The organism is Brevundimonas sp. FV1ye4L (assembly GCF_058681255.1).
Window position 1 is genome coordinate 962626 of sequence record NZ_CM178734.1, and the last position, 114143, is coordinate 1076768.

The 114143-nt window shown below is 66.3% G+C and carries 99 protein-coding genes and 5 tRNA genes (2 of these 104 only partly in view); 38 read left to right on the top strand and 66 right to left on the bottom strand.

Annotated elements, in window-relative coordinates:
* The 3 genes in view from lldD to ACW17X_RS04605 are tightly spaced (at most 23 nt apart) and all read right to left on the bottom strand, a layout consistent with a single transcriptional unit that may run on beyond the window.
* Positions 1-1077, bottom strand: the 5' portion of a protein-coding gene (gene lldD, locus ACW17X_RS04595; protein ID WP_492099868.1) for an FMN-dependent L-lactate dehydrogenase LldD. 57 nt of this gene lie to the left of the window's left edge; the window shows 1077 of its 1134 coding nt (coding positions 1-1077); it begins with the start codon at positions 1075-1077; its stop codon lies off the left edge, out of view.
* A 9-nt stretch (positions 1078-1086) separates the two neighbouring features.
* Positions 1087-1848, bottom strand: a complete 762-nt coding sequence (gene lra1 / locus ACW17X_RS04600; protein WP_492099869.1) for an L-rhamnose 1-dehydrogenase Lra1 — start codon at positions 1846-1848, stop codon at positions 1087-1089.
* A 23-nt stretch (positions 1849-1871) separates the two neighbouring features.
* Positions 1872-2678: an IclR family transcriptional regulator gene (locus tag ACW17X_RS04605; protein ID WP_492099870.1), complete on the bottom strand. Its 807-nt coding sequence runs from the start codon at positions 2676-2678 to the stop codon at positions 1872-1874.
* Positions 2679-2818: 140 nt separating this feature from the next.
* On the opposite strand from ACW17X_RS04605, the gene rhmD reads away from it, so the two are divergent.
* Genes rhmD through ACW17X_RS04625 form a run of 4 tightly spaced genes read left to right on the top strand, consistent with a single transcriptional unit; the run spans position 2819 to position 6537 of the window.
* On the top strand, positions 2819-4012 hold the full coding sequence (gene rhmD, locus ACW17X_RS04610) for an L-rhamnonate dehydratase (protein ID WP_492099871.1): 1194 nt from the start codon (positions 2819-2821) through the stop codon (positions 4010-4012).
* Positions 4013-4029: 17 nt separating this feature from the next.
* Entirely contained in the window at positions 4030-4878 is an 849-nt protein-coding gene (locus tag ACW17X_RS04615; RefSeq protein WP_492099872.1) for a 2,4-didehydro-3-deoxy-L-rhamnonate hydrolase, read from the top strand.
* Positions 4875-5624 carry an SDR family NAD(P)-dependent oxidoreductase gene (locus ACW17X_RS04620; protein WP_492099873.1) on the top strand — a complete coding sequence of 250 codons (750 nt, stop codon included), beginning with the start codon at positions 4875-4877 and terminating at the stop codon, positions 5622-5624. The genes ACW17X_RS04615 and ACW17X_RS04620 overlap by 4 nt, the downstream gene beginning before the upstream one ends.
* Before the next feature lie 10 nt (positions 5625-5634).
* Positions 5635-6537 carry an amidohydrolase family protein gene (locus ACW17X_RS04625; RefSeq protein ID WP_492099874.1) on the top strand — a complete coding sequence of 301 codons (903 nt, stop codon included), beginning with the start codon at positions 5635-5637 and terminating at the stop codon, positions 6535-6537.
* Positions 6538-6577: 40 nt separating this feature from the next.
* On the opposite strand, the gene ACW17X_RS04630 is transcribed toward ACW17X_RS04625, so the two are convergent.
* The 4 genes from ACW17X_RS04630 to bglB all read right to left on the bottom strand — a co-directional run bounded on the left by ACW17X_RS04630 (position 6578) and on the right by bglB (position 15708).
* Positions 6578-9316: an exo-rhamnogalacturonan lyase family protein gene (locus ACW17X_RS04630; RefSeq protein WP_492099875.1), complete on the bottom strand. Its 2739-nt coding sequence runs from the start codon at positions 9314-9316 to the stop codon at positions 6578-6580.
* Positions 9317-9418: 102 nt separating this feature from the next.
* Entirely contained in the window at positions 9419-12565 is a 3147-nt protein-coding gene (locus ACW17X_RS04635; RefSeq protein WP_492099876.1) for a TonB-dependent receptor, read from the bottom strand.
* A 389-nt stretch (positions 12566-12954) separates the two neighbouring features.
* Entirely contained in the window at positions 12955-14574 is a 1620-nt protein-coding gene (locus ACW17X_RS04640; RefSeq protein WP_492099877.1) for an MFS transporter, read from the bottom strand.
* Positions 14575-14601: 27 nt separating this feature from the next.
* Positions 14602-15708 (bottom strand): beta-galactosidase BglB, encoded by a 1107-nt coding sequence (gene bglB / locus ACW17X_RS04645; protein ID WP_492099878.1) that lies wholly within the window; start codon positions 15706-15708, stop codon positions 14602-14604.
* Between the two features lie 284 nt (positions 15709-15992).
* Between bglB and kduI the strand changes: the two genes are divergently transcribed.
* The 7 genes from kduI (at position 15993) to ACW17X_RS04680 (ending at position 24371) form a co-directional block, all read left to right on the top strand.
* Positions 15993-16838 carry a 5-dehydro-4-deoxy-D-glucuronate isomerase gene (kduI, locus tag ACW17X_RS04650; protein WP_492099879.1) on the top strand — a complete coding sequence of 282 codons (846 nt, stop codon included), beginning with the start codon at positions 15993-15995 and terminating at the stop codon, positions 16836-16838.
* A 32-nt stretch (positions 16839-16870) separates the two neighbouring features.
* A complete protein-coding gene (gene kduD / locus ACW17X_RS04655) occupies positions 16871-17629 on the top strand; it encodes a 2-dehydro-3-deoxy-D-gluconate 5-dehydrogenase KduD (protein WP_492088986.1) in 759 nt (252 codons plus the stop codon).
* 21 nt (positions 17630-17650) lie between these two features.
* Positions 17651-18694, top strand: coding sequence for a PfkB family carbohydrate kinase (locus tag ACW17X_RS04660; protein WP_492099880.1), 1044 nt, complete (start codon positions 17651-17653; stop codon positions 18692-18694).
* 56 nt (positions 18695-18750) lie between these two features.
* Positions 18751-19962, top strand: coding sequence for a rhamnogalacturonan acetylesterase (locus tag ACW17X_RS04665; RefSeq protein WP_492099881.1), 1212 nt, complete (start codon positions 18751-18753; stop codon positions 19960-19962).
* Between the two features lie 101 nt (positions 19963-20063).
* Complete coding sequence (locus tag ACW17X_RS04670) at positions 20064-20381, top strand: L-rhamnose mutarotase (protein WP_492099882.1); 318 nt, start codon at positions 20064-20066, stop codon at positions 20379-20381.
* Entirely contained in the window at positions 20348-23371 is a 3024-nt protein-coding gene (locus tag ACW17X_RS04675; protein WP_492099883.1) for a beta-galactosidase, read from the top strand. Before ACW17X_RS04670 ends, ACW17X_RS04675 begins: the two co-directional genes overlap by 34 nt.
* 16 nt (positions 23372-23387) lie before the next feature.
* Positions 23388-24371 carry an alpha/beta hydrolase gene (locus tag ACW17X_RS04680; RefSeq protein WP_492099884.1) on the top strand — a complete coding sequence of 328 codons (984 nt, stop codon included), beginning with the start codon at positions 23388-23390 and terminating at the stop codon, positions 24369-24371.
* A gap of 400 nt (positions 24372-24771) precedes the next feature.
* Here the strand turns inward: ACW17X_RS04680 and ACW17X_RS04685 are convergent, their stop codons facing one another.
* Positions 24772-25974: an acetyltransferase domain-containing protein gene (locus ACW17X_RS04685; protein WP_492099885.1), complete on the bottom strand. Its 1203-nt coding sequence runs from the start codon at positions 25972-25974 to the stop codon at positions 24772-24774.
* A 50-nt stretch (positions 25975-26024) separates the two neighbouring features.
* Between ACW17X_RS04685 and ACW17X_RS04690 the strand changes: the two genes are divergently transcribed.
* The 3 genes from ACW17X_RS04690 to ACW17X_RS04700 all read left to right on the top strand — a co-directional run bounded on the left by ACW17X_RS04690 (position 26025) and on the right by ACW17X_RS04700 (position 30383).
* Positions 26025-28112, top strand: a complete 2088-nt coding sequence (locus ACW17X_RS04690; protein WP_492099886.1) for a TonB-dependent receptor — start codon at positions 26025-26027, stop codon at positions 28110-28112.
* A gap of 151 nt (positions 28113-28263) precedes the next feature.
* Positions 28264-29334 (top strand): Gfo/Idh/MocA family protein, encoded by a 1071-nt coding sequence (locus ACW17X_RS04695; RefSeq protein ID WP_492099887.1) that lies wholly within the window; start codon positions 28264-28266, stop codon positions 29332-29334.
* Positions 29335-29366: 32 nt separating this feature from the next.
* Positions 29367-30383: an SMP-30/gluconolactonase/LRE family protein gene (locus ACW17X_RS04700; RefSeq protein ID WP_492099888.1), complete on the top strand. Its 1017-nt coding sequence runs from the start codon at positions 29367-29369 to the stop codon at positions 30381-30383.
* Positions 30384-30387: 4 nt separating this feature from the next.
* On the opposite strand, the gene ACW17X_RS04705 is transcribed toward ACW17X_RS04700, so the two are convergent.
* The 16 genes from ACW17X_RS04705 to ACW17X_RS04780 all read right to left on the bottom strand — a co-directional run bounded on the left by ACW17X_RS04705 (position 30388) and on the right by ACW17X_RS04780 (position 47657).
* Entirely contained in the window at positions 30388-30858 is a 471-nt protein-coding gene (locus ACW17X_RS04705) for a type II secretion system protein M (protein WP_492099889.1), read from the bottom strand.
* Positions 30855-31955: a type II secretion system protein GspL gene (gene gspL, locus ACW17X_RS04710; protein WP_492099890.1), complete on the bottom strand. Its 1101-nt coding sequence runs from the start codon at positions 31953-31955 to the stop codon at positions 30855-30857. Before gspL ends, ACW17X_RS04705 begins: the two co-directional genes overlap by 4 nt.
* Complete coding sequence (gspK, locus tag ACW17X_RS04715) at positions 31952-32938, bottom strand: type II secretion system minor pseudopilin GspK (protein ID WP_492099891.1); 987 nt, start codon at positions 32936-32938, stop codon at positions 31952-31954. Before gspK ends, gspL begins: the two co-directional genes overlap by 4 nt.
* Positions 32935-33519: a type II secretion system minor pseudopilin GspJ gene (gene gspJ / locus ACW17X_RS04720; protein WP_492099892.1), complete on the bottom strand. Its 585-nt coding sequence runs from the start codon at positions 33517-33519 to the stop codon at positions 32935-32937. Before gspJ ends, gspK begins: the two co-directional genes overlap by 4 nt.
* An 11-nt stretch (positions 33520-33530) precedes the next feature.
* Positions 33531-33899: a type II secretion system minor pseudopilin GspI gene (gene gspI / locus ACW17X_RS04725; RefSeq protein WP_492100433.1), complete on the bottom strand. Its 369-nt coding sequence runs from the start codon at positions 33897-33899 to the stop codon at positions 33531-33533.
* Positions 33900-33933: 34 nt separating this feature from the next.
* Positions 33934-34398, bottom strand: coding sequence for a GspH/FimT family pseudopilin (locus tag ACW17X_RS04730; RefSeq protein WP_492099893.1), 465 nt, complete (start codon positions 34396-34398; stop codon positions 33934-33936).
* Positions 34367-34816, bottom strand: coding sequence for a type II secretion system major pseudopilin GspG (gene gspG, locus ACW17X_RS04735; protein WP_492099894.1), 450 nt, complete (start codon positions 34814-34816; stop codon positions 34367-34369). The genes ACW17X_RS04730 and gspG overlap by 32 nt, the downstream gene beginning before the upstream one ends.
* An 11-nt stretch (positions 34817-34827) precedes the next feature.
* A complete protein-coding gene (gene gspF / locus ACW17X_RS04740) occupies positions 34828-36045 on the bottom strand; it encodes a type II secretion system inner membrane protein GspF (protein WP_492099895.1) in 1218 nt (405 codons plus the stop codon).
* Entirely contained in the window at positions 36045-37541 is a 1497-nt protein-coding gene (gene gspE / locus ACW17X_RS04745; protein WP_492099896.1) for a type II secretion system ATPase GspE, read from the bottom strand. Before gspE ends, gspF begins: the two co-directional genes overlap by 1 nt.
* Before the next feature lie 4 nt (positions 37542-37545).
* Positions 37546-39702 carry a type II secretion system secretin GspD gene (gene gspD, locus ACW17X_RS04750; protein ID WP_492099897.1) on the bottom strand — a complete coding sequence of 719 codons (2157 nt, stop codon included), beginning with the start codon at positions 39700-39702 and terminating at the stop codon, positions 37546-37548.
* On the bottom strand, positions 39699-40544 hold the full coding sequence (locus tag ACW17X_RS04755) for a type II secretion system protein N (RefSeq protein WP_492099898.1): 846 nt from the start codon (positions 40542-40544) through the stop codon (positions 39699-39701). Before ACW17X_RS04755 ends, gspD begins: the two co-directional genes overlap by 4 nt.
* 194 nt (positions 40545-40738) lie before the next feature.
* Positions 40739-43381, bottom strand: coding sequence for a TonB-dependent receptor domain-containing protein (locus ACW17X_RS04760; protein ID WP_492099899.1), 2643 nt, complete (start codon positions 43379-43381; stop codon positions 40739-40741).
* Between the two features lie 75 nt (positions 43382-43456).
* Positions 43457-44983: a beta-helix domain-containing protein gene (locus tag ACW17X_RS04765; protein WP_492099900.1), complete on the bottom strand. Its 1527-nt coding sequence runs from the start codon at positions 44981-44983 to the stop codon at positions 43457-43459.
* A gap of 217 nt (positions 44984-45200) precedes the next feature.
* Complete coding sequence (locus ACW17X_RS04770) at positions 45201-45863, bottom strand: sugar transferase (RefSeq protein ID WP_492099901.1); 663 nt, start codon at positions 45861-45863, stop codon at positions 45201-45203.
* Between the two features lie 310 nt (positions 45864-46173).
* Positions 46174-46698 (bottom strand): hypothetical protein, encoded by a 525-nt coding sequence (locus ACW17X_RS04775; RefSeq protein WP_492099902.1) that lies wholly within the window; start codon positions 46696-46698, stop codon positions 46174-46176.
* Complete coding sequence (locus ACW17X_RS04780; protein WP_492099903.1) at positions 46698-47657, bottom strand: M28 family peptidase; 960 nt, start codon at positions 47655-47657, stop codon at positions 46698-46700. The genes ACW17X_RS04775 and ACW17X_RS04780 overlap by 1 nt, the downstream gene beginning before the upstream one ends.
* A 75-nt stretch (positions 47658-47732) precedes the next feature.
* Here ACW17X_RS04780 and ligA point away from each other — a divergent pair, with 75 nt between their 5' ends.
* Positions 47733-50063, top strand: a complete 2331-nt coding sequence (gene ligA, locus ACW17X_RS04785; protein ID WP_492099904.1) for an NAD-dependent DNA ligase LigA — start codon at positions 47733-47735, stop codon at positions 50061-50063.
* On the opposite strand, the gene ACW17X_RS04790 is transcribed toward ligA, so the two are convergent.
* Positions 50060-50860, bottom strand: coding sequence for a LytTR family DNA-binding domain-containing protein (locus ACW17X_RS04790; RefSeq protein ID WP_492099905.1), 801 nt, complete (start codon positions 50858-50860; stop codon positions 50060-50062). The two genes, ligA and ACW17X_RS04790, sit on opposite strands and share 4 nt — an antisense overlap.
* A gap of 152 nt (positions 50861-51012) precedes the next feature.
* Here ACW17X_RS04790 and ACW17X_RS04795 point away from each other — a divergent pair, with 152 nt between their 5' ends.
* Complete coding sequence (locus ACW17X_RS04795) at positions 51013-52248, top strand: acyltransferase family protein (RefSeq protein ID WP_492099906.1); 1236 nt, start codon at positions 51013-51015, stop codon at positions 52246-52248.
* 192 nt (positions 52249-52440) lie between these two features.
* On the opposite strand, the gene adhP is transcribed toward ACW17X_RS04795, so the two are convergent.
* From adhP to ACW17X_RS04810, 3 genes are all read right to left on the bottom strand, one after another.
* Positions 52441-53469 (bottom strand): alcohol dehydrogenase AdhP, encoded by a 1029-nt coding sequence (gene adhP / locus ACW17X_RS04800; RefSeq protein ID WP_492099907.1) that lies wholly within the window; start codon positions 53467-53469, stop codon positions 52441-52443.
* 141 nt (positions 53470-53610) lie between these two features.
* On the bottom strand, positions 53611-55128 hold the full coding sequence (gene exaC, locus ACW17X_RS04805; RefSeq protein WP_492099908.1) for an acetaldehyde dehydrogenase ExaC: 1518 nt from the start codon (positions 55126-55128) through the stop codon (positions 53611-53613).
* Between the two features lie 134 nt (positions 55129-55262).
* Entirely contained in the window at positions 55263-56237 is a 975-nt protein-coding gene (locus ACW17X_RS04810; protein ID WP_492099909.1) for a GAF domain-containing protein, read from the bottom strand.
* Between the two features lie 203 nt (positions 56238-56440).
* Here ACW17X_RS04810 and ACW17X_RS04815 point away from each other — a divergent pair, with 203 nt between their 5' ends.
* Positions 56441-56863: a DUF2147 domain-containing protein gene (locus ACW17X_RS04815; protein ID WP_492099910.1), complete on the top strand. Its 423-nt coding sequence runs from the start codon at positions 56441-56443 to the stop codon at positions 56861-56863.
* Between the two features lie 75 nt (positions 56864-56938).
* Here the strand turns inward: ACW17X_RS04815 and ACW17X_RS04820 are convergent, their stop codons facing one another.
* The 14 genes from ACW17X_RS04820 to ACW17X_RS04885 form a co-directional block, all read right to left on the bottom strand.
* Entirely contained in the window at positions 56939-57925 is a 987-nt protein-coding gene (locus ACW17X_RS04820) for an aldo/keto reductase (protein ID WP_492099911.1), read from the bottom strand.
* Positions 57926-58023: 98 nt separating this feature from the next.
* Positions 58024-58100: transfer RNA gene (locus ACW17X_RS04825), tRNA-His, on the bottom strand.
* 124 nt (positions 58101-58224) lie between these two features.
* Entirely contained in the window at positions 58225-58938 is a 714-nt protein-coding gene (locus tag ACW17X_RS04830; protein ID WP_492099912.1) for an energy transducer TonB, read from the bottom strand.
* Between the two features lie 14 nt (positions 58939-58952).
* Positions 58953-59387, bottom strand: coding sequence for a biopolymer transporter ExbD (locus ACW17X_RS04835; RefSeq protein WP_492099914.1), 435 nt, complete (start codon positions 59385-59387; stop codon positions 58953-58955).
* Between the two features lie 5 nt (positions 59388-59392).
* On the bottom strand, positions 59393-60280 hold the full coding sequence (locus tag ACW17X_RS04840) for a MotA/TolQ/ExbB proton channel family protein (protein ID WP_492099915.1): 888 nt from the start codon (positions 60278-60280) through the stop codon (positions 59393-59395).
* A 546-nt stretch (positions 60281-60826) separates the two neighbouring features.
* A tRNA-Phe gene (locus ACW17X_RS04845) sits at positions 60827-60902 on the bottom strand.
* A 63-nt stretch (positions 60903-60965) separates the two neighbouring features.
* A complete protein-coding gene (locus tag ACW17X_RS04850; RefSeq protein ID WP_492099917.1) occupies positions 60966-61130 on the bottom strand; it encodes a DNA gyrase inhibitor YacG in 165 nt (54 codons plus the stop codon).
* On the bottom strand, positions 61127-62167 hold the full coding sequence (locus tag ACW17X_RS04855) for a ribonuclease E/G (protein ID WP_492099918.1): 1041 nt from the start codon (positions 62165-62167) through the stop codon (positions 61127-61129). Before ACW17X_RS04855 ends, ACW17X_RS04850 begins: the two co-directional genes overlap by 4 nt.
* Positions 62164-62739, bottom strand: a complete 576-nt coding sequence (locus ACW17X_RS04860; RefSeq protein ID WP_492099919.1) for a Maf family protein — start codon at positions 62737-62739, stop codon at positions 62164-62166. Before ACW17X_RS04860 ends, ACW17X_RS04855 begins: the two co-directional genes overlap by 4 nt.
* Positions 62740-62751: 12 nt before the next feature.
* On the bottom strand, positions 62752-62970 hold the full coding sequence (gene infA / locus ACW17X_RS04865; RefSeq protein ID WP_008261544.1) for a translation initiation factor IF-1: 219 nt from the start codon (positions 62968-62970) through the stop codon (positions 62752-62754).
* A 103-nt stretch (positions 62971-63073) separates the two neighbouring features.
* Positions 63074-63541 (bottom strand): UPF0262 family protein, encoded by a 468-nt coding sequence (locus ACW17X_RS04870; RefSeq protein WP_492099920.1) that lies wholly within the window; start codon positions 63539-63541, stop codon positions 63074-63076.
* A complete protein-coding gene (locus tag ACW17X_RS04875; RefSeq protein ID WP_492099921.1) occupies positions 63538-64023 on the bottom strand; it encodes a DUF2948 family protein in 486 nt (161 codons plus the stop codon). The genes ACW17X_RS04870 and ACW17X_RS04875 overlap by 4 nt, the downstream gene beginning before the upstream one ends.
* Positions 64013-65302, bottom strand: coding sequence for a UDP-N-acetylglucosamine 1-carboxyvinyltransferase (gene murA / locus ACW17X_RS04880; protein ID WP_492099923.1), 1290 nt, complete (start codon positions 65300-65302; stop codon positions 64013-64015). Before murA ends, ACW17X_RS04875 begins: the two co-directional genes overlap by 11 nt.
* A 106-nt stretch (positions 65303-65408) precedes the next feature.
* A complete protein-coding gene (locus tag ACW17X_RS04885; protein ID WP_492099924.1) occupies positions 65409-65606 on the bottom strand; it encodes a hypothetical protein in 198 nt (65 codons plus the stop codon).
* Between the two features lie 110 nt (positions 65607-65716).
* On the opposite strand from ACW17X_RS04885, the gene ACW17X_RS04890 reads away from it, so the two are divergent.
* Positions 65717-65791: transfer RNA gene (locus tag ACW17X_RS04890), tRNA-Thr, on the top strand.
* A gap of 75 nt (positions 65792-65866) precedes the next feature.
* Here the strand turns inward: ACW17X_RS04890 and ACW17X_RS04895 are convergent.
* The 4 genes from ACW17X_RS04895 to lipB form a co-directional block, all read right to left on the bottom strand.
* On the bottom strand, positions 65867-66448 hold the full coding sequence (locus tag ACW17X_RS04895) for a hypothetical protein (protein WP_492086672.1): 582 nt from the start codon (positions 66446-66448) through the stop codon (positions 65867-65869).
* 48 nt (positions 66449-66496) lie between these two features.
* On the bottom strand, positions 66497-66991 hold the full coding sequence (gene msrB / locus ACW17X_RS04900; RefSeq protein ID WP_492099926.1) for a peptide-methionine (R)-S-oxide reductase MsrB: 495 nt from the start codon (positions 66989-66991) through the stop codon (positions 66497-66499).
* Positions 66992-67065: 74 nt separating this feature from the next.
* Positions 67066-68550: a hypothetical protein gene (locus ACW17X_RS04905; RefSeq protein WP_492086670.1), complete on the bottom strand. Its 1485-nt coding sequence runs from the start codon at positions 68548-68550 to the stop codon at positions 67066-67068.
* 126 nt (positions 68551-68676) lie between these two features.
* Positions 68677-69393, bottom strand: a complete 717-nt coding sequence (gene lipB / locus ACW17X_RS04910) for a lipoyl(octanoyl) transferase LipB (RefSeq protein ID WP_492099927.1) — start codon at positions 69391-69393, stop codon at positions 68677-68679.
* A 65-nt stretch (positions 69394-69458) separates the two neighbouring features.
* Here lipB and ACW17X_RS04915 point away from each other — a divergent pair, with 65 nt between their 5' ends.
* The 7 genes from ACW17X_RS04915 (at position 69459) to ACW17X_RS04945 (ending at position 75433) form a co-directional block, all read left to right on the top strand.
* Positions 69459-69710, top strand: a complete 252-nt coding sequence (locus tag ACW17X_RS04915; protein WP_271166476.1) for a FliM/FliN family flagellar motor switch protein — start codon at positions 69459-69461, stop codon at positions 69708-69710.
* Between the two features lie 115 nt (positions 69711-69825).
* A tRNA-Leu gene (locus ACW17X_RS04920) sits at positions 69826-69910 on the top strand.
* Between the two features lie 65 nt (positions 69911-69975).
* Positions 69976-71394: a magnesium transporter gene (gene mgtE / locus ACW17X_RS04925; RefSeq protein WP_492099928.1), complete on the top strand. Its 1419-nt coding sequence runs from the start codon at positions 69976-69978 to the stop codon at positions 71392-71394.
* 83 nt (positions 71395-71477) lie between these two features.
* A complete protein-coding gene (locus ACW17X_RS04930) occupies positions 71478-73259 on the top strand; it encodes a lysozyme (RefSeq protein WP_492099929.1) in 1782 nt (593 codons plus the stop codon).
* A gap of 44 nt (positions 73260-73303) precedes the next feature.
* Positions 73304-74473: an isovaleryl-CoA dehydrogenase gene (locus ACW17X_RS04935; RefSeq protein WP_492099930.1), complete on the top strand. Its 1170-nt coding sequence runs from the start codon at positions 73304-73306 to the stop codon at positions 74471-74473.
* Between the two features lie 30 nt (positions 74474-74503).
* Entirely contained in the window at positions 74504-74692 is a 189-nt protein-coding gene (locus tag ACW17X_RS04940; RefSeq protein WP_492099931.1) for a DUF3008 family protein, read from the top strand.
* Between the two features lie 102 nt (positions 74693-74794).
* On the top strand, positions 74795-75433 hold the full coding sequence (locus ACW17X_RS04945) for an exopolysaccharide biosynthesis protein (RefSeq protein ID WP_492099932.1): 639 nt from the start codon (positions 74795-74797) through the stop codon (positions 75431-75433).
* A 247-nt stretch (positions 75434-75680) separates the two neighbouring features.
* Here ACW17X_RS04945 and flaF read toward each other — a convergent pair whose 3' ends face one another.
* Both flaF and flbT read right to left on the bottom strand, forming a co-directional pair.
* Positions 75681-76046, bottom strand: coding sequence for a flagellar biosynthesis regulator FlaF (gene flaF, locus ACW17X_RS04950; protein WP_492086663.1), 366 nt, complete (start codon positions 76044-76046; stop codon positions 75681-75683).
* Positions 76006-76428 carry a flagellar biosynthesis repressor FlbT gene (gene flbT, locus ACW17X_RS04955; RefSeq protein WP_267516745.1) on the bottom strand — a complete coding sequence of 141 codons (423 nt, stop codon included), beginning with the start codon at positions 76426-76428 and terminating at the stop codon, positions 76006-76008. The genes flaF and flbT overlap by 41 nt, the downstream gene beginning before the upstream one ends.
* Before the next feature lie 153 nt (positions 76429-76581).
* Here flbT and ACW17X_RS04960 point away from each other — a divergent pair, with 153 nt between their 5' ends.
* From ACW17X_RS04960 to ACW17X_RS04990, 7 genes are all read left to right on the top strand, one after another.
* A complete protein-coding gene (locus ACW17X_RS04960; RefSeq protein ID WP_492099933.1) occupies positions 76582-77022 on the top strand; it encodes a hypothetical protein in 441 nt (146 codons plus the stop codon).
* An 11-nt stretch (positions 77023-77033) separates the two neighbouring features.
* Complete coding sequence (locus ACW17X_RS04965; protein ID WP_492099934.1) at positions 77034-77231, top strand: hypothetical protein; 198 nt, start codon at positions 77034-77036, stop codon at positions 77229-77231.
* A gap of 63 nt (positions 77232-77294) precedes the next feature.
* A complete protein-coding gene (locus tag ACW17X_RS04970; protein WP_492099935.1) occupies positions 77295-78155 on the top strand; it encodes an AAA family ATPase in 861 nt (286 codons plus the stop codon).
* A 56-nt stretch (positions 78156-78211) separates the two neighbouring features.
* The gene (locus ACW17X_RS04975) at positions 78212-79021 is read left to right on the top strand and encodes a methyltransferase type 11 (protein WP_492099937.1); all 810 of its coding nucleotides are present in this window, start codon (positions 78212-78214) and stop codon (positions 79019-79021) included.
* Between the two features lie 160 nt (positions 79022-79181).
* Entirely contained in the window at positions 79182-79775 is a 594-nt protein-coding gene (locus ACW17X_RS04980) for an HD family hydrolase (protein WP_267516743.1), read from the top strand.
* 4 nt (positions 79776-79779) lie between these two features.
* Positions 79780-80769: an NUDIX hydrolase gene (locus ACW17X_RS04985; protein WP_492099938.1), complete on the top strand. Its 990-nt coding sequence runs from the start codon at positions 79780-79782 to the stop codon at positions 80767-80769.
* Positions 80770-80854: 85 nt separating this feature from the next.
* Positions 80855-80944 (top strand) — tRNA-Ser (locus tag ACW17X_RS04990).
* Between the two features lie 326 nt (positions 80945-81270).
* Here ACW17X_RS04990 and ACW17X_RS04995 read toward each other — a convergent pair.
* The 10 genes from ACW17X_RS04995 to ACW17X_RS05040 form a co-directional block, all read right to left on the bottom strand.
* Positions 81271-84300: a TonB-dependent receptor domain-containing protein gene (locus ACW17X_RS04995; protein WP_492099939.1), complete on the bottom strand. Its 3030-nt coding sequence runs from the start codon at positions 84298-84300 to the stop codon at positions 81271-81273.
* Positions 84301-84897: 597 nt separating this feature from the next.
* Positions 84898-86724 (bottom strand): Ca2+-dependent phosphoinositide-specific phospholipase C, encoded by a 1827-nt coding sequence (locus ACW17X_RS05000; protein ID WP_492099940.1) that lies wholly within the window; start codon positions 86722-86724, stop codon positions 84898-84900.
* Positions 86725-86761: 37 nt separating this feature from the next.
* A complete protein-coding gene (locus ACW17X_RS05005; RefSeq protein WP_492099941.1) occupies positions 86762-89740 on the bottom strand; it encodes a TonB-dependent receptor in 2979 nt (992 codons plus the stop codon).
* A gap of 80 nt (positions 89741-89820) precedes the next feature.
* Positions 89821-90828 carry a FecR family protein gene (locus tag ACW17X_RS05010; RefSeq protein ID WP_492099942.1) on the bottom strand — a complete coding sequence of 336 codons (1008 nt, stop codon included), beginning with the start codon at positions 90826-90828 and terminating at the stop codon, positions 89821-89823.
* A gap of 84 nt (positions 90829-90912) precedes the next feature.
* A complete protein-coding gene (locus ACW17X_RS05015; protein ID WP_492099943.1) occupies positions 90913-91416 on the bottom strand; it encodes an RNA polymerase sigma factor in 504 nt (167 codons plus the stop codon).
* Between the two features lie 196 nt (positions 91417-91612).
* Positions 91613-94378 (bottom strand): TonB-dependent receptor, encoded by a 2766-nt coding sequence (locus ACW17X_RS05020; RefSeq protein WP_492099944.1) that lies wholly within the window; start codon positions 94376-94378, stop codon positions 91613-91615.
* Between the two features lie 180 nt (positions 94379-94558).
* Entirely contained in the window at positions 94559-95191 is a 633-nt protein-coding gene (locus ACW17X_RS05025) for a DUF1190 domain-containing protein (protein ID WP_492099945.1), read from the bottom strand.
* A 5-nt stretch (positions 95192-95196) separates the two neighbouring features.
* Positions 95197-95610, bottom strand: a complete 414-nt coding sequence (locus ACW17X_RS05030; protein ID WP_492086650.1) for a DUF350 domain-containing protein — start codon at positions 95608-95610, stop codon at positions 95197-95199.
* A 26-nt stretch (positions 95611-95636) separates the two neighbouring features.
* Positions 95637-96284 (bottom strand): DUF2491 family protein, encoded by a 648-nt coding sequence (locus tag ACW17X_RS05035; RefSeq protein ID WP_492099946.1) that lies wholly within the window; start codon positions 96282-96284, stop codon positions 95637-95639.
* A 2-nt stretch (positions 96285-96286) separates the two neighbouring features.
* The gene (locus ACW17X_RS05040) at positions 96287-97333 is read right to left on the bottom strand and encodes an ion channel (protein ID WP_492099947.1); all 1047 of its coding nucleotides are present in this window, start codon (positions 97331-97333) and stop codon (positions 96287-96289) included.
* Positions 97334-97510: 177 nt separating this feature from the next.
* Here ACW17X_RS05040 and ACW17X_RS05045 point away from each other — a divergent pair, with 177 nt between their 5' ends.
* The 3 genes from ACW17X_RS05045 to ACW17X_RS05055 are packed head-to-tail and all read left to right on the top strand — an operon-like array spanning position 97511 to position 100034.
* Positions 97511-98107, top strand: coding sequence for a YjfI family protein (locus ACW17X_RS05045; RefSeq protein ID WP_492099948.1), 597 nt, complete (start codon positions 97511-97513; stop codon positions 98105-98107).
* A 16-nt stretch (positions 98108-98123) separates the two neighbouring features.
* On the top strand, positions 98124-98864 hold the full coding sequence (locus tag ACW17X_RS05050) for a PspA/IM30 family protein (RefSeq protein ID WP_035305458.1): 741 nt from the start codon (positions 98124-98126) through the stop codon (positions 98862-98864).
* 3 nt (positions 98865-98867) lie between these two features.
* Entirely contained in the window at positions 98868-100034 is a 1167-nt protein-coding gene (locus ACW17X_RS05055) for a glutathionylspermidine synthase family protein (protein WP_492099949.1), read from the top strand.
* On the opposite strand, the gene ACW17X_RS05060 is transcribed toward ACW17X_RS05055, so the two are convergent.
* From ACW17X_RS05060 to ACW17X_RS05085, 6 genes are all read right to left on the bottom strand, one after another.
* The gene (locus ACW17X_RS05060; RefSeq protein ID WP_492099950.1) at positions 100035-101834 is read right to left on the bottom strand and encodes an acyl-CoA dehydrogenase; all 1800 of its coding nucleotides are present in this window, start codon (positions 101832-101834) and stop codon (positions 100035-100037) included.
* A gap of 78 nt (positions 101835-101912) precedes the next feature.
* The gene (locus tag ACW17X_RS05065; RefSeq protein ID WP_492099951.1) at positions 101913-102863 is read right to left on the bottom strand and encodes an aspartyl/asparaginyl beta-hydroxylase domain-containing protein; all 951 of its coding nucleotides are present in this window, start codon (positions 102861-102863) and stop codon (positions 101913-101915) included.
* Between the two features lie 4 nt (positions 102864-102867).
* Positions 102868-104799 carry a tetratricopeptide repeat-containing sulfotransferase family protein gene (locus ACW17X_RS05070; protein ID WP_492099952.1) on the bottom strand — a complete coding sequence of 644 codons (1932 nt, stop codon included), beginning with the start codon at positions 104797-104799 and terminating at the stop codon, positions 102868-102870.
* Positions 104796-105416, bottom strand: coding sequence for an aspartyl/asparaginyl beta-hydroxylase domain-containing protein (locus ACW17X_RS05075; protein WP_492099953.1), 621 nt, complete (start codon positions 105414-105416; stop codon positions 104796-104798). Before ACW17X_RS05075 ends, ACW17X_RS05070 begins: the two co-directional genes overlap by 4 nt.
* A gap of 5 nt (positions 105417-105421) precedes the next feature.
* Complete coding sequence (locus ACW17X_RS05080; protein ID WP_492099954.1) at positions 105422-106060, bottom strand: sulfotransferase family 2 domain-containing protein; 639 nt, start codon at positions 106058-106060, stop codon at positions 105422-105424.
* Positions 106061-106132: 72 nt separating this feature from the next.
* Positions 106133-108919 carry a TonB-dependent receptor gene (locus ACW17X_RS05085; protein ID WP_492099955.1) on the bottom strand — a complete coding sequence of 929 codons (2787 nt, stop codon included), beginning with the start codon at positions 108917-108919 and terminating at the stop codon, positions 106133-106135.
* A gap of 359 nt (positions 108920-109278) precedes the next feature.
* On the opposite strand from ACW17X_RS05085, the gene ACW17X_RS05090 reads away from it, so the two are divergent.
* Entirely contained in the window at positions 109279-110079 is an 801-nt protein-coding gene (locus ACW17X_RS05090; protein WP_492099956.1) for a DeoR/GlpR family DNA-binding transcription regulator, read from the top strand.
* Here the strand turns inward: ACW17X_RS05090 and ACW17X_RS05095 are convergent, their stop codons facing one another.
* Positions 110080-110817 carry a UTRA domain-containing protein gene (locus tag ACW17X_RS05095; protein WP_492099957.1) on the bottom strand — a complete coding sequence of 246 codons (738 nt, stop codon included), beginning with the start codon at positions 110815-110817 and terminating at the stop codon, positions 110080-110082.
* A gap of 215 nt (positions 110818-111032) precedes the next feature.
* On the opposite strand from ACW17X_RS05095, the gene ACW17X_RS05100 reads away from it, so the two are divergent.
* Together ACW17X_RS05100 and ACW17X_RS05105 are read left to right on the top strand one after the other, a co-directional pair.
* Entirely contained in the window at positions 111033-112685 is a 1653-nt protein-coding gene (locus ACW17X_RS05100) for an alkaline phosphatase family protein (protein WP_492099958.1), read from the top strand.
* Positions 112686-112787: 102 nt separating this feature from the next.
* Positions 112788-113357, top strand: coding sequence for a phosphonate degradation HD-domain oxygenase (locus ACW17X_RS05105; RefSeq protein ID WP_492099959.1), 570 nt, complete (start codon positions 112788-112790; stop codon positions 113355-113357).
* Here ACW17X_RS05105 and phnX read toward each other — a convergent pair.
* A protein-coding gene (gene phnX / locus ACW17X_RS05110) for a phosphonoacetaldehyde hydrolase (RefSeq protein WP_492099960.1) crosses the window boundary here: on the bottom strand, positions 113354-114143 show its 3' portion. The gene runs 14 nt beyond the window's last position; only the last 790 of its 804 coding nucleotides appear in the window; its start codon lies off the right edge, out of view; its stop codon occupies positions 113354-113356. The two genes, ACW17X_RS05105 and phnX, sit on opposite strands and share 4 nt — an antisense overlap.

Here is a 114143-nt window from a genome sequence, read left to right on the forward strand (position 1 = left end):
CATGGCCACCCGCATCTCCTTCTCGAACAGGTCGAGCAGGTTTTCGACACCGCCCTGTCCGCCCGCCGCCAGGGCGTAGACGAAGGCGCGGCCCAGCATGACCGCGTCGGCGCCCAGGGCGATGGCGCGGATCACGTCCAGACCGTTGCGGACGCCGGAATCCACCAGGATGCGGATATCGCCTTTCACCGCTTCAGCGATGGCCGGCAGGGCCCGCGCGGAGGACAGTACGCCATCCAGTTGGCGGCCGCCGTGGTTCGACACCACGATGCCGTCGGCGCCGAAGCTGACGGCGTCGCGGGCGTCTTGGGCGTCCAGCACGCCCTTGATGATCATGGGACCGTCCCAGAAGTCGCGGATCCATTGCAGGTCCTTCCACGAGATCGACGGATCGAAATTCTGGCCCAGCCAACCGATGTAGTCGGCCAAGCCCGTCGGCTTGCCCAGATAGGCCGAGACATTGCCCAGGTCATGCGGCGTGCCGCGCACCCCGACGTCCCAGGCCCAGGCGGGATGGGTCATGGCCTGGATCATGCGGCGCATCTCGGCGTTGGGCCCGCTCATGCCGGAATGGGCGTCGCGATAGCGGGCGCCGGGGGTGGGCATGTCGACGGTGAAGACCAGGGTCTTGACCCCCGCCGCCTTGGCGCGTTCCAGCGCATTCTTCATGAAGCCCCGGTCCCGCAGCACATAGAGCTGGAACCACATGGGCCGGTCGATGGCCGGCGCCACCTCCTCGATCGGGCAGACCGAGACGGTGGACAGGGTGAAGGGCAGGCCGCGAGAGGCCGCGGCCTTGGCCGCCTGAACCTCGCCGCGTCGAGCGTACATGCCGGTCAGGCCGACGGGCGCCAGGATGATCGGCAGGCGCTGGGTCTCGTCGAACAGCCGGGTCTCGAGGTTCAGACTCGACATGTCCTGCAGCACGCGCTGGCGCAGAGCGATGGCCTGCCAGTCCTCGACATTGCGCCGCAGGGTCTGCTCCGCATAGGCGCCGCCGTCGATGTAGTGGAACAGGAAAGGCGGCAGCTTGCGGCGCGCGGCTTCGCGATAGTCGCCCGGCGAGGAGATGATCACCGCACCGTCCTACTGGAAGTTGGCGAAGGCGCCGCCGTCGACCAGCAGGGCCGCGCCGGACATATAGGACGCCATGTCAGAGGCCAGGAAGGCGACCACCGAAGCGATATCCTCGGGACGTCCCAGACGCCCCAGCGGGATGCGCCCTTCCATATATTCGCGCTTGGCCGGGTCGGCGAGATCGTCCTTGTTGATGTCGGTGGCGATGGTGCCCGGCAGGACGGAGTTGCAGCGGATGCCGTGACGGCCCAGGGCGACGGCGCAGGATTGCATCAGACTGTGAACCCCGGCCTTGGTCGGCGTGTAGTGGGTCTGCATCTCGCCGCCCACCAAGGCGGAGATGGAGCTGATGGCGACGATGGCGCCGCCCTCCCCCTGTTTCACCATCTGGTTGGCCGCCGCCTGGACCATGAAATAGGCCCCGTGCAGATTGACCTCCATCGTGCGGCGCAGGGTCTCGACCGGCATGTCGAGGAAGGCGTGGAACGGACAGATGCCGGCGTTGGAGACGAAGACGTCGACCCGGCCGAACGCCTCAACCGCCGCGCTGACAAAGCCCGTTGCGCTGTCCGGCAGGGCCACATCCCCATCGATGGCGACGGCGTGTCGACCCAACGCCTCGATCTGTGCCACGACCTCGGCGGCGGCCTCAGCGTCGCGATAGGTGTTGATGGCGACGTTCGCGCCCTGACGCGCGGCCTCAAGCGCTGTCGCCCTGCCTATGCCCCGCGATGCGCCCGTGATCAGGACGACCTTGTCTTCAAGCAGCATGAGGGCTCCGGCAGTTCAGCAGTTCAGGGTTTGGGCAGCCAGCCGAGATCGGCGCTGATGGCGTCGGCGGCTTCGGTTACGGTTCGGGTCAGCTCCGCCATTCGGGCGTCCGACATGTACTGGGCCGCGGATGAGACGCTGAGCGCGGCGACGATCCGCCCGTCGACCGACCGAACCGGCGCGGCGACGCAGCGGATCTGATCCTCGTTCTCTTCCAGGTCAAAGGCGTAGCCCTTTTGGGCGTAACTGCGCATCCGCTCCAGCCAGACCGCTCGGGCGGCCGAATCGAAGGCCACGCCCTCAGGTGCATAGAAGTCGATCCACTCCGGCTCCGACATGTCGAGGATCAGCGCCTTGCCCAGGCCCGTCGAAGCGATGGGATGCCGCTCGCCCAGGCGAGAGCCGATATTGATGCGGCGGCGGCCGGCGACCTTGTCGAGATAGAGGGCGTGACGGCCGTCGAGGACGCCCAGATGGACCGTATCCTGCGTCTGTTCCGACAACTGTTCCAGCCAGGGGCGGGCGATACGGGGCAGGTGCATCTGCTGGCTGGCGGCGTGGCCCAGTTCCAGCAGCTTCGGCCCCAGGCTGTAGCCCTCGCGCGGGCGGAACGACAGCAGGCGACGATCGACCAGGGCCGAGGCCAGACGGTGGGTGGTGCTGCGGGTGAGTTCCAGCTTTTCGGACAGTTCAGCCAAGGGCATGGGACCGTCGATCAGGGCTTCGATCACGTCCAGCCCGCGCAGCAGGGTCTGGCTGCCGGACGCCTTGGCGCCGACTTCTTCTTCCCCATCGACCTGCGCGGTCTTGATTGACGTCACTCGTCCCATTTCGTAATCCTCATTCTCAGAATGTAGCAAAGCGCGCAAGTTGATCCTGGAATCGGGACCAATATTGGCGCGGTTCGAGAAAGAAATCCAGTAATGTCCCGATATATGGGAATCTATCGCCCAATTTCTACGGTGCGTCGATGAGCAGGCTTCCCAAGATAAAACACGTGCGCGCCTTTGTCGTGAAGAACGACGGCACGGGAGGCGGCGCGGACTATCACGACCAGGGCGACGGCCACTGGATCGACGACCACATCGCCACGCCGATGGCGAAATATCCCGAATATCGCCAGAGCCGCCGCAGCTTCGGCATCAATGTTCTGGGCACTCTGGTCGTCGAGATCGAGGCCGAGAACGGCGTCGTTGGTTTCGCGGTGACGACCGGGGGCGAACCCGCCGCTTATATCGTCGAGAAGCACCTGGCCCGCTTCCTGGAAGGCCGCGATCCGTCCGAGGTCGAGAAGATCTGGGACCAGATGTATTTCTCGACCCAGTATTATGGCCGCAAGGGCCTGGTTGTGAACGCCATCTCGGGCGTCGATCTTGCGCTGTGGGATCTGCTGGGTCGCCTGCGACAGGAACCCGTCTTCGCCATGCTGGGCGGCGCGGTTCGCGACGAACTGACCTTCTACGCCACCGGCGCCCGCCCCGACAAAGCCAAGGAACTGGGCTTCATCGGCGGCAAGATGCCCCTGCACCACGGCCCCGCCGAGGGCGAGGACGGCCTGCACAAGAACCTGGCCGAGCTGGAGGCCATGCGGAACGCCTGCGGCGACGACTTCTGGCTGATGTTCGACTGCTGGATGGCGTTGGACCTCAACTACGCCACCCGCCTGGCGCACGAGGCGCACAAGCTCGGCCTCAAGTGGATCGAGGAGGCGCTCAGCCCCGACGACTACTGGGGCTATCAGGCGCTGAAGAAGAATGCGCCAAAGGGGATGCTGGTCACCACCGGCGAGCATGAAGCCACCCGCTGGGGCTTCCGCATGCTGCTGGAAATGGAATGCTGCGACATCATCCAGCCGGACGTGGGCTGGTGCGGCGGCGTGACCGAACTGATCAAGATTTCCGCCATGGCCGACGCCAAGGGCGTGCTGATGATCCCGCACGGATCGTCGGTCTATTCCTACCACTTCGTGGTGACGCGCCATAACAGCCCGTTCGCGGAGTTCCTGATGATGGCCCCCGGCGCCGACGAGGTCGTGCCCATGTTCCATCCCCAGCTGATCGGCGAACCCGTTCCCGTGAACGGCAAGCTGAAGGTTCCCGACGCCCCCGGTTTCGGCGTCGAACTGAACCGCGACATCGCCCTGCACCGCCCCTACGCGCGCTAAGACGAAAGACCTCACCCATGAAACTGCTGCGCTACGGCCCCAAGGGCCACGAAAAACCCGGCACGCTGGACGCCGAGGGCCGCATTCGCGACCTGTCCGGCGTCATCGCCGACATTACGCCGGAACAGCTGTACGGCCCGGCGCTCGAGGCCCTGAAGGCCATCGATCCGGCCACCCTCCCCCTGGTCGAAGGCCAGCCCCGCTATGGCGTGCCGGTGAACGGCAGCCGCAAGTTCATCGCCATCGGCCTGAACTTCGCCGACCATGCGGAGGAGTCCAATCTGCCCATCCCGGCCGAGCCGGTGGTCTTCACCAAGGCCATCACCTGCCTGAACGGCCCCAAAGACGACGTCATCATCCCGCGCGGGTCCGAAAAGACCGATTGGGAAGTCGAGTTGGGCGTCGTCATCGGCAAGACCGCCACCTACGTCACCCAGGCCGAGGCGCTGGACCATGTCGCGGGCTATGTCCTGATCAATGACGTGTCCGAGCGCGCCTTCCAGACCGAGCGCGGCGGGACCTGGGACAAGGGCAAGGGCTGCGACACCTTCGGCCCCGTCGGCCCCTGGCTGGTCACCACCGACGAGGTCGGCGACGTTCAGAACCTGGACATGTGGCTGGACCTGAACGGCAAGCGGATGCAGACCGGCAACACCCGGACCATGATCTTCGGCGTCGCCGAGATCGTCTCCTATCTGTCGGAGTTCATGACGCTGGAGCCCGGCGACCTGATCACCACCGGCACCCCGCCCGGGGTGGGCCTGGGCCAAAAGCCGCCCCTGTATCTGAAGCCCGGCGACACGGTTCGCCTGGGCATCCAGAAGCTGGGCGAACAGGGCCAGACTTTCGTGGAATGGACCCGATGAGCGCTTACGCAGGACGATTTGAAGGTCGCACCGCCGTCGTCACCGGCGGCGGCTCGGGTCTGGGCAAGGCCTCGGCCGCCCGTATCGTGGCCGAGGGCGGCAAGGTGGTGCTGTGGGACCTGAACCCGGAAGCGCTGAAGACCGCCGCGCAGGAAACCGGCGCGACCCATGTCATTGCGCTGGACGTCGCCGATCCCGACGCGGTCGCGGCGGCCGCGGCTGAGTCCGCCGAGGTGCTGGGCCGGATTGACATCCTGGTCGCCTCGGCCGGGATCACCGGCGCCACGGTTCCGGTGCATGAGTTCCCGATCGACAGCTGGAAACGCGTCGTGGACATCAATCTGAACGGCGTCTTCTACTGCTCGCGCGCCATCGTGCCCTTCATGCTCCAGAACGGCTATGGCCGTATCGTCAATGTGGCCTCGGTCGCAGGCAAGGAAGGCAACCCGAACGCCAGCGCCTATTCAGCCTCCAAGGCCGGCGTGATCGGCTTGACCAAGTCGCTGGGCAAGGAACTGGCGGGCAAGGGCGTCATCGCCAACAGCCTGACCCCCGCCACCTTCGAAAGCCCGATCCTGGAGCAACTGCCCCAGAGCCAGGTCGACTATATGCGTTCCAAGATCCCGATGGGCCGCCTGGGCGAGGTCGAGGAGAGTGCGGCCATGGTCTGTTTCATGGCCTCCGAGGAGTGCAGCTTCACCACCGCCTCGACGTTCGACACGTCCGGCGGCCGAACGACCTACTAGGGTCCGACGGGTGCCGTCGGACCTTCGCATCGTCGATCCCCACGTCCACCTGTGGGACCTGTCACGCGCGCGCTATGGCTGGCTTCAGGACGATCCCCTGCCGAACAATCCGGCGGGGGACATGTCCGACATCGCGCACAGGAACTATCTGCTGGACGACTATCTGTCGGACACGGCCGGGTGGCGCGTGGACAAGATCGTCCATGTCGAGGCCGGCCAGCCGATGGGCTGGCAACTGTCCGAGACGGACTGGCTTCAGGCCATGGCCGATCAGCGGGCCTATCCCCAAGGCGTCGTCGCCGGCGCCGATCTGCTGGACCCCGACCTTGACGCCCTGCTGGAGGCCCACGCCGCACGGCCGAACGTGCGCGGCGTGCGTCAGATCGTCTGCTGGCACGAGGATCCGCTGAAGACCTACACCGACCGCGACCTGCTGCGCGATCCGCAGTGGGTCGAGGGATTCGCCAAACTGGCGCGCCATGGCCTGTCGTTCGACCTGCAGCTCTATCCGTCGCAGATGGCGACGGCGGCCATCATCGCGGCCCGCCACCCCGACATACCGATCATCGTCAACCACGCCGGTCTGCCGACCGACCGCGACGCAGCAGGCATGGAGCGGTGGCGCAGGGGCCTGCGCCTTCTGGCCGCCCAGCCCCAGGCATCGATCAAGATTTCGGGCCTGGGCATCACCGACCGCGCCTGGACCTTGGACTCCATCCGACCGACGGTCCTTGAGTGTATCGAGGTCTTTGGGACCGAGCGCGCCATGTTCGCCTCGGACTTCCCTGTCGAGCGCGTCCACGGGACGTTCGACGCCTTCTATTCCGCCTTCGACGCGATCACGGCCGACTTCTCAGCCGATGAGCGTGACCGCCTATTCGCCGCCAACGCAGAGGCGATCTACCGCCTATGATACGGGGCGGGCGACCGCCGAACGGCCGCCCGCCCCATCTTCACGACGTGAAGCCGAGCCGCGCGGCGGCTTCCTCCAGACTGTCTCCGATCAGCGCGAGGTTCTGAATGGCCGCCAGGCTCCACTGAGCCGCGTCATTGGTCGAAACCTGCGGGTCTTCCTCGATGGGACGCAACACATCCACCCCGCCGACGGTGGTCGTCCGGGCGTTCAGCAAGGCGCGCAGGCTCTGCGCGTCCCGCCCCAGGAACTCGGACCAGGCGCGTAGAGCCAGGGCGTGGTCATTCTCCTGATGGGCGGCGTAGGCGGACAGGCGCGAATGCCCCTCCACCAGCGAGCGCCCCGGCGGGACAGTACCGAGCAGGGCGGAAATCTCGCCCGGCGGCGCATTATAGTAGCGGCAGTATTCCAGCCAGGCGGCGCGATAAGCGGGCACGTCCAGCAGGTCCAGCAACTCGGACGTCATCTCGACGACGCCGAACACCGCGCTGAGATGCGACACCCCGACATAGTCGCCCTGCCCCTGATACCGGCCGGTGGCCAAGTCAAAGGGCGCTTCACCCGCGAACCAGCGACGTTTCATGCCGGCGATAGTATTCATTCCGTTCAGGATACGATCGCGCCAGCGCGGATCGCCCGTTCGCTCCCATTCGGTCAGCCAGGCGGCGATGAAGGCGCCCCACGAGGTTCCGAACCCGGACACCACCTGCCCCTCTGGAACGGCCCGTCCGGGCGCCGGGGGCAGTTTGCGCGAGATGTCCACGTTGAGCAGAGCCTGCTCTGAGGTCGTCAGTTCCCGCATCAGATCGCCGACACGCTCGTCGGCCGTCAGGAAATAATAGATGCGGCGATAGGCGACGTTTGAGACGCGCGGCTGTTTCGACGAGTCGGACCAGTGCTGCACGCCATGACGGGTGCCGAACCCCTTGAAACGGCCCAGGTGATAGACGTCGACCTCGCCCGTATGGCGGGTCATCGCCTCCGCGAACTTGAACAGATCGGCGCGTCCCGTTCGAAGATAGCTGGTCCAGAGCCACAGATCCGTCGAAAGCTCGGAGTTGTCCCAGGCGTATCCGCCCACGTCGTACCGCCACATATGCCGGTCCGGGTCATAGGTGTGCATGACGTCGCCATACGACCAGAAGCCGTACCAGCGCCTCTGCTCGGCCTCCTTCATATAATGATCGAGCAGATAGGTCAGCCGACCCTCCAGCCCTTGTCGAATGGGCGTGGACGCGTCTGGCAAGCCCCAGTCTCCGAACACCCCGGCGGCGTGCAGGCGCGCCGGTTCGACCGTCAGACGGGCTGGATCGGCCACCTGTTCGGCCATGGCCGAAAACGCGGCGTGCGACGGCGTCGCCCCCAGGGCCCATAGCGTCAGTTCAGAGGTGCGGGCGACGCCATGCGCGTCGTCCCAGCCGTCCTCATAGTCCTCATAGGTGATGTTCAGGCCGACCATTTCCTCGGCCGTCGTATCCATGCCGTTGGCGCTGCGGTACGGGCGCATATCCATCGGCGGGGCCTCTGGCGACCACAGCCAGGCGGTGATCTGCGCCTTGTCCGTATGGGCGTTGCGCACCTCAAGCCCCGTCGGCGCCCTTTGCCAGAAATCCTTCAGCCCCAGCGCCACGCCGCCTGTCGCGCCGCCGGCGTAGACCAGGCCTCGGCTGCGGGCGCCGGCGTTGGAATCGATCCAGGCATGGCCCTCGGACGTCCGCTTACGCAGGGTGAAGCCGTCCGGCGAGAGCTGGGAAAGCGTGAAATCTCCCCATTCCGGAATCCACTGAAGCCCGTCGTTGCGCAGTATCTCGGGCAGGTCGGCCAAAGCGACCGCCTGCCCCTCGATCTGGGCGCGTCGCACGGCCGGCGTGGGATTGGCGCGGGTGCGCAGCCCCGTCAGGGTCCGCACCGCCTCACCCCAGACTCCGGGCCCTTCGCCTGAGAAGCGGACATGGCGATTATAGCTTTCGTCCGTCATCGGGGCCTGGACCACGACGCCCAGGCCCCGGATGAAGTCCTTGGCCGGATCGCCGTCGAAGATGAAGCTGTGGACGATGCGGACGCTTTCCGAGCCGGCATAGAAATACAGACGCACCGAGACCGGCAGCCATTCGCGGCTTCCATCGCTGTGCACGCCGTCCAGCTTCAGCACCGCCCGCACCGGGCCGGTCTGTTCGACCGTCACCTTGCGAATCTGGACCTGATAGCGCGACGACTGAACAGCGCCTGTCGGCGCAAGCTCGGCCTGGTCCTGGGACAGGGCGACCAAAGAAAGATCTTGGACGGTGACGCGGCCTGCGCGGGACGCCTGCGACACCAGCACGGGGCCGGACTTGGGGATCCGCCATTCCAGATCGCCGGATGTGACGACGATCTCCCCTCCCCCCTCGACGACACGCACGGGCCGGGCCGGCGCCCTGGGCGCGCCCGGGATTATGGACAGGTCTTCCTTCGCCGCATCGGGCGTCACGGCGTGGGCTGACCATTTCAGGGAGCCGTCGGGCCAGTAGGCGATCGGCCAGGACTGTGTCGGGGTCTCACGACCATCGGCGCTGCGGATCTTGAAGGCTTGGCTCGGCCTTATCGACCCTCGCGGCCAGGGCACGCCGAAGGTCGCACCTTCCAGCCGCACCGGCTTTCCGCCGTCCAGCCATCGCAACGGGGTATCGACAGGCGCATTGCGCGCTGCGGCCAGGACCGGCCCACTGACGGCCTGGGCCGCCGCCAATGCGCCCGCCCCCAGCAGAAGGGCTCGGCGAGAAGGTGTGACAGAGGCCATGGAATGCTCCGTTCGCCCGAACTGACGCAGGTGTCAGAACTCAAAAACCAAAAAAATTGGGCCGCCGTCCTCTCGAACGACGGCCCTAGGATATCGGGGGAGTCAGTATTTGTAGGTCAGGCCCGCGAAGAAGCGGCGACCCGAATAGCCGGTGCTGATCAGGCGGATATCGCCGGCCCAGGTGGTTTCATCTTCACCGGTGAGGTTCTTGCCCTCGGCGAACAGGGTCAGCCCCTTGACGGGCGCCTTCCAGGAGATCTTGCCGTCCAGATAGCCGGTCGGATCCTTGAGGACCGGATTGCCCGACTGGTCGGCCGCCGTAACCAGATATTCCGAGCGGTAGTTGTAGGCTAGGCGCGCATTGATGGGACCGCGCTCGTACCACAGGGTCGCATTATAGCTGTCGGTGGACAGACCGGGATAAGGCAGTTCCGAACCATCCAGCTGGCTGTAGATCCCGACTCCGGTCGCTTCCTGATAGGTATAGTTGACGTCCGCGCCGAAGCCCGAGAAGACGCCGGGCAGGAAGGTGAAGGCCGTCTTGGCCGTCAGTTCAATGCCGGAGATCGTCGCGCCTTCGCCGTTGATGAAGCTGTTGTAGAAGTACATAACGCCGTCGCCGAACACATCCCGCTGGCCCAGGTTCGTGCGCGAGGACAGATAGAAGGTCTCGATGTCCTTGTAGAAGAAGCCAGCCGATAACTGACTGTCCCGGTTGGGATACCACTCGAACGACAGATCGTACTGGGAGGCCTCATAAGGCTTCAGGTCAGGATTGCCGGCGCTACAGCTGTCAGGACCGTCCTCAGACGTGCCGTCGTTGACGAAGTTAATGGTGCACGTCAGATTCGGTATCAAGAAATTGTACAGCGGACGCGCCATCAGCTTTGCATAACCGACGCGCATGCTCAGTTGATTATCAATCAACCATGCGTTCATGTTGAAGCTGGGCAACCATTTCGTGTATTCGCTTGTCTGGTTAACCACCGTGGTAGAAACGGTCCCCGTTGTTGAGACGCCTCCAACAGACCGAACTTCGTTTCTTACATACTTGCCCGACGTCTTGATTTCCGTGTGAACGCGCCGCAGGCCGAGATTTCCGACGATATCCAGGCCAAGCAGCGGCAACTGCCAATCCAGACGGACATATTGAGCGTCCGTCTTCTCGTTCGCACTATCCGGGATCTGATCATAGGTATTGCCGTCAGTCCCGACGCCGGAATACAGATTGTTCAGATTGAAATTGGTCGTATCGAGATACTGGGCGACAGTGTTGTAGTCTGGGTACATCCAGGTCGAGGGCAGAGGTCCAGCATAATGGAAATCGGCCGGCAACGGCGTCATAGCCGCATCAAACACTGAGTTCGAGAACGCCCGCGACCAGGTTTCGGTCGTTGTGAAATAGTTGGTTGCATACGGGTTGCCGTATTGGGCAGCCGTCTGATCGACTGTCGCCATATCATCAACCCGTGCCGTCGAGTTGATCGAGTTCGCATAGATCACGATGTCATCGACCGCAGACCCCAGATTGGCTCCGGGGCTGACTATGAAACCACCGTAGCCATACCCCTTTTGAGTAGCATCCGAGTAACGACCCCCAAATTTGATATTGGTCAAGAAGGTCGTGCGTGGGTCAAACTCGGCATCCAGCTTGTACTGGTCTTCGGTATTCGCCGACTGAGACGGACGATACTGAATCTGGTACTGGCTGACGGCGGAGGCGTCGCTCGGCGAATAACCCGGAGCGAAGGTGAAAATCGGCGCGGACGTGCCCGGCTCCAGAGTCACGACCAGGCCCGGGGTGTTGTAGCCGATCGACACATTATTGGTCTGGCTCAGCGTCTCCGTATCCGCATTGGCGCCCATGAAATCGACCTTCAGGCGGTCACCGACCCAGCGGAAACCATAGGTCAGATAGTTGGACTCCGACTCGTAACGGAAGTCCCGCGACGAGACGCTGAAGGAGGTGTTTCCACCCCGACCCGAAGTCCCCAAGCAGTCGCCGACAACATAGGAGGTGACATTGTGGTTCTCATCCACGACCACGCCCGGAACGTTCTGGGCTGTCGCCACCGACACGCGCGGGCATGTGCCATCGCTTATAGTGTAGTTCAGTCGATCCAGGGACGTGAAGTCGGTCCCGTAATTGATGTCGTTCAACTGCTGTGTGCGCGAGTTGGTCTGATAGGTCGCGAAGGCGCGCAGGGATTCACTGAACTTGTACTCAAGCGTGAACTCCCCGGACTTCCGTTCGTCGTCCCGCGTCCAGACCCGGTAACGGCTCACACGCGGGTTATAGTCGTACCACTGCGTCAAGCACGCCGTGCGCGCCTGGTTTGTCGTGAGAGAGTTGGAGTCTGGCGTAGAAATCGTCGCGCACTCCGCTTCGGTCCCCACGCTCGCCAGCGCGTCATTCACAGCCTGACTGTATGACTGATTGTAATAGTTGACTGTTTTCTCTGCCGAATTATCGAAGTCGGCCAGTCTCGCCCAAGAGTTCCCGTCGTAGAAGTCACCGCGGGTCAGGACGCGGTCATAGGTGACATTGGCCATCACCCCCAGTCGCCCGTCCAAAAGCTGGGTGGCCCCGAAAAGGCTGGCGCGCGGCTTCCAGTCCGGAAGCGTATCAAGTTTTTGGCCCGAAAGGGTCAAGGAGAAGGTCGGGTTGCGGAAGTCCAGAGGTTTACGGGTCGTCACAGCCACCGTGCCGCCGATGCTGCCCTCGGTCATGTCCGAAGTGAAGCCCTTGAAGACATCGATGGACTTGACCATCTCGGCCGGCAATTCGCGAAAATCGTTGGAACGCCCGCCGCCGCCGTAAACACCGATATTGCCTGCCGTGGAGAGAATGCTGACGCCGTTCACCTCGACCCGGTTCAGATCGGGCTCGACCCCGCGGATCGACACAGCATTGCCTTCGCCGAAGTCTCGCGACAGCTGAACGCCCGTCACCCGCCCCAGGGCTTCACCGACGTTCTTGTCCGGGAATTGGCCGATATCGTCTGCGACGATGGAATCCGACACCGTGCCGGCGTTCCGCTTGCGCCCCATCGCCGACTGCAGGCTGGCGCGGATGCCCGTTACGACCACCTCTTCAACCACGGTAGGCTCGCTCGCCGTCGGCATCGACGTCTGAGGCGCTGCCGCCTGTTGAGCTAGAGCTGGCCAAGCCGAGCCGATCACCAAAGCCGCCGTGCTGGCCGTGAACATGAAACGGCGCGCAGAACGCCCCTCGGTCTTCGTATTCATCTAGATTTCCTCCCTTGGCTTATAGCCTTATTGTTGAGCGACACTTTCGCAGCCCGACCGGTCCCGATCAGTTTTCTGGAAAAGCGAAGATCCCTGGCCAGATCTGCCAAGCGGATCGATTGCGTCATTCGCGCATCGCGTACTGATTGCGCCGGGCGTCATTGAAGACGCGCTGACGACTACTTCCTCCCCATTTGCTGCGGCTGACCCTTATCGGGCTCTATCTCTTGGCGACCATCTATAGCATCGCGTTTCATCAGTGCCAAATATGATTTTGCCGTTCCACACTGTGGGAAATTGCCATGACCGCCGACGACGTCTTGCGGGTGCGTCAAAGTCGCCGGCAGCCAAGGCCAGTTGGACCAACTCGAAGACCGACGGAGGCGAGGTTAGGCAGGCCCGCGCGGCTCAGACACGGAGGGCGTCTTGGCGACAAGGGGATTGCGTCCCCACAGTTTGGCGTATGGCCAGCCGGTCAGATCCTCCACCACCGCCTGGGCCTGTGGACTGGATGGCGAGACCTCGCCTGCACGAAGCCGCTCGATCTCATTCATCAGCACCTGATGGCTGGCGGCGTCGAGGCGGAAGGACCAGGACAGGATCGCGCCCAGCGCCATCACGGCGATCGGACCGGCGACGAGCAACGCCGCCACTGTCGCTACCGCGCCCGGCGTCTGGACAATCCCCGCGCCCGCGACCGGCGACACATAGCCGCCTGTTTCGATCACCCAGCCGGTCAGGATGATGGCGCCCGATTGCGCCAGCTTGCGCACCAGGGTCATCACCCCGGCGAATATTCCCTCGCGGCGTTGGCCCGTCACCGCCTCGTCGATATCCGGCAGATAGTTGTAGACCGACCAGGGCACGAAGTTCAGCGTCCCTCGGCCCAATCCGGCCAGGATCACCGGCGTCAGCAGCCAGAAGACGGCGCCCAGGTCGAACGCGCTGTTCGCTGGGTTCATGACCGCGAAAAGGTCCTGGCTCATCATCTCGGGCCGCACCCAATAGAAGACCAGCAGCAACAGCAGAGCCACGGTGAAGAAGGCGGCGGCCGAGCGATAGGCGACCACAGGCCCGATGCGGATCACCAGATGGATGGCGATCATGACCGAGACCAACTGGGCGACATACATGGCCGTCATCATCTGCGAGATCATGACCGTCGCCCCCGCCATCACCGTGGCGACGAAGATCGGGAAGGCCGTGTTGAAGATGTCCTGCGAGATGTAGCCGCCCAGATAGATCGACAGATGCTGGCGGAAGGCCCGAATACGAAGGGTCGAGGACAGATCCCGGAACATCCGTACCGGAATCATCAGCGCCGCTCCCCAATCGAGCGGCTTGGAGACCACGGTTTTTTCCGCCTCGGTATAGGGCCGCTCCCAGGTGAAGATCACGACGATCAACACCACCAGGCTGAACAGCAGGCCGAATATGGTCGCCATGATCAGGAAGGTCTGAGCCGAATCTTGTCCGCCGAACCTGTCGATGATCAGCGTCGGCAGATAGGAGGCCAGGATGGCCGACGACTGGGCGACCAGCATCCTCGCGCCTGCGAACTTGGCCTTCTCCTTGTAATCCTTGGTCATCTCCGCCGCGAGCGTCTCCCACGGAATAAGGAACATCGTGTAGAGCAGCTCGAAGAAGATGAAGATCGTCAGGTAGTAGGCGAAGGTCTGACCGCTGACGAAGATCAGCGCAAAACTGGGCAGCAGCGGAATGGTGATCAGCAGGAAGATCTTGCGACGCCCAATCTTTCGACCGATCCATGTGTGCCTGAGATTGTCGGACACATAGCCGATCAACGGACAGGTGATCGCCTCAAGCAGGCGCGGCAATCCCAGGATCAGCCCCGCCTCGACCGGCGTCAGGTCGCAGAAGGTCGTGAAGAAGTAGAACAGCCAGCCGGTGATGACGGCCTGAGCCCCCGCCCCCAGCATGTCTCCGGAGCCCCAGCCCCAATAATTATACCAACGCGGCGAACGCATCTGCGACGGCGTGACACTCATGACGGACCCCTCCCGAACCGCGGCGCGTCAGATGTACTGACGCAGGAATTCCGCCAGGCACAGGATGGCCAGCGACTGTCCGTAGGGCATGGAGGTCAGCGGGATGTCGCGATAACCCTGAAGATCATCGAAGACGGGCGTGCCGAACGAGACCTGACGCAGTTCGCCGTCTTGCGAGACATTGGCCAGGACGCCTTTGACGGCCTTCAGCGCCATGGGCGCATATTCGGCGCTGATGTAGCGTTTGCGGACCGCCTTCAGGATTCCGTAGGCGAAACCGGCCGTGGCCGAGGCTTCCAGGTAGCTGTCCGGGTCATTGATCAGGGTGCGCCACAGGCCGCTCTCGTCCTGATGCTCCGCCAGAGCCTTAACCTGGGCCTCCAGCGTTTCGATCAGGAACCGTCGCAGACTGTCCTCCGGCGGCAGATCCAGCAGTTCTATGAACTCCGGAATGGCGATCGTCACCCAGCAGTTGCCGCGCGCCCAGAGCGCATCGGCGAAATTATGCCGCCCCAGGAAGGTCCAGCCGTGGAACCACAGCCCCGACTTCCGATCGAACAAGTATTTGATATGTATTAGGAACTGTTTCTTGGCTTCCTCGATATACTCCGGACGTCCCAGGACCAGGCCGATCTTGGCCAGGGGCAGGACGCTCATCATCAGGGTGTCGTCCCACAGTTCCTGCGGGTTCTCGTCATTGAAGACGATGTGCTGGAACCCGCCCTCCTCCGTGCGCGGAAGCCCGTCCATCAGCCATTCGGCCCAGGTGTCTAGATAGGGAATGAAGGTCTGATCGCCGGTCTGTTCATACAGATAGGCCAGCGTCAGGAAGGGCGAGACGGTGTTGATGTTCTTGGTCGGCGTACCGGCTGCAAACCGGTCCCGGAACCAGTTCAGCATGATGTCCAGCGCCGCTGGATCATCGGTCTGCTCATACAGTTTGTAGATGCCGTACAGGCCGATGCCGTGGGTCCATTCCCAGTCGTTCCAGCCCTTGGTGTCGATGACCCGACCATCCTCGAGCCGCAGCAGGAACTCGCCCGACTCGTCCTTGATGTTCACCAGATTGTCCATCAGCCGCGCGATGGTGTCGCGCACGTCGGCGTAAGGCAGATCGTGGATCAGATTCGGCATGACTGCACTCCCAGGCGCCCGCGGCGCCAATCAAACAAGGCGAGACGAAGGATGGGGATCGCGCATGAGATTTGACGGCGCCGGGCACGCCCGCGCATCATCTCCTTGCCCCCAAGCATTCCATCCCATTCTCAAAACGGCGCTAGCATCGCCGTCCCATTTTTTATATATCATTCTCATTATGTGAGCATCTGGACCTGGTCAAGGATCGGGTTCGCGAACAGCTCAAACCTCAGACAGGCTCGGTCCCTTCGAACCGTCCAGCCCTCATTTTCGGAGATTCCATGTACGACAAGGTCTATCAGGCGACCCATCCCGACATGATGGACGGCGCTACGAACCAACAGCTGCGCGACCGCTATCTGGTCGAGGCCCTGTTCGTCCCCGGCAAGATCAGCCTGAACTATTCGCACAATGAGCGGATGATCATCGGCGGCGCTACACCCGGCGACGTCGCCCTGCCCCTGCCCAGCCATTCCGAACCACCGTCGCTGGCCGGCAAGCCCTTCCTGCACGCCCGCGAGCTGGGCGTCGTCAACATCGGCGGAGCCGGCTCGGTGAGCGTCGACGGGAAGACCCTGGCGCTAGGCTTCCGTGACGGGCTTTATATCCCCATGGGATCGGCCGACGTGACCTTCGCCTCAACAGACCCCGCAGAACCGGCCAAATTCTATCTGATCGCGACGCCGGCCCATGCCCGTTACGACCTGACCAAAATCTCGATCGACGAAGCCGTGCCGCTGGAAATGGGTGCGCTGGAAACCTCGAACGAACGAACCATCTACCAGTATATCGTGCCGGCCAAGGTCAAGTCCTGCCAGCTGCTGCTCGGCGTTACGGTGCTGAAGCCGGGCTCGGTGTGGAACACCATGCCGCCGCACCTGCACGACCGCCGTTCCGAGGCCTACCTCTACTTCGGCCTGGGCGAGAACGACCGCGTCTTCCACTTCATGGGCGAGCCGGACAAGGCGCGCCACATCGTCGTCGCCGACGGCGAAGCCGTGATCAGCCCCCCTTGGTCGATCCACATGGGTTCGGGCACCTCCAACTATACCTTCATCTGGGGCATGGGCGGCGAGAACCTCGACTACACCGACATGAACAAGCTCGACATCTGTCAGCTGAAATAGTTCGCGCAGCGACAGAAAAACGGGAGAAACTCATGAGCAACCCATTCGACCTGACCGGCAAGGTCGCCCTGGTGACCGGCGGCAATGTGGGCCTGGGGCAGGGCATCGCCCTGGCTCTGGCCGAGGCCGGGGCCGACATCGTCTCCGTCGCCTTGTCCGATTCCGACGAGACCGTCGCCCTGGTTCAGGCCATGGGCCGTCGCGCCCATGCCGTCAGCGCCGACCTGACCTCGATCGAGCCGGTCGGACGGGTGGTTGAGGAAGCCCTGGCCGCCATGGGCCGGATCGACATCCTGGTGAACAACGCCGGCCTGATCCGTCGCGCCGATGCGGTGGACTTCACCGAGGCCGACTGGGACCTGGTGATGAACATCAATCTGAAGACGGTCTTCTTCATGAGCCAGGCGGTCGCCCGTCTGTTCATCAAGCAGGGCGACGGCGGCAAGATCATCAACATCGCCTCCATGCTGTCCTTCCAAGGCGGCATCCGCGTGCCCTCCTACACCGCCTCCAAGTCGGGCGTCGCCGGCCTGACCAAGCTGATGGCCAATGAATGGGCCCCGCACGGCATCACCGCCAACGCCATCGCGCCGGGCTATTTCGCCACGGCCAACACCCAGGCCCTGCGCGAGGATCCGGTCCGTTCGGCCGAGATCCTGGGCCGGATTCCGGCCGGTCGCTGGGGCGAGCCGTCGGACCTGGGCGGCGCCGCCGTCTTCCTGGCCAGCCGGGCCTCGGACTATGTCCAGGGCGCCATCCTGCCGGTCGACGGCGGCTGGCAGGCGCGCTGAGACACGGCTAAGCCTGTACGCATGACCCAAAACGCATCTCCCCGCCGCATCCTCTGCTTTGGCGAGATGCTGCTGCGGTTCTCGCCGAACCAGAACGAGCTCCTGCTCCAGTCCCCCGCCCTGACGGTCCGTCCGGCGGGGGCCGAGGCGAACGTCGCCGTGTCCCTGGCCCAGTTCGGCGCCCCGACCGCCCTGGCGACCGTGCTGGCCGACAACGCCCTGGGCCGCGCGGCGCGGGACGAGGTGCGCAAGCACGGCGTCGACACCTCGCCCGTGGTGTTCCGGCCGGGACGAATGGGCCTGTACTTCCTGACGCCCGGCGCCGTCCGCCGCCCGTCCGAGGTGCTGTACGACCGCGCCGGCTCGGCCTTCGTCGAACACGTCCATGACGCCTTCGACTGGGATCAGCTGCTGGACGGGGTCGAATGGCTGCACGCCTCGGGCGTGACCCCAGCGACGGGGCCGAACGGCTCGGCCGCCGCCGTCGCCCTGATCGAGGCCGCCGTGCGCAAGGGCGTGAAGGTCAGCTATGACGGCAATTTCCGCGGCAAGCTGTGGGAACAGTGGGACGGCGATCCGCCGACCACCCTCGGCCGGATGCTGGCCGGCGCCACGATCGCCTTCGCCGACGACCGCGACTTCGCCCTGGTGCTGAAGACCAAGTTCGACGATCCCGATCCGGCCGTGCGCCGCCGTCAAGCCGCCGCCGCCGCCTTCGCCGCCTTCCCCCGCCTGCAACGCATCGCCTGCACCCTGCGCGTCCAAGACAGCGTCGCCGACCAGGCCCTGTCCGCCGTCATGCTGACCCGCGACGGAGACGGCGTGATCGAGACCCGGGCCGAGGCCATTCAGTTGGCCGGCGTCATCGACCGCGTCGGCGGCGGCGACGCCTTCGCCTCCGGCGTCCTGTTCGGCCTTTGGAGCGGGTGGACCGACCCGCAGGCGCTCGACTTCGGTCTGGCCGCCGCCGGCCTGAAACATTCGGTCCCGGGCGACTTCAACCTGTTCTCGGCAGACGACGTCAAAGCCGCCATGCAGGATAATGGGTTCGATATCCGACGGTAGACCGCGCGGCCTTAGCGCGGATCGAAACACCCCCAAGCTGACCTGGAGCCTACCCCATGATGTTGACGGCGATGGCGATGGCGACGGCCTTGTCGACCTGGCGGTTCGACCTCTCTGCCCCCACCAGCGAACCCGGCCGTGTCGCGGTCGCGCCCCACCAGGTCTATACCCAAGGGCAGTACGGCTATGAGCCGGGGGGATCGGACGACGGCTTTCTGTTTTCGGTCGCCGTGCCCGAAGGGGTTTATCGGGTGACGATCCGGTTCGGCGGCCGCGAAGCCGGACAGACCACCGTCAAGGCGGAAGCACGCAGACTGATGGCGCGCGACGTGGTCACCCAGGCGAATGCGGCCGTCACCCGCAGCTTCCTGGTGCACGTGCGCGGCCCCGCCCTGCCCCAGCCCCCCGCCAATGCGCCGGGCGGATCCGCCGTCAGATTGTCCGACCAGGAGGCGAACAGTCTGACCTGGGACGACAAGCTGACGCTGGAATTCCTGGGCGCCCCCCGCGTCGCCTCCATCGACATCGAGCCGGCCGAAGCCCCGGTCATATACCTGGCCGGCGACTCCACGGTGACGGACCAGCCGGCGGAACCGGCCGCCAGTTGGGGCCAGATGCTGCCCGCCCTGCTGACGCCGGACATCGCCGTCGCCAACTACGCCCACTCCGGCGAGACGCTGAAGTCCTTCATCAGCGAACTGCGACTGGCCAAGATCCTGTCCACGCTGAAGGCCGACGACTGGCTGTTCATTCAGTTCGGTCACAATGACCAGAAGACGCAATGGCCCCAGACCTATGCCGACCCGCAGACCACCTATCCCGCCTATCTCCGGGTCTTCATCGCCGAGGCCCGCCAAAGGGGCGCACACCCGGTTCTGCTGACCTCGCCTGAGCGTCGAACCTTCGACGACGGTCTCATCGCAGACAGCCTGGGCGACTATCCAGACGCCGTGCGTCGCGTCGCGCAGGAAGAAGGCGTGCCCCTGATCGACCTGAACCACAGTTCGCGCGAGATCTACCAAGTCCTGGGCCCCGACGGTTCGGCCGCCCTGTTCAACGACGGCGGCGCCGACCGGACCCACCACAACAACGCCGGGGCGTGGCTGCTGGCGCGGGCCGTCGCGGCCCAAATCGCGCAAGACATTCCGACCCTGCGTGATCACGTGGCGTCCGAGGCGAGGCAGTTCGTTCCGGACGTCGCGATGATGGACGAGACCGGGATCGTGGCCAGCGACGCCTATAGCCGACAGCGCCCGCGCGGCGACTGAAGGCCCGCGACGCATCGCCGCCGCCTTGAGGTTTGACCGTTGGATGGAAGCGAGTTACCACATAGTGAAATAACGTACCGAATAATCGGTCTGGAGGATTTATGAGCTCGCTTCACGCCTTTCGGATGCAGCTGAAACCCGGGACTGTCGACGCCTACAAGGCGCGCCACGACGACATCTGGCCCGAGTTGGCCGATCTGCTGAAGGCCAGCGGCGTGAGCGAATATTCGATCTTTCTGGACGAAGAGACCCTGTCGCTGTTCGCGGTCATGCGCCGGGCGGACGACCACACGCTGGACCAACTGCCCAACCATCCGTTGATGCGTAAATGGTGGACGTCGATGGCGCCCCTGATGGAGGTGGAGGCCGACGACAAGCCCAGCGAATGGCCGCTGCGCCAGATGTTCCATCTGTCCTGATGCGCCGCGCCCTCTTGTTCGCGGCCGCCGTGGCCGCCGCCCCCCTCCTGTCCTCGGCGCCCGTCACGGCGCAGCAGGCCCGCTCCACGGCCGACTTCACCGCGCCGGCTCAGACCTTTGGCCGAGTCTCGTTCGACGCCCGATCCCTGATGATCGACGGCGAGCGGCTGGTGATCTGGTCCAGCGAAATGCACCCGTTCCGCCTGCCCAGCCCGGAGCTGTGGCGGGACATTCTTCAGAAGATGAAGGCCAGCGGTTTCAACACCGTCGCCTTCTATTTCGACTGGGGCTACCACAGCCCCAAACAGGGGGTTTACGACTTCACCGGCATCCGCGACCTGGATCGGTTGCTGCAGATGTCCGAAGAAGAGGGCCTCTATGTCATCGTCCGGCCCGGTCCCTACGCCAACGCCGAACTGACGCGCGGCGGCTTTCCCGGATGGCTGGTCAACCAGCGCGCGCCGTCGCGAACGGATTCGCCCGAATACCTCGCCGCTGCCGACGAATGGCTGACCCAGGTCAACGCCATCATCGGCCGCCACCAGATCAATGGCGACGGCAGGGGCAACCAGGGCTCGGTCATCCTCTATCAGATCGAGAACGAGCTGGCGGCCACCACCCCGGCCCATCGCCGCTACATGGATCATCTGTACGCCAAGGCGAGGGCGGACGGGATCAATGTGCCCATCTTCCACAACGATCAGGGCCGCAACGGCTACTGGACGCCAGCGAACTCGCCGGTGGACAAGGTCGTTCCCGGCCCGGTCGACCTGTACGCCTTCGACGGCTATCCCGGCGGCACCTGCACCGTCCAGGGCCGCACGACGCGCGGCGCCGCCGCGCCTGACTGGGGCTTCTATGGTCCGGGCGGCGCCAAGGGGGGCGCCTCGGCCTCTCCGGCGACGCCAGGCTTCATGGCCGAGATCGGCGGCGGCTGGTTCGACTATTGGGGATCCAACGGCGGCTATGAGTGCAACGCCGTCCAACGCGGCGAGCGTTTCCAGCGTGTCTTCTACGGCGTCAACCTGGCCAACGGCATCTCGTTGCAGAGCATCTATGTCGGCTTCGGCGGGACCAGCTGGGGCTGGCTGGCGGCGCCGGTGGTGTTCACCAGCTATGACTATGGCGCAGCGATCTCGGAGGTGCGTGAGATCAGGCCCAAGGCCGAGGAGATGAAACAGCTCGCCGGCCTGATCGCCTCGGTCCCCGACCTGGCCGGCATGGTCCCGGCGGGCGTCCCGGAAATCTCCTCGCCCAATATCCAAGTCTATCACAACCGCAGCCCGGAGACGGACGCCCGGTTCCTGCTGGTGACGCACAAGCCGTCGAACGGCCAGACCAACGACCGGTTCACCGTCACCGCCGACCTGCCCGACGGGCGCTATGTCATGCCCATGACCCTGAACGGTTTCGACGCCAAATGGCTGGTGGCCGGGGTCGATCTGGCGGGCCAGAGACTGGTCTATTCGACGTCGGAGTTGCAGGCCGTTATGCCCGCGACCCGACAAGACGTCCTGCTGATGTACGGCCGAACGGGGGAGCCCGGCGAAACCGTTCTGCGCTTCACCTCGCAACCCGATGTGACGGTGCTGGACGGCGATGTGCGTTCGACGTTCGATGCGGCGCGCGGCGATCTCAAGCTCGACTATGAGCATGTCGGGCTAAGCCGTGTGCGAATCAGCGGCGGCGGTCGGCCTGATCTGCTGCTGCTGATCGGCGAAGAAAAGGAAGCCGCGCGGTTCTGGCGCCAGGGCGATGTTCTGGTGCGCGGCCCTGCCCTGGTGCGACATGCCCGGACCGAGCGCGGGCGGCTGCTGCTGACCGGGGACACGCGCGAGCCCACGCCGTTGGAACTGTGGTCCGCCACGCCGGCATCTTCGGTGCTGTGGAACGGCGCCGTCGTCGCCACCCGCCCCACCGCGTCGGGCAGTCTGGCGGCCCGGACGCCCCTGGCCGGACCGGCGGCCTTCGCCCTGCCCGCCTTGACCGACTGGCGCGTCGCCCCGGGATCGCCCGAGGCTCGGCCAGACTTCGATGACAACGACTGGCAGGCGATCGATAATCGCCCTTACGCCAGCAACACCCTGCGGCCGGACGGTCAGCCCAATATGTTGATGGACGCCTATGGCTTCCACGAGGGCGACGTCTGGTATCGCGGCCGGTTCGAGGGCGGGCCGGAGGCCGAGACGATCAACCTCTTCTACGGCGCGGGCGGTGCCGGCATGGTTCAGGTCTTCGTGGACGGAGCCTTTGTCGGCCAGCACGAACTGCCCAGCGGCATCCCCCGCCCGATCACCACCGGCGTCGCGACCTTCGATCTGCCCGAGGCGGCCCGCACGCCCGGACCTCATGTCGTGTCGGTGATGGTCCGCAACAACGGCCACAACTGGAATCTGGACGCCAACGACTTCCACAAGGAGGCGCGCGGTCTGGTGTCGGTTTCGGTCGCGCCGCGTGTCGGTCCCGGCTTCGCCGTGCCGATATCGTGGAAGATCCAGGGCCGCGCCGGTGGAGAGGATTTCGCCGACACCCTACGCGGCGTGCCTAACAACGGCGGCCTGTTCGGGGAACGCCACGGATGGCACCTGCCGGAGTTCAAGGATGCCGACTGGCGCCCCGGCCTGGTGGGCCAAGCGCTTCAGCCGGGCGTGACCTGGTATCGGACGCGGTTCGATCTGGACGTTCCGGCGGGCCAGGACGCCTCCATCGGCCTTGCCTTCGGCGATACGGACACGCCCCGATCCGACCGGGCGTACCGGGTGCTGATCTTCGTCAATGGCTGGCACATGGGCCAGTTCATCGCCAATGTCGGTCCGCAGCGGGTCTTCTCCCTGCCCGAAAACATCTTGAACCATCGCGGCCGGAACAGCATCGCCCTGGTGGTCTCCACGGACGGCGCGCCGGGCAATGTGCTCGAAGATGTGCGGCTGGTGACCTTGCGCAACGTGCGGGGCGGGGTGGACGTCACCACTCGCGCCCAGGCCCAGTGAGCGGGGACCGATTTAGATGAAGACGCCGTCCTCTCTGATCGAACGTCGCGCCCTGCTCGGCCTTGCCGCCGGCGCGGCTCTGGCGCCCGCGCTTCCTGTCCGCGCTCAGGATAGGGCGCGGCATTCAGCCCAGACCGGCCTGGAGGTTCACCCCCTCTGGCCCAACGGCGCGCCCGGCGGCGAACAGGTCACAGCCCAGGAACAGGTCATCCTGCGCACCCCCGGCGGCGATCCCAACGACACCGCCTATCTGCACATCCGCGATCCCTGGCTGGCGGTGCGTCGCCCGGCGCGTCCCAACGGCGCGGCCATACTGATGATCCCCGGCGGCGGATATCAGCGGGTGGCCGTCAGCAAGGCCGGCGGATCCATAGACGCCGGCCTGGCCGATCTGGGCTTCACCGTCTTCGTCATGAACTATCGTCTGCCGGCCGATGGATGGGCGGCCGGCCCTGATGTTTCTCTTCAGGACGCCCAGCGCGCCATCCGCATGGTTCGGGCGCGGGCGGACGAACTCGGCTTCGATCCGGCCCGCGTCACCGTGGCGGGATTTTCGGCCGGAGGCCATGTCGCCGGCCGCTTGGCGACCACCTTTGATCGGGACGCTTATGACCCCGCCGACGCGATTGATCGACTTCCGACGCGCCCCGACGCGGCCGGATTGATGTTCCCGGTTGTGACGATGATGGAGCCTCACGCCCATAAGGTCTCGGCGCGGGCCCTGTTGGGAACGACGCCGCCCGCCACCCTGCGCGACGCCTATTCGATCGAGCGCCATGTTCCGTCGAATGCGCCTCCACTCTTTCTCGCCGCCGCAGCGGACGACCGCGTGGTGTCCGCCGAGAACAGCCTTCTCCTCTGGCAGGCATGCCGCGCCCAGAATCTCCCCTGCGAACTCCATCTGTTCGAAAAGGGCGGCCACGGCCTGGCGGACTCGACTTCAGGCGCGCACCCGGCATGGATGGCCTTGCTGAACGACTTTCTGAGGACCGACCGCTGAGCAGTCCTCGGCCTATGATCCGGCACGAACCGTCCTTCGTTCCAAGCCCGGCGACGGCCCCTTGTAGTCCCGGTCGAACGCCGCCGGGTTGATCGCCGTATCGGCGTCATGAAAGACCCGCGTCGCCGTCTCATGTTGACCATCGCTGCGGGGCTGGAACCGCACGCAAGTCGACGGTGTTCAAGCGGCATGACTGACCGAGGTTCGACTCGCCAGGGCCCTCTAAAGCCAAGGGCCTCAAAGGACGCCGTCGTTGTCGAGGACCCTTCGCAGGATTCGATCCGCATGACGGCCCAGGAAGCCGACCTGTCAGCCATCCGAATGCTGGATGCGGCGTCGGAGGCGCGAAGGAATCACGACAAGGGGGAGCGCGACGCGTGAGGCGGCGATCCATCCGCCTTCAGAGGTAGCGCATCCACGGCTGGGAACTGCGCCGCTTGACCCGTGCAAACCAGCGACAGGCGAACCAGCAGGGCACGGCGACGACAGCTGCGATGGCCCACAGCCAGCCGACGCCGGGCACGCCGAAGCTGTCGCCCTGGTTGGCGCCGAACAGGGCTAGGGCCGATAGGTACAGCAGGTGCAGCCCGTAGATGTGGATCAGATAGAAAAATAGCGGCGCCCCGCCGAAGACGGCCAAGACGCCCGTCAACCGCGCCGGCCCCTGCTCCAAGGCGGCGAGACCCAGGGCGCCGACGCCTAGAGTCAGCAGGACGAAGTCGGCCGAGGGCGGATATTTGGTCAGGTTCAGCACGCTCATGACCGTGTGAAGCGCCGTGGCCTGGACCGCCCAGGGCGTCGGATCGCCGTAGACATTGAGGGCCCGGAGCACCACCAGCAGCGTCAGGGCGGCCAAGCCGGTCAGGATTAGACGCCGCAGACGCTGCGACGGATCACTGACGAACCAAGGCCCGATCCCGTACCCCAGGGCCGCGACGCCGATCCACGGCAGCAGCGGATAGGAGGTTCGCACCTGACCGCCCCAGGGCAGGTCGATCAGGGTGCGGTCGTGCAGCACCGCCCACAGGACATGGCCCGGCTGGCCCGCCGCGATGGTGATGGGATCCAGCAGATTGTGACCCAGGATGATGATCAGGCCGACGGCGATCAGGATCGGGCGCGGCAGATGCACCAGGGCGGCCAGGGCGATCATCGACAGGCCGATGGCCCAGATGACCTGAAGATAGATGATCTGGGGCGTGAAGGAAAAGCTCCAGCCGAAACCGACAAGCGTCAGCTCCAGCGCCACCAGAAACAGGCCGCGTTTCAGCAGGAAGTCGGACGCCGCCCGTGCGCCGACCGCCCCGCCCCCCCCTCTGCCATTGCCGTACAACCAGGCGCCCAGTCCGGTCAGGGCCACGAACACCGGCGCGCAAAGGTGTGCCGACAACCGGGTGAAGAACAGGGCCGGCGAGGTCGTCTCCAGGTTCATCGGGTCCGAGACCTGGGCGTGGATGAAGAAGAACTCCCGCGCATGGTCCACCAGCATCAGCAGGATGACCAGGCCGCGCAGGGCGTCGATCGAGCGGATGCGACCGGCCGAACGGACCTGTTCGGGCGGGGCGACGGAGGCGGGCGCAAGCGTTGCAGCGGTTGACATCATCAGGCGGAAGCGGATAGCCGATACTTTATAACGTTTCAACGGAGTATCACGTGTCCCTGCTTTCGAGCTGCGCCAGCCTGTGTCTGCTGGCCGCCGCCAACGCCGAATCCCCTGCCGTGTTGGAGCCGACCCTGGAGCCGGGCGAGGCCACGACCGTCGGCGAGATCGTGGTTCTGGGTCGTCGCACAGCCCCGCACGATCGCACCCTGGGCGTCGGCGCGGTGACCGAGCGGATGTCCCCGTCTAGCCGGTCGATCGAAAGCGACCTGCTGAAGGCCGTCGGGGCCACCCGCCTGTCCGACGCTCTGGAACTGGTCAGCGGCGTCAGCCAGCAGAACAACCGCGGCGGGGTGATGGACAATTTCGCTATCCGCGGTTTCCTGGGCACGCCCGACGGCGGGGCGGAATATTATGTCGACGGCTTCCTGGCCAACCGGGGCATGGCGCCGCCGCGCGACCCCGCCACGGCCGAGCGGATCGAGGTGCTGAAGGGGCCGGCCGGCGCCCTGTTCGGCGACATCGACCCGGCGGGCCGGATCAATATCGTCTCCAAGACCCCGCGCTTCACCCCCGACGCGGTCTTCACCGGCACGGTCGGCTCCTTTGGCCTGAGGCGCGGCGAACTGGACGTGACCGGCCCGATCTCGGAAACCCTGGCCGGGCGGCTGGTGCTGGCGGGGGAGACCAGCGAGGGCTGGCGCGACCATGTGGGGATGGACCGCACCTCGGCCGCCCCGTCCCTGACCTGGCGGCCCAACGACGCCCTCCGCCTGACCTATGTCGGCGAGTTCACCGTCTTTTCGACCCTGTTCGACCGAGGCATGCCGGCGGTCAACGGCGACGCCCTGGCCCTGCCGGAGTCGAACTACTACGGCGAGCCCAGCGACGGCCCGACGCGGTTCCGCAACGAACGGCACCAGATCACCGGCGAGTACCAGATCAGCGACAACTGGAGCCTGAACGGCGGCGTGGCCTGGCGGGGCGGCTCGCTGAAGGGCCTGTCCAGCGCCCATTCGCGCCTGGTCGGCGACACCTTGTGGCGCCAACGTCGGGGCCGCGACTTCACGGTCGAGGACCTGTCGGCCCGTCTGGAGCTGAACGGCGTGGTCGCCACCGGCCTGGGCGTCCACAATCTGGCCTTTGGAGTGAAGGCCTATCAGCTGACCTATGGCGAGAAGTGGCTGCGGATCAATCCGACGGCGGCCAATCCCTATCCGATCGACCTGTTCAACCCCGTCTATGGCGCCGTCGCCAGCCCGACGCCCCTGCCCTTCACCGACAATCTGGAAACGCGCGAGGTCGTCACCCTTTACGCCCAGGACATGTGGGAGGTGAACGACCGTCTCAGCCTGGTCGCGGGCCTGCGCTGGGACGACTACAGCCAGACCATCCACAACAACCGCACCGGCGCCGTGGGCGAGAACAAGGACAGCCCGGTCGATTATCGCTTCGCCGCCCGCTATCGCCTGACCGACGCCCTGACCGCCCACGCAAGCTATGGCCAGTCCTTTGTGCTGAACTCGGGCACGGGCCGGACCGGCGCCGGCTTCGCGCCCGAAGAAGGCAAGGGCTATGAGATCGGCCTGTCGGGCGCCTGGGAGGGAATCGACCTCGCCGCCACCGTCTTCGACATCGAGAAGACCAATATCCTGACCAGCGACCCGGTGGACGCCAACTATCTGGCGCCGGTCGGCAAGCTGACTTCGCGCGGGATCGAGCTGGACGGATCGGTGCGGGTCGGCGAGGCGTGGCAGGTGGTCGCCAACTACGCCTTTACCGACGCCAAGGCCGACGACAGCGCCTTCGCCACCGACGCTGTGCTGAATGTGCCGGAACACTCTGGATCGCTGTTCGTGATCGGCCGGTTCGCAACGCCGCACGGCACGGACTGGTCCCTGATGGCGGGCGCAGCCTACGTCGGAGACCGGGCCGGCGCCCTGACCGTCAACCCGGTGCGCCTGCCGGACTATTGGAAGGCCAAGGCGGCGGTCGAATACGGGGTGACGCCCCAGGTCACGGCGCGGGTCGAGGTCGATAACCTGTTCGATGAGCGCTACGCCGCCAGCTCGTACAGCGCCCTGTGGATCTTCCCCGGCGCACCGCGCAGCATCCGCGCCTCGCTGCGGCTGGCCCTATAGGCCTCCCCGGCGGCCCGCCCCTCGCGTCGGGCCGCCGAGATCGTGACTTGCTCCCCGCGGGAAAGGCCGTCCAGTATGTCGCCGCGTCCCTGATGCGGCGACAGCCGGTGGAATGAGCCCGAAGATCATGAATGCAACGCGCCGATCCCTCATGAAACTAGGCGCCGCCGCAGCCGGCCTGGCGCCCGCCTCAGCCCTGGCGGCGCAGGCGCCGGATCGGCGGCTGGGCTACGCCATCGTCGGTCTGGGCGGTTATGCGGACGTCATCCTGCCGCGCTTCGCCGAATGCCGCCATTCGCGCGTCACGGCCCTGGTCAGCGGCTCACCCGAGAAGGCGCGTCGTTACGCTGAGAAATACGGCGTCCCCGAGCGCGGCCTCTACACCTACGCGACCTTCGACACGATCCGCGACAACCCCGACGTCGACATCGTCTATGTGATCCTGCCCAACGGGATGCACCACGAATACACCCTGCGCGCCGCCGCCGCCGGCAAGCATGTCATGTGCGAAAAGCCGATGGCCAATACGGCGGCCGAAGCCGAGGCGATGATCGCGGCCTGCCGGGCCGCCGACCGCAAGCTGATGATCGGCTATCGCTGCCATTTCGAGGCCGCCAACCGCGAGGCCATGCGGATCGCCCTCTCCGGGGAAATCGGCCGGCCCCGCGTGGTCACGGCCGAGCATGGCTTCACCATCGGCGACCCCGCCCAATGGCGGCTGAACCGCGCCCTGGCCGGCGGCGGCTCCATGATGGACATCGGCATCTACAGCCTCCAGGCCGCCCGCTATCTGACGGGCGAGGAGCCGGTGGAGGTGACGGCGGTGGAAACGACCGACCGGTCGGACCCCAAGTTCCGCGAGGTCGAGGACATGATCAATTTCCAGCTTCGTTTTCCCTCGGGCGCCCAGGCCAACTGCGTCTCTTCCTACGGGTCGAACCACAACCGCTTCCGCGTGGTCGGCGACAAGGGCTGGGTGGATGCCGAGCCGGCGACGGCCTATTCCGGCAACCGCCTGCGTCGCCTCAAGGACTGGCGCACCGAGGACCACCCCGTTCCGGAAGCGCCCCAGAACCAGTTCTCGGCTCAGCTGGACCATCTGTCGCAGTGTGTGATGACCGGCGCCGAGCCCATTGTTCCCGGCGAAGAAGGCCTGCGGGACATGCGGATCATCGAGGCCATCTATCGCTCCGCCCGCGAACGCCGCGCCGTCTCGCTTTGACCCAACCCGACCGCCCCTTCCGGAGATCCGCCTTGCCCCTTTCGCGTCGCCTCGTTCTCGCCGGCGGTGTCGCCGGCGCCGCCGGCCTATCGACCCTGGCGCAGGCGAAGGAGTCGCCTCTCGCCGTCGGCGTCGTGCGCCTGGACCCCGCGCTGGACGGCCTGATCGCTCCGGACGCGCAGATCGAGACCCTGGCCTCCGGCTTCACCTGGTCGGAAGGGCCGGTCTGGATCGCCGACGGCGCCTATCTGCTGTTCAGCGACGTGCCGAATAACCGCATCCACCGCTGGTCTGAACAGGACGGCGCGTCGGTCTTCATGGACCCGTCCGGCTATGACGGCTCCGACGCCTCGGGCTTCCGCGAGCCGGGGTCGAACGGCCTGATTGTCGGTCCGGCGGGTTCGATCCTTATGGCCGATCACGGCAACCGCGCCGTCGCTCGGGTCGATATGGCCACGCGGGCCAAGACCCTGCTGGCGACGCAATACGAGGGCAAGCCGTTCAACTCGCCGAACGATCTGGTCCAGGCTGCGGACGGCGCGATCTTCTTCACCGATCCGCCCTATGGGCTGAAGGACATGGACCAGTCGCCGCTGAAGGCGCAGGCGCACAACGGCGTCTATAGACTGGCCCCCGAGGGCGGGGTGACCCTGGTGGTCGCCGACCTGACCTTCCCCAACGGCGTCGCCCTGTCGCCCGATCAGCGCACCCTCTATGTCGCGGTCTCGGACCCGGCGCGCGCCGTGCTGATGGCCTATGACCTGACCGCATCAGACATCGCCGCCAGCGGACGGGTGCTGAAGGACTTCACCGATCTTGTCGGCCCGGCCAATCCCGGCCTGCCCGACGGCATGGCCGTGGACCGTGACGGCCATCTGTTCGTCACCGGCCCGAGCGGAGTCTATGTCCTGACGGCCGACGGGCGGTCGCTGGGCTTGATCCGCACCGGGGGCGCGGCGGCCAACTGCGCCTTCGGCGAGGACGGCCGCACCCTGTTCATCACGGCGGGCGACCGGTTGCTGAAACTGCGCACCCTGACGCGCGGCTGAGCGGTCAGGGTGCGGGCGCCAGGGTCCCCTCCAGGCTCAGGGTCGCATCGGCGTTCTCGACGACATTGAGGGCGGTCGCCTGAACCTTGCGGTCGTGCAGGGCCGCCAGCCAGCCGAAGGCGGCGGTCGAGGACACATTGGTCAGGCTGAAGCCCAGGCCGCCGTCCGCCGACATGCCCATGACCGGCGTCAGACCCGTCATCGACCCGACCTCGGCGACCACGGCCGCCACATCGACGTCGCCCGGCGCAGCGGCGGGAGACAGGCGACCGCTGGCCGCCTGGACCAGGGTCAAGTCCGCCTCGGCGACGGCGCGCGCATCGGCGGCGTCGGCCCGCCAGGCCCAGACCGGCCGCACGACCAGCAGCCAGACCAAGACGGCGGCGATCGCCAGCCCCATGACCGTCAACATCCTCTGCTCGCGCAGGGTGCGGCCGTCCCACCAGGCGGCGGCTTGAGACATCAGGCCGTTCATGCGGCGCCTCCGATCACGACTTCACTGACCACCCGGCCGCCGTCCTCGACGGTCGAGGCGTCGGCCATCGACAGACCCGCCGCCGCCATGGCCGTGCGCAATGTCTCAAGATCCGAGAAGGCCGGATAGCTGACGGTGGCGCGCCCCCCCTTGGCGGGATCGGCGCTGAGACTGTCCAGTTCCGCCCCCTCGACCTGTTCCACAGCGGCGAACAGGGCGGCGGCGGCCGTTGTCAGCCCACCGGGCGGCGGGGCGACGGCCAGGCGACGACGCGCCTCCTCCATCGGATCGGCGGCCTCGGCCGCGTCGGGCATGATTTCGGCGATCAGGGCCAGGATGCGGCGCTCGGCCCGGTCGGCGGCGATCTGATCCCGCGCCCCCGCCGCCACGGTCAGGATCAGGGGCGAGACGACCAGGGCCGCCGCCAGGGCCGCCGCCAGCCGCCAACCCCCGCGCGCGGCCTCGCGCCGACGCTCGACGCCGGACAACAGGTCGAGGGCCGGCGCCGCAGCGGCGGCGGCCAGCAGCCGCTCCAGCGTCTCGCGATCCTCGATACCGACCACAGCGCGCCCCGCCGCCACCGCCTCGACCAGGTCCGGCTGGACCGTGGCCGCGAAACGGGCGCCGCGCAGGGCGATGTCGGCGCCGAAGGCGGCGGCGTTCAGCCCCTCCCCCTCCGGTTCCGGCAGCGCCAGACAGTCGGGCACGATGGCGACCGGCGTAATCCCCAGCCCGGCCAGATAATCGATCCAGGCCTCCAGCAGGCCGGCCCCGACGGCGGCGACCAGACGCGGCCCCTCGCCCGTGACGGGTCCGATCGCCACCACGGTCCGTTCCGGATCCCCGGCCAGATCGTCCTTCAGGGCCCAGCGCGCGGCGGCCCGCACCTGGGCCGCGCCGCCGACCGGCAGGTCCAGCCATCGCACCAGGACGTCGGCGCCGGGCGCCACGGCCACGGTGCGAACATCCGGCGTCGCCGCCGCGTCCTCCAGCAGCAGCGAGCCGCGCTGGAGCACCCGCCCGTTCACGTCGAACGTCAGGAAGTTGGCCGGCATCGAGGCCGCCGGCGGGATGATGAGAATACGGGTCTGGCTCATTCTTCAGGGGTCCAGCGGCGAATGACGGTGCGCACGGCACCGTCCGGCGCGGCGTACAGGAGGGCGGTGCGGACGGCGTGGGCGCCGCCGTAGTCGATATCGACCCGAAGATCGAAATAGCGTGTCAGCAGAGAGACTTGTCCCTGAGTTTCCTCATCCGGGGTGAAGTCTTTCAGCGCCGGTTGCGCCCAGAAGGCGTCGAGGCTGGACCAGCCGGAGACGGGCCGGGCGGCGATGGCGGCGCGGGCGGTCTGAAGCCCCACCGCCCCCTGCGTCAGCATGACCAGCAGGGGCGCCTGGGCCTCGGCGAGGGTGTTGGGGTTCAGCCGGGCCTGGGCCGTCGTCGGCAGGGCGCAGACATGGGGTCGAAGCCGCCGGTACAGGTCGGCATCGATGTGGGCGACCGCCCGCATCTCGCTGACATCGGCCAGCATGACCCCGCCGGTGCGATAGGGGGTCGCCAGACCGGCGTAGCGCGCATCCTCCGCTCCGCCGGCCGAGGCCTCGGCGTCATTGTCCATCCAGTCCGTCAGGGCGGCGGCGACGGCGGCCATGCGGGCGCGCGACAGGCCCAGCGCCGTCCCCAGGGCGATGAACTGGGCCGCGCCCTCGGGCCGGGCGAACAGGTCCTCGCCCTGGCCATAGACCAGGGAATTCAGGTTGAAACAGTTCTGGCCGTCGGTGACGACCGCGCGGATCGCCCCCTCCTCGACCGGGAATTCCATGACCCGGCCGTTCCAGCGCGGCTCCATCGGCGTGCGCGTCCCGTTCGCCTGGATCAGATCGGCGATCTGGCGTCGGGCCAGGCTCTCGGCGCCGGCGGCGTACCACTGGGCCTGAGCCTGGGTCTCGGCGTTGGTCGTGCGGCGCACCGAGAAGCGGACGTCGTCCAGAATGACCACCGCCACCACCGCCATCACCGCCACCAGCAGCAGGACGGTCAACAGGGCCATGCCCTCGCGCGACGCCCGGCCCCTGGTCATGCCGAGGCCACCAGGAACAGCTGTTCAAGCCGCCCGACGCCGTCCAGGGTCATGACGACGCGCACGGCGTCCGGCAGCGGCCGGTCGCTGGACGAGATGAAGGCCTGGGCCTCGGACCCGTTCTGGATGAAGGTGACGACGGCGTCCTTGACCCCCCGGCACAGCACCTGGGGCGGGCCGGCGCGGGCGCCGTCCAGATAGGGCGAGACCCGTCGCTCCAGCCGCCCATCGACCACCCGGTATTCGACCCGCTGCAAGGACGGCCGCGCCGCCTCGCTGGGGTTGGACCAACCGTTACGGACCAGGGTCAGGATCGGATCGCCCGGCGTCTCCTGCCCCATCAGGGCGCGCGGCAGGGGGCGGCCGGTCGGGGCGCGAGTGCGACGGGGCGCGGCCTGGGCCAGGTCGGCCTTCAGCAGGGCTCGCATCCGTTGGATATCGCCGACCCGGTCGGTCTCGGCCCGCACAGCGAACCGGGTGTCGATGGTCTGGCTCAGCATCAGGGCCCCGGCGCCGGCCAGCACGGCGAAAATGGCCAGCGAGACCAGCACCTCGACCAGGGTGAAGCCCCCCCGCCTCATGCGCCCCCGCCTCATGATCCGGCCGCCCGGAACAGGACGCGGTCCGCCACCTGGCCCTCGTCGGTCGAGACGCGTACGTCGATCCGCCCCATGCCTGGAACCTCGGTTCCGGTGACAACCCTACGCCAGCGCCAGACCCGACCCGCCATCTCAACCTCTCCGGCGGTTTCCCCGACCGGCAGGCTGGGCGCGATCATGGCTTCCGCCGCGACGTTCTCGGCCACCACCCCGCCCAGGGTGCGGGCCTCGACGCGAACCGCCGAGCGGGTGCTCTCGCCCGACAGGTTCAGCAGGGCCATGGCCGCCAAGGCGAAGACCGCAAGGGCGACCAGCATTTCGATCAAGGTAAAACCATCGCGCTTTTCTGCGCTAACGCTCACCGCGCGGCGGCTCGCCGCCTGAGCGCCGATCCGATCAATCATTGATCGATACCTCGCCCGCGCCGTCGACCGCCACTGTGCGAGACTGGTTGTCACGGGTCAGGCGCACCTGCGCCGGGTCGGCGATCCCGGTGGGATCAAAGACGATGCGCACCGGATCGGCGGGCGCAGCGACGCCCTCGCCCCAGGTCCGGGAGACGAAGACGCCGGTCAAAGGCGTCCAGGCCACGCCGTCGAAGCTGGCGAATCCGTAGCCGGAGGCGTCCGCCTCCGCCGCCACGGGGCGATTGGTCAGGATCGCCTCTTCACGCGCGCGCGACAGCCGGGCGGCGAACTGTTCCGCCTCCAGCCCCACGGCCGGTCGGGGGTCCGGCATCGACAGCACCACCGCCCCGGCCGCCAATCCGATCACCGTGATGGTGACCATCAGCTCGACAAGCGTAAAACCCGAATGGCGACGCCGAAGCCTAGCCCTGCCAGTTGCCGAGGTCCGCGTCATTGCCCTCGCCCCCTTCCTTGCCGTCCGCCCCGAGGGAGAAGACGTCGAACTGCTGGCCGTGCGCACTCTGGCGACGATAGCGGTAGGGGTTGCCCCACGGGTCTTCGGGCAGGCGACGCACATAGCCGCCCTCGCGATAGCGTTCCGGCTGGGCCAGGCCGGCAGGGGCGGCGACCAGGGCCTCCAGCCCCTGTTGGTCGGTGGGGAAGTTCAGATTGTCGAGGCGATAGGTCTCGATCGCCTGTTCCAACACCGAAATGTCCGCCTTGGCCTTGCCGACCATGGCCCGGTCCTGGCTGGGCAGGACATTCAGCGCCACCACGGTCGCCAACAGGCCGATGATGACGATCACCACCATCAGCTCGACCAGGGTGAAACCCTGACGTTTGCGCCGCTTGTTCTGGTTTTCTGACGTCATGACTAAACTCCTCACCCCATGGCCAGGGTGTTGATCTGAAGAATGGGCAGCAGGATCGACAGGACGATCATCGCGACCACCCCGCCCATGACCACGATGATGGCCGGCTCGAGCAGGCTCAGCATCACGGCGGTGAAGGTGGCGAACTCGCGTTCCAGATAGTCGGCGGCGCGCTCCAGCATCGGCTCCAGCCGACCGCTGCTCTCGCCCGAGGCGGTCATATAGACCAGCAGCGGCGGGAAGACGTCGGCGCGGCGCATGGCGGCTGACAGCCCCCCGCCCTCGCGCACGGCCTCGCTCATGGATTCCGTGGCCCGGCGCAGGGCCATGTTGGACACGGTGCGGGCGGTGATGGTCAGGCCTTCCAGCACCGGCAGGCCGGCGGCGATCATGGTCGATAAGGTCCGCGCCATTTTGGCGCCGTGCAGGTCCCGGGTCAGGCGGCCGACGATCGGCAGCCTCAGCATCGCCTGGTCGATCCGCAGGCGGATCTCGGGTCGGCGCCGCGCGACCACGCCCCCGGCGATCAGCCCGGCCAACAAGAGCAGGAACAGCCAGCCCCAGTTTCGCATCAGATCCGACACCCCGATCACCAGCCGCGTCAGCAGCGGCAGGGTCTGGTTCATGCTCTCGAACTGATCGACGACCTTGGGCACGACGAAGGTCATCAGAATGGCGATCACGCCCAGGGCCACGACGGCCAGGACGCTGGGATAGACCACGGCCGTGATCACCTTGCCGCGCACCTGCTGGTCCCGCTCCAACCCGTCGGCCAGACGTTCCAGGATCGGCTGCAAGGCGCCGGACTGTTCCCCGGCCGAGACCATGGCCCGGTACAGCGGCGGGAAGGCCTGGCCCTGCAAGGCCATGGCATCCGACAGACGCCGCCCCTCCATCACCCCGGCATGAACCCCTTCCAGCACCCGCCGCACCACCGGCCGGTCGGCCTGGAGCGCCAGGGTGCGAAGGGCCTCCTCCATCGGCGACACCGAAATCAGGGTCGCCAGTTGGCGGGTGGTCAGGGCCAGGGTCTTGGCGTTCAGCCGGTCGCCGCGCCCAGAGCCGCCTGCGCGCTCTGCTCGCGGGGCGATCCGGGCGGGCGTCAGCTCCAGCGGCATCAGCCGTCGCTTAGTCAGCCAGCCGCGCGCCGCCGCCTCGTCCGAGGCGGCGACAGCGCCGGACACCGTGCGGCCCGCCGCATCGACAGCCACATAGTCGAAGGCCGCCATCAGGCCGCCTCCGCCGGATCGGTCGCGGTCTCCTGGCGGGCGACACGCACCGCCTCCTCGACCGAGGTCACGCCGTCCAGCACCAGGGCGCGCGCGCGTTCCGTCAGAGTTCCGCCCCCGGCGAAGGCCGCGGCGACCACCGCGTCCTCGTCCGCCTCGGCCGCGATCAGACGCCGCACGCGGTCGTCGATCTTCAGCACCTCATAAAGCCCGACCCGACCGACATAGCCAGTATTGCCGCAATGGGCGCAGCCGTGCGGGCGCCAGACCTGCACCCCCGCCTTGGCGCCGACCAGTTTGGCCGTCTTCTTGTCGGCGATCTCGGGCGTGCGACAGTGGTCGCACAGCCGGCGCACCAGCCGCTGGGCCACGATCAGCCTCAGGGTCGAGGCCAGCAGGAAGGGCTCCACCCCCATGTCGCGCAACCGCGTCACCGCTCCCGCCGCATCGTTCGTGTGGACGGTGGACAGGACCAGGTGGCCGGTCAGGGCGGCCTGAACCGCGACCCCGGCGGTCTCCACGTCACGAATTTCGCCCACCATGACCACGTCCGGATCCTGGCGCAGGATGGCCCGCAGACCCGCCGCGAAGGTCATGCCGACCTTGGTGTTGACCTGGGTCTGGCCGACTCCGTCGATGGCGTATTCGACCGGGTCCTCGACCGTCAGGATGTTGCGCGTCTGGTCATTCAGCAGGGCCAGGCCCGCGTACAGGCTGGTGGTCTTGCCGGATCCGGTCGGCCCGGTGACCAGGATGATGCCGTTCGGTTCGGCCAGGGCCGCGCGGAAGGCGGCCAGCGCGTCGGGCGCCATGCCCAACCGATCCAGGGTCAGGCCCGCCTGATCCTTGTCCAGGATCCGCATTACCACCCGTTCGCCGCCGCGCGACGGCAGGGTCGAGACCCGCACGTCCAGCGTCTTGCCGCCCAGGGCCAGGGGGATGCGCCCGTCCTGCGGCACCCGCTTCTCGGCGATGTCGAGCCGCGCCATGACCTTGATCCGCGACACCAGCAGGGGCGCGATGCGCGGGTTCAGACTCAGCGCCTCGCGCAAAACCCCGTCGATGCGCATCCGCACCAGCAGCGCGCTCTCATAGGTCTCCAGGTGGATGTCGGACGCGCCGGTCCGCACCGCCTCGGCGATGATCCCGTTGATCAGCCGGATCACCGGCGCGTCGTCGGCCGTGTCCAGCAAATCGGCCGCCGCCGGAATATCGTCGATCAGACTGTCCAGCCCCGCCGGCATGTCCAGATCCTCGCCGTCCGCCGCCCCCAGATGGTCGCCGGCATAAATCTCGGACAACTGGCGGTCGAAGGCCGCCTGGCTCAGGGTCTCGACCGCCAGGGGCCGGCCCAGTACCCGCCGCGCCTCGATCAGCCCCTTCGGGTCCGCCCCCTCGCGCAGCCCCACCCGCGCCACATCGCCGGCGTCCAGCAGCAGGACGCCGTGTCGTTTGGCGAACCCATAGGGCAGGCTGGGACTGACCAGGGTGATCATGGGATCAGTTCCCGGTCGGCGGCAGGGGCGCGGCCTCGACCGGGGCCACGGGCGCCGTCACGCCGGTGGGGGCGATCACCATTGCCTCGCCCGTCGCCGGGGCGGCCGGCGCTTGGGTTCGCATATAGTCCCGCACCAAGGCGTCCAGGCTGGGTTCGCGATCCGGCTGCACCGCCTGCTGCTGATCGCGCATATAGCCCCAGCGGTCGGCGGCCAGGCCTTGGGCCTCTTCGCGGGTGCGGACGATGGTGGGGCGCAGGAAGACCATCAAATTGGTCCGCCCCCGTTGGCGGCTGTTCGAACGGAACAGGGCGCCGACGCCAGGAAGATCTCCGAGGCCGGGGATCTTGTCCGTCTGGATGATGTCGTTCTGGTCCAGCAACCCGCCGGCCACGGCGATATCGCCGTCATCGACCACCAGGGTGGTCTGCAGCTCGCGCTTGTCCAGCACCAGGTCCGTCGCGCCGTTGCTCAGCCCGCCGTTGATGGCCGAAACCTCCTGGCGCAGGGTCAGGGTGATCGAGCCGCCGGCGTTGATCTGCGGCTTGACCGTCAGCCGCACCCCGATGTCCTTGCGGTCGGTCGTGGTGAAGGGGTTGGAATTGCCGTCCAGCAGGGTCTGGCCCGTGGTGATCGGCACCTCCTGCCCGACCAGGAAGGTGGCCTCTTCGTTGTCCAGCGTCATGATCGACGGGGTCTGGAGCAGGTTGGAGCCCTTGTCGGTCTTGGCCGCATTGATAATGAAGCCGAACAGGCCGTCGCCGACCTCGAACCCGCCGCCGCCGACGAAACCGTTGGCGCCCACCAGACTGTTCAGGGCCAGGGTCTGGAGTTGCTCGCGCAGCGGATCGTCCTCGTCCAGCTGGCCCGCATAGGCGCCGCCGGCGATCTTCACCAGGGGCGTGGCGTTGTCGGTATAGTTGGTCAGGCCGACGCCGTTCTCGCCGCCGTACAGCCACTGGACGCCCAGTTCGCGCACGGCGTTGTCGCTCAGCTCGACCACGATGGCCTCGATCAGCACCTGCTGGCGGCGCACGTCCAGACGCCGGATTACGTCGGCCAGGGTCCGCTGCATATCGGCCGGACCGGCGATGACCAGGGCGTTGGCGCCGGGGAAGCGGGCGATGGTGGCGCGCTGGCCGGTGGCGGTGACGGTGGACGAGCCGATGGCGCCGCCGCCCGCATCAGCGCCGCCCAGGCTGGCGGCGGTGCGGGACAGGCCGCTGGACGCGCCGGTCGTCGAACCGGTCGGGGCGGTGCGCAAGCCCTGGCTCGTGCTGGTCGAGGCCGTGACCGGCTGGCCGACCACCTGTTGCAGCACCGGCAGCAGTTGCTCGGCGTTGGCGTGTTCCAGGAAGACGACATTGACGTCCTGGCTGGCGCGCGACCGGCCGTCCAGGTCGTGGATCAGGCCGCGCACCCGCGCCAGGGCCTGACCGTCGCCGCGCAGGACGATGGAGTTCGAGCTCTCGACCGCCGTGACCGTGACCATACCCTGCCCGCCGCCGCCCGGCGCGGCCATGACCTGTTGCAGCACCCCGGCGATCTCGCGCGCCGAGGCGTTCTCCAGCGCCACCACCTCATAGCTGGACCGGTCCACGTCGATCCGGCCGATCAACGAGCGGATACGCGCCAGATTGTCGGAAAAGTCGGCCACCACCACGCTGTTGGCGCCGGGATTGGCCAGAACCTGGCCCTGAGCCCCGACCAGGGGCCGGATGGTCTCGGCGGCGGACGCCGCATCGATGTTGCGCAGCTGGAAGACCTCGGTCGAGAACCGTTCGGCGCCGACGGTGGACGGCCCCTGGGCCGCGCCCTGGGCCGGGCTGATACGATAGGCGCCCGACTGGGTCGGAGTCACCACCAGGCCGTTGGCGCGCAGCGTCGACAGGAAGACTTCGAACAGCTGGGCGCGGCCCAGCGGCCGGTCGCTGGTCACCGTCACCGTCCCGGTCACGGCCGGATCGACGATGAAGGTGCGGCCGGTGGTGCGGGCCACGTCCTGGATGAAGGCGCGGATGTCGGCGCCCTGGACGTTCAGGGTCTGGCGCGCCTCCTGGGCCATGACCGGTGCGGCGGCCAGGGGCGCCTGCAGGGCCAGAACGGCGGCGAGGGCGCCGACGCCGGAACGCTTCAGGCGATTGCGCAGAGAGGCGGTCATGGACGCGTCCTTATGGTGGTGGTGCGCGTCTCGCCCGCGCGCTCATATTGGATTTCGGCGGACGGGGCGCTGGCCAGCTGGCCGCGCAGAGCGCCGATGGCCTGAGGGCTGTTCAGCGCCACCCCGTTGACGGACAGGATTACGTCGCCCGACTGGAGCCCGGCGCTGCGCAGCTCGGACGCGTTGCCGGCCGAGGAAACGGTGAAACCGTTGACGCCCAAGCCCTGGATGCGCGGCCGCAGCGACGCCTGCGCCATCAGCCTTTGCGGGTCGACCACCGCCCCCTGAGCCGCGACCGGCCCGGCGGCGGGCGGAGCCACCACTTGAGACGTCGAAGGCGGCGGAGGCGGCGGGGCGGCGCCCACGGGCGCGTCGGCGAATTCCAGCCGACTAACGGACTGGCCCCGCGCCAGGGTCACGAAGTCCGGCCCGACGCCCTGCAGCACCAGCCCGGGCTCGACCTCCTCGCCCACGCCGACCGAGATCTGACGTCCGTCGGCCAGGCCGATAATCGCCGACCCGCCGCCGACGCCGCCCGAGCGAACGCCGAACAGCCGCATCTGGCTGGCGTCCGTGCCCGAGGCGCCGGCCAAGGCCCCCTGCCCGCCTGTGCGGAAGAAGGCGTCAAAACGCGACAGGATGCTCAGATCGACGGCGGGGGTCGAACGCGCGGTGGCTGCAGCGGCGGTCTTCGGCGTTGGTGCGGCGAACAGCCAGACCAGCCGCCCGGCCTGAACCAGTAGCAACAGAATAAGCACGCCCTCAACGAGGCGGCGCAGCGGCAGACGACGCAGACTGTCGGTCGCCGAGGAGACGTTAAAACTACGGAAAGCCGCGATCACGACGCCATGCCTGTTCCGGCCCCCACACGGCCATGGCGCGATCTAGACTAATCGTCCGTATGCGGGCCGCACCGATGTGTGAAGACACGAAGAACATATCGTGACAGTCACGACCCGTACGGATCGTTTCAGAAACGAAAACGACCGGGAGGCCGAAAGCCTCCCGGTCGCAAACGCGTCGCCTGTTCTTGAAATCAGAAGCGGGCGGTCAGGCTGACCGAGGCGCTCTGGCCAAGGTCGTAGTTGTTGACCCGGATCTTGTTGCCCAGCTCCTGGTACTCGTCGAACTCGGTCCCCAGCAGGTTCCGCAGTTCCAGGGCGAAGCCCATGTCGCGGGCCATGACGGTGAAGTCCTTGCGATAGACGAAGTCGAGGAAGACGCCCGGCTCCTGGATAAAGTCAGGCTCGCGGCTCGCGCCGGTGCCGGCGCCGCGGGCGGTGATCCGGTCGCTGACATAGTTGACGATGATCGTCGCCTGCGAGCGGGCCGTATCGTCTTCCCAACCCAGTTGCAGGTTGGCGACATGGTCCGACTGGCCTTGCAGACGGCTGCCGTCCTGGATGAAGAAGGACGCCTGTTCCGGCGTACCCGCGCCACCCAGGGTCAGGACGGTGTCACCGTCGCCAACCTTAACCTCGGAGTCCGAGTAGGTGTAGTTGGCCTGCACCAGCCAGCGCTTGTTGGCGATGAAGCTCATGGTCTGGTCGGGGAACTCGAAATATTTCTTCACCTCGACCTCGGCGCCCATGATGGTCGCCTTGGGCGCGTTCAGATACGACTGCTGGCGCTGGTTGCCCACGTCGACGATGACGGATTCAACCGGCTTGTCCATGTCCTTGTAAAAGACGCCGGCGGTGATGAACTGCTGGCGAGCGAAGTACCATTCGTACCGCGCATCCAGGTTCAGCAGCTCGGTGTCCACCAGATAGGGGTTGCCGATGAAGATGCGGTCGCTTTCCGGGTCGGTATAGGCCTGGGGCGCCAGTTCGCGGAACTGCGGACGGCCGATCGTCTGCGACACGCCGAAGCGCAGCTGCTGATCCTCGGCGAAGTTCCAGGTCGCCGTCAGCGAGGGCAGCCAATATTGCTCCTCGATCTCGGTGGCCTCGTAGGTCGAGGTTCCGCCGAAGACGTCGCGCGGCGTGACGCTCTGCTGACCATCCTCGAAGCGGACGCCCACCGTGGTGCGGACCAGCGGGATGATTTCCGCATCGACCATGGCGTAGGCGGCATTGACTTGCAGCTCGGCGTCATAGGCGCTGGCGCCGTTGCTGCCGGCGATTTCGCGCAGCTGCAGCGTGGTCGGATTGATGTTGTAGTCCGAGAACAGATAGTCGATGCGCGACATGCGCTGGCTATCCGTCAGGCCGTTGACGGCCTCGAACTGCAGATCGTGGCGGCTGGCTTCGCGGTTGTTGTCCAGCGTGGCGACGCCGGCGCTGATGATGGCTTCGCGCACCAAGGACAGCGGCAGGGTGTAGGCCACATCCACGCCGCCGGACACGATGTCGTCGTCCAGCTCGCTGAACGAGATCAGATTGCCCTGGACGTTGTGGATATAGTCGCCGTCCGCGTTGACGCCGTACTGGAAGCGCGATTCATAGGGCGCGTCCCGCGAGGTCTTGGCGTAGGCCGCGCGCCAGTCGATCTCCAGAGCGCCATCCATGAACTGATGTTCGCCGGCCAGTTGGCTGCTCCAAAGCTGGCGCACGAACCATTCGGTATAGTCGTTGCGGATCACGCTGCCGCCGGCGTCGAAGTCGGGGCCGGCGACCGAACGGGCCTCCTTGGTCGTGTTGCGGACATAGAGGTTGGTCCACTTGACCTCATGGTCGGCGTTCGACAGCGACAGGCCGCCGAGGAAGTTCAGGCGGATGTCGTTCTGGTTCGAGTCCACGGCATAGGTCGAAACCGGCACCAGGACTTCGCCCTGGAACTGGCCCTCTTCCTGGACGCCGCTACGCGCGCGCCAGCTGTTGTCGTATCCAGCGACGGCGATCAGGCCCAGGGTGCCGAAGCCCGTGTCCTGCGAGAAGCCGCCGGCCAGTTCCACACCGCCGTCGATCGGCGTCTTTTCACGCTGCAGCAGGCGCAGGGGCGCATTCACCAGCGACTGCCCCATGGCCTGGAGCTGGTCTGCGGTGAAGTTGGCGCTGTTGATCTGCTTGCCCTGATTGAAGGCGATGGCGATCGCGCCGGGGACTTCGCGGGTGTCGTCGTCAAACCCGGTAAAGTCGGTGCGCGATCCGTAATAGATCAGGTTTTCCTGGCCGGTGGATTCGGTGTTTCCGCCCAGCGACAGCTTCATGTTGAAGAAGGGCTGGTTGGGCGCGTCGATGGTGTGCAGATCGATGACGCCGCCGCCGAACTCTCCGGGGAAGTTGGGCGAATAGGTCTTCTGAACCGTCACGCCGTCCAGAATGCTGGAGGGGAACAGGTCTAGGGGCACGACCCGCTGCAGCGGCTCGGGGCTGGGCAGGGGCGAACCGTTCAGCAGGGCCGACGAATAGCGCTCGCCCAGGCCGCGGACGTAGATGAAGCGGCCCTCGACGATCGACAGGCCGGTGACGCGGGTCAGGGCGGCGGCGGCGTTGCTGTCGCCGGTACGCTCCAGATCCTCGGACGTCAGGAAGGCCGCGACTTCGGAGCTTTCGCGGTTCGGTTCGGGAATATAGCGGCCCAGGACGACGATCTCGCCGACGTCGGCGGCCTGCTCCTCGACCTGTTCGGCCGGCGTCTGCGCGGTCGGGGTGGTCTGGGCGAACGCCAGGCCGGGCGCGATCAGCGCACTGGTGGCGAGAAGGACCCCGCTCAGGGTCAGAGTAAGTCTATTCATGGTCTGCGCCTTGAAGGGGTCAGGAAACGCGAAGAACCGGCGGCGACCTCAGGGTCGCCGCCGGCGCTGTCATCGTCAGCAGGTCGAGCCGGCGGTCAGGCCGCAGGTCCAGCCCTGCCACCAGGTGTCTTGGGCGTTCCGCACGGCGCCGATGTAGGTCACGCTGTCGAAGAAGCTGTAGACCGTCTTCGGATCGACCGCCGTCACAGCGTTTTCGTTGGCGCCGTTGATGAAGGCCAGGTTCTGGTTGGTGATCGTCGTACCCGAGGCCGGAGCGGTCAGGGTCGAGGTTCCCGCCGCCGTGACATTGGTGTTGCGGGCGTTGGTGAACACCGCCGTCGAGCGGGCGACGTTGGCCGGACGATACGAGACCGAGCAGGACATGAAGATCGAGCGCAGCGACGGCGTGGAGCCGCTGTCGAAGCTGGTCTGGGTGTCGTTGTCGGCAATGTCGAAGCAGCCGGCGACCGATCCCGCCGTCGAGCTGGCGACGATGTTGATCAGGTTCGGGTTGGTGCCGGTGTCGAAGTGCATGACCGTGTGGGCGTCGGTCGGGGCGTTACGGCCGACCAGGGTCCAGTTGGCGATCTTCGGCTGCGACAGATAACGCGAGGCGTAGGCGGTCGAGGTCGGAGCGGACGAGAACTCGAAACCGGCCGAACGGCTGGTCGAGTTCGGCGCACGCTGGGTCACGATGCCGAACTGAGCGCCGCCGCGCCAGCCGGTGTCGGTGTCCAGACCATCGTCGTCGGCGCCGTTGATGACGATGTGCTTCAGGTTGGCGTTGCCGCCGAAGATTTCGATGCCGTCGTCCGAGCTGTTGTACGACTGGATGTATTCCAGGGTGGTGCCCGAGCCGACGCCGGCCAGCGTCAGAGCCTGGAGCTCGTTGCCGGTCGAGATTTCAAAGCCCGAATATTTGATCTGGACATAACGCAGACGGCCCGAGTTGTCGGTCGCCGTATTGCCGCCGTAGAAGGCGTTGGTGCCTTCGACCTGGCCGGTGCAGGTGACCGGCGCAGTCAGCTGGCAGTTGGCCTGAGGCGCGCGGCCGGCGAGGACGATGCCGCCCCACTGACCTTGCGAGGTCGCGGTGGCCGTGCCTTCGACGTCCTGGCGGCTGGTGAAGACGATCGGGTTGGTCGAAGTGCCTTCAGCGTAGATTTGCGAGCCGCGGTTGACCAGCAGATAGTCGCCGCCGCTCGAGGCGAAGACCTTCACGCCCGGCTCGATCGTCAGAATGCCCTGGGTGCCCGTGGTCGAGGCCGGGTCGATGCCGCGGTCGGTGCCGACTTCGGTGCGACCGCTGATGGAGTAGATGGTGCCGGCGCGGACGGCCAGGGTCAGGTTGCCCAGCACCTGCTGCGGCAACTGGCAGACGCGCAGCGTGTTGTTTGCGATGGTGCCGACGTTCGACAGACCGGTCGGGCAGTCCGAAGCAGGCGTGCCGGGCGTCGGCGTGGTCGGGGTGGTCGGCGTGGAGCCGCCGCCGTTGCCGAAATCGCCTTCACCAGGCGAAGCCACCTCGGCGGAGCCGCAGGCGGCGAGCGCGAGGGCGCTGGCCGCCGTCACGAGAAGGGTCTTGAGCTGAAGGCCGGTCATCGTCAGTCCACCGTGTCTGGTCAAAGAGCTATGACAGGGGACGGTCGAGCTCATGCCCGGCCGCGATGACGTGTACGTCCCTCCTGCCCAACTTCAGTCATAGTCAGGCCATGTGACGGCGCATGCGCCCTGAGATGAAGGTTCGGCGGAGGTTTTGCGGCCAATTCGCATCTATTTTGCAATAATTGGTCCGTCGCCAAATCACTTTCGCGACCAATCAGTAGACGCCTTCTCGCCCCAGCACGGCCGGCACGGTGCGTAGGATCAGCGCCAGATAGGTCCCTATCGTCAGGTTGCGAACCAGCCACATATCCATGGCCACCCGCCGCGCATACGACACGTCGTTGCGCCCCGACACCTGCCACAGGCCCGTCAGCCCAGGCCGCACTGTGCAATAGGCGGCGAAACGACGGCCATAAAGCGGCGCCTCATCCGCTACAATGGGCCTCGGCCCGACTAGGGACATGTCCCCGACCAGCACATTGATCAGTTGCGGCAGCTCATCCAGGCTGGACAGGCGCAGGAGCCGCCCCAGCGGCGTTACGCGCGGGTCGCGCCTAAACTTGCGGCGCTCCGCCCATTCTCCATCCGCCAACTGGGGCAGCCGCGCCTCCGCATCCGGGGTCATGGACCGGAATTTCAGGCAGGCGAACGGGCGGCCATCGCGACCGATCCTCTGCTGGCGGAACAGGGCCGGCCCACCGTCCTGCGTCCGCACCGCCAAAGCGATCAAAAGCAAGCTCGGCAGGAAGAACAGCAGGGCCGCCGACGCCGCCAATACATCCACCAGACGGATAAGGGTCCTGGCCCCGCGACCGGACCTTCCCGAGACCTGTCCCTCCGCGCCTATGCTGCGCAGCGCAGCCTCAACGGTCGTCATGCCCGCCCCTCCCCGGAGACAGGAATATTTCTTAGGGTTGCAAAAATAGCAACCCAAGGGAGATCGAATTTATCTTTGGTTGCAGGATCATCAGTCGGTTGACCTCCGCGCACAACCTATCATAGGTTGCATCGTGCCCCCTATTGACCCCAAATCTCCGCGTCGCCCCTCGCTCCGGCTCGTCGAGCCCCCGCCGGCGGAGCCCCGCTGGTCAGGCCGTCGCTCGGTTGTCGTCATGATCGGGCTGGGCGCCCTGCTATGGATTTTGGTGGCGGCGCTGGGATGGCTGCTGGCCAGAGCCTTCGTCTGATCAGTCGCCGTTCCACCAACCCAGGCTGACCGGCAGGCTCCGCCCCTCCACCGTCACCGTTCCGCTGATAACCGCTGTCCGGTCGCCCAGATTGCGACGCGCGGTGGCCAGGGCGCCGGGGTCGATCCGAGCCTCCAGCCTCGCCTCCCGTCCGCCCGGCGCGACGGCGACCAGGGTCAGACGCCCGTCGGTCAGCGAATAGGCGCGCGGCGTGAACCTCATGGCGCCGTCCGGCCCGGCCAGGGTCAGGATCAACGGCGACGCCTCGCGCCGTCCGCCCTCCCACGCCTCGAACGCCGACGCCTGACCGATGAACAGGCTTTCGACCCGCCAGGCCTCTCCCGTCTCAGCCACAGGCCGATAGTCGCCGGAGACGTCCCCCTCCAGCCGATGGCGGAAATCGGCCTCTCGCTCGGGCGCTGACGCCGGCGCCTGGGGCCGCGCCTCACGCCGCTCGCAGCCGGCCAGGGCCGCCACGCCGATCAGAAGGGGGCCGATCAGAAGAGGAGGGACAAGACGCCGCATCATCGATCCAACGACCGATCCAGCGCCCGGAAGCCGGCGATGGCCAGTTCCGTCGCCGAGGTGAAGACCTCTGGCTTGATCCGCTCGAAGTCATCGGTCGGGCGGTGATAATCGGGGTGATAGTCCACGCCCATATAGAGGAAGGGCACCCCCTTGTCGTGGAAGGCGCCGTGGTCCGACGCCGAGACCCAGTTGTTCTCCCCCTCGTCCTGCGGCGTATCCTTGCCGAAGGCGAAGCTGACCGGGCCGACCGGCGCCAGGGGCTCGAGGATCGGGCGCAGGTTCGGGTGCTGATAAGTGCCCGTGACCCACAGATGGCCGTCGGTCTCGGCCCGCGCCGTCATGTCGAAGTTCAGATTCAGGGCGATGGACGACAGGGGCACCGGCGGCGCCTTGACGAACTCGCGCGCGCCCAGCAGTCCCCGCTCCTCCCCGTCGAAGGCGACCAGCAGCACGCTGTGCTCCGGCGCCTGGGCCTTCAGACGTTTCGCCAGCTCTAGCATCGTGGCGACACCCGAGGCGTTGTCGTCGGCGCCATTGTAGATCTGGCCGTCGTGCATGCCGACATGATCATAATGGGCGCTGACCACGATATAGCGGTCGCCGACACGGGTTCCGGGGATCAGGCCCAGCACATTGGCCCCGCGATAGGTGACGGGCCCCTGCGGCGAACGGCCGGTCGCCTCGAACGGCTGCAGACGACCAAAGGGTGCCGGCGCCACGCCCAGCGCCTCCAGCCGCGACACCACATAGGCCCGTGCCCGCTCTCCGCCCGGCGTGCCGGTCCCCCGCCCCTCCATGTCGTCCGCCGACAGGATCCGCACGTCGTCCAGCAGTTGGGCGTATTGGACGGCGGGAACCGGGGCGGGCGGCGGCGGACTGATCGGCTCAACACACCCGCTCAGGGCCAGGGCGGCGCATCCGCCGAGCAGAAGGGATCGGACGGCGGCAGGCGACATGGACGACTCCGTAAATGACGATTCAGCCTAGCGCGCGGATCGTCCGGCGTCAGCCCGTGGTAATGAGACGACGACATGTCCAGCGCGATTCCCCCATTCCCGCCCGTCGAAAACCTGACCGCCGACACCGCGGCCGAGGAACTGGCCTGGCTGGCCGCCGAAATGGCCCGCCACGACGCCCTCTATAACGAGGCGACGCCCGAGATTTCCGACGCCGACTACGACGCCCTGCGCGCCCGCAATCTGGCGATCGAGACCACCTTCCCCGACCTGGTCCGCCCCGACTCCCCGTCGAACAAGGTCGGGGCCGTCGCCTCCAGCCAGTTCGCCGAGGTGCGCCACGGCGTGCCCATGCTGTCGCTGGACAACGCCTTCGACGAGGGCGAGGTGCGCGACTTCGTCTCACGCATCGCCCGCTTCCTGAAACTGCCCGGCGACGAACCCATCGCCTTCGTCGCCGAGCCCAAGATCGACGGCCTGTCCGCCAACCTCCTCTATGTCGACGGCAAGCTGACCATCGGCGCCACGCGCGGCGACGGTCGTGCGGGCGAGGACGTCACCGCCAATCTGAACACCATCGCCGATGTGAAACAGACTTTAGCCGGCGACGACTGGCCCGACCGGATCGAGATCCGGGGCGAGGTCTACGCCCCCAATGACGCCTTCGCCGCCTTCAACGCCGCCGCCGAAGCCGAGGGCCGCCGCACCTACGCCAACCCCCGCAACTTCGCCGCCGGCTCCCTGCGCCAGAAGGACGCCCGGATCACGGGCAAACGCCCGCTGAACTTCTTCGCCTACGCCTGGGGCGAACACTCCAGCGACTTCGCCGAAACCCAGTGGGACGCCCTGCAAAAGCTCAAGACCTGGGGCTTCCCCGTCAACGCCCGCTCGCGCCGGGTCGAGGGCGCCGAGGGCCTGATCGAAGCCTATCGCGAGCTGGAACGCGACCGCGCGACCCTGGGCTATGACATCGACGGCGTGGTCTACAAGGTCGACCGCATCGACTGGCAACGCCGCCTGGGCTTCGTCGCCCGCAGCCCCCGCTGGGCCATCGCCCACAAATTCCCGGCGCAGCAGGCGACCACGGTGCTGGAAGGCATCGACATCCAGGTCGGCCGCACCGGCTCCCTGACCCCCGTCGCCCGTCTGCATCCGGTCACGGTCGGCGGCGTCGTGGTCCGGAACGCCACCCTGCACAATGAAGACGAAATCGAACGTCTGGACGTCCGCATCGGCGACACCGTCCGCCTGCAACGCGCCGGCGACGTCATCCCCCAGATCCTGGGCGTGGTCTCGGACCTGCGCCCCGCCGACGCCGTCCCCTATGCCTTCCCCGACAAATGCCCGGTCTGCGGCTCGGAGGCGGTGCGCGAGGGCGACGAGGTCAAGCGTCGCTGCACCGGCGGCTTGATCTGCGACGCCCAGATTGTCGAACGGCTCAAACATTTCGTCGGCCGCCGCGCCTTCGACATCGAGGGCCTGGGCGAGAAACAGCTGGTCGCCTTCCACGCGCGCGGCTGGATCAAGGAGCCGGCCGACATCTTCCGCCTGGCGCGCGACGAGGCGCGGCTGAAGGAGCTTGAACGCGACGACGGCTATGGCGAGACCAGCATCCGCAACCTGGTCGCCGGCATCGACGCCCGCCGCGTCATCTCGCTGGACCGCTTCCTGTTCGGCCTGGGCATCCGCGACATCGGCGAACAGACCTCGATCGTCCTGGCCCGCGCCTTCGAGAGCTGGTCCGCGCTGAAGGCCGCCTGCCTCCAGGCCGCCTCGGGCGTGCCGTCCGACGCCTGGACCACGCTCGCCTCCGCCCACGCCATATCGCCCCGCGTCCTGACCCTGATGGCCGAGGCCGCGCCCCCCGCCGCCGATCCCTGGCCCGAGGCGACGATGGACATGAAGATCAGCCAGGCCTTCCCCGGCATGGCCGCCCCCGCCCGCCGCTCGCTGGCGACAATGGTTCAGGACTGGTTCGGACTGGTCGAACTGGCCCGCGTCGCGCGCGAGGAAGGCCCGTCCGAAATCCTGAACCAGATCGCCGGCGTCACCGGCGTCGGCCCCGTCGCCGCCCTGGCCCTGGCCCACTTCTTCCACGAGCCGCACAATCTTCAGGTCGTCGCCGCGCTCGAGGCCGAGCTGACCGAAATCCTCGACGCCGAACGCCCCAAGTCCGACACCCCGGTCGCCGGCAAGACCGTCGTCTTCACCGGCGCCCTGGAACGCTTCACCCGCGACGAGGCCAAGGCCCGCGCCGAAAGCCTGGGCGCCAAGGTCTCGGGCTCCGTCTCCAAAAAGACCGACTACCTGGTCGCCGGCCCCGGCGCCGGCTCCAAGCTGAAGGACGCCGAGAAACACGGCGTCCAGGTCCTGACGGAGGACGAATGGCTGGCCCTGATCGGCTAGCCCCGCAGCGTCGCCAGGGCGGCGGGATAGCGGCGTGACAGGGGCGCATTCACCGCCCCCAGTTCCACGGTCCAGTCGCCGGAACCGTCGGGTTGTAGGCCGGTGACGCGCTCTGCATTGACCAGCCACGAGCGATGGACGCGCACAAAGCCGAAGCGCGACAGTTCGGCCTCAACCGCCGCCAGGGTCGCGCGCATCAGCGGACGCCGCCCGTCCGCCAGCAGGAATTCGACATAGTTCCCCGCCGAACTGACCGCCAGGATGTCGGCCAGGGGCGCACGGATGATGCGGGCGCCGTCGCGGATGTCGAAACTGACCGGCCGCACCGGTTCATCGCGTCGCCGCCGCAGATAGGCCGTCAGCAGGAAGCCCCCGACCAGCAGGACATAGGTCACCAGGTCCTTGCGCAGCTCATAGCCGAACCGGTCGCCGAACTGATAGGCGCCCGCCCCCATGACGGCGTAGCCCAGCTTCCTCAGCGCCACGAAACCGCTGACGTGCAGGGCCGAAAAGGTCACAAGCGCCGCCAGATGGATCACGGCGAACCGCGCCTTGGGCCGCCACCCCTCGCTTGCCGCCTCGTCCGGCGGCGCCAGACTGGCGGCCAGCCAGGGAATCCAGATCACCGCCATCAGGGTGAGGGTGCTCGACACCTCCCAGACCATGGGCATCCATGCGGCCACATCCGGATTGTCCGCCTGAGCCGTCAGAATGTTGACCGGCGTGTTGATCAGCGAAAAGGCCAGGACCGCCAGGGCGCAGCTCCAGAGGTCGCGACCGTTCAGGCGTCGCGCCATACGCGACCACCCGCTCGTCACGACACGCGCGCCGTTCGTCCCCACGACCCCGGCGCCGTCCCCGCCAGGCGACCGCACGGCCCCGGACGATTGCTGAACCGCCCGTCGTTTCGCGAGGACGGGGCCTGCATCATTCGCCATGGAGTTCTCGCATGTCTGTTCCGCCCCCGCTCGTGTCATCGTCCGCGATGTCGGGCCGACGATACGATCTGGACTGGATCCGTGTCGGCGCCTTCATGCTGCTGATCCTCTATCACGTCGGCATGTTCTATGTGCCCTGGGACTGGCACGTGAAGAGTCCGCGTCAGATCGAGGCGCTCGAGCCGATCATGATGATGACGGGCCCGTGGCGGCTGACCCTGCTGTTTCTGGTCTCGGGCTGTGCGACCCGGTTTCTGGCGGACGGCTTCGAGGCGCGCGGCAAAAGCGGATGGGCGCTGGCCGGATCGCGCACCCTGCGCCTGCTGCCGCCGCTCCTGTTCGGCATGTTCGTCATCGTACCGCCCCAGAGCTATTACGAGATCGTCGAGGCGGCCAAGGGCCTGGGGATCGCGGACCCCGCGCACGGACCGGTGCTCAAGGACTTCTGGGTGCGGTACGCCACCTCGACCGGCCACTGGTGCGACGCAGACGGCTGTCTGACCACGCCGACGTGGAACCACCTGTGGTTCATCGCCTATCTGCTGCCCTACAGCCTGCTGCTGGCGGCGATGATCGCCTTTCCGGCCGTCCGGCGCGCCCTTCAGGCGGCAGGGGATCGGGTCTTTCGGGGATGGGGGCTGGTGGTCTGGCCGGTCCTGTATCTGATCCTGATCCGCTGGTTCCTGGCCCCCCGGTTCGAGATCACCCATGCCTTGACCGACGACTGGTACAACCACGCCCTCAGCTTCGGGGCCTTCCTGTTCGGCTATCTGATCGCCCGGTCCGAGGAGGCGCGTCAGACCCTGATGCGGCTGCGTTGGCCCGCCCTGATCATCGCCCTGTGCAGCTGGGCGGCCTGGGCGACCTATGCCTGGGTCTATCGCGGCGACGTCAATCCGGCCGAGCCGCTCAGGCAGGCGATGCGGATCGTCTATGCCCTGGACCAGGCGGGCTTCATCGCCGCAATCCTGGGCTTCGGCGCACGATGGCTGAACCGGGGCGGCCCGGCCCTGCGCTATCTCTCGGTGGGCGTCTTCCCTTTCTATATCGTGCACCAGACCGTGACGGTCGTGGCGGCCTATAATCTGGCCACGCTCCGCCTGCCGTTGGGCGTGGAGGCCGGCCTGCTGATCCTGATCACCGCCCTGGGCTGCCTCTTCGCCTACGAGGTCGCGCGCCGGATCGGATGGCTGGGTCTGTTGCTGGGGGTGAAGCCGCAGAGGGCTGGGACCGCCCAGCGCGCCTAATTCCGTAGCAAAACCGCCGTCGGATCAGCGGCTTGAAAATGATTCAAGCCGCCGACCTATCACGTTCGCAAACGGCCTTATGATTTCGCCCCGGTCTTTGACATCGCGATCTGACATCCCCGCCGCAACCGCCTTGGACGCCGAGAATAGACGAAAATAGACTCCATTTTTTTAGAGTGGATTCCGTCTAATTCAGATCGTCATCACGATCCGGCCCTCGATCTGGCCGTCGCGCATCCGCTGGAAGATGCTGTTGATGTTCTCCAGCGGCTCGACCGAGACCGTGGCCTTGACCTTCTCGTCGGCGGCGAACTGAAGCGCCTCCTGAAGGTCCAGACGGGTTCCAACGATGGAGCCGCGCACCGTGGTCCCGTTCAGCACCATGTCGAAGATCGACAGGGGGAAGTCGCCGGGCGGCAGGCCGTTCAGGGCCACAGTGGCGCCCCGCGCCGTCATGTTGACCGCCTGTTCGAAGGCCTTGGGCGAGACGGCCGTGACCAGCACGCCCTGGGCGCCGCCGTCGGTCTGGGCCTTGATGTCGGCGGCGGGGTCGTTGGACGTCTTGGCGTTGACCGTCACGGTCGCGCCCAACCGTCGCGCCAGGTCCAGCTTGGCGTCGTCCACGTCCACGGCTGCGACATTCAGCCCCATGGCCTTGGCGTACTGGACCGCCACATGGCCCAGGCCGCCGATGCCCGAGATGACCACCCAGTCGCCCGGCTTGGTGTCGGTCATCTTCAGCCCCTTGTAGACCGTGACCCCGGCGCACAGGATCGGGGCGATGTCGGTGAAGCTGACATTGGCCGGCAGATGGCCGACGTAGTTCGGGTCGGCGATGGCGTATTCCGCAAAGCCGCCGTTGACCGAATATCCGGTGTTCTGCTGGTCGTGACACAGGGTCTCCCAGCCGCCCAGGCAGTGTTTGCAGTGGCCGCAGGCCGAGTACAGCCACGGCACCCCGACCCGGTCGCCCTCCTTGACCAGGGTGACCCCCGCCCCCACCGCCGAGACATAGCCGACGCCCTCGTGGCCTGGAATGAAGGGCGGGTTCGGCTTGACCGGCCAGTCGCCTTCGGCCGCGTGCAGATCGGTATGACAGACGCCTGAGGCCTCGATCTTGACCTGGATCTGGCCCGGACCCGGCTCGGGGACCGCCACCTCTTCGATGGTCAGCGGCTGACCGAACGCGCGCACGACAGCGGCCTTCATGGTTCTGGGCATGGAACATCCTCGTCGATTTGGGGGAACGGGCGGACCGGAAGCAGGACACCGGCCCGCCCGCCTGGGAGATGCTCTCCGGACAGACGGATCAGAGAGCAATGACAGGATGGCCGATCCTGGACCGGCCATCCTTGATGCAGATCAGAAGAAGCCCAGTTTGTCGGGGCTGTAGCTGACCAGCAGGTTCTTGGTCTGCTGATAATGGTCCAGCATCATCCGATGGTTCTCACGCCCGATGCCCGACTTCTTGTACCCGCCGAAGGCCGCATGCGCCGGGTACTGATGATAGCAGTTGGTCCACACCCGCCCGGCCTGGATGGTCCGCCCGGCGCGATAGGCGGTGTTCATGTCGCGCGACCACACCCCGGCGCCCAGGCCGTATTCGGTGTCGTTGGCGATCGCCATCGCCTCTTCGAAGGTCTTGAAAGTGGTCACGGCCAGAACGGGACCGAAGATCTCCTCCTGGAAGATTCGCATGTCGTTGGTGCCCTTGAACACGGTCGGCTTGACGTAATAGCCGCCGGCCAGATCGTCCTTCAGCTCCGCCTGATCGCCGCCGGTCAGAACCTGGGCGCCCTCGTCCTTGCCGATCTGCAGATAGCTCAGGATCTTCTTCAGCTGCTGCGCCGAGGCCTGGGCGCCGACCATGGTCGCCGGGTCCAGCGGATCGCCCTGGACGATGGCCTCGACCCGGGCGATGGCCTTCTCGATGAAGGCCTCATAGATGTCCTCGTGGATCAGGGCCCGGCTGGGGCAGGTGCAGACCTCGCCCTGGTTCAGGGCGAACATCGCAAACCCTTCCAGCGCCTTGTCCAGGAAGGCGTCGTCGGCGTCCATCACGTCCTTGAAGAAGATGTTCGGCGACTTGCCGCCCAGCTCCAGCGTCACCGGAATGATGTTCTGGGTCGCATACTCCATGATCTTCTGGCCCACGGCGGTCGAGCCCGTGAAGGCGATCTTGGCGATCCGCGGATTGGTGGCCAGGGGCTCGCCCACCTCGGCGCCCGTGCCCGACACGATGTTCAGCACGCCTGCCGGCAACAGGTCCTGGATCAGTTCGATCAGCAGCAGAATCGACGCCGGGGTCTGTTCCGCCGGCTTCATCACGATACAGTTGCCGGCCGCCAGGGCCGGCGCGATCTTCCACGTCGCCATCAGGATGGGGAAGTTCCACGGAATGATCTGACCGACCACGCCCAGCGGCTCATGGAAGTGGTAGGCGACCGTGTCGTGATCCAGTTCCGAGATCCCGCCTTCCTGGGCGCGGATACAGCCGGCAAAGTATCGGAAATGGTCGATCGCCAGGGGGATGTCGGCGGCGAGGGTCTCGCGCACCGGCTTGCCGTTGTCCCAGGTCTCGGCCTCGGCGACGGCTTGCAGGTTGGCCTCGATCCGGTCGGCGATCTTGTTCAGGATGACGGCGCGCTGGGCGACGCTGGTCTTGCCCCAGGCGTCCTTGGCGGCATGGGCGGCGTCCAGCGCCAACTCGACGTCGGCCGCGTCCGAGCGTGCGACTTCGCACAGGACGCGGCCGTTCACCGGGGAGGTGTTCTCGAAATAGCGGCCGTTGACCGGCAGCACCCACTGGCCGCCGATGAAATTGTCATAGCGCGCCTTGAACTTGGGGGTCACGGCGCGCGCAAATTCGGGTTTGGTCATAAAACACTCCTGGGTTCCCTCGGGCGTCGCTTACCGACGTCGTTGGGACCAGAAGCTCGCCCTCGACCGGGCAATTCGCCAGACGGGCCGCTCATGGTGCGGTGCAAACCTGTCGCAGACTTGCGACAGTCCGATCACTGAGCTTCGCCGGCCAGACCTAACCGGTGCAGCTTGCGGTGCAGGGTCGCGCGACTGATGCCCAGCGCCCGGGCCGCCGCCGAGACATTGCCCCCATTCAGGGCCAAGGCGCGGCGCACCGCGCCGCGTTCCGCTTCCAGCAGGTCCGTCTCGACGCAGCCTGCCCCGAGGACTTCCGACGCCGCCAATTGGGCCGCAATCCGCTCGTCAGTGATGGCCAGGGCCAGGCGTGCGGCCCGAGTGGCCCCAATCACCAGATCATCGCGATCGACCGCCAGCAGGGCCGCCGTATTCCGTTCGCCCGGATCCCCCGCCAGAACGATCCGCGCCTGAGCGAAGGCCTGACGGAAGGTCTGGGCCTCGATCGCCCGCGCCGCGTCCGCCACGGCCGCCGCGATGAGGCCCAGCACGCCCTCCGTGGCATCAGCCCGACAGGACGACACGTCAAGCAGACCGGCCAGACGCCCCAGATGATCATGGATCGGATGGCTGGTGCAGCTCAGTGCCGTGTTGCGCGTGTGGAAATGCTGGTCGCGGTGAATGGTCAGCGGCCGATGCTCGGCCAAGGCGGTGCCTATCCCGTTGGTCCCTTCGACCGCCTCGGACCATACAGCCCCCGGCCATAGGCCCCATCTATGAAACGTCTCATCATCCGCAGCCGCGCCCCGACGTTCCAGCGGCACCCCGTCGGCATTGGTCAGAAGGACACAGCACCCGGTGTCGCCGACGGCGAGGAACAGCCGATCCAGAACCGACTGCGCCGCCCGCGTCATCGGCTCCATGGCTTGGCGAGCCTCGCGGAGCTGGGCTTCCGTCAGAGTGTTGGGGCGGCCTCCATCTTCGGGGTCCAGGCCGTACAGCGATATGGACCGCCGCCAGGACGCGGCCAGGGCCGAACGCGCTGGCTCTGCGCCGTTGTCGAGCGCCTGTTTGATCAGGCTGCCGTGGTCGTTTCCAGGTCGCGCGCCCATGGTGTCTCCCAAGGCTTGTCCCGCTCAATCAGACGCCTACCGCACGACGAGGTCAAGCTGACGCGCCAGGACGCCGCGAAACCTTCCCTAAGGGTCGGTTTTCATTGCGATAAGGTGATCGGTTCAGCCTTGTTTTGAACCGAAACCCGGATCACCCTGCCTCTCAACGGGCCGGAAAACCGGCCCGAGCAAAGGGAACGACCATGAAGACCAAGATCATGTTGGCCGCCGCCGCCCTGGCGGCTGCGCTCGCCTCTCCCGCCCTGGCCGCGGATCCGACCGGCCTGTGGCAGACCCCGACCAACGGCGGCCAGGTGCGGATCGCCCGCTGCGGCCAGGCCCTGTGCGGGACTTTGATTACCTCGAACGCCATCCGTGCCGACGCCAATGTTCGCGACACGGAGAACCGCGATACTGCCCTGCGCAGCCGCACGCTGCGCAACCTGCCCATGCTGACCGGCTTCACCGGCGGGCCGACCGAATGGCGCAACGGGTCGGTCTATAACCCGGCAGACGGTCGCACCTATCGCGGCACCATCACCATGACTGGCGACAACAGCCTGAACCTGCGCGGCTGCGTGGTCGCCCCTCTGTGCAAGACCCAGACTTGGACCCGCGTCCAGTAGTCAGGCGTCAGACGAGATGAAGGCCCGGCCGGAGCGATCCGGCCGGGCCTTTTCATGCCTGGGTTTGGCCCGGCCTCAGCAGTTCAGCGCCGCACGCGCCGCCTCAGCGTAGCGGTGCCCAATGGCCGCTCCCTTTGGGAAGACGGCGTCGATGCGCGCTAGATCTTCCGGCGTCAGGACGACGTCCGCGGCGGCGGCGTTCTGCTCCAGCGTGGCGATCCGGCGGGTGCCGGGGATGGGCGCCAGATCCTCGCCCTGGGCCAGGACCCAGGCCAAGGCCAGTTGAGCCGCGGTGACGCCCTTGTCGGCGGCGATGGCTTTCACCGCCTCGACCAGATCCAGGTTCTTCTGGAAGTTCTCACCCATGAAGCGCGGATTGGTGCGGCGGAAGTCGTCGGCGGCCAGATCATCGACCGACTTGATGTCTCCCGACAGGAAGCCCCGCCCCAGGGGGCTATAGGGCACAAAGCCGATACCCAGCTCACGCGTGACCTTGAACAGCTCATCTTCCGGATCCCGCGTCCACAGCGAATACTCGGTCTGAAGCGCCGTGATCGGATGGGTCGCATGGGCCTTGCGCAGGGTCTCGGGCGCAGCCTCGGACAGGCCAAGGAACCGGACCTTTCCCTCCTGGACCAGTTCCGCCATCGCCCCGACCGTCTCTTCGATCGGCGTGTCGGGATCGACCCGGTGCAGATAATAGAGATCGACATGGTCGACACCGAGGCGCTGGAGGCTGCCCTCAATGGCGCGGCGCACATTGGCCGGGCTGCCGTCGACCAGCAGCTTGGAGCGGTCGGCGTTGTAGTTGATCCCGAACTTGGTGGCGATGAAGGCCTGCTCGCGCCGATCCTTCAGCGCCTCACCGACCAGAACCTCGTTGGTATGGGGGCCGTACATCTCGGCGGTGTCGAACAGGGTGATCCCCAGATCGAGCGCGCGGTGGATAACGGACATGGACTGGGCGTCGTCGCCGCCGCCGTAAAAGGCGCTCATGCCCATACAGCCCAGGCCAATGGCCGAGACTTCGGGACCGTTCGGACCCAGCTTGCGCGTCTTCATCTGCGCTCTCCTGTCGATGTGGGGGATCGGCGACGACGCCGACGGAGCTACAGATGGTCGTTGAAGCGGCGGGCCGCAAGCCCGGCCGCGTCAAACGATGGTACCGCCTCTCAGGCTTGAACTGAGGACCTCCGGTTCCACAAACCGGCGCTCTAACCAACTGAGCTAAGGCGGCCCGCGCATCGCGAGGCGCGTTCTCTACCGAGGCCTCTCCACCCAATCAAGCGCTGAGTGCAGATCCGGCAAACAAAAACGCCCCGGCAAGTGCCGGGGCGTTCGGTTGAGCTTATAGTAGAGCCCTACTGAAGGCGGAAGCGAACCGTAAAGCGCGCTGTCCCACCTTGGGCGACACCATCCACGGTGCTCGGCGAGAACCGGGCAGACCGCATAGATGACAAAGCCTCGCGTCCAAAACCGGCCCCAGAAGGGGTTTCGGAAACAATGCTGCAGTTCGTCGCTGAGCCATTGGGCTGAACCGTACAGGACAGAACAACCGTTCCCTCCTCGACGCCGCGCTCCTGAGCACGCTCAGGGAACTCGGGGCGAGGTTGACGCGCCCAGTTCACGTTCGTGATCACCGGAGGACGCGGCGGCGCCGGCGGAGCCGGAGGCGGCGGCGGTCCGGGGATGTTCACCGGCGGGCCCTTGTACTCGACGCGCTCTTCCTTCGGCGTCGGCGTGATGTTCACCGGCGGCGGAGGCATGACGTTCGGGACCGGGGCCGGGACGCGCACCTGGAGCTTCGGCGGCGGCGGCTGATCCGTCGGCGGAGGCGGCGGGGGCGGAGGCGGCGGAGGCGGCGGAACCGGCTCGACCAACTCGACCTCGACGGACTCGTCGACGTAGTTGAACTCCTTCAATTTGAACTTCGACTGCTGAAGGAAGAAGATCAGCAGGGCGAACAGGAGCGTAACGACCACAAGGCAGGCGATCAGCACAGGGTAAGAAACCCCCATGAAGCCTTTCTTCTTCGGTACGTCGTAACGACTGCGATGATATGCGACGTCTGTCATACTATCTCCGCGCTCTAGCTCGCAGCATGGTCTTCGCCGACCAGTGCAACGCTGTAGAAGCCGTTATCCTGCAAGGCGTTCATGACCTGCATGAAGTCGCCGTAGCGGGTGTTTTGGTCGCCCCGAATGAAGATCCGCTCATCCGCCGGGTTCCGGGCTCCGATCTGCTTTAGCAGATCGTCGCCCAGAGAGCCGACGTCGGTCTGGAAATCGCCCACGAAGACGTCGCCGTCGTTCTGGATCGAGATATAGACCGGCTTGGGCGGGTTCGGGGCCGCCTTGGCGACGGCGATGGGCAACTCGACTGGCACCGACACGGAGGCGAGCGGAGCCGCAACCATGAAGATGATCAGCAAGACCAGCATGATATCAACGAAAGGCGTGACGTTGATATCGCTGTTGGCCTCGACCTTGTTGCCGCCGCCGCCCGATTTAATCTTGGCGGCCATCCGTCTTACGCCCCCTTGTCGAGCTGACGCGAGATGCCGTTCAGCAGCTCGGCGGCGAAGCCGTCGGCGCGGGTGCCGTAGGCGGCGATGCGGGTGTTGAAGTAGTTATAGAAGACAACGGCCGGGATAGCGGCGAACAGGCCGATACCGGTCGCCAGCAGGGCTTCAGCGATACCCGGAGCAACGACGGCCAAGTTGGTCGTGTTGGATTGGGCGATGCCGATGAAGGAGTTCATGATCCCGTAAACGGTGCCGAACAGGCCGACGAACGGACCGATCGAACCGACCGAAGCCAGGAACTGCTGACCACCCGACAGGCGCAGGGCCAGACCGGATTGAACGGCGGTAACGGCGGCGGCAGCGCGGCCCAGGGCCGAGTCAAGGTGATCGCCCGTGACGGACAGACCGGCCTGACGCGACATCTCGACTTCTTCGGTCGCCGCAGCAGCCATGTCAGCCAGCGGGTTGCCGTCGAACTCTTCCTGGGTCGAAACAGCGCGCATGTCCGCGATGGTGCGGGCGCCGCGGAAGTTTTCGAGGAAGTTGTCGGTCTTGCGGTTCAGCGCGCCAAACTCGAACAGTTTGATGAGCAGCAGGGTCCAGGACAGGATCGAAGCCAGCAGCAGGCCGATCATGACGACCTTAACGATGACGGTCGCTTCCATGAACATGGAGATCGGCGTGATGTCGCCGCCGTGACCGCCGCCGACGGCCTCGTTCACGCTTTCGGGGTTCGCCGCGTCGGCGGCCGGAGCCATCGCCGTGGGGGCCGCCGCAGGTGCGGCCGCCGGGGTCGGCTCGGCCGGGGCCTGGGCCAGAACCGGCGAGCTCGCCATCAGCACGGCGGCGCCGGCCATGGCGAGAATGATGTTCGTCTTTTTGCTGTTCAGCATAATTCGCCAGTTCCTGCTTGGTCTGACTCGTGGAACCAAAGGTGCGGCCGTGTCAAAGGGCCGCCCCCCAACCTGAAATGTTTCCTTCAACGCCCAATGTCCCATCGGGATCAATCGGTCGCTGAATTCTTGAGTGGAGACGTGTCCGGTCGCCCGTACCGCCTCCGATGTTCGAACCGTTGGAGAACGCGCCTCCTGAGAATCCGTCTGACGCCTTTATGGGAGAGCGTCGCAACCCCTTTGACGAACCCTTACCGGAGCGTCAAGGGACAAGAGCGGGATTTCCCCTAAGGCACGAAGATCAGTCAGATCTTGCCGCCCCCGGGCTTCCCGTCGCCGAAACGCGACATTTCCGTGATGAATTTGAAGCAGTTGGCGCAAGCTTGTTCGAAAGCGCCATCCCACGCAGTTTTTTACTTCAGCGAAGGGAGTTCTCGGGTCATCCGTCCCCTCCCGCCCATCGCGGCGCCATGACGCAGGCAGCGACCTTCATAGGGTCGGTGCGGAAACAGAAGGCTGAGGCGGAATTCGCGGCCAAATAATAAATGGTGCCTGGAGGCGGGTTCGAACCACCGACACGCGGATTTTCAATCCGCTGCTCTACCAGCTGAGCTATCCAGGCGCCGACGCGGCGTCGCGAGAGGCGGGTCTATAGGCGAGGCTTTTCGGCCTGTCCAGCGTCGTTTCAGTCCTTTTCGCCATCATCTTCGGCGCCTTCGTCCAGCGCGGCCGGAATGGCGTAGGCGCCGGTGAACCAACGTTGGAGGTCGACCTCGGAACAGCGCCGCGAGCAGAAGGGCTTGTATTTGGGATCGGCCTCGGCCTTGCGGCATATGGGACAGGTGCTCATCGATCAGGTCCTTCGATACGGCCGCACCCGCGACGCACGGCGGCGTCGGCCCGTACCGAGGCACGCGGCCCCATCCGGGCGGCCAGGGGGCCGAGAATAGCCGCTTCCTCCGGCGCACAACGCGCGACGACGCTCGGAGACTGGGTGTCGGACAACAGCCGCCGACGTAGCGCACGCGCCAGCGCCAGGACATCAGTCTGTACCGACGGCCGACGGCCGCCCTCAAACAGTATTTCTTCTATAGGGGTCCGCCGCCAAGGCAGAGACATCTGCAACAGGCCGAATCGACTGATCGGGCCGAAGACGGCCTGAGGTTCCTGGGCGAAGGCCATGCGAGCGGCCTTGTCCCCGGCGGCCGCATCCTCTGCGCCGCCGACCAAGTCGATGACGATCAGACCGCCCCAGTTTCGCAACCCGATCAGCCGTGTGGCCTGGTTCAGGCCTTGGCGATTCGCCGCCGCTCGCGCCTGTCTCGGATCCCGGCCCATCCCGGCCGTGTAGTCGATGTCGACGGCGATCAGGGCGCGGGTGCGTTCAATGGCGAGGTCGATTCCGTGCGAGGCGAAAACATGGCTGGGCGCGAGGGCCTCTTCCTCCGCCTCAGCCACCGCGTCGATAGCCGCGAGACCCGTCGTCAGCCCCACGCCCTCGCCGAGGTCACGCATTTGGGCGGCGATGCTCGGCGCCGCTTCCAGCAACCGGGGCGCCCCCTCCCCCGGCCCGAGGCGACGCAGAACCGCCCCCTTGCCGGCGCGCGGCTCCGCGACGACCGCCGCCTCAAGCCGTTCGCCCTGGGTCAGGCGCTCATTACGATGAAAAGGCAGAAAGGCCGGAACGCCGGAGCCGAGATCGACGAAGGCGCCGCGCAGGCCCGGATTGATCTCGGTCACCCGACCGACGGATCGGGCCCCCAGACGATGCTGGAGCGGATCGCTGTCACGATGGATCAGCAGGTGGGTATAGCGGCCGTCGCGCATCACAGCGCCGCGGGTCTCGCCCGGCGCTTCGTCGAGGAAAACCTCGATTTCGCCGCTCATGCCCGCCAGCCGACGCCGTGCAGTAACTGAACCGCCTCGTAGAGCGGCAACCCCATCACCGAGGGATGGCTGCCGACGATTCGCTGGATGAAGGCCCCGGCCGGGCCTTGAATACCGTAACCGCCGGCCTTGCCGCGCCAGTCGCCCGTGGCGACATAGGCGGCTATCTCATGGTCCGACAGAGGTTTGAAGGTCACGCGCGTCTCGTTGACTCGCGAAGACAGCTTGCCGTCGCGCACCACCGCCACGCCGGTGAAGACCCGGTGATTGCGGCCGGACAGCAGTTTCAGGAACCGCGTCGCCTCGACTTCATCCGCCGCCTTCTCCAGCAAACGCCGCCCCACCGCGACGACCGTGTCGGCGGCGATCACCACGGCGTCCGGACGCCGGGCCGCAACAACCTGGACCTTGGACGTCGCCAGGCGTTCGGCGAGACGCGTGGGCGTCTCGCCCTTCAGCGGCGCCTCGTCGATGTCGGCGGGGTCGATATGATCGGGCTTGATCCCGACCTGCGCCAGCAATTCGATGCGGCGCGGGCTGGCCGAGGCCAGCACCAGCTCAGGCCGGCTCATACGAGCCGTCCCTTACTTGAAGCGATAGGTGATGCGACCCTTGGTCAGGTCGTAGGGGGTCATTTCCACCAGGACCTTGTCGCCGGCCAGCACGCGGATGCGGTTCTTGCGCATCTTGCCCGCCGTGTGGGCGATGATCTCGTGGTCGTTCTCAAGCGTCACGCGGAAGGTGGCGTTCGGCAGCAGTTCGCTGACGGTGCCGGGAAACTCGAGCAGTTCTTCCTTAGCCATGCGGCCTCTCGCGCCCGTTGAATATGCGTTCGACCCCACGCCGGGCGGGCGCGAGGGGCGGAATGGACGGGCCTAATGCCCGAAAACGCAGAGATAGTCGAGGTCAGCCGCGACGGTAGAGGGCGCAGAGCAGCGTAAACAGCCGTCGCGCGGTCTCGTGATCGACCACGATCTTGCCGTCCAGACGCGTCTTGAGCTGATCGGCGCCTTCATTGTGCAAGCCGCGACGGCCCATGTCGACCGATTCGATCTGGCTGGGAGACGAGCCGCGCAGGGCCTCGTAATAGCTGTCGCAGATCAAGAGATAGTCCTTCAGCACGCTCTTCAACGGCGTCAGGCTGATGGCGTAGGTGCGAGTGAAGCCCTCGCCGTCGATGTCGAACACCAGGCGATTGTCCTGAAGCGACAGCTTCAGCCGATACGGGCCTCCCTCGGCCCCCACGGGTTCGAAACTGTTCTTCTCGACCAGATCGAAAATCGCCACGCGACGCTCGTGCTCGATCTCGGCCGTCGCCGCCGGCAGAGTGACCGTATCCAGCTCGACCGAAACCAGCCTGTGGGGACCGCTCATGCCGCACTCCCTTCATCCAGTTCGGGGGCGTCCAGATGGGTCGGCGCCACCCGCGCCGGCCACCGCTCGGAGATGTCCGTGACCACAGCGTCCAGGCACTCGACGTCGATTCGCAGATCACCGCCGCCCGCGAACATCAGAATCACCCGTCCGCCCGGCGCCTCGGCCGGCAGGAAGTCCAGGGCCAGAAGTTCCAAAGAGGCGTCGGGACTGCGCGACAGACGGCGGCTCTTGACCGCCATCACGTCCCCGAATTGCATGGCGCACATCACCCGTGTGCCGCCACATTCCCAGCAGAAGCGGCTGAAGGCGATGGTCAGGGTGCGCGCCTGTTTCTCCCAGACGATGTCGACGGGCCTCAGGATTGCGTCCTGAAGGGCGGCGGAGATGATCTGCAGATCGTTGGCGTCCTCCGCCAGCAGGCGCAGCGGCTCGACCGGCGTGCTGGGAACAGGAGGGACGGCGTCGATCTCAGTGCTCATCACCCGTTCCCTTTATCCGACGAATATCGGCGCCGCACGCACCGAGCTTTTCTTCCAGACGCTCGAAACCGCGATCCAGATGATAGACGCGCCCGACGGTCGTCTCACCCTGCGCGGCCAGACCGGCGATGACCAGGCACATCGAAGCCCGCAGGTCGGTGGCCATCACCTGGGCGCCGTGCAGCATCTCAACCCCGTGAACCTGTGCCTCGCCCGCGTGGACCGAGATCTCGGCCCCCAGCCGCGCCAGCTCCGGCACATGCATGAACCGGTTTTCGAAAATGGTCTCGCGCACGGTGCTGACGCCGTCGGCGGTGGTCATCAGGGCCATGAACTGGGCCTGCAGATCTGTGGCGAAGCCGGGATAGATGGCGGTCTCGATATCGACCGCCTGCAGCCGGACCTTGGGGTCCCGCTTGATCAGGACGCCGTCGTCGGTCGGCGACACCTCGACCCCGGCCTCGATCATCTTGTCGGTCAGGGCGGCGATCAGCTCTGCCCGGGCCTTGGTCAGACGCACTTCGCCGCCCGCCATGGCGGCGGCGACGGCGTAGGAGCCCATTTCGATGCGGTCGGGAATCACCGACCAGGTCGTGCCACTCAGCGACGAGACCCCGGTGATGGTCAGGACGTCGGTGTCGATCCCATCGATCTTCGCCCCCATCGCCATCAGGCAGCGGGCCAGGTCGCCGATCTCAGGCTCGCGCGCGGCCCGGCGCAGAACAGTCGTCCCCTGGGCCAGCACGGCCGCCAGCAGGGCGTGTTCGGTGGCGCCGACGGAGACGAACGGAAACTCGATCTCGGCGCCCTTCAGGCCGGACGGCGCCTTGGCGGTGACATAGCCTTCTTCCAGCTCGATCTCGGCGCCGAGAGCCGTCAGGGCCTGAAGGTGCAGGTCCACCGGACGGGCGCCGATCGTGCAGCCGCCGGGCAACGACACCTTGGCCTCGCCGGTCCGGGCCAGCAGCGGCCCCAGCACATTGAACGAGGCCCGCATCTGCCGGACCAGATCATAGGGGGCGAAGGTGGAGCTGAGGGTCTGGGCGTGGAACAGGCTCTCCTGCCCGTCCGCACCGTCGCGTTCGGTCACCTCGACGCCGAACTGGCGCAGAAGCTGACCCAGGAACCGCGTGTCCGCCAAGCGCGGCATATTGGTCAGCAACAGGGGCTGATCCGTCAGGATCGAGGCGGCCATCAGCTTGATGGCGGAGTTCTTGGCGCCGCTGACGGGAATGTCCCCGAAAAGCTGGGCGCCGCCCTGAATGGCGATACTGTCCATGACGTCCTTGAAGCGCGCCCGAAGGAAACGCCTCGGGGGGGGGATGGTTCTCTAGCAAGCCGGAGCCCGCTTGCCAAAGGGCGGAGCGGGCGCGAGCCGATGACTTTCAGTTGCTGTCTTTGGGCCTGGGCGCCGTGCGGGCCGGCGCCTTTCGTCGCCTCAGATTGGCCCGCAGGGCCGAGGCCAGCCGGATCGCCCGCTCGGCTCGCGCCCGCTCCACCTCCGACGGCGCGCTCGATTCGGCGGTCGGCGCTGCGATGGTCGCGGCAGGCGGGGTATCGGCGTCATGCGGGGGGCGAGTCATGGCGCTAGAATGCCGTGATCAGGGGCCTTGTCCAAACTTTCTTTCAGATCGTCAAAAAACCGCTTCCCTCCCCGGAAGCCTCTGGCTATACGGCCGCTTCCTCAGTCGGGGCCGCCGTAGCTCAGTGGTAGAGCGCATCCTTGGTAAGGCTGAGGTCGTGGGTTCGATTCCCCCCGGCGGCACCATCTGAGACTGAAAAAGGCCCGGCTTTCGCCGGGCCTTTTTTGCACTTCTGGGTCGGTAGAAGCGCTAGGGCGCGTTCAATCGTAAGCCGACAGCCCTCGCCGCCACGAATCCCGCTCGTCCGCGTCCTTATCCTTGCTCCAACTGAACCCCATCGACAGCGACTTGCTGGTCGAATCGGCGCCGTGACCGCGAACCGCGCCGTAGGGCGAATAGAAGCCCGGCCCGCGCAGGCCGTATCCACCGCCGTAGCCGTATCCCCAGGGTTCGTTGCGTCCCTCGCGATACGCCAGGTCCAGACGGCCGTTCTCGCCGATCGGCATAGAGACCGCCGCGCCGTAGCTGCGGTAGCCGCCGGTGCCGATTCCCGCCTCGACCATGCCGTGCATCTGGCGGTCGTCCTGGGGCCCGGGCACGGAGGCTTCGTCGAAGCTGGCGCCCGGCGTGCGGCTGTCCAGCCAGTGCTGGATCTGCTGTTCGGTGGTCAGGCCGTGCGGCTGGGCGTCCTGGGCGGTCGGAGCCGCAACAGCAGCCTCCGGAGCGGCGTTCATGGCCTGAGCCAGGGTCGGAGCGTTCGAAGGCGCGGTGGCGACCACGCCGTCAGGGTCGCCGTCCGAAGCCGTCATGGTCATGGCGACCAATAATCCTGCGATCAACATGCGCCGTCTCCCTTCGACATCATCCTAGCACGGCGAATAAGGCCAAGGTCAGGCGTTTCCATCACCCCGCCGCAACGGGTCCGGCAGGGGCTCGCCCGCAGCAACGAAGCTGAGCGCCACCGAGTTGATGCAGTAGCGATTCCCGGTCGGCGGAGGTCCGTCAGGGAAGACGTGGCCCTGGTGGCTGCCGCAGCGCGCGCACTGGGTCTCGATCCGGACCATGCCATAGCTGGTGTCGCGGACCTCGTGGACATGGGCCGGATCGACCGGCTCGGTGAAGCTGGGCCAGCCGGTCCCGCTCTCGAACTTGGTCCCACTCTTGAACAGAGGCAGACCACATTCCCGGCAGCAGAAGACACCGGCCCGCTTCTCGCCCAGCAATGTGCCGCAGAAGGGCGCTTCGGTGCCGTGCGACAGGAGGACGCGCTTTTCCTCGGGGTTCAGGTCGGCCTCCAGCCGGGCGCGCTCCGTCTCGTCCGGCGGGGTCAGATCATAGCCCGAAGGCGAACGGAGGCGGTCAGTGGGCGAGGCGAGATCGGTCATGGATCTCAAATAAGAAGGGGCGGGCCGAGGTTCCACCCCTGCCCGCCCCCATAGCCCGCGCTTTGCGGACGATTTTACTGGAACAGCGTGCCGACCCAGGCCCGAACGGCGGCTTCATCCGTCGGGTTGCCGGTGTAGGCCAGGCCCTGCGTCGGGACGAACGGGGCGTCGTTGCCGCGCTGACGGGTCATCCAGGCCTTATGACCATAGGTGAGGTCCGCATAGTTGGACGGCAGGCGCTGTACCGTCGGCTCGATGAAGATCGTGTCTTCGGCCGTGGTCGATCCGGCCAGACGCACGTTCGGCAGGCGGGTCAGCAGGTCCAGCGTGTCGAGACAGCCGCTGGTGCAGCCCCCGTCCACCAGAACGATCACCGGCCCGGCGACCGGATTGGCGGCGCCGGTATCTGGCACCGACGGACGGCCCGGCAGGGTGAAGGTGGCCTGACCGGCGGCCAGGGCCGAGTCGAAGGCGGCGACGATGGCCTGGGTCTGTTCGATCACCGCGCCCGACTCCTGAACGAAGCGCGGATCGGCCTGCATCCGACCCAGGGTGTCGGCGAACCACTGACGGTTGGCGGCCGTGGCACGATAGGTGATCGAGCCCGCTTCAGGCTGACGGCTGACCGTGAATTCCGGCGTCCAGATATGGTTGGCCAGAACATAGCCGCGTCCCGTCGCGTTCAGCGATGCGCCATTGGCGCCGCGCAGATCGATAACAAAGCCCTGCGGTCCACGGATCGCGCTCAGTTGGGCGTCGACGGCGGCGAAGAAGGCGTCAAAATCGGCCTTGTCGCCCAGAGTGTGAACATGCAGCCACGGGCGGCCGTTTACGCTCTCGATCGCCAAAGGCGTCGCGCCGGGCGTGTACACGGTGGCGCGATAAGCCGCTTCGAGGGCGGCGGCGTCGGCCGGCTGGCCCTGCAGCTGATATTCCTTGGTGCGACGGCCGGTCTGGAAGTTGCACAAGGGCGGCAAGCCGCCGGCGAACGGATTGTTGCGGTTCCACAGCAGATAAGGCGCAGTGCGGACCCGATCCGCCTCGGTGGTCAGATCGCCTTCCCAGCGATCCAGACGTTCGGCGGCCAGGTCGGCGGCGCTCTTGCCCAGGCAGTCGATCAGAACCGAACCGACGGGCGGCAGGTTGCGGACGCCAGGCTTCACATTGGCGACGACATATTTGCCGTCACGCCAGGCCATGGTCACGCCCGACCAGCCGACGGCGAAGAAAGGGCCGAGCCCTTCATAGGTCGGGGTTACCGAGATGTTCGAGTCCCGGAAGCCGTTGGCGTAATAGCGCAGCAGATAGGCATGGCTGTCGCCGCTGTTGACGCGGCCGACCTTGGACTGGGCGTCAGCCAGACCGGCGTCGATCCAGGCGCGGAAGGCTTCGCTGGGCGCGCCCGGCACGACGGCGGCGGGGTGGTTGGCGGCCAGCGTGTCATGGACGGTCTGTAGGTCCTGCTGCGCCAGGGCGCGGAAGTCCTGCGCCGAGGCGGCGCCGGAGGCCAGGGTCAGGGACAGGACGGCGGCCGAAGCGGCGGCGATCAGGCGGTTCATGGAGGCTCCTGGGCTTGGGCGATAAGCTTGGCGCCGACGTTAAACCTTAAGCCTCCTACGCTTGCCAACCCCTGCTGCCCCCCTTTCGCCCAAATGTCACACCGATTGCGCCGATCCGGCCGGTGTTCAGAGCGGCGCCGGGCGCTCTATCACCTCGCCGAACAGGCGCGTGAAACTGGACTTCAGGGCGGCGTCCGCCTCATCCATCGTCGCCAGCACGCCCAGATCGACCAGGCTGGTGACCCCGTGCTCCTGAATGCCGCAGGGCACGATGCCGCCGAAATGGTCCAGATCCGGTTCGACGTTCAGGCTGATACCGTGGAAGCTGACCCATTTACGCACCTTGACGCCGATGGCGGCGATCTTGTCCTCGCGCGCCCAGCCGGCGCCCTTGCGTTCGACCCAAACACCGACGCGACCTTCGCGCACGTCCGCCTTGACGCCGAACTGGCCCAGGCCGCCGATCAGCCACTGCTCCAGGCCTCGCACGAAGGTGCGCACATCTCGCCCGCGGCGGTTCAGGTCCAGCATCACATAGGCGACCCTCTGGCCCGGCCCGTGATAGGTGAACTGCCCGCCCCGCCCCGTCCGGTGGACGGGAAACCGACCCGCGTCGAGTAGGTCCTCGTCCCGCGCCGAGACCCCGGCGGTATAAAGCGGCGGATGCTCCAGCAGCCACACCATCTCGCCCGCCTCCCCCGCCGCAATGGCGGCGACGCGGGCCTCCATGAAGGCCTCGGCTGCGGCATAATCGACATAGCTCGAGGACACGACCCATTCGACGGGTTGATCATCGTCGCGGCGCAGCTTCGAAAGGTCAGGACTTAACGGGTCGGCAAGCATAAGGCTTCAATGTGCAGCCCGAGGCGTTTGCGCAAGTGACGACCTCGCAGTGAAAGAGAGCGCCTGTGTCCCAGATCAACGCCGTCGACGTCGAAATTTCAGTGGTGCTGGGCCGTATGGTGCTGCCGATGTCGCAACTGCTGCGGATGGGTCGCGGCGCCGTGATTCCCCTGGATGCGGCCGAGGGCGAAGAAGTCTGGATCCTGGCGAACAACCACCCGGTCGCCCGTGGCGAGATCGAGATTCGCGACGACCGGATCGCCATCACCGTCACCCGTCCGGCCGACCTGTACGACTTCATGGCGGGCTCGGCGTGACTTCAGGCCGCAAATAGGCGCGCGATTTTCCGCGCCGTATTTCATGCGCTGCGCCTTGCTCAATTCCCCTTTCCTTTTCCGGCGGCTTCGTCTATTCGCCGCCGCTCCGATGCGAGCGGTCGTGGCGGAATTGGTAGACGCGCAGCGTTGAGGTCGCTGTGGGGCAACCCGTGGAAGTTCGAGTCTTCTCGACCGCACCATCTGGCTAAACAGGGCGATTCATCGGCTAACTACGGCTGGACATTCTACCAAGGGAGGCGACCACGTGAGCACCACGGACTCCGCCTTCGCTCCAGCCGAAGCGCCCGATAACGAAGACCACGCCGCCCTGGACGAGGACTATGTCCTCACCCCTCAATTCGTCGAAAAAGTCGTGGACGCCGCCGACGACGGCGACGGCATGCGGCTGCGGTCGCTGTTGGAGGATCTGCACCCCGCCGACGTCGCCGACCTGATGGGCTTCCTGACGTCGGAACACCGCGCTGTCGTGGTGCTGTGGCTGCCGCCTGAGCTGCTGGCGGAAACCCTTCCCGAGCTGGACGACGGCATTCGCGAAGAGGTGCTGGAGCGGGTGCCGCACGGAACCTTGGCCGAGGCCCTGCAAGAGCTGGATTCCGACGACGCCGCCGCCGTGGTCGAGGACCTGGAGGACGACCAGCGCGAACGCGTCCTGGCGGCCATGCCCGACGTCGACCGCGCCGCGATCGAAAACAGCCTGGGCTACGACGAGGAGTCCGCCGGCCGCCTGATGCAACGCGAGGTGATGGCCGCGCCCCAGTTCTGGAGCGTCGGCGACACCATCGACCACATCCGCAAACAGGGCGACGACCTGCCGGAGCTGTTCTTCGACATCTATGTGGTCGATCCGCTGAACCGCCCCGTCGGCGGCGTGCCGATCAGCGGCCTGCTGCGCGCGCCGCGCACCGCCGCCCTGGCCGACCTGATGGAGCCGATCAACGAGATCGCCGTCGATCAGGACCAGGAAGAGGTCGCCTATATCTTCGAGAAATATCACCTGATCTCGGCCCCGGTCGTGGACGCGGCCGGACGGCTGGTGGGTCAGATCACCGTCGATGACATCGTCAACATCATTCAGGAAGAGAACCGCGAGGACATCCTGCGCCTGGCCGGCGTCGCCGATGAGGATCGGGGCTCGTCCGTCTCCGAGATCGTGCGCGGCCGCGTGCCCTGGCTGGCCATCAATCTGGCGACGGCGGCCCTGGGGGCCAGCGTCATCGGCCTGTTCGAAGGCACCATCCAGCAGATCGTGGCCCTGGCGGTCCTGATGCCCATCGTCTCGGCCATCGGCGGCAACGCCGGCACCCAGGCCCTGACCGTCACCGTGCGCGCCCTGGCCACGCGCGAACTGAACTCTGCCAACGCCATGCGCACCTTCCTGCGCGAGCTGGCGGTGGGCGTCGCCAACGGCATGGTCCTGGCGCCCCTGATCGGCGTCGCGGCGGGCTTCTGGTTCCGCGACGAGGATTGGCGGATCGGGCTGGTGATCGGCGCGGCCATGATCCTGAACCTGCTGGTTGCGGCCTGTATCGGCGTGCTGACGCCGCTGACCCTGTCGAAGCTGAAGTTCGACCCTGCCGTCTCGTCCGCCGTCTTCGTGACTGCGACGACAGATTTCTTCGGCTTTCTGATCTTCCTCGGTCTCGCCACCGTGGTTCTGTTGTAAATATCTGACCCCATGTTTGCTGGCCCCATGTTTGCTGGACGGGGGTACAAGCCGCGCCGCCGTCTCGCTTTGGGGCAACATCTGTGTCTGACACATCGAAACCGACCAAGATCTCCCGCGAGGGGGTCATTCTAATCAAGAGCTTCGAGGGGTTCCGCCCGCGAGCCATTCAGCGCGCCGACGGCCGCTGGACCATCGGCTACGGGCACACCCAGTCGGCGCGTGAAGGCCTGACGGTGTCCGAAGGCGACGCCGAACTCCTGCTCCAGTACGACCTCATTCCAGTGGCGCAGACGGTCAAGGCGATCCAGGCGCCTCTAAACCAGCACCAGTTCGACGCCCTGGCCAGTTTCGCCTTTTCGGTGGGCGTTGACCGCTTCAAGACGTCCGATGTCTTGGCGCGCCTGAACGCCGGCGCGCCATTGGAGGCCGCTGACGCCTTGATGTCCTGGGTGGAAGACGTTGATGTCGTCACCCCGCCGCGCCGCCGCGCCGCCGAACGCGCCCTGTTCGTCGCAAATCCTGAAACGCCAGCGTCCTTGGCCGACCTGCTCGCCGCCCCCCTGCCTCCCGCCACAGCCACCCTGGTGGAAAGCACGGTCGAGGCCGAGTCTCGCTCTGACGAGGCAGAGACGGACTCCGCCGCGCCTGCGCCCTTCCCGGCCTTCCCGCCGTCACTCGCCGTGGTCGAAACGTCCGAGGCTCCCCCGCCGATGACGCGGGAAGCCGCCGTCTCCGCCTTGCTGGGGGATGTCGAGGACGACGGGTCGGTTGAAGCGATTGAAGAGAGTCCCAAGACCGAAACCTCGTCTGTCCTCGAAACGCCCCCGTCGCCCTCCGAAGCCGACATCGATGGCTCGGCCGAGGCGGCGGCGCCCGACGTCACGCCCGAGGACACGCCGGTCGAGGATAAAGAGGGCGAATCGGTTCAGGCGGCCGATGGCGCCGTCGAACCGTCTGCGCCTGCCGAGCCGGTTTCCCCTTCGCCCAGACCGGCGTCGCCGGTGATGACCAGCGCGGCGACCTTCTATTCGCCCTACGCGGTGCGCGCCCTGGGCCCATTGTCCGGTTTCGGCATTCGCGCGCCCCGCCCGGCTCCGGCTCCTGCTCCGGCTGCAGCGGCCAACGACGCCCCGCCCGCCGATCTGGTGTCTGGATCTCCGAAAACCCCGTCGGAAGAGGCAGCGGCGGATCTGCCCGCCGCCGAAATCCACGCGGAGATCAAGCCGACACCAGAGCCTGAGGCGGAGCCCACTGCGGCGACCACGCTCTTCGCCCAACCCGACGACGCCGAACAGCAGATCGAGGTCGCCGACGAGGCGGAGCCAGACGAAGCCGCGCAGGCAATAGAAGCGCCGACGTCCACGTCCCCGTCCCCGTCGGCGCCCGCCGTCGAATCGAGCGAACCGCCCGTGGAAGTGCCGACCTTCGTGTCCGCCGCCCAGCCGACGGTCGCGCCATTTGAAGTCGCGCCCCTGGCCCTGACGGGTGCGCCGGAAGCTCAGCCCTCGTCTACAGAGACGCGCCTAGTCTGGCCCGAACACAACGACTTGACGCACCCCGACCAAACGCCCCTCTTCGAGCAGGAGGCGACTTTGGTGGAGCAGGAAAGCGCGGCAGAGCCGCCCGCGCGTCCGACCGCACCCTCTTTCAAGTTCGAATGGACCGAAACCCTGACCTTCCTGGTCATGGGCGGCATCGGCCTGCTGTCATTCGGCGCCGCCATGGCGGCCTTCCGCCAGTCGTCCCAGTCGAACGGCGACACGGGCTTGATCGGCTGGCTTCTGGTGGTCATCGCCCTGGCCTGCGTCGGCGTCTCGGGCTTCAACCTGTACCAGCGCTGGGGGCGCGTCGATCGCGCCTGACAGGGGTTTTGCGAAAGCTCATGCACGATGCTAACCCTTCGCGCATGAGCATTCCCTTCGCGCCCCAATCCATGGAATTCGGCCTCGGCGAGAACGCCGACGCGATTCGCGACACGACCGCCCGCTGGGCGGCGGACCGGCTCGCGCCCCTGGCCGCCGAGATCGACGCGACCAACACCTTCCGACGCGAACTCTGGCCCGAGATGGGCGAGCTGGGCCTGCACGGAATCACGGTCGAGGAAGACTACGGCGGCCTGGGCCTGGGCTATCTGGAACACGTCGTGGCGATGGAAGAGGTGTCGCGCGCCTCGGCCTCGATCGGCCTCAGCTACGGCGCCCACTCCAACCTGTGCGTCAACCAGATCCGTCGCTGGGGCACGCCCGAGCAGAAACAAAAATACCTGCCCAAGCTGATCAGCGGCGAGCACGTCGGCTCCCTGGCCATGTCTGAAGCCGGCTCCGGCTCGGACGTCATGTCGATGCGCGCCCGCGCCGACAAACAGGGCGACCGCTACGTCCTGAACGGGACCAAGTTCTGGATCACCAACGCGCCCCACGCCGACACCCTGGTTGTCTACGCCAAGACCGATCCCGACGCCGGATCAAAAGGCTGCACCGCCTTCCTGATCGAAAAGGGCATGAAGGGTTTCAGCGTCTCCAAGAAGCTGGACAAGATGGGCATGCGCGGCTCCGACACCGCCGAACTGGTGTTCGAGGACTGCGAGGTGCCCGAGGAGAACATCATGGGCCCGCTGGGCGGCGGCGCCGGCGTGCTGATGAGCGGCCTGGACTATGAGCGCGCGGTCCTGGCCGCCGGCCCGCTGGGCATTATGCAGGCCGCGCTGGACGTGGTCCTGCCATACGTCCGCGACCGCAAACAGTTCGGCAAGCCGATCGGCAGCTTCCAGCTGATGCAGGCCAAGGTGGCCGACATGTACGTCGCCCTGAACAGCGCCCGGGCCTATGTCTATTCCGTCGCCCGCGCCTGCGACGCCGGCCTGACCAGCCGCTATGACGCCGCCGGCGCCATCCTGTTGGCTTCCGAGAATGCGGTGAAGGTCACCCTTGAGGCCGTCCAGGCCCTCGGCGGCGCCGGCTACACCAAGGAATGGCCGGTTGAACGCCTGGTCCGCGACGCCAAACTCTATGACATCGGGGCCGGGACCAACGAGATTCGTCGCTTCCTGATCGGTCGGGAACTGCTGGGAGGCTGATGGCTTCTTCCGGGCGGAAGGAGACATCCGATGCCCGCAAAATCCGCCGCCCAGCAAAAGGCCGCCGGCGCCGCCCTGTCGGCCAAGCGCGGCGACACGCCCAAGTCCGAACTGAAAGGCGCGTCCAAGTCGATGGTCGAGTCGATGAGCGAGAAGCAGCTCGAAGACTTCGCCCACACCAGGCGGAAGGGCAAACCCGAGCACGCGGCGAAGAAATAGCCGCCTCAGGCGCGATTATTCGGCTTTGTTGCCGTTCGTTAAGTGGCGGTGAAACCTCTCTGCGCCTAAATGGCGAAACTCCTCCCCTGAGCCCCGCGCCTGATGCCCGCCCACGACAAGCCGAACGACGACCTGCGGCTCTTCTCGGACGTGATCGAGGAGCTTGGCGAAGGCGACGACCCCAAGTTGAAGCTCGAGGAGCTGGTTGCGGCCTTCGGCGAGCGCGGCTTCGGGGCCATGATCCTGATCCTCTCCATGCTGGCCCTGCTGCCTTGGCCGCCGGGCGGCAAGGCGGTGTTCGCCGTCCCCATCATCCTAATGTCGCTGGAGTTGGCCTTTCAGCGCAGCTCGATCTGGCTGCCCCGCTGGGCGCTGCGCACCTCGATCAGTCGCGCGGCCTATCGCGCGGGGGTGTCGCGGATCATGAAGACGGTCCGGTATGTCGAGAACCTGACCCAACCGCGCATTCCATTTCTGACGGGCGAGGTCGCCGACACGGTCACGGGTCTGATCTGCGTGATCCTGGCTCTGATCATGGCCTTGCCAATACCATTCGGCGACGCCCTGCCCGGCATCGCCCTGGTCTTCTTCGCCCTGGGGATGATGCAAAGGGACGGAGTCGCCATTTTGTTGGGCGCCCTGTCGACTGGCGCCTGCGCCCTCTACCTCTTCCTCATCTGGCGCACGGTGTTCGAAGTGGCGCATCACGTCGCCGGCTGGTTCGGCCAGTTGCTGCACTGAATGACAAAAGGGCCGCCGCGTCGCCGCGACGGCCCTTCATTGTCTGACCGCGAACGGCCGGACCGCAACTCAGCCCGAAAGGATCAGGCCAGGCCTCCAACGAGGACCAGGGTCGCGGCCACCGCACGCGATTGATGACAATGAGACACTGGATCACCTCCTTTCGACTGTTCAACAGGGATTCGAAAGGTAAGACGTCTCAAGGCCTTGCGCCAAGAGGCTTCGCGATTTCGTGAAGAGAGCCCGCTCAGGCCGCCTGCTGCACGCCCGCCGCCAGCCCCTGCATCATCATCCGGTTGATGTCGATCAGGTCCTGGAAGGTCTCTTCGCCCCGCATGACCGCCGACGAGTGTCGATTGACGAACAGGCTCAGCGAGATGATCTGCGCCCGCACAGCCGCCGGCAGCACGTTGGACGGATCACCGCAATCGGCGGCCAGCGTCGACCACAGACGCCGGTTCCAATCCAGCGCATCGATGCGCGTGGCCAAATCCCGTTGGTCGACCGTCGAGGCATGCACCAGCGCGCGGGTTACCTGGCCGAACAGCCGGTACTCCATATCGCGCGGGGTTTCAGCCCGCGTCGTCGCCGCTGCGTACGCCTGAAGCGACATTCAGCACCTTCTCTTCGTATTCGACAATTTTACGGGCGGCCATCAGGGCCTTGTAGTATTCGCGCGCCAGTACGTGGCGCGAGGCGGAGACGCATTCAGCCAGAATGGCGGGGTTCTTCGTCGCCCCCATGAACTCCGAAATGCGCAGCGCCAGTTCGTCATAGAACTTGGCTGCAGATGCCTCTTCCAGATACATCATCATGATCGGGAAATAGATTCGACGCGCAGGCGTGGTGACTTCCTCCGCCTGCATGATGTCCTTCTCGCGCAGCACGCTGGCGCGGTTCTGAAGGATCAGCACGCCGCGACGGTCGCCGTTCTGGACCACCGCGCCGTTCAACACGAACTTCTCGCCGGGCTTCAGCGACAGCTTCAGGGCCATGGACGACCGAACTCCCCACTGGCGGAACCCATCGATCATGGACCATCCCAGTGAATAGGACCTTAAGCCAAGAGAGTTAACCATCTCTTGTCTGTCTGCGACGCTGGAACACCTGACCCGGCGCGACGTTTCCTGTCTGCACAGGAGGCGACCATGCCGGACAATGATTATCAGGACGATCAGGAACAGTCGGAAACCTTCGACGAAACCCACATCGACGATGAAGGCGACGGCGACATCCTGCTGGACGAAGCCGATCAGGTTCTCGACCTGACCCAGGCCGACGGCGACGCCGACGAGGATGAGTTCGACGAGGACGATATCGACCTGGACGATCAGCTCGCCTTGGACGGCGTCGAACGAGAGGCAGACGCCCTTTTAGGCGCTGACGGCGAGACGCTCAGCCAGTCGGACGCGGACAGCAACGGTTCACGGTCCGAGGATGAGATCGAACTCGTCTATTCGGGTTTGATGGAAAATGAGCGCGGCGCCCAGGCCAGCGCAGCCCACTGGGAGGCCCGGCGTCTCGACGACGACGACATCGAGCAGCTTGGATACGCGCCAGACCAAGACGCAGACAAACCCACAATCTGAGAAAGACCACCATGAGTGACAATCACGCCAAGACCGACGCTTCGACAGATGCACCGTTCGCCCGGAAGATCGCCCCAGAAGAAGGCAAGCCGGACCAACTGGAAGACAGGATGAAGGAAGGCGTGTCCCGTGAAGAAGCCTTGGTCGATGAAGGCATCGAAGAAACCTTTCCCGCCAGCGACCCCGTCTCCGCCAAACAGATCACCTGATCGCTGTTCATATCGGCAGTGATCGGCTAACCCGCTTCGTGACATTCACGGAGCGGGTTTTTCATGAGCCGGTTCGAAGGCACCGACCACTATATCGCCACCCCGGACCTGAAGGTCGCGGTTAACGCAGCGGTCGCACTGGAACGCCCGCTGTTGATCAAGGGCGAACCGGGCACGGGCAAGACGGTTCTGGCCTATGAGGTCGCCAAGGCCTTCGACGCCCCGCTGATCACCTGGCACGTCAAATCGACCACCAAGGCCCACAGCGGCCTGTACGAATATGACGCCGTCAGCCGCCTACGCGACAGCCAGCTAGGCGACGAACGTGTCCACGACGTTCGCAACTATCTGAAAAAGGGCAAGCTGTGGGAGGCCTTCACCGCCCCGACACGCCCCGTCCTGCTGATCGACGAGATCGACAAGGCCGACATCGAATTCCCCAACGACCTCCTGCAGGAGCTCGACCGGATGGAGTTCTATGTTCAGGAAATCGACGAGACGATCCGGGCCGAGGTCCGCCCCATCGTCATCATCACCTCGAACAATGAAAAGGAGCTGCCCGACGCCTTCCTGCGCCGCTGCTTCTTCCACTACATTCGCTTCCCCGACGCCGAGACCCTGTCGGCCATCGTCGATGTCCACTTCCCCGGCATCAAGCCGCGGCTGGTGTCGGAAGCGCTGAAGACCTTCTACGAGATCCGCGACACCCCGGGCCTGAAGAAGAAGCCCTCGACCTCGGAACTGCTGGACTGGCTGAAGCTGCTGCTGGTCGATGACATCGACGCCGAGACCCTGCGCGAGAAGACGCCGAACAAGCTGATCCCGCCCCTGCACGGCGCCTTGCTGAAGAACGAGCAGGACATCCATCTGTTCGAGCGGCTGGCCTTCCTGGGCCGGCGCGACGGATCCCGTCCCGGCGGCTGAGCGGCATTACCGCGATTTCACTGGATCACCGGCGCTTAGCGATCACAATGAGCACCATGAGCGTTACCGTCCCGTATCGTCTTCTGGCCGCCGGCTTTTCGGCTGCGATCCTCAGCGCCGGCCTGGCGGCGTGCGACGGCGAAAACGCTGTCCGCATCACCACCTCCACCACCCGCTCTTCGGACAATGCCTCGCAGGGCGTGCTGAAGGTGGTGGACGGGCTGCAATGCCCCGACACCGTCAGCGTCCTGACCCGCAAGGGATCGGCCAGTCCCGGCGGCGGCTCCTGCACCTACGGCGGGCCGCGCGGCGCCGAGGTGGTGCTTTATCTGGTCAAGCTGGACGGCCGGGCGCCCGAAGACGTCCTGCGGGACTATGAGCGCCGTCTCTCGGCGGAGATCCCCCAGGCGGCGGTGCGGATCGACGCCCGCGAGACAGAAACGGGTGAGGAGAAGGCCTCGGTCGAGGCGCCCGGCGTCAACATCAAGACCAAGGGCGAAGACGCCACCGTCAGCCTGCCCGGTCTCCATATCGAGACCCAGGGGGACAACGCCACCGTGCGGATCGCGGGCATCAATATTGAGTCCAAGGATGGCCAGGGCGTGCGAACGGAGACCAGCGCGGTCAGCGTTCAGACCGACGGCGAAACCACCCAGGTCCGCACCCAGGCGCCGGGCGAAGCGACGCGCATGACCTTCCTGCTCGCCGACGACAGCGTCGAGGCCGGCGCCTGGCGTCAGGTCGGCTTCGTCGCGCGCGGCCCCGCCGGCGGCCCCCTGGTCATCGCCACCGTGCGTTCCAAGGCCAAGAACGGCCGCGTCTTCGAATCCGCCAAGGAACTGGTCGCCCTGAACGTCGGGGACTGACGACTTTTTCACGCCCGGACGCTCTTCGATCCGCCCGGATCGCCCCGCAAGTCTTGATCCCCGCGCCGCTTTGCGTCACCTGACCAGCCCACACGCGATCAGGATCGAAGATTTGGCCGAGCGCCCCAAGAAGAAGACCGAAGTCCGCGCCTGGCAACGCATGCTGTCGGGCCGTCGCCTGGACCTGCTCGACCCTTCGCCCTTCGACATCGAGATCGAGGACATCGCCCACGGCCTGGCCCGCGTGGCCCGCTGGAACGGTCAGACGATCGGCGAACACGCCTTCTCGGTCGCCCAGCACAGTGTCGTGGTCGAAGAGATCGCCGCCCACATCAAGCCGGGCCTGGATCCCAAATGGCGCCTGGCCGCCCTGCTGCACGACGCCTCGGAATACGTCATCGGCGACATGATCTCGCCGTTCAAGGCGGCCCTGGGCTCGGGCTACAAGGATTTCGAAGCGCGGCTCGAGGCGGCCATCCACGTTCGCTACGGCCTGCCGCCCAAGACGCCCCAGACGATCAAGACCCTGATCAAGAAGGCTGACAAGGCCTGCGCCTATTTCGAGGCGACACAGCTGGCCGGGTTCAACGAAAAGGAGTCGCTGGGCTTCTTCGGCTCTCCCCCGCCGGGCTACAGCCTGATCATCGAGCCCCAGCCCGCCTCCATCGCCCAGGCCCGCTATCTGGAGCGCTATCAGGTCCTGGCCAAGGCGGTCGGCCTCCTGCCCGCCGACGACGCCTGGCACACGGAATAGGCCGATGACGGGACCGGCGGATCAGGGCGTGCGCATCGGCCTGTCGGTCGTCGTCATGGCGCTGAAGGACCGTCGGGCCGTCGTCCTGACGACCCAGGGTGAAGACGGCGCCCGCGCCCTGCCCTTTGGTCCCTTCGATCCCGTGCGCGACCGCACCTTCGAACGGGCCCTACGCGACTTCGTGACCGAACAGACCGGCTTCCGTCTCGGCTTCGTCGAACAGCTCTACACCTTTGGCGACGCGGGCCGCGCCACGCCCCGCGCCACGCCCGCCGCCGACCAGAGGCGCGAGGTCTCGGTCGGCTATCTGGCCCTGACCCCGGACGCGGCAGAGGGCCAGACCCACGACGCCCGCTGGGACGCCGTGTTCGATATCTTCCCGTGGGAAGATCGCCGCACCGACAACCCGGCTCTGCGCGCGGCTCTCTCGCAAGGCCTAGCGCTCTGGGCCGGCGAAAACGACCAACGCCAAGCCCGCGCCCGCGCCCTGTTCGCCCTGACGCCCGACCACCGGTGGAACGAGGAACGGGTGCTGGAACGCTATGAGCTTCTGTACGAGGCCCGGCTGGTCGCCGAGGCCTGGCGCGACGCCGGCCAGCCGCCACAGGCCCCTGCCCTGCCCGGCCCGGCTCTTCCCGGCCAAGCCCTTCCCGGCCCAGCCCTTCCCGGCATGACCATGGCCTCGGACCACCGCCGCATCCTGGCGACCGGCCTGGGCCGTCTGCGCAGCAAGCTGAAGTACCGCCCGGTCCTGTTCGACCTGACCCCCGGCGTCTTCACTCTGTCGACGCTCCAGGCCGCCGCAGAGGCCGTCTCGGGCCTCACCCTGCACAAGCAGAATTTCCGCCGCGGCGTCGAACGGACAGGCCTCGTCGAACCCACCGGACAGCTATCCTCCGCCACCGGCGGGCGCCCGGCGGAACTGTTTCGATTCAAGGGCGTCGATCCCCAAACCGGCGCCGCGCCGGGCCTTTCCCTGCCCGCGCAAAGATAGGTCGAAATTCTTTCACAGAGCGCTTGCGGTACGCCGCGCCTGCCATTAGAGAAGCCGCTCGCTCGACCAAGCGACTATGCACCGCGGAGAGGTGGCAGAGTGGTCGAATGTACCGCACTCGAAATGCGGCGTGCCTGGAAGGGTACCGTGGGTTCGAATCCCACCCTCTCCGCCATTTTCCGTTAGAGCATAAGAGACAGCCTAGGGCTGACCCTATACGGCGTTTCCTCGCCGCATCGGTCACGCAGCGAAGCGGCGCTGACCCTCAACTTGAAGCCAAAAATGCGGCCTCCACACAGTGCTCCGGCAGCTGCGTCATGGATGTTGAGAAGCGGTGCGGCCGCCACGCGCCCCCAGGGCGCCCACTTAGATCCACGGCCAACCACGCTCGCAGCAGCCCTGCAGCCGACACAAGCCATGCTCTTCGCCAATTGAATCGGCGGAGCTGCAGGGTGCAGCTCCGCCGAAACGACTCAGGCCTTGGAGGCTGAAATCAGCCGCTTAGAAGTTGACCGTCAGGCCGATCGAGATCTGACGTCCCAGCGAGTCATAGCGCTGAGGCAGGGTGTTATTCCGCGCCAGGCTGACGTTGTAGGAGTTCGGGACGATCGGCGGCTCTTCATCCAGAATGTTGTTGGCCGACACCCGCAGCGACGCATCGTCCGTCACCTTATAGGCCACCGACACGTCGAAGTAGTTGTAGGCCGGAATGCGGTAGAAGGTCTTCAGCTCTTTGCCTGCGACCCAGCCCAGCAGAGGATCGCCGGAGTTCGCCGTGTGGGTCAGCGACGAGACGTAGCGCCAGTTCACCGACACGCTCAGACGATCGTTCGGGATGGTGTAGGTCGTACGCAGGCCGTGCGTCCATTCCGGCACGAACTGACCACCGCACGAGCCGAAGTAGCCGATGCAGTTGATCTCGGGCCGCAGGGGCGAGTCCTGGCCGCTCTGACGCGTGGACAGCGAACCGTTGAAGGTCCAGTCGAACTTGCCGATTTGCTCCAGCTCGAGGCCGTACTGGCCTTGGAAGTCCCACCCATGGGATTTCGACTTGTAGGCGTTGGTCGTGCCCTGGCTGATGAAGCCCGAGGTCGGGTTGGAGGCGGCGTTACTATACAAGACGCCCGTGACCGGATCGCGAACGATCTTGTCGCAGAAGTAGGCGTCGCCGCCGCTGGTCAAACACCCGTTCTGGTAGTAGCTGTAGTCGTTGTAGTTGATCGAGTCGTCCAGATCGATGATGAACCGGTCGATCGAAAGGGTCAGACCCGGCAGGAAGTGCGGGCGCAGAACCACGCCGAAGGTGGTCGTGTTGGCGGTCTCGGGATCGACCGTGAAGCCGCCGGTCCGAACCGTACATTGCGAGTTCGGGCACGACAGGCTGGTGCTGCCGTACAGGGCGTCGCTCAGGCCGGTCGCACGGCAGACTTCGCGCGAAGCGGTCGGGGCGTCGATGACGGTGATTTGCTTCGTCGGGTCATTGGGATCCTGAATCTGGCGAGCGATGCCCGCGCAGAAGTCGTTTTGCGATCCGCCCTGTGTCGTGAAGCTGATGTTCGACGCCTGCGACATCTCGATCACGGTCGGGGCGCGCTGGGCCTTGTTGAAGGCGGCGCGGAAGGTCACGTCCTGAACCGGCGCGTACAGACCTTCGATCTTCCAGGTGCTGAAGGTCTCCGGGTTGGTGTCGTAGCGCGACAGACGATAGCCGCCGTTGACCTGAAGCAGGTGCGCATATTTGCGCTCTTCCATCAGCGGAGCCTGGAACTCGATGTTTCCTTCGACGACGCTCTGCGACAGGCTGACATCGGACCCGCCGTTTTCAAGACGATAGATCGCGTCAGCCGTCGATTCCCAATGCTCTTCCCGGTACTCGAGGCCGGCCGAAACCGCGACGCCTTGATCCGCCCAGGGGCTGACGATCCCGTACTCGGCTAGGTCGCCCGAAACCGTGGCGACCAAGTCGTAAAGGGTGCCGACGCCGGTGCTCGTGCCGTTTTGGCCGGTGAACAGATAGTCGGCCAGCGCCTGATCGTTATTGCCCGCTTTGAAGGCGTCGAAGGGCACGCAGTTGGGATCGGTGCCGTCGACCTTTGACACGCAGGTCGGCGTGCCGTTGACGTTGACGACGTTCAAGGACCGATTGACCTTGGCGAAGTCGGCGAAGGCGCCGCCGTTGGAGTCCATCTGGTTGCGCGCATAGACGCCGCCGATGTCATAGTTCCAGACGTTGCCGAACACGCCGCGAACGCCGCCGGTGGCCCGCACGCCTTCATTCACATAGGTGGCCAACGTATAGGGCAGCTCGTCAAAGCGATAGCGGACTTCCAGCGGCATCATAGCCGAGGTGCCGGCCTGGGTTCCGCAGATCCCTGTGGCTTGCGCAGCGGACATCAGGGGGTTGTCGCAGTTCACGCTGTAAGGCGTGCTGCCGTACGCCGTGTAGCTGTAGACCCGCGTCGGGAAGCGGTTGTACGATTCATCCTTAAACCAGATGACGTTCCCGTAAATCTCGGCGCTGTCGTTCAGCTTCAGGGTGCCGAAGAGGCCGGCGTTCAGGCGCTCCGATTCCCGCTGGTACGAGTAGCCGTCGTAGGGGTTGGCGGCTTTGCCTTCGCCAAGGCCATAAGGCACGAAGGTGCGCGAACCATCCGGATTGTTCAGATACACTGACCCGCTATTGCTGCCGCCCTGGGGCGAAAGATAGCCGGCCGGCGTATAGGTCGACGCCAGGCAGCTCAACGGGCCGTCCGCAACGCTTTGCGTCAGGTAGCAGGCCGATGTGGCCCGATCCGAATAGGGGACCAGGTCCGCATCGCGGTAGTTCACGAAGCCCGACAGGGTCAGGGCGTCGTCAAACAGATGCTTGCCGTAGGTCAGGGTGATGTCTTTGCGACCGCCGTCGTTGACCGTGCCGATCGGCGTGGGGAAGGCCGAGGCCTGCGCGACCGGCGTGACGATCGTGGTCTTGTTCTCGTGGTTGTAGAAGCTGTAGTTCGCGTCCAGCTGCAGGCCTTCAAAATCATCCTTCAGGATGAAGTTGACCACGCCCGAGATGGCGTCAGAACCGTAAACCGAAGAGGCGCCGCCCGACAGGACGTCGATCCGCTGGACCATCGACGTCGGAATGATGCCGGCGTCCTGGCCGTTCATCGTCCCGAGACGCTTGCCGTCCACCAGCACGAGGGTGCGTTCAAAGCCGAGGTTACGCAGCTTGATGCGCTGGCGGCCGTCGGAATCCTGATAGTTCTGCTGGCTGTCCGGCGCGACCTGCGGCAGCCGGTTGAGGATTTCTTCGATGTTGACCGCGGCCGAAGCCTCGATTTCCGCTGCGGTGACGCTCGTGACCGGCGCTGCGGACTGGTTGTTCGGCCGCACGATCCGCGTGCCCGTCACAACCACCTCTCCGACCTCGGCCTTGTCGTCGGCGGTCGCGGTGTTCTGGGCGGCGCTTACCGTCTGCGCTTGCACCTGCCCCGCCAAGGCCAACAAGCTCGTCGTCAGCATCAGTTTCAAAATGGTATTGTTCATCGTGCCCCTCAGTCGCGAAGACCGCCAAAAACTGACGGTGTCCAAACACGCCCAGACGCGCGACTGGTGTCAATACCAATGACCACCTAAAGAGCCCAATTTAATGCCAATACGCCGAGTTCGCGACACGTTTCGGACGTAGCTGTGTCAATATGGCGACATAGTGGTTATGACCGGCCGAAAGCTGAAAAATCCGAATAATTGTCCCGAACTTGCGGAAAACACGCACTAGGTAGTATTTTTTACCAACCTCACGTCCTAGGCCTTCGTGATCGACCCCGCTTCAACACCGAGATGCGCCAAACGCTCCGGCAAGACAGGGTAGACGTCCAATACCAAGGTCAGGCCGCCTGAATAAGGCGGATTGCAGATACGCGATGCTTTGAATCGGGCTATTTTTTCTGGCAACCGACCTGATTCGACGGTCGCGGTCATGCTCGGCGGCGGACAGGTTGAGGACCTGACATCCTATCCCGTTACGGTCTCGCCAAAGGTCTGCGTATCGGATCTGCTCGCCCGACCCCGGCCATCCGACTGTGGTCGCGAGGAAACGCGGGGCTCAGCGGCCTTTGACCAACGGAGCCCCGCATGATCGCCCTATTGCGCCAGACCGGCCCGCGCCAAGGCCGCCTGCACCTCGGCCCGGGCGGCCTCCATGTCGCGGCGGAAGACGTCGGAGCGTTGCTCGGCGCCATAGATGACCATTCCTGACAAGATGCCGGCCTCAACCGCGCTGTAGCTGTGGGCGCCGCAGATGTAGCGGCTCTCGGCGAACTCGCGGCCTCGGGCGTACAGGGCGTCGGCGCGCTGGGGCGCCAGTTCCGCCAGGATCATGGCCACATGGGCGCCGTGGGCCGAGTGACCGGACGGATAGTCGGGGTTGCCGGCCAGGTGGTCGGTCTTGGCTTCGCAGATCGGCTGGTCCATACCGATATAGGGTCGTTTTGTGTCCCAATGCGTCTTGGCGTCCCCGACCGCCGACCGATCATTGCCTGCCCGGTCTAGCAGCGCAGTAAGAATGGGAGCCTCCTCTGGCGTCAGGCGCACGCCAAGCGCCTCGGCGAAGTGGTCATAGGTCTCGCCCGAGACATCAGAGGTCGCCAGCGCCCATCGGGGCGTGCCCTGCAAGGCCCGGGTCTCGACGAAGACCCCCCGGTCCCCGACAGCGCGAGGCGAACCCGGCTCGGGCGGCGGAGCCAGCACGGTCGTCAGATCCGGCCGCTCCGCCTGGGCCAGATAACCCCGGGGCGCCGCCTCGCCGGTCCGTTCGGCCGCCAGACCGTCGCAACGCTTCTCGGTCCGCAGCGAGTTGCAGACGGCCGCCGCGCCGCCCGTCAGCCGCACCTGATAGGGGGGAAAACGCGGATCAGGCCACATATAGTCCGTCGAAACATACTGCGCCCCACTGGCGAAGGCGGCGCTGCGTTGAGCCACGTCGCCCATCCGCGGCGCTGCTGTGTCTGCGTCGGCGCGAGTGCGGACGATGAAGCCCGCGCGCACGGCGGCCCTTATACGCGCCTGCTCGCCGACGGGGTCGTTCAGCGTCAGATAAGCGGCGGCCGGCGAAGCCTCGTCAGTATTGACGAAGAAAACCCGGCCCTCCAGCGAACGGCGTGCGCCCCGATAGGCGGCGACCTTCTCGGGCCCCTCGTCCAGAGCGAAGAAGACCTTGCCTCGCGCCGCGCCCAGTCTCGGCCAGCCGCCGGCCAGAACGCCTTCACGCAAAGTCGCGTGACGTCCCTGCACCTGATCGGGCGTGATCAGCCGTTCGGCGTCGAACACCGAACGCACCTCGGCGTCCAGTGCGTCCCAGGCGGCCGTGTCGAAGTCCAGCGGGGTCGTCCCGCCCGGCATGGAGGCGCCGCCTGTCTTGGCGTTCAGCATGATCAGGATTGGAGCATGGTCCGGATGGGCGCGGGACCAGTCACGGATTTCGGTGAGACAGGCGACGAAGGTCAGGCAGGTGCTGCGGAAATCGACGTCCGGCATGTGCAGGGTCTTGAAGCCCGGTCGAGCCATGGTCTCGGCGAAGGCCGCGCTGACCGGCGCCCCCTGCCCCGGTCGGCCCAGAGCGGACAGGGGATGGGCGTAGCGTCCGCCTTGCGGATCATTCAGCACGTCGATCTCGATCTGGCGCGCGCCGGCGTCCAGCTGTTCAGCCAGGGGCCGGTGCGAATAGTCCAGGGCGACCGCGGCGGGATTGACGGCGATCATGGCCTGGAGCTCGGCGTCCGGGATCGGCAGCTTGTAGCTGTTGTGGGTGCCCACGGCCGTCAGGTCGTTCATGCCCAGGCGCCGGTCCATCCAGGCCTCGGCGCAGGCGTCCCCCCCCGCCGCCCGCACGTCGGCGGCGTCCAGATCGCAGGCCGGCGTCGCGCCGGCCAGAGCCGAGCTCGCCATCAGGGCGGCCATCAGATTGAGCATAAGCACTCCTCGAGTTCACATAGACTTTGAAAGATGATCACAGCGACCAGCGCAGGCTGGCGGTCACACTGGGTCCGACGCGTCCCAGCTGCAGCAGGCGCCGCGTGTCATGTTCGTAGGCCAGGTCGGTCGTGTCGGTCAGGTTCGAGGCGGCGATCACCAAGGCGCCGCCCGATCCGATATCGAACGAGGCCTGGGCGTCCAGATAGCCGGCCGCGCCGACGGTGAAGTCGGACACCCCTCCCCCCTGCATGTCCGCCTCGGACCGGAAGGCGGACCGCCAGGACCAGGACAGGCCGACCGCGACCGGTCCCCGTTCGAAGAAGGGATTGATCGAATAGGCCCGGCGCGACACCCCGGCCAGGCTGCGCCCTCCAGGTCCATGGCCGTCCGTGAAGGTGCCGCTGGCCCACAGGCCGAAACCGGAGGGCAGCCGGCGATGAAGCCCGATCTCCAGCCCCCGGCTGGTGGCGCGCCCCAGATTGGCGGGCCGGGACATCAGCACCTCGGCGCGCACCAGGGGACCGGCGCGGGTCTCGAACACAAGGGTCTCTGGGGTCTCCACCAGCCCGATGAAATCGTCGATCGCCTTGTGGAAGATCGCGATGCTGAGCGCGCCCTGCGGAAAGCTCCACTCGTAGGAGGCGTCGAGATTGGTCGACATATAGGGGCTGAGATCCGGGTTTCCGCCGACCCCGGTGAAGATCGACCCCGGAGATGGAGCGTCGATCTCCGCCTGTCCCCGCTCGTAGATGTTCGAGACGAGGGAACTGGCGGGCACGGTCGCCACACGCAGATCGGCCAGCGACGGCCGGGTCATCGTCCGCGATGCGGCGAGCCGCAGCCGCCGCCCCTGATCAAGGTCGAAGGCGATGTTGAAACTGGGCAGAAGGGCCGTGTCGGCGCCAGTGTGCGACACTGGACGGATAGCCGCCACGCCGTTCTGCCCCGCGTTCAGAAACGCCCCGTTCACTTCCGTCCGCGTCGTGACCAGACGAAGTCCGAAGTTGCCGAAGAAGGGTGTTCCGGCGGCCTGTCCCTCGAAGTCGGCCCGGCCGTATACAGCGCCCACACGCTCTCCGACCGCGTAGGAGTTCTGCAGATCCGCGCCGGTCGGGACCAGGGCGTCAGGGCCCACGCTGAGAGCGTCGCTTTCCCCGAGAATCAAAAAGGCGTCCTGAAACAGGTCGAAGTCTGCCGCAGCCCAGCGCCCCGGATGGCGTCGGATCAATTCGTCGAATACGCCGTCATGAACCCGCGCGCCCAGAAAGGCGGGCGTCACCTCCGCTCCGGGCCTTAGCGCCGCTTCGCGATCCCGCCTCTGATAGTCCCGTGACCGGTCGCTGATCTGGCCGCCGAACCGCACGTCGACAAGATCCATAACCCCCAGCGGCACATCCACCGGACGCCGCATGTCGACAAGCGCCGTAAGGTCTTCGTCGACAGACTCGATGGCACGCACGCCCAACCGTCTAAATACAAAGGCCGAAGCGTCGGTGAGGTCGAGGTCAGTCTCCAGCAGCGCCGCCTGCCGGTCAGACGCGGCGTCGCGGACGTCAAACCCATAGGCGGGCGGCGCAATCGACCGAAAGGAAATCCGCTCCAGCGGCGTATCCAACCGCGATCGCGCACGGGACAGACTGATCCGAGGCTTGAGCGTCCATTCGCCGAGCGTCACCGTCGCCACGCCGGACACCACGACGTTCAGATGCGCCTGGTCCGAAAATTCGGTGTTGTTGTCGATCGTGCCGACCTGAACAGAACCTGCCGTGACCACGCCGTCATGAATGACCGCCGACGCATCGGCCGCCTCCAGCAGAGCACCCAATCCATAGGCGATCCTGTCCTCACGAATAGTGTTGTCGAAGGTCGACACCAGGCTGTCGAACCTCAGTCGAACCGATGGCGACGCCCGCCATTCCCCGCCCAGAAAAACGCTGCGCCGCAGCCGATCCTCGTGTTCGACGGTCGTGCGGACGTCGTTCGGCGCCATGACGTCGTCGTCGCCGATCCTTACCGCCGTATAGCGCCCGACTTGGAAGCGGTCGTAGAGGACAGACCGCCCCTCCTGAGACATCCCGCCGACCAGCCCCCAGTCCCCGCCCCCGGACACGAACCGCCCCGCGACGGAGATATCCGTCTCCGGCCGGCGCGTGCGGGCCTCGATCGCCGCACCCGCCCTGACGCTAAGAAAGGGATCGCCGTCCAGCCCCCCGATGGTCTCGATGTCGATATTCGACCCAATCCCGCCCTCGATCAGATCGGGCGTCGCCGACTTGGTCAGTTGCGCCCCCGCCAGCAGATCGGCCGACAGGGCGCGGAACCGGAACTGCCGGCCGCTCTGGGTCGAGTTGCGGATGTTCTCATTGAAGGCGACCGGCGCCCCGTTCAGCGTCACCGACTGAAACAGCGGCCCCAGCCCCCGAACACTGACGAACTGCCCCTCGCCCACCTCGCGCTCGATGGCCACGCCGGGCACGCGCTGCAAGGCCTCGGCCAGGTTGGCGGCGGGAAGCTCGCCTATCCGGGTCGAGGACGCGCTGTCGGATATGACATCCGCGGCCTGTTTGCGGCGCAGGGACTCTTCAATCTGCTCGGACAACCGCCCCACCACAGTGATCGATTCCAGCTCAGCAGCCAGGACAGGCAGCGGCTCGGGCGTCGCCGAGGCCTCCATCCAGACGCGCACCCCACGGGCGCCGATGAACCGGTGCCTCAGGCCCGTTCCTTCAAGCATCTGGCGCACGGCCGCGCGCCAGGACATCCGTCCCCGAACCGGCCGGCTTCGCCGCACCTCGTCCGGAGGCGCGACAAACGCCAGTTCGCATCCGGCCGAAACGCAGAGCTGCACCAGGGCGCGTCGGGCGTCTTGCGCAGGGATGTCGAAGTCGCGCATTCCCTCCTGCGCCTGAGCGGACGAGGTCCATCCGCCGACAGTCAGGAAAGACAGAGCTGCGACCATCGCGACCACGTCACGTCGCGCACCGAACGGCGTCGATGGTGCGGGCGGTTTCACGCGGGCCGTGCCTTGCGACAAGAGGGCGAACAACAGAAGCGCAACGCTTAGCGCGCTTGCGTGACAGCTCTACGATAGACCTAGTCGGCGCGGATCAGGGCGCGACCGTCGGCGGTATGTTCGACCGTGATCGGCAGCAACGCGTCCATGCGATCGATCAGGCCCGCCTCGCCGATCAGGGGCAGGACGGCCGTCACCCTCATGTCAGCCAGGGCAGGATCCGCGATGACCATCGGCGTGCCGGCGTACCGTCCCGCCTCATCGATCACCACCGACAGCGGCGTGTCGTGGAAGACCAGCCTGCGCTCACGCCAGGCGGTGGCGGCCTCGACGTCGATCCGACGTACACGCAGTCCGTCCCGTCCCGGGGTGAACACCGCCTGCTGGCCAGGCGCCAGGACCACGGCCCGCTCCAGCGCGCGCGCCTTGCCGATGTCCGTACGGCCGATGGCGACCCGCCCTTCCAGCAGGGACACCTCAGCCTGATCTTTCCTCAATGCGACGGCGAACCGCGTGCCCGTGACGATCACCCGGCGATCCTCGACGGCGACCTGGAAGGGCTGTTCGGCATTATGGGCGACGTCGAAATAGGCCGCGCCCTGCAGCAGCACCACACGCCGGGCGTCACGGCCGTAGGCGACCTGAATCCGCGTATCGGCGTCCAGAGTGACGCGAGACCCGTCTTCAAGCGCGACATCGGTGATCTGACCCGGCGCACTGGCATAGAGACGACCCGCCCGAACAGGCGGCTCATGGCCCAGGCCGGGGAGAACCAGGACAAGAGCCGCCAGAGCCGCGACCGCGCCCGTCGCCAGGCCGCCAGCGATCAAAAGGCGCCTCTGCGATCGGACAGTCCCGCGGCCCCGCAGCCGCGCCAGATCGGCCGAGAAGGCTCCGCTCAGCGGCGACAGCTCCGCCAGGCCGGCCTTGGCGGCCTCGTACTGGCTTAAGTGGTCTGCGTCCGCTTCCAGCCATTCGAGGAAAGCCGCCTGATCACGCGCGGAAACATCGGGCCGACGCATGCGCGCCAGCCAGGCTTCGGCAGTCTGCGGCCGACGATCGAACAGGGATGTCAGGCGCTGGATCATGCGCGAACAGAACGCTCCGGAGCGCGGCTGGGGGATACGGCGCCGACGCCTTCAATAGTCACAACGACAGTTTCGCCGCACACCTCAGCCATCCCGTGAAATCTTCAGCTGACGGAGGGCTTCGGCGATATGTTTCTCGACCATGCTCACCGACACGCCCAGGCGTTTGGCGATCTGGCCGTAGGTCTGATCCTCAAACCGGTGCAGCAGGAAGGCGTCTCGAGTTCGCGGCGGCAAGGCGCGGATCACCCGGGCTGCGGCGGCCAGATTCTCGCGTCCGATCAGATGCTGGTCGGCGGCCGGCGTATCGCAGGCGACGGCGCGGGGCCCGGCGTCCAGCGAATGAATATCGTCGGTCCCGCGAACACCCGCCCGGCCCGCCGCCTTCCAACGGTCCGTCTGCAGATTGCGGGCGATGACGAACAACAGGGGCCGGGCGTCGGGCCCGGACAGGTCATGTCCCGCCCGGTGAAACCGCGTAAGGGCTTCCTGCACCACGTCCTCGGCATCCTCGACCGACAGCCCCTTGCGCTGGACATAGGCCATCAGGTCGCGACGCAGGGCGGCGAAGATTTGATCAACCGCCATCGTCGCCTCTTCGCCGGGCGTCAGGCGAGAATGTGCGAAGACGCCCCCTCCTCGCGGAAGGGGCGTCGCGCCAGGCTTTGTCCCGAGGCGTGACCCCGCCGCCCCAAGGGGCGAACGCGGTCTCGCGGCCGGGGAAGGCGGCGGACGACGTCAATCGCCCCCCGCCTTCAACATGACAGTCGCGCGTTGGAATGGATCAGAACTCCATCCGCAGGCCGAAGTTGATGCGGCGTCCCGACTTCTCGTACATCGTCGGGAAGGACGGATCCAACGTATAGCCCTTGGTCGCCTCGTCCGTGACATTGATGCCTTCCAGGTTGATCTGGAGGCTGTCGGTCACACGGTAGCTGGCCGACAGATCGACCTGACCGTAGCCCTCGCGGGTGATCGGATACATTTCGTAGCCGATCCCTTCGACATAGGCGTCCTTGTAGTTGTATGACGCACGCGCCTGGAGCTTGGCGTTCTCGTAGAACAGGGTGACGTTGTAGGTGTTGTCGGCCAGACCGATGGGCGGCGTGGGAATGCCCAGGGTCGAGGAGCCGGTGAGCGAGCTGTCCAGCACCGTATAGTTGGCGTTGATCCCGAACCCTTCCAGCGGCGAGAAGAACTGGCCGAACGGCACCACGGCGACCAGTTCGACGCCGCTGACCTCATAGGAGCCGGGCTCATTGATCGGCTGATAGACGTCGAAGGTGTAGACGCCGTCGATCGAGCCGTTGGCGTTGTACTTGGTCACGTTCGGCACCGTGCCCGTCAGGGCCTGACGCACCACGCCCTCGATCTCCTTCCAGAAGTAGGAGACCGCCAGCAGGCCGCCGTCGCCCAGATACTGTTCCAGGCCCACTTCCCATTGCTTGGCGTAGGTCGGCTTCAGATTGGGGTTGCCGTCGGTGAAGCGGAACGAGTTCCAGCTGGCCGTGCGCTTGTAGGCCAGGTCGGACAGGGCCGGACGGATCAGGGTCTCCGACGCCGCGGCGCGGACGATCAGGCTCTCCGTCAGGTCGGCGGTGATGTTCAGGCTGGGCAGCACCTTGTCATAGCTGCCGTCGCTGGACACCGGCTCGGGCGTATAGCCCGTGGTGCCGTTCGGGTTCTGGATCTGGTGATAGCCCGACGAGGTGATCGAGGTATCCACATAGCGCGCGCCGCCATTGACCGAGACCGGCACGGGCCCCAGGTCGAACTCAAGGTCGGCCATAGCGTAAGCGGCCAGAACTTCTTCCGTCACTTCGTAGTAATCGCCGACGTTGAACGGGGTGAAGAAGCCGTCGTAGCGGAAGGTGCGACGGGCGTAGTCGTTCGAAACCTGGCTCCAGGTCAGGTCGCGGATGCTGTAGGAGCCGCCGGGGACCAGATCCCCGATCGTCGTCAGTTCGCTCTGCGACATCGGGCGTCCCAGATAATCGACCTTGCCCGCGCCGGAGCCCTGGATGTTCAGCGAGCCATACTGGCGCTCTTTGGACTTGTCCGTATAACGCCCGCCGACCTGGACGCTCTTCAGCGCCGGGAAGAAGCTGAAATCAAGGTATTTGGTGAAGTCGACCTGGGCGGCGTACTTGTCGTCGTTAATCTCTTCGTAGGTGGTCTCATAGCCTTCGAACAGATAGCTCGACGGCGAGTTGTACATGTCGATCGAAGCCGGATTGGCGCTCTTGATCGTCTCGCCGCCTTCGGCTGTCCAGCGCGTCCGCGAGGGCGCATAGGCCGTGTGCTTCAGGTTGGAATAGTCCAGCGTCTTCTCGGCGCCCGAATAACCCGCGATGGCGTGCAGCTTCCAGCTGTCGCCGCTCCAGTTCAGCTCGGTTCCGAACTGCTGGTAGTCGGTGTTGTTGATCCGCTCCTTGCTCAGCATCTCGTGCTGGGTCGCGGTGTAGGAGACGTCGCGCAGCACGACCATGCCGTAGTCGGCCAGGGTGGTGGCGTCATATTCGTGGATGGTCTCCAGGGTCGAGCGGCTGGAGGCCGAATAGGCCGCCGCATCATACTCGTCCTCGGTGGTCTCATAGCTGCCGACCATGGCGTCGAAGGCCAGGCTGAAGTTTGACGACGGGCGATACTGCAGCGCGACCGTGCCGCCCCACTGGTCCTGGGTGTTCAGATAGGCGCGGTCGCCGACCTTGTCCTGAAAGATGATGCGGTTGGTGACTTTGGTGTCGGCGCGGTTCGGCACCGAGATGCCGGCGTCGCGCAGCAGAACCGCAGCCGCCTGGGTGCCCCGCGTCCCGGTGGACGTCGCCAGGAAGCGCGACATCGGGCGGAAGTTGATGCCCGATTCCGAGTCGGTGCGGTTGGTCCGGCGGGCCGTCGAGAAGGACACCAAGGCGCCGAAATCGCCCCAGGTGTCGCTGGCCAGGAAGGCGATCTTGGGATCGACCTCTTCGGAGATGGAGTTGTAGGCGCCCTCGACCGAGCCGACGACCCGGCGTCCGGCGTAGTCGAACGGACGCGCCGTCGAGATATTTACCGAACCGGCGATGCCGCCCTCTTCGTCGGCGGCGCGCGGCGACTTCTGGACCGTCACCTGCTGGAGGATTTCCGAGGCGAAGATGTCGAACTCGACGTCCCGGCCGCCGCTGCCCGAAGCAGTCGCCAGGCCGTTGATGCTGACGAAGGTGAACTCGGTGGGCAGACCGCGCACGTTGACGCGCTGGCCCAGGCCCCTGTTGCGTTCGATCGTCACGCCGGGGATGCGCTGCAGCGCCTCGGCCAGGTTCTGCTCGGGGAAGTTGGCGACGTCGGTGGCGACGATCGAGTCCGAGAAGCCGACGGTCTTGCGCTTGATGTCCACCGCCTCTTCGAGGCTGCGGCGATACGAGCCAGTGACGACGATCTCGTCCAGCGTGGCTTCGGCCTGGCTCGCCGCAGTTACGGCGGCCGGTTCGGCGGCCTGCGCCAAGGCGACGAACGGCGTTGCGGCGACCACGGCGAACGCCGTCGTGCCCAGAATTCGGTTCTTCATTTGAGTAGCCCCCAGTGAGTTCTAGGCGCTTCAACGACGGGCCCTCAGCCCCCCTCAATGTGTGACAGGGCTTTTCATTCAAACTTCACGGCCCTGTCTTGTTCGACCGATTTTGACACGAAAAACGGCCCGCAGGCGCATCCTGCGGGCCGTCGATCATGCGCCTCGATGTTCGCCGGCTCAGCCGCCGTAGCTGCGCCCGCCGCCGCCGAAACCGCCGCGCGAAACGACCGTCGTGCGGCTTTGAACCCGCGTCGGCGCCTGGCGCGCCACATCGCCATGCTCGCGGGCGTTGGTAATGGTCCGACCGGTGCGATAGTCGCGGTAGGTGTAGCCGCCGCCGTAGCCATTCGAATAGCGGTCCTGGCGGTCGCGATACAGCGGGCCGCCGCCGCGATAGCCGCCGCCGTTCAGCAGCTGGCCGACGACGAAACCGGCCAGCAGCGGCGTGAAGAAGGAGCCGCCGCCCTGATTGTTCGGCTGGCACTGCGACGGCCCCCACTGGCCTTCGCACTCCTCGCGCGTGGCGTATCGAGGCGCTGTCTTGGCCGCCTCTTCCTGGGCCTTGGCGAGGGCGGCGTCGCACTGGTCGTCGGGGATGTCATTGGCGGTGCGGCATTCCTCCAGGGAGGCATAGGCCAACGCCGGCACAGGCTCAGCTTGAGGCGCCGGAACGTCGGGGGCGCCGCAGGCGGCCAGCGAGAAGCTGGCGGTGGCCATCAGACTGCTGACGTGCAGCACGCGCGACCTCTTCAGCCGCCGCATGGTGGTGGTTTGGGGCAGGTCGCCCGGTTCCTTTTTGGGGTCGGTCATGGCGGTCACGACGTCATGCAGGCGGCGTTCAGCAAGCCGACGCAAATGGAGATGGAGGCCAGATAGACGGCCGCCGCGATCTCGCCCGCCTCGATGCGCGCCACCAGATTGCGGAACGCCATGCGGCTGATGGCCACGAAGACAACGATCTGGATGATGCCAGCCAGCAGGGCCCAGGCCGCGAACTCCATCAGGCTCACCGTATGCGACAGGGCGGAGGCCAGGGGCAGGACATAGCCGATCAAGGCCCCGCCCAGAGCGATGGCGGCGGCCGTATTGCCTTCGCGGATCAGCGTGTGTTCATGATACGGCGTGACCCACTGGTAGACCAGTTTGAACGCCAGGGTGAAGGCGCCGGCCGCCGCGAAGGCGATGATGAAGGCGATCGCCCCCTGCTGAAATATGAACCAGTCGAACATTCTGTCTTGCCCCTCGATGTGCGCCCTCAGGCGCGGAACTCGGCCATTTCCAGCGGAATGCCGATCATGATTTCGTGCGTCGTCTCGCCGCCCTCGGGCTGTTGCTCCAGGGCGATCATCAGTTCGCGCCCGTCCGCCAGTTCCCGCGCGTAAAGCATGCAGGTCTGGAAGATCTTGGCATAGGGTTTGGTTGCGGCCCGGTCGTCCCAGATCGTCTCCCATAGAGTGACCGGCGGCTGGACGGCGTCGCTCTCGGCGAACCAGAAACGCGGATAGTCGGGCAGTTCCTCGGCCGCCCCATGAAACACCGGCGCCGACAGCCGGTCGCGCCAGATCCGGCGCTCGCGCTCGCCCGGCGGATAGGCCGAGGTCCAGGGGATGAACAGGCTGAAGTCATAGGATTCCAGCCCCGCCTCGTCGTCGCTCATGGCCTGAAGCATGACGTGGTCGTCGGTATAGAAACGATGGACGAACTGCCCGCCGTCCAGGCTGACTAGACCCTGGGCCGAGATGTCCAGCACGTCCCGATCCAGGGTGAAATGGGTCTCGTCCCCCAGCCGACGCCAGGCCAGCGGATCCAGCGACACGGTGCGGCCCACGGTGATATTGCGCACCGTCGCTAGCTTGGAGGCGGGCTCGACCTTGTCCGACGATCCAAAAAGCTTCTTGAACATCTTTACGCGTTTCCGGCCAGGCGGGCCTGATCCAGCCGGGCGGACGAAACATAGAACAAGCGGTCGCCGGCCTCCACGGCCGTTTCCGCCGCCGGGTTGAAACGCGGCGCATCGACGCCCTGCGGCTGGTGCGCCAGCAGAGTTGCGCTGTGCTGGAGCAGCCCCTGGGTCAGCGTCTCGACCGATTGCGCCGCGCCCCGCCACTTCAGGCTGAACAGGGTGGCGCTTTCGTCGAGCTGGCTGGTCAGGGCGCTGATGACCTGACTGGAGCCCGGATCACGCGCCGAACGCGCCAGCATCTCCGGACCGGACGACAAGACGATCTCAACATGCGGGCAGTGCTGAGCCAGAAGCCGCGCGCTGTCGGCGTCTTCGAAGAAGCAGACGATATGCGTCGTCTTCGGCGCCACGGCGGACGCCGCCAGGGTCGCGGTCAAGGTGTCGGAATCAGTGTCGGCGTACACGAGGATCCGGCTGGCCGTCGCCGCTCCGGCGCGGGCCAAGCCTTCGGAGGACGTCAGGCTCTCGCTCTGGACGTACCGGACCCGCGGATCCAGATCGGCGATGACCTGGCGCGTCATCAGGACCAGGGTCTGGGTCGTGTTCAACTCAGCGCACAACTCCCCGATCATCTTGGCCGTTCGGGTCGGGTGATAGCCGATGAGAATGATCGTGTCGGTCATCTTGGAATAGTCTCCCTTTCCGGCTCGTCGCGCACGCCAGATGTCGCCGATGGCGCCCAGCACCTTGGCCACCACAGTGGTGAAGGCCGCAATGGCGCCGGGAAAGATCCAGATGGCGGTGACCAGACGCCCTGCGACGCCTTGCGGGCTGAGATCGCCATAACCTACGGTATAGGCCGTCGTCGCGTACCAGTAGATGAAAGTCACAGGCGGATGAAGCTCGGTCTCTCCCGCCAAGGCCAGCAGGAGCCAGGACGAAACCGCATGGAACAGGATCAGCCCGGTCAGCATCCGCCAGTGCATATCGGCCATGGCGTGAAACGCCCGGTCGAAGATCAGCGCCAGTTTCATCCTCGGCAGCAGCATACCATCCCCTTCTTCGAAGCCAACTGATCGCAGACCCCTAGGCGAAGTCAAGCGTTCATGTTACGCGTTTCATGAAACATGCCCTCAGCCGCTCCACCCTCCTCCGCCGCCAATGATCGCATTCGTGCGTGGCGACAGGCGCGTCGGGCGGCCGGCATGGTGAAGCTGGAGCTCTGGGTGCCCGAATCTGCTCGCGACGACGTGAAGGCCGCCGTCCGCGCCATCGTCACGGATTCCACCCGCGGCCCCCAGCTTGCTGCTCAGCGCCTTGCCGGCCGCTCGCGCCGCCCCACTTCTGATCCCACCACCCCTGGAGACGACCACCCTATGGACGCCGTGATCGAAACACCCTGGACCGTGCCCGCCATCAAGGCGGCGCTGGACGAGTCGGCCCTGCTGCGTGAAGGGGAAATGACCCTGCGCGTGCTTGAGGGCGCGGACGCCGTGCTGCTGGCCACCATGCACGAATACGGCGACCTGCCGGTCTACCTCAGCGTCGGCGGCGCCCAGATCGTCTGCTCGGTGCTGCTGTGGCCCGTCGCAGAACAGGCCGACCGCCACGCCTTCAACGAGTTCCTGCTGAAGGCCCAGCGCGTAGTGCCCCTGTCCAACTTCGCCATCACCAACGTCGGCGGCGAAGACGTGTATGAGCTGATGGGCGAACTGTCGTGCAAGACCACCTTGCAGACCATCCTCATCGAACTGCGCACCCTGGCCGAGAACGCGATCGACGCCACCGAACTGCGTGAAACCTTCGGCGCCGAAGCCGCCTGATCCCGGAAGACCGACCATGTCCATGCTCAGAAAACTCTCCGCCTTGTTCCGCGGTTCGGCCCATGACGCGGCCCAGGGCGTCGTCGACGCCAATGCGCTGAAGATCCTCGACCAGGAAATCCGCGACGCTGACAACGCCCAAGGCAAGGCGCGCGACGACCTCGCCGGCCTGGTGGCCCGCCGCCGCATGGCCGAGAACGAAATGGCCAGCTTCCGCGATCAGATCGCCAAATACGAAAGCTCGGCCCGCTCCGCCCTGGGCCAAGGCAAGACCGACCTGGCCCGCGAAGTCGCCGGCCGCATCGCCGAGCTGGAGGTCGAGATCACCAGCCGCGGCCCGCTGATCGAGGACATGAAGACGGCCGAGACGCGACTGCGCACCGCCATCGCCTCGACCGACCAGAAGATCGAGACGCTCCGTCGCGAGATCGACATCGTCAAGGTCAACGACTCCGTCCAGCGCGCCCAGACCTCGGTCGCCCTGAACTCGGCCGGCGCCCAGTCGCGTATCGGCTCGGCCGCCGACAGCCTGCAACGCATCAAGCAGCGCCAGGCCATCCAGGAAGAAAAGCTCAACGCCAGCCAGGCCCTGGAAGACCGCCGCACCGGCGCCGACCTGGACGCCAAGCTGCGCGAAGCCGGCATCCTGCCCGGTCATTCTTCGGCCGACGACGTTCTGGCCCGCCTCAGCCAGCCGGACGTAACCGTGGTCACGCCGCGCATCGGCCAATCGACCCCCGACAAGGACCCGGCCTGAACCATGGAGCGTCTGCGCTTCGATCCCCGCACCGACTGGGACGCCAAGGCCGAGGAACTCGGCTTCACCTGGCGCCATACCGACGGCAAACCCTATTGGGACGAGACGGCGGCCTACGCCTTCTCGCTGCCCGAGATCGAGGACGGGATCGAAGCGCCGACCGAGGAACTGCACGGCCTGTGCCTGGAGCTGGTCAATGAGGCCGTCCAGTCCGAGCGGCTGATGGAGCAGCTCGATATTCCCGAGACCATGCGGGACTATGTGGCCGCCAGCTGGAAACGGGGCGATGCGTCCCTCTACGGCCGGTTCGACTTCGCCTATGACGGCAAGGGTCCGGCCAAGCTCTACGAATACAACGCCGACACCCCGACCAGCATCTATGAGACGGCGGTGTTCCAGTGGTTGTGGCTGGAGGACCAGATCGCGGCCGGCGCCCTGCCCGCCGACGCCGACCAGTTCAACAGCCTGCACGAGAAGCTGGTCGACCGCTTCCGCGCCATCTTCCCCAACGGCGGCTTCGTCCACTTCGCCTCGGACGCTGAGTTCGTCGAGGACCGCCAGACCGTGCGCTTCCTGGAAGACCTGGCGCGTCAGGCCGGGCTGGAGCCCCAGTTCGTCGCTATCGACCAGATCGGTCTCAACGCCGAAGGCCGGTTCGTGGACCACGAGAACTGGATCATCCAGGCGATGTTCAAGCTGTATCCGTGGGAGCAGATGCTGCGCGACGAATACGCCGCCCCCCTGCCCACCGCCGAGGTCACGGTGCTGGAGCCGGCCTGGAAGAGCATCCTGTCCAACAAGGCCATCCTGCCTCTGCTGTGGGAACGGCACAAAGGCCACCCCAATCTGCTGGAGTCCTATTTCGAGGGCGATCCGGCCGAGGCGACGCTGGGCTCATCCTATGTCCGCAAGCCCCTGTTCTCGCGCGAGGGCGACAATGTCGAACTGATCGACCAGGGGCTCAGCGCGGCCGAGGTCGTGGACGGCGGCTATGGAGAGGGACGCTACATCCGCCAGGCCCTTTGCAATCCCCCCCTGTTCGACGGCAACCACGTCATCGTCGGCTCCTGGGTCGTAGGGACCGAGCCCGCCGGCATCAGCCTGCGCGAGGACACGGGCCGTATCACTCGCAACACCTCGCGCTTCGTGCCGCATTTCATCCGCACGTGATCAGAACCAGGCGTCCTGCATCGCCAGGGTGGTGTCGTCCTTGCTGACCAGCAGGTCCAGCATCGGTCCGATCTTGGGAAGTTCCCAGCGGAAGAAGTAGCGGGCGGCCTGGCGCTTGCCGTCGTAGAAGTCGCCGGTCTTGCCCGTCGCCGCCAGCGCCTGCTCCAGCCAGATCCAAGCCAGCACCGTATGGCCCACGGCCTCCAGATAGGTCGAGGCGTTGGCCAGGGCCCGCTCCGGATCCCCGTCGCGCCACACCGTCGCCGTGACCTCGCCGATACGGACCATGGCCTTGGCCAGGGCCTCGCCATAGGGCTCCAACTCGGGGTCGCCCGACACCCGCGCCACCGTCGCCAGAACAGTCTCGCCCAGCAGCTTCAGCCCCGAGCCGCCGTCCATGATCGCCTTGCGGCCCAGCAGGTCCAGCCCCTGGATCCCATGCGTCCCCTCGTGGATCGGGTTCAGCCGGTTGTCGCGATAGAACTGTTCGACCGGATAGTCGCGGGTATAGCCGTATCCGCCCAGCACCTGGATCGCCAGGCTGTTGCCCTCCAGGCACCACTGCGACGGCCAGCTCTTGGCGATGGGCGTCAGCATGTCCAGCAGCCGCCCGGCCCGTTCCCGCTCGGCCGCATCCTCGGCCGTCGTCTGATCATCAGTCAGCCGCGCGCAATACAGGTTCAGCCCCAGCGCTCCCTCGGCGTAGGCTTTCTGCGCCAGCAGCATGCGGCGCACATCGGCGTGCTGGATGATCGGCACGGGCGGACTGGCGGGATCCTTGGCCGACAGAGGCCGTCCCTGCGGCCGGCCGCGCGCGTAGTCCAGGGCGTGCAGATAGCCGGTATAGCCCAGGGCCGCCGCGCCCGCCCCCACGCCGATCCGCGCCTCGTTCATCATGTGGAACATGGCGGCCAGCCCCTGATGCGGCGCCCCGACCAACCAGCCGACCGCGCCCCCCTGCCCGCCCGGCGCATGCCGCCCCTCGCCGAAGTTCAGCAGGGTGTTGGTCGTGCCGCGATAGCCCATCTTGTGGTTCAGCCCGGCCAGGACCACGTCGTTGCGCTCGCCCGGCGCGCCGCTCTCGTCCAGCAGGTGTTTGGGAACCACGAACAGCGAGATCCCCTTCACCCCCGCCGGCGCCCCCTCCATCCGGGCCAGAACCATATGGACGATGGTTTCGGACAGGTCGTGATCCCCGCCCGAAATCCACATCTTCGACCCGAACAGCCGATAGCTTCCGTCGGCCTGCGGAACCGCGCGGGTGCGGATATCGCCCAGTGACGATCCCGCCTGCGGCTCCGACAGGCACATGGTGCCGAAGAACCGCCCCTCCAGCATCGGCCGCACATAGGCGTCGATCTGCGCGGCCGTGCCATGGGTCTTCAGCAGATTGGCCGCCCCAATGGTCAGGAACGGATAGGCCGCCGTGCCGACATTGGCCGCCTGAAACCAGGCGAAACCGGCGCGCTCGATCACATTGGGCAGTTGCAGCCCGCCCAGCTCATAATCCTGCGACGCCGAAAACAGACCCGCCTCGCGGAACGCCGCCAGGGCCTGAGCCACCTCGGGGATCATCGTCACCCGCTCGCCGTCAAAGGTCGGCTCGTTCTGATCGGCCTTGCGGTTGTGGGGGGCGAAGGCGTCCGCCGCGATCTGGGCGCAGGTGTCCAGCACCCCGTCGAACGACACCCTATCATGATCTGCGAACCGCGCCCGCTGCGTCAGCCGCTCGACCTCCAGCCATTCATACAGAATGAAATCCAGATCGCGCCGGGACAGAATCAGCGAGGCGTCGGACATGCGAAGTCTCCGAAGACGCCGTCTTGCGGCGACAGCCGCCCAGCCTAGGTCGCCGCCCCGCAGGCGGCAAGCGCGCCCTCAGCCGGCGCCCTGTTCCGCGACCAGATGCTGCAGCACCCGCTTCTCCAGCACCAGCAGAGCGCCGGCGCCATTGGTACGCATCACCAGCCCCGCCGCCAGCGGGCTGATGGCCTGATGCGCGGCCCCCGCCAGACGAACGAAATCGGGTCGCGCCCGCCCGCTGACGCCGTGCAGCGCGCACAGCTGGCGCCAATCCTGGACAAAGCCCGCCAGCACCGCCCGGAACCGCTCGGCGCGCGCCCGAGCGTCGGCGCTGTCGAGGGCGGGCGTCAATTCGTCACACAGATCATCCACCAGCCACTGCACCTCCGCCGCCGGCATGACAGCGAACCTCTGGTCAGCCTCGGTCAGCAGGTGCGACGGCGCGGCCGGATCCCAGCCCACCGTCCGCCACTGGTCACGCGGCGGCGTCTTGCCGCAGGCGAACTGCCAGAACGACGCCGTGCCTGTGGTGTCCGCGACCAGGTGGATCCGCTCGGCCTCGGACCTGTTCTCCACATGGTGCCGCCGCCAATTGTCAAAAATCCAGGCTTCTCCCGCCCCCATGTGCACGGCCTCGCCGTCGCAGTGGAAACGTACCTCGGGCCGGGTGCACACCGGGATGTGCAGCCGCACCCGCGTATGCCAATGATAGTTGATGTCGGCATGTTCCGGCACGCTGGCCCCGGCCGCGAGACGCATCAGCCGCGACCGGCTCCACACCACGCCGAAGCCCGCCAGCACCTTACGCAGATAGGGCATCTGCTCCAGCCAGCGGGTTGGCGACATCTGTCCATGGACCGAATCCGTTTCCACTCCGCCGGCGCTGATCAGGCGGGCCGCGCTGTTGCCATGCACGCGATCCGGATGCGGCCCCCACGCCTCGTTCGGCAGGGCCGAGACCTCGGCCTGCAGACGCTCGACGTCGAACAGGACCGGAAGCTGATAGAAGGGCTGCGACAATCGCATGGGGTCAGTTCCTGTAACGGATCAAGGCGTCGCCCAGCGCGGCCTGAAGCGGCGCGAGCCAGGGTTCGTAGTTGCGCCACTGCGCCAGGCCGTCTCGGCTGATCGGTCGCCGCACCTGTTCTGAACTAGGCGTGCGCACGCTGCGCCGGGTCTGATGGAAGTCCAGACAGGCCGGTTCGAACGCCAGTCCGCAATGCTCCAGCATGCGCCGTATCCCGCCTTCCAGATCCTCGACCAGATCCTCGTACTGCACCCGAAGCACCCGTCCCGGCAGCACCTCGTCCCAATGCCGCATCAGTTCCAGATAGCCACGGTAATAGCGGGCGATGTGGTCGATATCGTAGGTGAATTCCTGATTGGTCGTGCCGAACAGCTGTTTCAGATTGCTGAAGCAGCAGGCCATGGGTTCGCGCCGCACATCGATGATCCTGGCCTTAGGCAGGATCAGATGGATCAGGCCGATATGCCAGAAATTGTTCGGCATCTTGTCGATGAAGAAGGGCCTCCCGTCCCGGCGGTAGGACCGTGTCTCGGCCAGGAACCGTTCGCCCAGAGCCCGCGCCTGATCCGCCGACAGCTGAAGCACGGCCTTAGGCCGCACGGGCAAACCGCAGTCCGGATCACGCCCGAACAACTCGCCCGCATACCGACCGATCTCCGTCAGCTCCTGGGTCCCCTCGACCTGGGAATGGGAGGCCAGTATCTGCTCGATCAGCGTCGATCCCGATCGCGGCAGCCCCAGGACGAAGACGGGATCGGCGTCGGGCGCGCCCCAGTCGGCGCGGTCGGCGAACACCTCGGCCGTAAACGCCTGGGCGGTGCGCACGGCGCAGGCCTCCGCGACCTCCGGCCTGTACCGCCCCAGCGAACGCCGGACCCCGTTGCCCTCGGCGTACCAACGCCACGAAGCGGCATAGTCCGCCCGATCCTCCAGCGCCTTGCCCAGGGCGAAGGCCAGATAGACCCGGTCCATCTCCTGCAGATCCGTCCGCGCCGCTGCGGCCTTGAGCCGCTCAATGTCAGCATCAGAGAAGCTGTGGATCTTCAGATTGGCTAGGCTGAACCAGGCGACGCCATAGTCGGGCCGCGCGGCCAGGGCGGCGCGATAGTCGGCCACCGCCTCCTCCAGCCGACCCGTGACCTTCAGGGCGTTCGCACGCCACAGCCTCAGCTCCGCCGTCTCGGCGCCGACCACGGGCGCCCCGTCCAGCAGCCGCCGATAAATCTCGATCACCGGCTCATAGTCGCCCAGGGCGACGCAGGCGGCGGCGAACAGTTTCAGATAGTCTCGCCGCTCCGGTTCTCGCTCCAGCAGCCGCTCCGCCTCGCGCCGCGCCGCCTGCGGCTTCTGCCGCTGCAACAGCATCATGGCGTAGTCGAAGCGCGCGGCCTCATAGTCCGGCGCGGTCGCCAGCACGCCCTCCAGCAGGGCCTGCGCCTCGTCCGAAGCGCCACAGGCCAGACGAATACGCGCTAGCAGCCGCAAGGCACCGGCCGACGGCCCCTCGCGGTCCAGGACATCACGGATGACCGTCTCGGCCGCCGTCAGATCGGCGTCGGCCAACAGACTGTCCGCCGCCACGATCTCCGGCGGCAGACGCCTCAGCATCGCCAGCCTCTGCGCCGCGCCGTCCGCCAGCCCCGCCTCGCCCCGCATCCGGTGCAGCTGTTCCAGCATATCCCAGCTGGCCGGCAGGCTGGGGTTCAGCCGAACCGCCTCCCGCAACGCCTCCAGCGCCGCCGCCGCATCGCCCATGACGACATGACAATGGCCGCGTTCCTGAAGCCCCCGGCTGAACCGTGGATACAGGGCGTGCAACCGGTCCAGCACCGCCAGCGCCTCGGGCGCGCGACGCGCGACGCGCAGGTCTCTCGCCCGGCGCAACAGGTCATCGCGTTGCGTCGTCCCGCCGTCGATCTCAGCCGCCGCCGTCATCGCGGCGCGCCGACCGCCAGCAGCGGCGCCAGCCAATCCGGATCCGGCTGGTCCGCGTCATAGTATTCGAAAATCAGATGAATACGGTCCGTCGCGCCGCCGTTTTGCACCCAATGCGGTCCCAGATTATTGACCTCCACCGCCACCCCGACCGGGAACCGGTGCTCCTGGCCGCCGAAGAAGGAGACGACCTCCGGGTTGGTCGTGATCGGCACATGGATCTTGTGCGGCCATTTGGCGGCCGGGTTGGCGTCGATATGAGGATGGATCACGCCCCCCGCCGGCATCCGGGCCAGCATCACGCGGGGGAAGACGCCGCGCCCATAGCCATAGTCCTGAACCGCCTGGGCCAGCACCGGCTCCAGCAGGGCGCGCCACTCGCCCCAGAGCGGGCGATCATGCGAACCCCTCCAGTCGCGCGGACTGTCGACGAACCGGAACACGATGTGCCGGGTCTGGTCCAGCACCTCGAACTTGTTTGGCTTGCTGTGGTTTTCCGCGTCCCAGACTACTTCCGGAATCTCGAGCACGGCGGCGTGCAGGGCGGCGATATCGATTGGTCCCAGCTTGCGGATCGTCGCGGTCTTTCGCGGATTGGCGACGGGCGCGACAGTCATGGCGATCACCGCAATCCTTCGAACGAATAGCCGAACAGGTCGATGTCCTGGGCATAGCGGGCCGCGACGCCGTCGATCAGTTCCTGATCATAATAGATCCGATAGTCCTCACGACGGGTGCCGTTCACACGATCCAACGTTCGCGACAGAATGCCGATGCGCGCACACAGGGCGTCATACGACGCCTGCATCTCCTCCACCCGCCCGAACTGATCGGTCAGCAGGGTCTTGCCGTCCTCGTCCACCAGCAGGGAGGACTGGGGCTGAAACAGGATGTGCTGCTCCGGCGGCTGCTGGAACAGGAAGTGTCGCATCACGTCGCGCGGGCGGCGCTGGAAGACGTCGCCGTCCCGCAGCATGAAGGCGCAGTAGGAGACGAAACGGTCGAACGGATTGCGCACGAAGGCGAACTTGAAATAGTCGGCGAAGGCCTCTTCGCCGACGTAGGGCCGAACCTGCCGCAAGGACAGGTGGCCATGGCGGATCGCCGCCAGATCTTCCCAGGGAAAGCGTTTGTCGATGAACAACCCCACCTGTTCCAGGTCCTCATCCCCCATCTGCTCGCGCAGGGCGCGGCGCACGGCATGGGTGCCGGTCTTGGGCACGGCGGCGAAGATGAACCGGTGGCGGTGGGAAACGATCATGCTTCTGGAATCCAGAAAAGGGCGCTCCGCCCCCTACGGGAGCGGAGCGCCCAGCCTAGTCTAAGCCTCGGATCAGAACTTGTAGGTCAGGCCGGCCGTATAGGTCGTTCCGCTCTGGTTCTGATTGTACAGGTACTCGTTCTGACCCCAGAACTGGGTGTCCTTTTCGTTCGTCAGATTGACCGCATCCAGCGTCAGCTGCAGCGCGTCGGTGATGTTGAAGAAGGCCGCAGCGTCGACATAGGTGCCGCCCTCGAAGCCGCGCGTGCTGGCGCTCATGACGCTGTCGTTGCGACCCGAATACCACTTGTCACGGTGGTTCAGCGAAGCACGCGCGCCCCAGTTGTCCGTCTCGTAGTAGACTGTGGCGTTGTAGCTGGTCTTGGAGATGCCGGTCAGCGCGTCGTCGGCGTCCACATAGGTGTAGTTCGCGACAACGCCCAGATTGTCGAACGGCGCCGGCAAGAAGGACAGCTGGCTTTGCGCGGCCAGTTCCAGACCGGTCAGCTGCTTTTTGCCTTCCACGTTCACCGGCATTGAGAACTCGGTGACAATCGTCGAGGCCGTCGCGCCGGGTATCGTCGAGAAGGGCACGCCCGTCTCGCTGAACGGGACGTTCTCAAGCGTCACCGATCCGATGAAGTTCTTGATGTCCTTGTGGAAGACGCTGGCCGACATCAGGCCCACATCGCCGAAATAGTATTCGACGGCGAAGTCCAGGGTGGTGTCCTTGTACGGCTCCAGATTCGGGTTGCCGCGCGACGCGGTGATCTCGCCGGAGTCCGGATCCTGGAAGGCGCTGCCTTCCGCCGCCATCGAGCTGAGGCCCGGACGGTTCAGATTCTGGGTCGCGGAGAAGCGGACCAGCAGTTCCGGCGTCACTTCCAGGACCGAGTTCATGGCCGGCAGAACGCCGTCATAGCCGCCCTCAACGTCGGTCGTGCCCAGATAAGCGTAGCTGTCCCCCTGGATCCAGCCGGTGCTGTGGGTGTCGGTTTTGTAGCCGCGCAGGCCGATATTGCCTCGGAAGCGCCGCCCGGCCAGATCGCTGTCCCAGTCAGCCTGAACAAAGCCCGACAGGGTCTCTTCGGTCGTCTCGTAGACGTTCTCGATGTCCTGCAGCGCGCCGCCGGTGCCGTCCTTGTTCGGCTCCAGACGGTGGTACTCGTTGTACTTGGCGAAGGCCTTGTTGTAGTCCCCGACCAGCCACGATCCGAAAGCGTTGGTGAACACCGAGGTGACGTCGTTGGCGGCCGTGCCGCGCATCTTCGACCGCGTGCCGTTGACGTTGTCGTCGTAAAAGATGTCGATGCCTTCCTGACGGAACTTGTGGTAGGCGACGCCGGCGCGCAGCGTCCAGGTATCGTTCAGTTCGTACCGCGCGTTCAGCTCACCCTCGTGCAGTTCCGATTCATTGCTGAAGGCGCGGTAGTAGAACGAGTCCATCGCGTAGTTGGCCGGATTGGTCGGGTCCCAGTTCGGATATTCGAACGAGGCGGACTGGCCGTTCTCGCCATAGTTGGCGATCAGATTGCCTTTGGCGCGCATATACAGCTTGTCGTCATACGGCGTGTCATAGGTCGACTTTTCCCAACCCACGTGACCGTCGAACTTCAGACGGTCCGACATCTCCCACTCGCCGGTCAGCGCAACCTGGTTGAACTCGTTCTCGTTCAGCGACCGGCGATGCTCGCTGCCGAAGGTCGTGCCCGTGACGTCGGTCATGGTGACGTAGTTGTCGCTGTCCCAGGTCAGGTCATTGATGACCGAAGCCGACTGGAAGATCGACGGCCAGACGCCGCCCGCAGCGGTGTCGAAGGCGACCGAGCCCGTCGAGGACAGAGGACGGGTGGCGAGGTGATACTCGTCACGGCGCGTCGTGAACTCACCGTGCAGGACGTCCAGGGTCAGCTCCATGCCGTCCATCGGACGCCACTGAACCGCCGCCGTCAGACCCAGCCGCTCTTGCTCGGCGTTCCAGGACGAGATGCGGTTGCCGTCGGCGAAATACAGATCGCCGGACAGGAACTTGGCCTGCTCGGCGGCGGACAGGCCGGAGATGTTCAAGCCCTTGGTCACCAAGCCCTGCAGCGTCGCGGCGCTCGGCTTGGAGTAGTTATAGGTGTTGTGCCCCTGCTCCGTCGTCTCGCGCTTGCTGTAGGCGGCCGAGAAGGAGACGCCAAACACATTGTCCCAGTTCTGGGTGAACAGGGCGGCGATGCGCGGCTGGGTATCCTCGGTATATTCGTTGGTCCCGACCTTCAGCGACAGGGCGCCGTCGGCGCCGACGCCGTAGTCGAAGGGCTTGCCGGTGAAGAGACCGACGGTCCCGGCCATGCCGCCCTCTTTCTGAGCCGCCTCAAAGGTCTTTTCGACCTCGACGCGCGAGAACAGTTCCGAAGCGAAAATGTTGAAATCGAACGCGCGGTCGCGCGAGCGCTGGCCGCGGCTGTCCTGAGCGGAGTCGACGTTGCCCAGCACTTCCATGCCGTTCAGTTGCACCCGGGCGAAGTCCGGACCGAGGCCGCGCAGCGAGATGCGACGGCCTTCGCCGGCTTCACGGTTGATCTGCACGCCGGGCAGGCGTTGCAGCGACTCCGCCAGGTTGAGGTCCGGGAACTTGGCCATGTCCTCGGCCACAATGGCGTCGACCTGGATGACCGAGTCCTGCTTGATCGCGCGTGCGTCGCTCAGCGACTTGCGGAAACCGGTGACGATGACTTCGTCCACCTCGGCGGCCGGCGCCTCCTGGGCGAAGGCTGCAGACGCGCTGACGCCGGCGACCGCCGCCGACACCGTCGCCAACAGCACCTTCTTGAGGTTCGGGCCCATGCCCCGAACGGGATATTGCTTCGACATAATCGTGTCCCCCGACAAACTGGTGTGAACCAAGCGGCTCGGTCCGACGCGGCCGTTCTGACCGGCGCCGCCAAGTCCGGCCTCATTAGGTCGCGGGCGTTTCAGTCATGTGACGGTTTGAGGGAATTATGTTGAATTATGTGGTTCAGTGTGGGAATTTCACGCCATTGCCCCACCCACTCTATCCGCTGAAAAACCTGCTTCTTATCAATCTATACGCTCAACGTCCGTTTAGTTTCAGCCTTTTATACCGTACCCGGAACGAAACGATCGAGGCGTCATAACGCCATTCATATGAGAGCCTTAAGGCGAATTATGTGGTTGTGTGTGGGATTTGGCGTTGATAAAGGGGATCGACCATGAGCGCCGCCCTCCTCAAAGACTCTAAACACCTCAGCCAAGGGGCCCGCCTGGCCGAGATCCTCCAGCTGATGGAGGAGAAGGCGTTCTGGACGGTCTCCGAGCTCGCCGGCCGGTTCGAGGTGTCGGAGGAGACGATCCGTCGCGACGCCCGCCAGTTGGAGCGCAGCGGTGTGTTGCAAAAGGTGCACGGCGGCCTCTCCTCCACCAATAATCTGATCGAGGCGCCCTATCGCATCCGCCTGCGCGAAAACGCCGAGGCCAAGCAGAAAATCGCCCAGAAGGCCGCCAGCCTTGTCACCGAGGGCATGACCCTGCTGCTCGATTCCGGCACCACCTGCCATTGGCTCGCTCGCGCCCTGGCCTCGGTGCGCAACCTGACCATCGTCACCAACAGCGTCGAGATCGCGCACGAGGTTCTGGGCAATCCCGGTCAACGCCTGCTGCTGGCGGGCGGCCAGGTCAATCCGGTCCACAACGCCGCCTTCGGGCCGGAAGCCAAGTCCTTCTGCCGCCGCTTCGCCCCCGACCTGACCGTCCTGTCGATGGGCGCCGTGGACGCGGACCGGGGCTTCCTCGACTTCGACGCCGACGAGGCCTCGTTCAAACAGAGCCTGCTGGAACAGGCGCGCCGCATCGTCGTCCTCGCCGACCACACCAAGTTCGCCAAGTCCGGCTTCATCCAGGTCGCATCGTTCCGCGACGTTCAGGACCTGGTGACGGACCTGCCCCCATCCAGCGCCCTCTCCCGTGTTGCGGCCCAGTGGGACACTCGGCTGCACGTCGCAGATCCGACCTAGTCAGCGCACCCGCGTATCCACGCTGATCCGCACGGCGTCATGACGCCAGTGCTCGCGGTCGAACTCAACCACCCGTCCCTGGGCGTCATAGCTGGTACGCTGCACCGCCAGCCCCGGCAGACCGGACTTCGCCCCCAGAACCTCGGCCTCATAGCCGGTCAGGGCGCAGGGCTGCATGCTGACCACATTGCGCGCGACCGACAGGCCGTAGGCGCTCTTCAATATGTCGGTCAGCGACTGGTCGAAGGAGAAGCGCAACAGGTCGGGCGTCAGGGCCGCATCAACCACGATCTGCTCGACCAGCACGGCGCGCCCATCCACATGGCGCCGACGCCGGATCATGTGCAGCGGCGCGCCCGCCGGTCGCCCGAACACCTCGGCCAGCAAGGGATCGGCCACGATGGTCTCGGCGGACATGGTCTCGGTCGCCGGGACCCGACCCTGGGCCTCCACATAGGAGATGAAGCCTTCCCAGCGCGTAGGATCATAGACCACCGGCGGCGGCGACACATACCAGCCGCTGCGGTCCCGGCGGTAGATCAGCCCCTCGGCCTCCAGCTGGAACAGCCCCTCGCGGACGGTGCCGCGCGCCAGCCCCATCTCCTCCTGCAACTGTCGCTCGGACGGCAGCTTGTCGGTGGGCTTCAACTCGCCTGACGCGATGCGGCCCGCCACGCGGTCCCGCATGTCGAGGTAGTGGAGGCCGTCCGACCTCTGATCGGGCGCGATGTTCGTCATACAGGTCCCTGACTGGTCGAGCCGTTTATCCGACGACAGACGATTACCACCAAGCGCGCTCTTGAAGCCCGCCATTTCACGAAAGCTTCGCCAAACACCGGCCTTCCATCTGGTATGGACCAGTCACGCCCTCATCGCAAATGCGGCGCGGACGGTCGGGAAGATCACGGCGCCCCTCCCCGGCCTGGCCCCGCCCTGTCTTCAGGAGCTCTTCCATGCGCACGCCCCTCCTCTGCCTGCCCCTGCTGGCGGCCGCCCTCGTCGCCGTCGCGCCCGCCCACGCCGAGCCCCGCCGCGCCGGCCATGTGATCATCATCGGCGTCGACGGCCTCAGCCCCGACGGCGTTAACAAGGCCGACACCCCAGTCCTTGACGACATGATGGCCAAGGGCAGCTGGAGCCTGCACGCCCGCGGCGTCCTGCCGACCACCAGCGGCGCGAACTGGGCTTCAATGATCACCGGCGCCGGCCCCGAGCAACACGGCGTCACCAGCAACGACTGGCAGGTGGGGGAGTTCAACTTCCCCACCTCAGTCACCGGCTCCGGCGGCTTCTTCCCCTCGATCTTCCAGGTCCTGACCGATCAGAACCCTGGTCTGGAGATCGGCTCCATCTACAACTGGGACGGCTTCGGCCGTCTCTACGACCACCGCTTCGTCGACTACGACGCCCATGGCGCGGACGAGGACAGGACCACCGACCTGGCCGTCGATTATATCAAGGCCCGGCGTCCGGACTTCCTCTTCATCCACCTGGACCACGTCGATCACGCCGGACACGCCGACGGCCACGGCACGCCCCACTACTATGAGGCGGTCACCAAGGCCGACGCCCTGATCGGCCGCATCCGCCAGGCGACGGTCGAAGCCGGCATCGCGGAAGACACGGTCATTCTGGTGACCTCCGATCACGGCGGTGTTGGCAAGGGCCATGGCGGCGAAAGCCTGGCCGAGCTGGAAATCCCCTGGATCGCCTATGGGGAGGGGGTGAAGCCGGGCGTCGAACTGGACCTGCCCATCAACACCTTCGACACGGGGGCGACAGTCGCCTGGCTGCTGGGGGCCGACATCCCCTACGCCTGGCTGGGCCGTCCGGTGCGTCCGATCCTTCAGGGCGAGGCCATGCCGATCCAGGCCTATCGCACCAGCAGCTTCTACGCCCCCCCGGCCATCCTGCCGGCCGGATCGGGCAACACCCCGCCCGGCGGCCTGTTCATCGACGGCCCGGCCCGCATGAGCCTGCAGAACCCCAATACGGTCGGCGAGGTCCGCTACACCCTCGACAACACCATCCCGACCCCCGCCTCGCCGCTCTACACGGCTCCAGTCGAGATCGCGCGCAACACCATCGTCCGGGCCACGGTCTTCGTTGACGGCAAGCCGGCCAGCGTCCCGTCGGTCGGCTATTTCCGCGTCCTGGACCCGCGCATCGCCGCCAGCCGGGGCGTGACCTACAGCGTCTACCTGCTGCCCGAAGCCCCGGTGCGGCTGCCTGACTTCTCCCGCCTGACGCCGGTCGCGTCCGGCAAGGCGCATGAGATCACGATCGACGGCCTGACTCTGCCGCGCGAGGACGCCGTCGCCGTGGTGTTCGAAGGCGAGATCCAGATCGACACCGCCGGGGAATACGGCTTCTCGACCGCCTCGGACGACGGCAGCAAGCTCTACATCGACGGCAAGACGGTCGTGGACAATGACGGCGATCACGGCGTGATCACCGCCGCCGGCACGATCCGCCTCGAACCCGGCAAGCACGCCATTCGCGTCGAATGGTTCAACGGCGGCGGCGGCGCCTGGCTGGGCGCCTATTTCGAGGGCCCCGGCCTTCCGCGCCAGTTCATCGACCCGAACCGGCTGACTCCGCGCTGAAGAGGCTGGCGGGGGATGATCCGGCGGCGGCCGCTCGATCACCCCCGCCTACCCACATCATGGCTTTTCTGGTATAGACCAGAAAACACGTATTGAGCGCCTATGCCCCGCCCTGCTTCACCTGACGACTTCGTCGCCGCCATCTTCGACCTGTTCGAGCGGATGGGCGGCGACCATTACGGCGAAGCCGTCACCCAACTGGATCACGCCCTTCAGACGGCGCATCACGCCCGCGAGGCGGGTGAAGGCGAAGCCCTGGTGGTCGCCGCCCTGCTGCATGACATCGGCCATCTTCTGCAGAAACACGGACAAGACGCCGCCGATCGCGGCATCGACGCCGTGCACGAACGGATCGGCGCCGCCTGGCTGGCCCAAGCCTTCGCGCCCGAGGTTTCGGAACCGGTTCGGCTGCACGTCGAGGCCAAACGTTATCTGGCGACCGCCGAGCCCGGCTATGCGGCGGCCCTCAGCCCCGCCTCCCTCCAGAGCCTGGATCTCCAGGGCGGCCCCATGAACGAAGACGAGGCCGCCGCCTTCCGCACCCATCCCCATTTCGACACGGCCATCCGCCTGCGCCGCTACGACGAGATGGGCAAGACCGAAGGGGCCGTCATCGCTCCCCTCGCCGCCTACAAGGACATGCTGAAGGCGCTCGCCGTCCGGTCAGCCTAGGCCGCGCGCCGGGCCGCCTCGGCCTCCAGCGCCGGGACCAGATCCGCGACCGTATCGATCACCAGATCGGCGCCCGCCGCATTGAGCCGCTCGGACGCCTCGGCCAGCAGCGACGCGCGCGACTCCGGCGGCAACCCCGCCAGCGCCTGTTCGCTCAGCCCGACCATATTGCCCGAGGCGGCGACCCCCACGGTGAAACAGCCGGCGTTGCGCCCCTCGGCCATGCCCACTTCCGCGTCATCCACCTTGACCACCCGCGACAGCGGCCAGACGTCCAGATCCAGACAGGCCTTGTAGATCATCTGCGGCGACGGCCGGCCCTGCGGCGTCTCGTGCGCGCAGACCACAGTATCGGGCGCGTACCCCTGCTGCGCCGCGCGCGACAGAACGGCCTGCATCATCGCCCGCGTATAGCCGGTGCAGGACCCGATCTTCAGCCCCTCGGCGCGCAGCCACGCCACCGTGTCCGCCGCGCCCGGGATCAGGGCGGCGGTTTCCTGCGCCAGGCGGATCATCGGCGCCTCCAGCGCGGCCATGACCTGATCGACCGCCGCCGAATCGGGCTCACCGCCCTGGGCCGCGTCCCAGGCCTGAGCGACCTCGGCCTGTTCGAACAGGGCCCGCACATGATCGGCCTTGGCCCGGCCCATGTCCTTGCGCGCCTCGGCCTCCTCGACGGGCACGCCCAGGGCGGCGAAGGCCTCGACCAGGGCCAGGACCGGAGCCCGGCTGCCGAAATCGACCATGGTGCCGGCCCAGTCGAACACCACCATGTCGAAGCAGTCG

What these genes read in the sequence shown, in the direction of transcription:
- lra1 (WP_492099869.1), bottom strand. Translation starts at nt 1,848, where the DNA reads ATGCTGCTTGAAGACAAGGTCGTCCTGATCACGGGCGCATCGCGGGGC.
- ACW17X_RS04605 (WP_492099870.1), bottom strand. Translation starts at nt 2,678, where the DNA reads ATGGGACGAGTGACGTCAATCAAGACCGCGCAGGTCGATGGGGAAGAA.
- rhmD (WP_492099871.1), top strand. Translation starts at nt 2,819, where the DNA reads ATGAGCAGGCTTCCCAAGATAAAACACGTGCGCGCCTTTGTCGTGAAG.
- ACW17X_RS04615 (WP_492099872.1), top strand. Translation starts at nt 4,030, where the DNA reads ATGAAACTGCTGCGCTACGGCCCCAAGGGCCACGAAAAACCCGGCACG.
- ACW17X_RS04620 (WP_492099873.1), top strand. Translation starts at nt 4,875, where the DNA reads ATGAGCGCTTACGCAGGACGATTTGAAGGTCGCACCGCCGTCGTCACC.
- ACW17X_RS04630 (WP_492099875.1), bottom strand. Translation starts at nt 9,316, where the DNA reads ATGGCCTCTGTCACACCTTCTCGCCGAGCCCTTCTGCTGGGGGCGGGC.
- ACW17X_RS04635 (WP_492099876.1), bottom strand. Translation starts at nt 12,565, where the DNA reads ATGAATACGAAGACCGAGGGGCGTTCTGCGCGCCGTTTCATGTTCACG.
- ACW17X_RS04640 (WP_492099877.1), bottom strand. Translation starts at nt 14,574, where the DNA reads ATGAGTGTCACGCCGTCGCAGATGCGTTCGCCGCGTTGGTATAATTAT.
- bglB (WP_492099878.1), bottom strand. Translation starts at nt 15,708, where the DNA reads ATGCCGAATCTGATCCACGATCTGCCTTACGCCGACGTGCGCGACACC.
- kduI (WP_492099879.1), top strand. Translation starts at nt 15,993, where the DNA reads ATGTACGACAAGGTCTATCAGGCGACCCATCCCGACATGATGGACGGC.
- kduD (WP_492088986.1), top strand. Translation starts at nt 16,871, where the DNA reads ATGAGCAACCCATTCGACCTGACCGGCAAGGTCGCCCTGGTGACCGGC.
- ACW17X_RS04660 (WP_492099880.1), top strand. Translation starts at nt 17,651, where the DNA reads ATGACCCAAAACGCATCTCCCCGCCGCATCCTCTGCTTTGGCGAGATG.
- ACW17X_RS04665 (WP_492099881.1), top strand. Translation starts at nt 18,751, where the DNA reads ATGATGTTGACGGCGATGGCGATGGCGACGGCCTTGTCGACCTGGCGG.
- ACW17X_RS04670 (WP_492099882.1), top strand. Translation starts at nt 20,064, where the DNA reads ATGAGCTCGCTTCACGCCTTTCGGATGCAGCTGAAACCCGGGACTGTC.
- ACW17X_RS04675 (WP_492099883.1), top strand. Translation starts at nt 20,348, where the DNA reads ATGGCCGCTGCGCCAGATGTTCCATCTGTCCTGATGCGCCGCGCCCTC.
- ACW17X_RS04680 (WP_492099884.1), top strand. Translation starts at nt 23,388, where the DNA reads ATGAAGACGCCGTCCTCTCTGATCGAACGTCGCGCCCTGCTCGGCCTT.
- ACW17X_RS04685 (WP_492099885.1), bottom strand. Translation starts at nt 25,974, where the DNA reads ATGATGTCAACCGCTGCAACGCTTGCGCCCGCCTCCGTCGCCCCGCCC.
- ACW17X_RS04695 (WP_492099887.1), top strand. Translation starts at nt 28,264, where the DNA reads ATGAAACTAGGCGCCGCCGCAGCCGGCCTGGCGCCCGCCTCAGCCCTG.
- ACW17X_RS04705 (WP_492099889.1), bottom strand. Translation starts at nt 30,858, where the DNA reads ATGAACGGCCTGATGTCTCAAGCCGCCGCCTGGTGGGACGGCCGCACC.
- gspL (WP_492099890.1), bottom strand. Translation starts at nt 31,955, where the DNA reads ATGAGCCAGACCCGTATTCTCATCATCCCGCCGGCGGCCTCGATGCCG.
- gspK (WP_492099891.1), bottom strand. Translation starts at nt 32,938, where the DNA reads ATGACCAGGGGCCGGGCGTCGCGCGAGGGCATGGCCCTGTTGACCGTC.
- gspJ (WP_492099892.1), bottom strand. Translation starts at nt 33,519, where the DNA reads ATGAGGCGGGGGGGCTTCACCCTGGTCGAGGTGCTGGTCTCGCTGGCC.
- ACW17X_RS04730 (WP_492099893.1), bottom strand. Translation starts at nt 34,398, where the DNA reads ATGACGCGGACCTCGGCAACTGGCAGGGCTAGGCTTCGGCGTCGCCAT.
- gspG (WP_492099894.1), bottom strand. Translation starts at nt 34,816, where the DNA reads ATGACGTCAGAAAACCAGAACAAGCGGCGCAAACGTCAGGGTTTCACC.
- gspF (WP_492099895.1), bottom strand. Translation starts at nt 36,045, where the DNA reads ATGGCGGCCTTCGACTATGTGGCTGTCGATGCGGCGGGCCGCACGGTG.
- gspE (WP_492099896.1), bottom strand. Translation starts at nt 37,541, where the DNA reads ATGATCACCCTGGTCAGTCCCAGCCTGCCCTATGGGTTCGCCAAACGA.
- gspD (WP_492099897.1), bottom strand. Translation starts at nt 39,702, where the DNA reads ATGACCGCCTCTCTGCGCAATCGCCTGAAGCGTTCCGGCGTCGGCGCC.
- ACW17X_RS04760 (WP_492099899.1), bottom strand. Translation starts at nt 43,381, where the DNA reads ATGAATAGACTTACTCTGACCCTGAGCGGGGTCCTTCTCGCCACCAGT.
- ACW17X_RS04765 (WP_492099900.1), bottom strand. Translation starts at nt 44,983, where the DNA reads ATGACCGGCCTTCAGCTCAAGACCCTTCTCGTGACGGCGGCCAGCGCC.
- ACW17X_RS04770 (WP_492099901.1), bottom strand. Translation starts at nt 45,863, where the DNA reads ATGACGACCGTTGAGGCTGCGCTGCGCAGCATAGGCGCGGAGGGACAG.
- ACW17X_RS04775 (WP_492099902.1), bottom strand. Translation starts at nt 46,698, where the DNA reads ATGCGGCGTCTTGTCCCTCCTCTTCTGATCGGCCCCCTTCTGATCGGC.
- ACW17X_RS04780 (WP_492099903.1), bottom strand. Translation starts at nt 47,657, where the DNA reads ATGTCGCCTGCCGCCGTCCGATCCCTTCTGCTCGGCGGATGCGCCGCC.
- ligA (WP_492099904.1), top strand. Translation starts at nt 47,733, where the DNA reads ATGTCCAGCGCGATTCCCCCATTCCCGCCCGTCGAAAACCTGACCGCC.
- ACW17X_RS04790 (WP_492099905.1), bottom strand. Translation starts at nt 50,860, where the DNA reads ATGGCGCGACGCCTGAACGGTCGCGACCTCTGGAGCTGCGCCCTGGCG.
- ACW17X_RS04795 (WP_492099906.1), top strand. Translation starts at nt 51,013, where the DNA reads ATGTCTGTTCCGCCCCCGCTCGTGTCATCGTCCGCGATGTCGGGCCGA.
- adhP (WP_492099907.1), bottom strand. Translation starts at nt 53,469, where the DNA reads ATGCCCAGAACCATGAAGGCCGCTGTCGTGCGCGCGTTCGGTCAGCCG.
- exaC (WP_492099908.1), bottom strand. Translation starts at nt 55,128, where the DNA reads ATGACCAAACCCGAATTTGCGCGCGCCGTGACCCCCAAGTTCAAGGCG.
- ACW17X_RS04810 (WP_492099909.1), bottom strand. Translation starts at nt 56,237, where the DNA reads ATGGGCGCGCGACCTGGAAACGACCACGGCAGCCTGATCAAACAGGCG.
- ACW17X_RS04815 (WP_492099910.1), top strand. Translation starts at nt 56,441, where the DNA reads ATGAAGACCAAGATCATGTTGGCCGCCGCCGCCCTGGCGGCTGCGCTC.
- ACW17X_RS04820 (WP_492099911.1), bottom strand. Translation starts at nt 57,925, where the DNA reads ATGAAGACGCGCAAGCTGGGTCCGAACGGTCCCGAAGTCTCGGCCATT.
- ACW17X_RS04830 (WP_492099912.1), bottom strand. Translation starts at nt 58,938, where the DNA reads ATGACAGACGTCGCATATCATCGCAGTCGTTACGACGTACCGAAGAAG.
- ACW17X_RS04835 (WP_492099914.1), bottom strand. Translation starts at nt 59,387, where the DNA reads ATGGCCGCCAAGATTAAATCGGGCGGCGGCGGCAACAAGGTCGAGGCC.
- ACW17X_RS04840 (WP_492099915.1), bottom strand. Translation starts at nt 60,280, where the DNA reads ATGCTGAACAGCAAAAAGACGAACATCATTCTCGCCATGGCCGGCGCC.
- ACW17X_RS04850 (WP_492099917.1), bottom strand. Translation starts at nt 61,130, where the DNA reads ATGAGCACCTGTCCCATATGCCGCAAGGCCGAGGCCGATCCCAAATAC.
- ACW17X_RS04855 (WP_492099918.1), bottom strand. Translation starts at nt 62,167, where the DNA reads ATGAGCGGCGAAATCGAGGTTTTCCTCGACGAAGCGCCGGGCGAGACC.
- ACW17X_RS04860 (WP_492099919.1), bottom strand. Translation starts at nt 62,739, where the DNA reads ATGAGCCGGCCTGAGCTGGTGCTGGCCTCGGCCAGCCCGCGCCGCATC.
- infA (WP_008261544.1), bottom strand. Translation starts at nt 62,970, where the DNA reads ATGGCTAAGGAAGAACTGCTCGAGTTTCCCGGCACCGTCAGCGAACTG.
- ACW17X_RS04870 (WP_492099920.1), bottom strand. Translation starts at nt 63,541, where the DNA reads ATGAGCGGTCCCCACAGGCTGGTTTCGGTCGAGCTGGATACGGTCACT.
- ACW17X_RS04875 (WP_492099921.1), bottom strand. Translation starts at nt 64,023, where the DNA reads ATGAGCACTGAGATCGACGCCGTCCCTCCTGTTCCCAGCACGCCGGTC.
- murA (WP_492099923.1), bottom strand. Translation starts at nt 65,302, where the DNA reads ATGGACAGTATCGCCATTCAGGGCGGCGCCCAGCTTTTCGGGGACATT.
- ACW17X_RS04885 (WP_492099924.1), bottom strand. Translation starts at nt 65,606, where the DNA reads ATGACTCGCCCCCCGCATGACGCCGATACCCCGCCTGCCGCGACCATC.
- ACW17X_RS04895 (WP_492086672.1), bottom strand. Translation starts at nt 66,448, where the DNA reads ATGTTGATCGCAGGATTATTGGTCGCCATGACCATGACGGCTTCGGAC.
- msrB (WP_492099926.1), bottom strand. Translation starts at nt 66,991, where the DNA reads ATGACCGATCTCGCCTCGCCCACTGACCGCCTCCGTTCGCCTTCGGGC.
- ACW17X_RS04905 (WP_492086670.1), bottom strand. Translation starts at nt 68,550, where the DNA reads ATGAACCGCCTGATCGCCGCCGCTTCGGCCGCCGTCCTGTCCCTGACC.
- lipB (WP_492099927.1), bottom strand. Translation starts at nt 69,393, where the DNA reads ATGCTTGCCGACCCGTTAAGTCCTGACCTTTCGAAGCTGCGCCGCGAC.
- ACW17X_RS04935 (WP_492099930.1), top strand. Translation starts at nt 73,304, where the DNA reads ATGAGCATTCCCTTCGCGCCCCAATCCATGGAATTCGGCCTCGGCGAG.
- ACW17X_RS04940 (WP_492099931.1), top strand. Translation starts at nt 74,504, where the DNA reads ATGCCCGCAAAATCCGCCGCCCAGCAAAAGGCCGCCGGCGCCGCCCTG.
- ACW17X_RS04945 (WP_492099932.1), top strand. Translation starts at nt 74,795, where the DNA reads ATGCCCGCCCACGACAAGCCGAACGACGACCTGCGGCTCTTCTCGGAC.
- flaF (WP_492086663.1), bottom strand. Translation starts at nt 76,046, where the DNA reads ATGTCGCTTCAGGCGTACGCAGCGGCGACGACGCGGGCTGAAACCCCG.
- flbT (WP_267516745.1), bottom strand. Translation starts at nt 76,428, where the DNA reads ATGGCCCTGAAGCTGTCGCTGAAGCCCGGCGAGAAGTTCGTGTTGAAC.
- ACW17X_RS04960 (WP_492099933.1), top strand. Translation starts at nt 76,582, where the DNA reads ATGCCGGACAATGATTATCAGGACGATCAGGAACAGTCGGAAACCTTC.
- ACW17X_RS04965 (WP_492099934.1), top strand. Translation starts at nt 77,034, where the DNA reads ATGAGTGACAATCACGCCAAGACCGACGCTTCGACAGATGCACCGTTC.
- ACW17X_RS04970 (WP_492099935.1), top strand. Translation starts at nt 77,295, where the DNA reads ATGAGCCGGTTCGAAGGCACCGACCACTATATCGCCACCCCGGACCTG.
- ACW17X_RS04975 (WP_492099937.1), top strand. Translation starts at nt 78,212, where the DNA reads ATGAGCGTTACCGTCCCGTATCGTCTTCTGGCCGCCGGCTTTTCGGCT.
- ACW17X_RS04980 (WP_267516743.1), top strand. Translation starts at nt 79,182, where the DNA reads ATGCTGTCGGGCCGTCGCCTGGACCTGCTCGACCCTTCGCCCTTCGAC.
- ACW17X_RS04985 (WP_492099938.1), top strand. Translation starts at nt 79,780, where the DNA reads ATGACGGGACCGGCGGATCAGGGCGTGCGCATCGGCCTGTCGGTCGTC.
- ACW17X_RS04995 (WP_492099939.1), bottom strand. Translation starts at nt 84,300, where the DNA reads ATGAACAATACCATTTTGAAACTGATGCTGACGACGAGCTTGTTGGCC.
- ACW17X_RS05000 (WP_492099940.1), bottom strand. Translation starts at nt 86,724, where the DNA reads ATGCTCAATCTGATGGCCGCCCTGATGGCGAGCTCGGCTCTGGCCGGC.
- ACW17X_RS05010 (WP_492099942.1), bottom strand. Translation starts at nt 90,828, where the DNA reads ATGATCCAGCGCCTGACATCCCTGTTCGATCGTCGGCCGCAGACTGCC.
- ACW17X_RS05015 (WP_492099943.1), bottom strand. Translation starts at nt 91,416, where the DNA reads ATGGCGGTTGATCAAATCTTCGCCGCCCTGCGTCGCGACCTGATGGCC.
- ACW17X_RS05020 (WP_492099944.1), bottom strand. Translation starts at nt 94,378, where the DNA reads ATGAAGAACCGAATTCTGGGCACGACGGCGTTCGCCGTGGTCGCCGCA.
- ACW17X_RS05025 (WP_492099945.1), bottom strand. Translation starts at nt 95,191, where the DNA reads ATGACCGACCCCAAAAAGGAACCGGGCGACCTGCCCCAAACCACCACC.
- ACW17X_RS05030 (WP_492086650.1), bottom strand. Translation starts at nt 95,610, where the DNA reads ATGTTCGACTGGTTCATATTTCAGCAGGGGGCGATCGCCTTCATCATC.
- ACW17X_RS05035 (WP_492099946.1), bottom strand. Translation starts at nt 96,284, where the DNA reads ATGTTCAAGAAGCTTTTTGGATCGTCGGACAAGGTCGAGCCCGCCTCC.
- ACW17X_RS05040 (WP_492099947.1), bottom strand. Translation starts at nt 97,333, where the DNA reads ATGCTGCTGCCGAGGATGAAACTGGCGCTGATCTTCGACCGGGCGTTT.
- ACW17X_RS05050 (WP_035305458.1), top strand. Translation starts at nt 98,124, where the DNA reads ATGTCCATGCTCAGAAAACTCTCCGCCTTGTTCCGCGGTTCGGCCCAT.
- ACW17X_RS05055 (WP_492099949.1), top strand. Translation starts at nt 98,868, where the DNA reads ATGGAGCGTCTGCGCTTCGATCCCCGCACCGACTGGGACGCCAAGGCC.
- ACW17X_RS05060 (WP_492099950.1), bottom strand. Translation starts at nt 101,834, where the DNA reads ATGTCCGACGCCTCGCTGATTCTGTCCCGGCGCGATCTGGATTTCATT.
- ACW17X_RS05065 (WP_492099951.1), bottom strand. Translation starts at nt 102,863, where the DNA reads ATGCGATTGTCGCAGCCCTTCTATCAGCTTCCGGTCCTGTTCGACGTC.
- ACW17X_RS05070 (WP_492099952.1), bottom strand. Translation starts at nt 104,799, where the DNA reads ATGACGGCGGCGGCTGAGATCGACGGCGGGACGACGCAACGCGATGAC.
- ACW17X_RS05075 (WP_492099953.1), bottom strand. Translation starts at nt 105,416, where the DNA reads ATGACTGTCGCGCCCGTCGCCAATCCGCGAAAGACCGCGACGATCCGC.
- ACW17X_RS05080 (WP_492099954.1), bottom strand. Translation starts at nt 106,060, where the DNA reads ATGATCGTTTCCCACCGCCACCGGTTCATCTTCGCCGCCGTGCCCAAG.
- ACW17X_RS05085 (WP_492099955.1), bottom strand. Translation starts at nt 108,919, where the DNA reads ATGTCGAAGCAATATCCCGTTCGGGGCATGGGCCCGAACCTCAAGAAG.
- ACW17X_RS05090 (WP_492099956.1), top strand. Translation starts at nt 109,279, where the DNA reads ATGAGCGCCGCCCTCCTCAAAGACTCTAAACACCTCAGCCAAGGGGCC.
- ACW17X_RS05095 (WP_492099957.1), bottom strand. Translation starts at nt 110,817, where the DNA reads ATGACGAACATCGCGCCCGATCAGAGGTCGGACGGCCTCCACTACCTC.
- ACW17X_RS05100 (WP_492099958.1), top strand. Translation starts at nt 111,033, where the DNA reads ATGCGCACGCCCCTCCTCTGCCTGCCCCTGCTGGCGGCCGCCCTCGTC.
- ACW17X_RS05105 (WP_492099959.1), top strand. Translation starts at nt 112,788, where the DNA reads ATGCCCCGCCCTGCTTCACCTGACGACTTCGTCGCCGCCATCTTCGAC.